73 protein-coding genes and 3 pseudogenes (1 of these 76 only partly in view) are annotated in these 115,343 nt (G+C 71.7%); 53 read left to right on the plus strand and 23 right to left on the minus strand.

The window, feature by feature from the left end; all coding sequences use genetic code 11:
* Positions 1 to 438 precede the first annotated feature (438 nt).
* The 11 genes from ABVB68_RS07405 to ABVB68_RS07455 all read left to right on the plus strand — a co-directional run bounded on the left by ABVB68_RS07405 (position 439) and on the right by ABVB68_RS07455 (position 14,265).
* Positions 439 to 1,797, plus strand: coding sequence for a lectin (locus tag ABVB68_RS07405; RefSeq protein ID WP_353600070.1), 1,359 nt, complete (start codon positions 439 to 441; stop codon positions 1,795 to 1,797).
* Positions 1,798 to 1,819: 22 nt separating this feature from the next.
* Entirely contained in the window at positions 1,820 to 4,000 is a 2,181-nt protein-coding gene (locus ABVB68_RS07410; protein ID WP_353600071.1) for a pectate lyase-like domain-containing protein, read from the plus strand.
* An 87-nt stretch (positions 4,001 to 4,087) separates the two neighbouring features.
* Complete coding sequence (locus tag ABVB68_RS07415) at positions 4,088 to 4,948, plus strand: SCO4651 family lipoprotein (RefSeq protein WP_353600072.1); 861 nt, start codon at positions 4,088 to 4,090, stop codon at positions 4,946 to 4,948.
* A gap of 269 nt (positions 4,949 to 5,217) precedes the next feature.
* Positions 5,218 to 5,757: a 2Fe-2S iron-sulfur cluster-binding protein gene (locus ABVB68_RS07420; protein WP_353600073.1), complete on the plus strand. Its 540-nt coding sequence runs from the start codon at positions 5,218 to 5,220 to the stop codon at positions 5,755 to 5,757.
* On the plus strand, positions 5,754 to 6,749 hold the full coding sequence (locus ABVB68_RS07425; protein ID WP_353600074.1) for an FAD binding domain-containing protein: 996 nt from the start codon (positions 5,754 to 5,756) through the stop codon (positions 6,747 to 6,749). Before ABVB68_RS07420 ends, ABVB68_RS07425 begins: the two co-directional genes overlap by 4 nt.
* A gap of 29 nt (positions 6,750 to 6,778) precedes the next feature.
* Complete coding sequence (locus ABVB68_RS07430; RefSeq protein WP_353600075.1) at positions 6,779 to 8,875, plus strand: xanthine dehydrogenase family protein molybdopterin-binding subunit; 2,097 nt, start codon at positions 6,779 to 6,781, stop codon at positions 8,873 to 8,875.
* A gap of 105 nt (positions 8,876 to 8,980) precedes the next feature.
* Positions 8,981 to 9,253 carry a hypothetical protein gene (locus tag ABVB68_RS07435; protein WP_353600275.1) on the plus strand — a complete coding sequence of 91 codons (273 nt, stop codon included), beginning with the start codon at positions 8,981 to 8,983 and terminating at the stop codon, positions 9,251 to 9,253.
* A 109-nt stretch (positions 9,254 to 9,362) separates the two neighbouring features.
* Positions 9,363 to 10,175, plus strand: a complete 813-nt coding sequence (locus ABVB68_RS07440) for a LytR/AlgR family response regulator transcription factor (RefSeq protein WP_353600076.1) — start codon at positions 9,363 to 9,365, stop codon at positions 10,173 to 10,175.
* Positions 10,176 to 10,439: 264 nt separating this feature from the next.
* Positions 10,440 to 10,829, plus strand: a complete 390-nt coding sequence (locus ABVB68_RS07445) for a hypothetical protein (protein WP_353600077.1) — start codon at positions 10,440 to 10,442, stop codon at positions 10,827 to 10,829.
* Positions 10,830 to 10,860: 31 nt separating this feature from the next.
* Positions 10,861 to 12,615 (plus strand): sodium/solute symporter, encoded by a 1,755-nt coding sequence (locus tag ABVB68_RS07450; RefSeq protein ID WP_353600078.1) that lies wholly within the window; start codon positions 10,861 to 10,863, stop codon positions 12,613 to 12,615.
* 306 nt (positions 12,616 to 12,921) lie between these two features.
* Positions 12,922 to 14,265: a sensor histidine kinase gene (locus ABVB68_RS07455; protein WP_353600079.1), complete on the plus strand. Its 1,344-nt coding sequence runs from the start codon at positions 12,922 to 12,924 to the stop codon at positions 14,263 to 14,265.
* 57 nt (positions 14,266 to 14,322) lie between these two features.
* Here ABVB68_RS07455 and ABVB68_RS07460 read toward each other — a convergent pair whose 3' ends face one another.
* Positions 14,323 to 14,508: an SDR family oxidoreductase gene (locus ABVB68_RS07460; RefSeq protein ID WP_353600080.1), complete on the minus strand. Its 186-nt coding sequence runs from the start codon at positions 14,506 to 14,508 to the stop codon at positions 14,323 to 14,325.
* A gap of 126 nt (positions 14,509 to 14,634) precedes the next feature.
* Here ABVB68_RS07460 and ABVB68_RS07465 point away from each other — a divergent pair, with 126 nt between their 5' ends.
* From ABVB68_RS07465 to ABVB68_RS07475, 3 genes are all read left to right on the plus strand, one after another.
* Positions 14,635 to 15,909, plus strand: coding sequence for a PP2C family protein-serine/threonine phosphatase (locus tag ABVB68_RS07465; RefSeq protein WP_353600261.1), 1,275 nt, complete (start codon positions 14,635 to 14,637; stop codon positions 15,907 to 15,909).
* Between the two features lie 270 nt (positions 15,910 to 16,179).
* The gene (locus ABVB68_RS07470) at positions 16,180 to 16,908 is read left to right on the plus strand and encodes an ANTAR domain-containing protein (protein WP_353600081.1); all 729 of its coding nucleotides are present in this window, start codon (positions 16,180 to 16,182) and stop codon (positions 16,906 to 16,908) included.
* A gap of 645 nt (positions 16,909 to 17,553) precedes the next feature.
* Positions 17,554 to 19,074, plus strand: a complete 1,521-nt coding sequence (locus ABVB68_RS07475) for a catalase (protein ID WP_353600082.1) — start codon at positions 17,554 to 17,556, stop codon at positions 19,072 to 19,074.
* 258 nt (positions 19,075 to 19,332) lie between these two features.
* Here the strand turns inward: ABVB68_RS07475 and ABVB68_RS07480 are convergent, their stop codons facing one another.
* Both ABVB68_RS07480 and ABVB68_RS07485 read right to left on the minus strand, forming a co-directional pair.
* Entirely contained in the window at positions 19,333 to 20,022 is a 690-nt protein-coding gene (locus tag ABVB68_RS07480; RefSeq protein WP_353600083.1) for a response regulator, read from the minus strand.
* A complete protein-coding gene (locus ABVB68_RS07485) occupies positions 20,019 to 21,686 on the minus strand; it encodes an ATP-binding protein (protein WP_353600084.1) in 1,668 nt (555 codons plus the stop codon). The genes ABVB68_RS07480 and ABVB68_RS07485 overlap by 4 nt, the downstream gene beginning before the upstream one ends.
* A gap of 280 nt (positions 21,687 to 21,966) precedes the next feature.
* Between ABVB68_RS07485 and ABVB68_RS07490 the strand changes: the two genes are divergently transcribed.
* The 3 genes from ABVB68_RS07490 (at position 21,967) to ABVB68_RS07500 (ending at position 24,868) form a co-directional block, all read left to right on the plus strand.
* Positions 21,967 to 22,827 (plus strand): ABC transporter ATP-binding protein, encoded by an 861-nt coding sequence (locus tag ABVB68_RS07490; RefSeq protein ID WP_353600085.1) that lies wholly within the window; start codon positions 21,967 to 21,969, stop codon positions 22,825 to 22,827.
* Positions 22,824 to 23,702, plus strand: coding sequence for an ABC transporter permease (locus ABVB68_RS07495; protein WP_353600086.1), 879 nt, complete (start codon positions 22,824 to 22,826; stop codon positions 23,700 to 23,702). The genes ABVB68_RS07490 and ABVB68_RS07495 overlap by 4 nt, the downstream gene beginning before the upstream one ends.
* 89 nt (positions 23,703 to 23,791) lie before the next feature.
* Positions 23,792 to 24,868 carry an ABC transporter substrate-binding protein gene (locus tag ABVB68_RS07500; protein ID WP_353600087.1) on the plus strand — a complete coding sequence of 359 codons (1,077 nt, stop codon included), beginning with the start codon at positions 23,792 to 23,794 and terminating at the stop codon, positions 24,866 to 24,868.
* A gap of 98 nt (positions 24,869 to 24,966) precedes the next feature.
* Here ABVB68_RS07500 and ABVB68_RS07505 read toward each other — a convergent pair whose 3' ends face one another.
* Positions 24,967 to 26,391 carry an NAD-dependent succinate-semialdehyde dehydrogenase gene (locus ABVB68_RS07505; protein ID WP_353600088.1) on the minus strand — a complete coding sequence of 475 codons (1,425 nt, stop codon included), beginning with the start codon at positions 26,389 to 26,391 and terminating at the stop codon, positions 24,967 to 24,969.
* Between the two features lie 244 nt (positions 26,392 to 26,635).
* Between ABVB68_RS07505 and ABVB68_RS07510 the strand changes: the two genes are divergently transcribed.
* Complete coding sequence (locus ABVB68_RS07510; protein WP_353600089.1) at positions 26,636 to 27,016, plus strand: DUF2267 domain-containing protein; 381 nt, start codon at positions 26,636 to 26,638, stop codon at positions 27,014 to 27,016.
* A gap of 114 nt (positions 27,017 to 27,130) precedes the next feature.
* Here the strand turns inward: ABVB68_RS07510 and ABVB68_RS07515 are convergent, their stop codons facing one another.
* Entirely contained in the window at positions 27,131 to 28,030 is a 900-nt protein-coding gene (locus tag ABVB68_RS07515) for a LysR family transcriptional regulator (RefSeq protein ID WP_353600090.1), read from the minus strand.
* Positions 28,031 to 28,446: 416 nt separating this feature from the next.
* On the opposite strand from ABVB68_RS07515, the gene ABVB68_RS07520 reads away from it, so the two are divergent.
* From ABVB68_RS07520 to ABVB68_RS07530, 3 genes are all read left to right on the plus strand, one after another.
* Complete coding sequence (locus ABVB68_RS07520; RefSeq protein ID WP_353600091.1) at positions 28,447 to 29,634, plus strand: MFS transporter; 1,188 nt, start codon at positions 28,447 to 28,449, stop codon at positions 29,632 to 29,634.
* Between the two features lie 126 nt (positions 29,635 to 29,760).
* Complete coding sequence (locus ABVB68_RS07525) at positions 29,761 to 30,606, plus strand: aldo/keto reductase (protein WP_353600092.1); 846 nt, start codon at positions 29,761 to 29,763, stop codon at positions 30,604 to 30,606.
* A gap of 13 nt (positions 30,607 to 30,619) precedes the next feature.
* Complete coding sequence (locus ABVB68_RS07530; protein ID WP_353600093.1) at positions 30,620 to 31,231, plus strand: NADPH-dependent FMN reductase; 612 nt, start codon at positions 30,620 to 30,622, stop codon at positions 31,229 to 31,231.
* Between the two features lie 62 nt (positions 31,232 to 31,293).
* On the opposite strand, the gene ABVB68_RS07535 is transcribed toward ABVB68_RS07530, so the two are convergent.
* Entirely contained in the window at positions 31,294 to 32,349 is a 1,056-nt protein-coding gene (locus ABVB68_RS07535; protein WP_353600094.1) for an LLM class oxidoreductase, read from the minus strand.
* A 1,147-nt stretch (positions 32,350 to 33,496) separates the two neighbouring features.
* Here ABVB68_RS07535 and ABVB68_RS07540 point away from each other — a divergent pair.
* Together ABVB68_RS07540 and ABVB68_RS07545 are read left to right on the plus strand one after the other, a co-directional pair.
* Positions 33,497 to 34,063 (plus strand): type 1 glutamine amidotransferase domain-containing protein, encoded by a 567-nt coding sequence (locus tag ABVB68_RS07540; RefSeq protein ID WP_353600095.1) that lies wholly within the window; start codon positions 33,497 to 33,499, stop codon positions 34,061 to 34,063.
* Between the two features lie 597 nt (positions 34,064 to 34,660).
* Positions 34,661 to 35,386 (plus strand): dienelactone hydrolase family protein, encoded by a 726-nt coding sequence (locus ABVB68_RS07545; protein WP_353600096.1) that lies wholly within the window; start codon positions 34,661 to 34,663, stop codon positions 35,384 to 35,386.
* Between the two features lie 262 nt (positions 35,387 to 35,648).
* Here the strand turns inward: ABVB68_RS07545 and ABVB68_RS07550 are convergent, their stop codons facing one another.
* Together ABVB68_RS07550 and ABVB68_RS07555 are read right to left on the minus strand one after the other, a co-directional pair.
* Entirely contained in the window at positions 35,649 to 38,357 is a 2,709-nt protein-coding gene (locus ABVB68_RS07550; RefSeq protein WP_353600097.1) for a SpoIIE family protein phosphatase, read from the minus strand.
* A 499-nt stretch (positions 38,358 to 38,856) separates the two neighbouring features.
* Positions 38,857 to 39,627, minus strand: a complete 771-nt coding sequence (locus tag ABVB68_RS07555; protein WP_353600098.1) for a FadR/GntR family transcriptional regulator — start codon at positions 39,625 to 39,627, stop codon at positions 38,857 to 38,859.
* A 94-nt stretch (positions 39,628 to 39,721) separates the two neighbouring features.
* Between ABVB68_RS07555 and ABVB68_RS07560 the strand changes: the two genes are divergently transcribed.
* Together ABVB68_RS07560 and ABVB68_RS07565 are read left to right on the plus strand one after the other, a co-directional pair.
* Positions 39,722 to 40,591: a carbon-nitrogen hydrolase family protein gene (locus tag ABVB68_RS07560; RefSeq protein ID WP_353600099.1), complete on the plus strand. Its 870-nt coding sequence runs from the start codon at positions 39,722 to 39,724 to the stop codon at positions 40,589 to 40,591.
* A 55-nt stretch (positions 40,592 to 40,646) separates the two neighbouring features.
* Positions 40,647 to 42,038 carry an APC family permease gene (locus tag ABVB68_RS07565; protein WP_353600100.1) on the plus strand — a complete coding sequence of 464 codons (1,392 nt, stop codon included), beginning with the start codon at positions 40,647 to 40,649 and terminating at the stop codon, positions 42,036 to 42,038.
* 11 nt (positions 42,039 to 42,049) lie between these two features.
* Here ABVB68_RS07565 and ABVB68_RS07570 read toward each other — a convergent pair.
* A pseudogene (locus ABVB68_RS07570) lies at positions 42,050 to 42,538 on the minus strand (chitinase); the annotation flags it as partial.
* Positions 42,539 to 42,870: 332 nt separating this feature from the next.
* Here ABVB68_RS07570 and ABVB68_RS07575 point away from each other — a divergent pair.
* Positions 42,871 to 43,065, plus strand: coding sequence for an antitoxin (locus ABVB68_RS07575; protein WP_353600101.1), 195 nt, complete (start codon positions 42,871 to 42,873; stop codon positions 43,063 to 43,065).
* Positions 43,066 to 43,323: 258 nt separating this feature from the next.
* On the opposite strand, the gene atzF is transcribed toward ABVB68_RS07575, so the two are convergent.
* The 4 genes from atzF to ABVB68_RS07595 are packed head-to-tail and all read right to left on the minus strand — an operon-like array spanning position 43,324 to position 49,998.
* Complete coding sequence (gene atzF / locus ABVB68_RS07580) at positions 43,324 to 45,012, minus strand: allophanate hydrolase (protein WP_353600102.1); 1,689 nt, start codon at positions 45,010 to 45,012, stop codon at positions 43,324 to 43,326.
* On the minus strand, positions 45,009 to 48,596 hold the full coding sequence (gene uca, locus ABVB68_RS07585; protein ID WP_353600103.1) for an urea carboxylase: 3,588 nt from the start codon (positions 48,594 to 48,596) through the stop codon (positions 45,009 to 45,011). The genes atzF and uca overlap by 4 nt, the downstream gene beginning before the upstream one ends.
* Before the next feature lie 5 nt (positions 48,597 to 48,601).
* Positions 48,602 to 49,240 carry an urea amidolyase associated protein UAAP2 gene (locus ABVB68_RS07590; protein ID WP_353600104.1) on the minus strand — a complete coding sequence of 213 codons (639 nt, stop codon included), beginning with the start codon at positions 49,238 to 49,240 and terminating at the stop codon, positions 48,602 to 48,604.
* Positions 49,237 to 49,998 (minus strand): urea amidolyase associated protein UAAP1, encoded by a 762-nt coding sequence (locus ABVB68_RS07595; RefSeq protein ID WP_353600105.1) that lies wholly within the window; start codon positions 49,996 to 49,998, stop codon positions 49,237 to 49,239. Before ABVB68_RS07595 ends, ABVB68_RS07590 begins: the two co-directional genes overlap by 4 nt.
* A 242-nt stretch (positions 49,999 to 50,240) precedes the next feature.
* Between ABVB68_RS07595 and ABVB68_RS07600 the strand changes: the two genes are divergently transcribed.
* The gene (locus tag ABVB68_RS07600) at positions 50,241 to 50,927 is read left to right on the plus strand and encodes a TetR/AcrR family transcriptional regulator (protein WP_353600106.1); all 687 of its coding nucleotides are present in this window, start codon (positions 50,241 to 50,243) and stop codon (positions 50,925 to 50,927) included.
* Positions 50,928 to 50,952: 25 nt separating this feature from the next.
* Here the strand turns inward: ABVB68_RS07600 and ABVB68_RS07605 are convergent, their stop codons facing one another.
* On the minus strand, positions 50,953 to 52,521 hold the full coding sequence (locus ABVB68_RS07605; protein WP_353600107.1) for an amino acid permease: 1,569 nt from the start codon (positions 52,519 to 52,521) through the stop codon (positions 50,953 to 50,955).
* 838 nt (positions 52,522 to 53,359) lie between these two features.
* Between ABVB68_RS07605 and ABVB68_RS07610 the strand changes: the two genes are divergently transcribed.
* Together ABVB68_RS07610 and ABVB68_RS07615 are read left to right on the plus strand one after the other, a co-directional pair.
* Entirely contained in the window at positions 53,360 to 53,614 is a 255-nt protein-coding gene (locus ABVB68_RS07610) for a hypothetical protein (RefSeq protein ID WP_353600108.1), read from the plus strand.
* 295 nt (positions 53,615 to 53,909) lie between these two features.
* Positions 53,910 to 55,922 carry an N-6 DNA methylase gene (locus ABVB68_RS07615; RefSeq protein ID WP_353600109.1) on the plus strand — a complete coding sequence of 671 codons (2,013 nt, stop codon included), beginning with the start codon at positions 53,910 to 53,912 and terminating at the stop codon, positions 55,920 to 55,922.
* Between the two features lie 57 nt (positions 55,923 to 55,979).
* On the opposite strand, the gene ABVB68_RS07620 is transcribed toward ABVB68_RS07615, so the two are convergent.
* A complete protein-coding gene (locus ABVB68_RS07620) occupies positions 55,980 to 57,485 on the minus strand; it encodes a serine/threonine-protein kinase (protein WP_353600110.1) in 1,506 nt (501 codons plus the stop codon).
* Positions 57,486 to 57,630: 145 nt separating this feature from the next.
* Here ABVB68_RS07620 and ABVB68_RS07625 point away from each other — a divergent pair, with 145 nt between their 5' ends.
* From ABVB68_RS07625 to ABVB68_RS07640, 4 genes are read left to right on the plus strand one after another with little or no spacing between them, the layout of a single operon-like run.
* A complete protein-coding gene (locus ABVB68_RS07625) occupies positions 57,631 to 59,292 on the plus strand; it encodes a PD-(D/E)XK nuclease family protein (RefSeq protein ID WP_353600111.1) in 1,662 nt (553 codons plus the stop codon).
* Positions 59,289 to 60,440 (plus strand): pPIWI_RE_Y domain-containing protein, encoded by a 1,152-nt coding sequence (locus ABVB68_RS07630; RefSeq protein WP_353600112.1) that lies wholly within the window; start codon positions 59,289 to 59,291, stop codon positions 60,438 to 60,440. The genes ABVB68_RS07625 and ABVB68_RS07630 overlap by 4 nt, the downstream gene beginning before the upstream one ends.
* Complete coding sequence (locus ABVB68_RS07635; RefSeq protein ID WP_353600113.1) at positions 60,433 to 64,113, plus strand: pPIWI_RE_Z domain-containing protein; 3,681 nt, start codon at positions 60,433 to 60,435, stop codon at positions 64,111 to 64,113. The genes ABVB68_RS07630 and ABVB68_RS07635 overlap by 8 nt, the downstream gene beginning before the upstream one ends.
* A gap of 55 nt (positions 64,114 to 64,168) precedes the next feature.
* Positions 64,169 to 67,249: a pPIWI_RE module domain-containing protein gene (locus tag ABVB68_RS07640; protein WP_353600114.1), complete on the plus strand. Its 3,081-nt coding sequence runs from the start codon at positions 64,169 to 64,171 to the stop codon at positions 67,247 to 67,249.
* A 49-nt stretch (positions 67,250 to 67,298) separates the two neighbouring features.
* Here ABVB68_RS07640 and ABVB68_RS07645 read toward each other — a convergent pair whose 3' ends face one another.
* The gene (locus ABVB68_RS07645; RefSeq protein WP_353600115.1) at positions 67,299 to 68,279 is read right to left on the minus strand and encodes a serine/threonine-protein kinase; all 981 of its coding nucleotides are present in this window, start codon (positions 68,277 to 68,279) and stop codon (positions 67,299 to 67,301) included.
* 228 nt (positions 68,280 to 68,507) lie between these two features.
* Between ABVB68_RS07645 and ABVB68_RS07650 the strand changes: the two genes are divergently transcribed.
* The 3 genes from ABVB68_RS07650 (at position 68,508) to ABVB68_RS07660 (ending at position 81,127) form a co-directional block, all read left to right on the plus strand.
* Complete coding sequence (locus ABVB68_RS07650) at positions 68,508 to 73,784, plus strand: DEAD/DEAH box helicase (protein WP_353600116.1); 5,277 nt, start codon at positions 68,508 to 68,510, stop codon at positions 73,782 to 73,784.
* 204 nt (positions 73,785 to 73,988) lie between these two features.
* On the plus strand, positions 73,989 to 76,976 hold the full coding sequence (locus ABVB68_RS07655) for a DUF8741 domain-containing protein (RefSeq protein WP_353600117.1): 2,988 nt from the start codon (positions 73,989 to 73,991) through the stop codon (positions 76,974 to 76,976).
* Positions 76,973 to 81,127 carry an Eco57I restriction-modification methylase domain-containing protein gene (locus tag ABVB68_RS07660; protein WP_353600118.1) on the plus strand — a complete coding sequence of 1,385 codons (4,155 nt, stop codon included), beginning with the start codon at positions 76,973 to 76,975 and terminating at the stop codon, positions 81,125 to 81,127. Before ABVB68_RS07655 ends, ABVB68_RS07660 begins: the two co-directional genes overlap by 4 nt.
* A gap of 24 nt (positions 81,128 to 81,151) precedes the next feature.
* Here ABVB68_RS07660 and ABVB68_RS07665 read toward each other — a convergent pair whose 3' ends face one another.
* Positions 81,152 to 81,352, minus strand: a complete 201-nt coding sequence (locus tag ABVB68_RS07665) for a DUF397 domain-containing protein (RefSeq protein WP_353600119.1) — start codon at positions 81,350 to 81,352, stop codon at positions 81,152 to 81,154.
* Positions 81,352 to 82,221: a helix-turn-helix domain-containing protein gene (locus tag ABVB68_RS07670; RefSeq protein WP_353600120.1), complete on the minus strand. Its 870-nt coding sequence runs from the start codon at positions 82,219 to 82,221 to the stop codon at positions 81,352 to 81,354. Before ABVB68_RS07670 ends, ABVB68_RS07665 begins: the two co-directional genes overlap by 1 nt.
* Before the next feature lie 162 nt (positions 82,222 to 82,383).
* Between ABVB68_RS07670 and ABVB68_RS07675 the strand changes: the two genes are divergently transcribed.
* From ABVB68_RS07675 to ABVB68_RS07685, 3 genes are all read left to right on the plus strand, one after another.
* Positions 82,384 to 82,866 (plus strand): ATP-binding protein, encoded by a 483-nt coding sequence (locus ABVB68_RS07675; protein ID WP_353600121.1) that lies wholly within the window; start codon positions 82,384 to 82,386, stop codon positions 82,864 to 82,866.
* Between the two features lie 302 nt (positions 82,867 to 83,168).
* A complete protein-coding gene (locus ABVB68_RS07680) occupies positions 83,169 to 84,041 on the plus strand; it encodes a ParA family protein (RefSeq protein WP_353600122.1) in 873 nt (290 codons plus the stop codon).
* On the plus strand, positions 84,038 to 84,589 hold the full coding sequence (locus ABVB68_RS07685; protein WP_353600123.1) for a hypothetical protein: 552 nt from the start codon (positions 84,038 to 84,040) through the stop codon (positions 84,587 to 84,589). The genes ABVB68_RS07680 and ABVB68_RS07685 overlap by 4 nt, the downstream gene beginning before the upstream one ends.
* Positions 84,590 to 84,615: 26 nt before the next feature.
* On the opposite strand, the gene ABVB68_RS07690 is transcribed toward ABVB68_RS07685, so the two are convergent.
* Entirely contained in the window at positions 84,616 to 85,281 is a 666-nt protein-coding gene (locus ABVB68_RS07690; protein WP_353600124.1) for a hypothetical protein, read from the minus strand.
* Positions 85,282 to 85,402: 121 nt separating this feature from the next.
* Between ABVB68_RS07690 and ABVB68_RS07695 the strand changes: the two genes are divergently transcribed.
* On the plus strand, positions 85,403 to 87,547 hold the full coding sequence (locus ABVB68_RS07695; protein ID WP_353600125.1) for a UvrD-helicase domain-containing protein: 2,145 nt from the start codon (positions 85,403 to 85,405) through the stop codon (positions 87,545 to 87,547).
* Between the two features lie 14 nt (positions 87,548 to 87,561).
* On the opposite strand, the gene ABVB68_RS07700 is transcribed toward ABVB68_RS07695, so the two are convergent.
* Positions 87,562 to 89,247, minus strand: a complete 1,686-nt coding sequence (locus ABVB68_RS07700; RefSeq protein ID WP_353600126.1) for a sigma-70 family RNA polymerase sigma factor — start codon at positions 89,245 to 89,247, stop codon at positions 87,562 to 87,564.
* Between the two features lie 130 nt (positions 89,248 to 89,377).
* Here ABVB68_RS07700 and ABVB68_RS07705 point away from each other — a divergent pair, with 130 nt between their 5' ends.
* The 4 genes from ABVB68_RS07705 (at position 89,378) to ABVB68_RS07720 (ending at position 98,796) form a co-directional block, all read left to right on the plus strand.
* Positions 89,378 to 92,413 carry a hypothetical protein gene (locus ABVB68_RS07705; protein ID WP_353600127.1) on the plus strand — a complete coding sequence of 1,012 codons (3,036 nt, stop codon included), beginning with the start codon at positions 89,378 to 89,380 and terminating at the stop codon, positions 92,411 to 92,413.
* 111 nt (positions 92,414 to 92,524) lie between these two features.
* Positions 92,525 to 97,225 (plus strand): DEAD/DEAH box helicase, encoded by a 4,701-nt coding sequence (locus ABVB68_RS07710; protein WP_353600128.1) that lies wholly within the window; start codon positions 92,525 to 92,527, stop codon positions 97,223 to 97,225.
* A gap of 781 nt (positions 97,226 to 98,006) precedes the next feature.
* A complete protein-coding gene (gene panD, locus ABVB68_RS07715; RefSeq protein ID WP_353600129.1) occupies positions 98,007 to 98,426 on the plus strand; it encodes an aspartate 1-decarboxylase in 420 nt (139 codons plus the stop codon).
* Positions 98,427 to 98,451: 25 nt separating this feature from the next.
* Positions 98,452 to 98,796 (plus strand): GNAT family N-acetyltransferase, encoded by a 345-nt coding sequence (locus tag ABVB68_RS07720; RefSeq protein ID WP_353600130.1) that lies wholly within the window; start codon positions 98,452 to 98,454, stop codon positions 98,794 to 98,796.
* Positions 98,797 to 99,807: 1,011 nt separating this feature from the next.
* Here the strand turns inward: ABVB68_RS07720 and gnd are convergent.
* Positions 99,808 to 101,247 (minus strand): NADP-dependent phosphogluconate dehydrogenase, encoded by a 1,440-nt coding sequence (gene gnd / locus ABVB68_RS07725; RefSeq protein WP_353600131.1) that lies wholly within the window; start codon positions 101,245 to 101,247, stop codon positions 99,808 to 99,810.
* Between the two features lie 271 nt (positions 101,248 to 101,518).
* Here gnd and ABVB68_RS07730 point away from each other — a divergent pair, with 271 nt between their 5' ends.
* Together ABVB68_RS07730 and ABVB68_RS07735 are read left to right on the plus strand one after the other, a co-directional pair.
* Positions 101,519 to 102,733, plus strand: a complete 1,215-nt coding sequence (locus ABVB68_RS07730; protein ID WP_353600132.1) for a transglycosylase family protein — start codon at positions 101,519 to 101,521, stop codon at positions 102,731 to 102,733.
* Positions 102,734 to 102,815: 82 nt separating this feature from the next.
* Positions 102,816 to 102,887 (plus strand): annotated as a pseudogene (locus ABVB68_RS07735) (hypothetical protein); the annotation flags it as partial.
* Between the two features lie 99 nt (positions 102,888 to 102,986).
* Here the strand turns inward: ABVB68_RS07735 and ABVB68_RS07740 are convergent.
* Positions 102,987 to 104,054: pseudogene (locus ABVB68_RS07740) on the minus strand (DMT family transporter); the annotation flags it as partial.
* 252 nt (positions 104,055 to 104,306) lie between these two features.
* Between ABVB68_RS07740 and ABVB68_RS07745 the strand changes: the two are divergent.
* The 7 genes from ABVB68_RS07745 (at position 104,307) to ABVB68_RS07775 (ending at position 114,265) form a co-directional block, all read left to right on the plus strand.
* The gene (locus ABVB68_RS07745; protein ID WP_353600262.1) at positions 104,307 to 105,215 is read left to right on the plus strand and encodes a (2Fe-2S)-binding protein; all 909 of its coding nucleotides are present in this window, start codon (positions 104,307 to 104,309) and stop codon (positions 105,213 to 105,215) included.
* Positions 105,216 to 105,255: 40 nt separating this feature from the next.
* On the plus strand, positions 105,256 to 106,407 hold the full coding sequence (glgA, locus tag ABVB68_RS07750) for a glycogen synthase (RefSeq protein WP_353600133.1): 1,152 nt from the start codon (positions 105,256 to 105,258) through the stop codon (positions 106,405 to 106,407).
* 51 nt (positions 106,408 to 106,458) lie between these two features.
* Positions 106,459 to 107,679 carry a glucose-1-phosphate adenylyltransferase gene (gene glgC, locus ABVB68_RS07755; protein ID WP_353600134.1) on the plus strand — a complete coding sequence of 407 codons (1,221 nt, stop codon included), beginning with the start codon at positions 106,459 to 106,461 and terminating at the stop codon, positions 107,677 to 107,679.
* A gap of 146 nt (positions 107,680 to 107,825) precedes the next feature.
* Positions 107,826 to 110,147 carry a GH92 family glycosyl hydrolase gene (locus ABVB68_RS07760; RefSeq protein WP_353600135.1) on the plus strand — a complete coding sequence of 774 codons (2,322 nt, stop codon included), beginning with the start codon at positions 107,826 to 107,828 and terminating at the stop codon, positions 110,145 to 110,147.
* A 147-nt stretch (positions 110,148 to 110,294) separates the two neighbouring features.
* The gene (locus tag ABVB68_RS07765; protein WP_353600136.1) at positions 110,295 to 111,626 is read left to right on the plus strand and encodes a wax ester/triacylglycerol synthase family O-acyltransferase; all 1,332 of its coding nucleotides are present in this window, start codon (positions 110,295 to 110,297) and stop codon (positions 111,624 to 111,626) included.
* 222 nt (positions 111,627 to 111,848) lie between these two features.
* Positions 111,849 to 113,378, plus strand: coding sequence for an SDR family NAD(P)-dependent oxidoreductase (locus tag ABVB68_RS07770; protein WP_353600137.1), 1,530 nt, complete (start codon positions 111,849 to 111,851; stop codon positions 113,376 to 113,378).
* A gap of 713 nt (positions 113,379 to 114,091) precedes the next feature.
* Positions 114,092 to 114,265 carry a hypothetical protein gene (locus tag ABVB68_RS07775; RefSeq protein ID WP_353600138.1) on the plus strand — a complete coding sequence of 58 codons (174 nt, stop codon included), beginning with the start codon at positions 114,092 to 114,094 and terminating at the stop codon, positions 114,263 to 114,265.
* A gap of 124 nt (positions 114,266 to 114,389) precedes the next feature.
* Here ABVB68_RS07775 and ABVB68_RS07780 read toward each other — a convergent pair whose 3' ends face one another.
* Positions 114,390 to 115,343: the 3' portion of an amidase gene (locus ABVB68_RS07780; RefSeq protein ID WP_353600139.1), read on the minus strand. The gene runs 402 nt beyond the window's last position; 954 of the gene's 1,356 nt are visible here — the last part of the coding sequence; its start codon lies beyond the right edge, outside the window; its stop codon occupies positions 114,390 to 114,392.

Consider the following 115,343-nt stretch of genomic DNA (forward strand, 5'->3'; position numbering starts at 1 on the left):
GGAGTCTCGGCTCTGTCGACGCCTCGGAGACGGGAGTCTCGGCTCTGTCGACGCCTCGGAGACGGGAGTCTCGGCTCTGTCGACGCCTCGGAGACGGGAGTCTCGGCTCTGTCGACGCCTCGGAGACAGGAGTCTCGGCTCTGTCGGCGCCCCGGTCATGGGAGTCTCGGCTCTGTCGGCGCCCCGGTCATGGGAGTCTCGGCTCCGTCGGCGCCCCCCGGACACGGCAGTCTCAGCCCCGTCGGCGACCCCGGACACGCGGGTCCGGGCCCCGCCCCTCGGTGTCCAAGTCCGTGACCGCTGTCCGATCTCTTGACTCCAGTGGTCCGGACCTTTAACTTCACGCCTTAAACAAAGACGCCGGACGCGCCCAACACCCGGACACTCGCCGCACGTTGGGCGTGCTCCGCGCACCCCCCACCGAAAGGCCGCCCCCGCATGGCCAGAACCCTTCCCGCCGCCGTCTCGCTCGCGGTGCTCTCCCTCGCCACCGGCCTGCTCACCGCTGCCCCCGCCCAGGCCGCCACCGGCACCATCACCGGCCTGGCCGGCAAGTGTCTCGACGTCGCCGCGGCCGGCACCGCCGACGGCACCGCCGTCCAGCTCTACGACTGCAACGGCACCGGCGCCCAGCAGTGGTCGGTCGAGAGCGACGGCACCATCCGCGCCCTCGGCAAGTGCCTGGACGTGACCGGCAATTCGACCGCCGACGGAGCCAAGGCGCAGCTGTGGACCTGCACCGGCGGCGCGAACCAGAAGTGGACCGTCACGGCCGCCCACGACATCGTCAACCCGCAGGCGAACAAGTGCCTGGACGTCACCGACAACAACTCCGCCAACGGCACCCGGATACAGATCTGGAGCTGCGGCGGCGGCGCCAACCAGAAGTGGAACGCGCCCGGCTCGGGCGGCACCCCGCCGTCGGCCGGCTCGATGGCCGTGGCACCGTACCTGTACAACGGCTGGGGCAGCCCGCCCAGCCCGAGCACCATCACCCAGGCCACGGGCGTGAAGTGGTTCACCCTCGCCTTCGTGCTCAGCAACGGCTACTGCAACCCGCAGTGGGACGGCAGCCGCGCGCTGACCGGCGGCGTCGACCAGCAGACCGTCAACACCGTGCGGGCGAACGGCGGTGACGTCATCCCGTCCTTCGGCGGCTACAGCGGCAACAAGCTGGAGAGCTCCTGCTCCAGCGCGGGCGAACTCGCCGGCGCCTACCAGAAGGTGATCAACGCCTACGGCCTGAAGGCCATCGACATCGACATCGAGGCCGACGCCTACAGCAACCCGACCGTCCAGCAGCGCACGGTGGACGCGCTGAAGACGGTCAAGGCCAACAACCCGGGCCTGAAGGTGTACATCACCATCGGCACCGGGCAGAGCGGCCCCGACACCAGCCTCATCAACCGGGCCGCCTCCTCCGGGCTGACCGTGGACGCCTGGGCCGTCATGCCGTTCGACTTCGGCGGCGCCGGCCAGAACATGGGCAACCTCACCACGCAGGCCGCCGAGGGCCTGAAGAACGCCCTCAAGTCGGCGTACCACTACAGCGACGACCAGGCCTACCGGGACATGGGCATCTCGTCCATGAACGGCATCACCGACAACAACGAGACCGTCACGGTGAACGACTTCCGGACCATCCTCGCCTACGCCCAGCAGCACCACCTGGCCCGGCTCACCTTCTGGTCCGCCAACCGCGACCGGCCCTGCACCGGCGGCCCCGCCGACAGCTGCTCCGGCGTCGCCCAGTCCGCCTGGGACTACACCCGTGTCTTCGCCGGCTACACCGGCTGACCTACGCCCACCAGGAGAATCCGTGCCTCGCCTCACCCGCCGCCGCGCCTCGACCGCGGCCGCGCTGATCGCCGTGGCGGCCGCGTCCCTGCTCACCGCCGCCCCCACACCCGCGCAGGCCGCGGCCCTGCCCACCGGGTTCGCCACCGTCGTCAACGCCGCGAGCGGCAAATGCCTGGACGCCAAGGCCGCCGGCACCGCCAACGGCACCGCCGTGCAGCAGTACGCGTGCAACAACACCACCGCCCAGCAGTGGAGTTTCGCCGACGCCGGCGACGGCTACGTCCGCATCGGCAACCGCAACGACACCAACCAGGTCGCCGACGTCGCCGACGTGTCCACGGCCGACAACGCCGTGGTCCACCTGTGGACCTACGGCGGCGGCGCCAACCAGCAGTGGCTGCCGGTGGACGACGGCGGCGGCGCCTTCCACTTCGTGAACCGCAACAGCGGCAAGTGCCTGGACGATCCCGCCGCCTCGACCGCCGACGGCACCCAGTTCGTGCAGTACACCTGCAACGGCACCGCCGCGCAGCGCTTCCAGGTGGTCCCCGTGAACCAGTCGGCCGACCCCGACCTCGGCCCCAACGTCGTCGTCTTCGACCCGTCGATGCCCGCCTCGACGATCCAGAGCAGGCTGGACACGATCTTCCGCCAGCAGGAGACCAACCAGTTCGGCTCCCAGCGCTACGCCGTCCTGTTCAAGCCCGGCACCTACAGCGCCGACGTCAACGTCGGCTTCTACACCCAGGTCCTCGGTCTCGGTCTGACCCCGGACGCCGTCAACGTCAACGGCGCGGTGCACGCCGAGGCCGACTGGTTCCAGGGCAACGCCACGCAGAACTTCTGGCGCGGCGCCGAGAACCTCTCCGTCACCCCCAACGGCGGCGGCGACCGCTGGGCGGTCTCCCAGGCGGCGGCGTACCGCCGGATGCATCTGCGCGGCAACCTCGCCCTCGACGACGGCGGCTGGTCCTCCGGCGGCTACCTCGCCGACACCAAGGTCGACGGCCAGGTCAACTCCGGCAGCCAGCAGCAGTGGCTGACCCGCAACTCCCAGCTCGGCAGCTGGACCGGGTCCAACTGGAACATGGTCTTCGTCGGCAGCCAGGGCGTTCCGGCCACCGGCTTCCCCAAGCCGCCGTACACGACCGTCGCGCAGAGCCCGGTCACCCGCGAGAAGCCGTTCCTGTACGTCGACGGCTCCGGGAAGTACCGGGTGTTCGTGCCGTCGGTGCGCACCGACTCCACGGCGACCAGCTGGGCCGGCGGCAACCCGGCGGGCAGCTCGCTGTCCCTGGACACCTTCTACGTCGTCAAGCCCGGCGCCACCGCCGCCCAGATCGACTCGGCGCTCGCCGCGGGCAAGAACCTCCTCGTCACCCCGGGCGTCTACCACCTCGACCGGACCCTGAGGGTGACCCGCCCCGACACGGTCGTCCTCGGCCTCGGGCTCGCCACCTTCGTCCCCGACAGCGGCGTCACCGCCATGACCGTCGCCGACGTCGACGGCGTCAAGGTCGCCGGCCTGCTCTTCGACGCCGGCACCACCAGCTCGAAGACCCTCGTCGAGGTCGGGCCGGCCGGCTCCACCGCATCCCACGCGGCCGACCCGACCTCCCTGCACGACGTGTACTTCCGCGTCGGCGGCGCGGGCGTCGGCAAGGCGGCCACCAGCCTCGTCGTCAACAGCGACGACGTCATCGGCGACCACATGTGGATCTGGCGCGCCGACCACGGCAGCGGCGTCGGCTGGACCAGCAACACAGCCGACACCGGACTCGTCGTCAACGGCGACGACGTGACGATGTACGGGCTGTTCGTCGAGCACTTCCAGAAGTACCAGACGGTCTGGAACGGCAACGGCGGCCGCACCTACTTCTTCCAGAACGAGATGCCCTACGACCCGCCGAACCAGGCGGCCTGGATGAACGGCTCCACCCAGGGCTACGCGGCCTACAAGGTCGCCGACTCCGTCACCAGCCACCAGGCCTACGGGCTCGGCAGCTACTGCTACTTCAGTGCCGACCCCGCCGTCACCGCGGCCCACGCGATCGAGGCACCGGACAACCCGAACGTCCGCTTCACCAGCATGGTGACCGTCTCCCTCGGCGGCACCGGCACCATCAGCCATGTCGTCAACAACACGGGAGGACCCTCCAACTCCGGCACGAACGTGGCGAACCTGGTCCGCTACCCGTGACCGCGCGGGCGTGAGCGGCACCGGAGCGGGCAACCGGCATCGGGTCAAGTCCTCGCCGCACGGCCCGACTCGCAGGGAGACCGCACCGTGTCGAAAGCCCGTACCGCAAGCGCCCTCGCCGTCCTCGTCCTCGCCGCCGGGCTGACCGGCTGCGGCAGCGAGGACGGCACCGGGAAGGGCGGGGACGCACAAGCCCGGCCGAGTGCGACCCCGCCCGTCCGCGCCGTCCGGGACGCCTACGACAGGACGGTGGCGGCGGGCACCGCGAAGATGACCGTCACCACCGAGGCCGTGGCCGACGGCCAGGCTCTCACCGCCCGCGGCAGCGGGGTGGCCGACCTGAGGAACGGCGCCAGTTCGGTGACGCTGACGTCGCAGGGCGCCACCGTCGAGCAGCGCGTGGTCGACGGCGTGGTGTACCAGAAGCCGTCCGGCGGGCAGGGCGGTACCGTCCCCGGCGGCAAGACCTGGATGAGGATCGACCTCGCCCGGCTCACGAAGAAGGGATCGGCCGGACGGTCCCAGGTGACCGACCCCGCCGAGCCGGTGCGCTACCTCAAGGGCGTCGGCTCCGCGCACGTCACCCGTCTCGGCACCCAGACCCTCGACGGCACCCCCACCACCCGCTACCGCGTGTCCGTCCCCGTCTCCGCGCTCACCTCCGGCGACGCCGGACGGGAACGGGAGCTGCGGCGGCAGCTGGGCGGCTCCTCGCTGCCCGTGGAGCTGTGGCTGGACGAGCACGGCCGGCTGCGCCAGGAGAGCGTCCGGCTCACCCTGCACCCGCTGAAGGGCGTGACACCCGGCCAGGCGAACACCGCGGTGACGAGCACGACCGTGCTGCGCCTGTCGGACTACGGCACCGGCGCACGGATCACGGCCCCGCCCGCCGAGGACACCGCGGACGTCACCGACACGATGACCCGGACCCGCGCGGGGAGCAGCTGACCGAGGCAGGGGACGGTTGGCACAGGGGAGCAGCCGTGGCGGGGGACAGCTGACCCATGGGGAGCAGCCGCGGCGGGGGACTGCTGACCCACGGAGAGCAGCCGAGCGGGGGCGGCCGGCACGCGGGAGGCAGCCGGCCCGCGGGGCCGCCGATCCCGTGGGAGCAGGCGGCACGGCCGCCACGCGGGACAGCCGTTACGTGTGAGCCGCGCAGGCCTGGATACGCGTTCTGCACGGCAGCACCGCCCGTACGGAAGGTCGACCGTGCCATGACCAGCGCATACCAGCCAGGCCATCACTCGGAGGTCACCCTCCGGGTGAACGGAAAGCCCCACACCCTGCTCGTCGACCACCGGCGCGTCCTGCTGGACCTGCTGCGCGAGGACCTCGACCTCACCGGTTCCAAGAAGGGCTGCGACCACGGCCAGTGCGGTGTTTGCACCGTCCTGGTCGACGGGCGCCGCGTCAACAGCTGCCTGCTGCTCGCCGTCACCCTGAACGGCAGCGAGGTCACCACCGTCGAGGGCCTCGGCGGCGACGGGGAGGAGCCCCACCCGCTGCAGCGGGCCTTCCTGGACCGCGACGCGTTCCAGTGCGGTTACTGCACGCCCGGGCAGCTCTGCTCCGCCGTGGGCATGATCGCCGAGGCCGGGGCCGGCCACCCCTCCCATGTCACCGATCCCGCGGCCCCCTCCGGCCGGCCCGTGCCGCTGGACCCGCCGGAGATCCGCGAGCGCATGAGCGGCAACCTGTGCCGCTGCGGCGCCTATCCGCGCATCGTCGAGGCGGTGGAGGACGTGATCCGGTGAACGGCTTCGGATATCTCAGGCCCGGCAGCGTCCAGGAGGCCGTCGAGGCGTTCTCCGCCCACCCGGGCGCGTACTACCTGGCCGGCGGCACCAACCTGGTCGACCTGCTCAAACTCGGCGTGGAACGCCCCACCACCCTCATCGACGTCGGCCGGCTGCCGCTGGACACCGTCGAGGAGCTGCCCGACGGTTCCCTGCGGGTCGGCGCCACCGTCCGCAACAGCGACCTGGCCGCCGACCCACGCGTGCGCGACCGCTACCCGGCGCTGTCCCAGGCCCTCCTCTCCGGCGCCTCCGGGCAGCTGCGCAACGCCGCCACCACCGGCGGCAACCTGCTCCAGCGCACCCGCTGCCCCTACTTCCAGGACCTGGGAAAGCCCTGCAACAAGCGGACCCCGGGCACCGGCTGCGGTGCGCGGGACGGCGTCCACCGCGACCACGCGGTCCTCGGCCACTCCGAGCACTGCATCGCCACCAACCCCTCCGACATGGCCGTCGCCCTCGCCGCCCTCGACGCCCAGGTCGAGCTGTACGGCACCGAGGGCACCCGCCGCCTCGCGGTCGCCGACTTCCACCGGCTGCCGGGCGAGCATCCCGAGCGTGACACCTGGATCCGCCCCGGCGAGCTGATCACCGGCGTGCTGCTCCCGGCCACCACCGCCGGCGCCCCGTCCGCCTACCGCAAGGCCCGCGACCGGGCGTCGTACGCCTTCGCCCTCGCCTCCGTGGCCGTCGTGCTGCGGGTCGCGGACGGAGTCGTCGACCAGGTCGGCATCGCCTTCGGCGGGCTCGCCCACCGGCCCTGGCGGGCCCGGCACACCGAGCTGGCCCTGCTGGGCGCCCCCGCCACGCCCGCGGCCTTCGAAGGCGCCGTGTCGCTCGAACTCGCGCACGCCGAACCACTGCGGGACAACGGCTACAAGGTCCCCCTCGCCCGCAACCTCGCCCTGGACGTCCTCGGCCGGCTCACCCCGACACCCGCCCGGGTCTGAGCCGACCGGCAAGGCATTGGAGGTCTCCCATGACCGGCACCGCCCTGGGCGCACCCGCCGAGCGCCGGGAAGGACGGCAGAAGGTGGCCGGCGCCGCCCGCTACGCCGCCGAGTACGCCCTGCCCGGCCGCGCCCACGCCTGGCCCGTGCCCGCCGCGATCGCCCGCGGCCGGGTCACCGGCGTCGACACCTCCGCCGCCCTCGCCCTGCCCGGTGTCCTCGCCGTCCTCACCCCCGGTGACGCGCCCCGCCTCGCCGAACCCGAGGACGCCACCCTCGCGGTCCTGCAGAACCCGGACGTGCCGCACCGCGGCTGGTGCGTGGCCCTCGCCGTCGCCGAGACCCCCGAAGCGGCCCGCGCCGCCGCCCGCGGCGTCCGCGTCACGTACGCCACCCAGCCCCACGACGTCGGCTTCACCGAAGACCACCCGAACGCCTACGAGCCGGACGACGTCGCCGGCCGGCCCGGCCGCGTCGAGCGCGGTGACCCGGAAGCCGCCTTCGCCGCCGCCGAGATCCGCGTCGACGCCGTCTACCGGGTGCCGCCGCTGCACAACCACCCGATGGAGCCGCACGCGAGCACCGCCCACTGGGACGGCGACCGGCTCACCGTCTACACCTCCAGCCAGGGCGGCACGGCCGTCCGGTCCGTACTCGCCCGGCTGTTCGAGCTGCCCGAGGAGCGGATCACCGTCGTCGCCGAGCATGTCGGCGGCGGCTTCGGCTCCAAGGGCACCCCGCGCCCCGACGTCGTCCTCGCCGCGATGGCCGCACGGCACACCGGCCGCCCCGTCACCCTGGCCTACCCGCGCCGGGACCTGGCCACCGTCGTCGGCCACCGCGCCCCCACGGTGCAGCGGATGCGGCTCGGCGCGAGCGCGGACGGCCGGCTCACCGCCCTGCTGCACGAGGTGACCACGTACACCTCCACCGTGCGGGCCTACGTGGAGCACGCCGCGTTCGTCTCCCGCGTCATGTACGCCACCCCCACCCTGCGCAGCAGCCACCGGGTGGTCCCGCTGGACGTACCCGGCCCGTCCTGGATGCGGGCCCCCGGCGAGGCGCCCGGCATGTACGCCCTGGAGTCGGCCGTGGACGAACTCGCCGACGTGCTCCGCATGGACCCGGTGGACCTGCGCGTCCGCAACGAACCGGACCGCGAGCCCGAGAGCGGCAAGCCGTTCAGCAGCCGGCACGTCGTGGAGTGCCTGCGCGAGGGCGCCCGCCGCTTCGGCTGGGCCGACCGCGACCCACGCCCCGGCTCACGCCGCGAGGGACCCTTCCTCATCGGCACCGGGGTGGCCGCCGCCACCTACCCCGTCGAGGTCGCCCCGTCCACGGCCACCGCGCAGGCCCTGCCCGACGGCGGCTTCGTCGTCCGGGTCAACGCCGCCGACATCGGCACCGGGGCCCGCACCGTCCTCGCCCAGGTGGCCGCCGACGCCCTCGGCGTGCCCCTGGAGCGGGTCCGCACCGAGGTCGGCCACAGCGACCTGCCTCCCGCCCCGCTGGCCGGCGGCTCCAGCGGCACCGCCTCCTGGGGCTGGGCCGTGCACGACGCGTGCGCCGAACTGGCCTCCCGGCTGGCCGGGCACACCGGGCCGCTGCCCACCGAAGGGATCGAGGTCCGCGCCGACACCACGGGCAAGGCAGACGCCGACAGCCCCTACGCGCGGCACGCGTTCGGCGCCCACTTCGCCGAGGTCGCCGTCGACACCGTCACCGGCGAGACCCGCGTGCGCCGGCTGCTCGGCGTCTATGCCGGCGGGCGGATCCTGAACGCCCGTACCGCACGCTCCCAGTTCGTCGGCGCCATGGTCATGGGCCTGGGCATGGCCCTCACCGAGCACAGCACCGTGGACCGGGCGTTCGGCGACTTCACCGAGTCCGACCTAGCCGGCTACCACGTACCCGTCCATGCCGACGTCCCCTGCGTCGAGGCCGAATGGATCGACGAGGACGACCCCCACCTCAACCCCATGGGCAGCAAGGGCGTCGGCGAGATCGGCATCGTCGGCACCGCCGCAGCCGTCGGCAACGCCGTCCACCACGCCACCGGGATCCGCTTCCGCGAACTGCCCCTCACCCCCGACCGGATCCTCATGGCCCTGCTGTCCGAGGGGTGACGACGACGGGCCCGACCTGGGAGTACGACGGCTGCCGGCCCCAGGAGGAGCGTCTGCGGGAACCCCTGTGCACCCCGGGCAGCAGACGGCGGCGCACCAGCTCCGGTGCGGCCCGGCACCGGGAAACCGGACGGCCGGCACCTCGCCCATCTCCACACCGGCACCACCGCGCCCGGCACGGTGTGGCTGCGCTGCCGGGCCCGCATCTCCGACATCGGTACGGGCCCGGCCGCCCGGCTCACCGCCGAGGTGCCCGTCCGGCACGCGAAGGAGGTCGCCGTACCGTCCTCCGGCCGTTCACCCGTCGACATCCGCCTGCGGGACCGGGGGATACCGGTGTACCCGGGGGAGACGGCACGGCCGGTGCTGCCCGCGTGAGGCCCGCACGGCCGTCCGCGATCTCGACGGCGGCGGCCCGGGGGGACCACGATGGGCACGGACACGACCGGCCGGGAGACGGCCGCAGAGGGACGAGGAGCCGCCGGACATGAGCGTGAGCGACACCCCGTTGCGCGTCCTGGCGGTGGACGACGAGGAACCCGCGCTCGCGGAGCTGATCTACCTCCTGGGCGAGGACCCCCGGGTCGGCCACGTGGTGCCCGCATCGGCGGCCACCGAGGCGCTGCGCCGGCTGAGCCGGTCCGTCGAGGCGGGCCCCGACGGACCGCGGGGATTCGACGTCGTCTTCCTCGACATCGACATGCCCGGCCTCGACGGCCTCGAACTGGCCAGGCTGCTCGGTGGGTTCGTCGCACCCCCGCTGATCGTCTTCGTCACCGCCCACGAGGACTTCGCGGTCCGCGCATTCGACCTCAAGGCCGTCGACTACCTGCTCAAGCCGCTGCGCAAGGAACGGTTCGCCGAGGCCGTGCGGCGCGTCGCCGAACTGGTCCGGGCCGGGCACGGGCCGCGCCCGGCCGCCCCGCCGGCGACCCCGCCCGGCCCGGTGTCCGCGCTGGACGACCAGGTCCCGGTGGAACTGGGCGGGGTGACCCGCTTCGTGCCCGTCGCCGACATCACCTACGTGGAGGCCCACGGCGACTACGCGCGGCTGCACACCGCCGGCGGCAGCCACCTGGTCCGCATCCCGCTGTCCGCCCTGGAGGAACAGTGGCGGCCCCGCGGCTTCGTACGGATCCACCGCAGCCGCCTGGTCGCCCTCGGCCGGATCGAGGAACTCCGGCTGGACGGCGGCAACCTGACGGTCCGGATCGGCGACCGGTTGCTCGCCGTGAGCCGGCGCAACGCCCGGGAACTACGGGACCTGCTGACCGGCCACGCGGCGGCCCGGTCCCGCTGAGCCGGAACGTGAGAGGGGCGGGGGAGGGGGACGCCGGGCCGGGGTGTGTGGGACGGGGCGTGCGGTCCGGGGGCCCGGGAGTCGCACCGGGGGTGAGATGGGTCCGGGTGGGGGACGGGGTCCCGGCGCGAGGCCGGGGCCGGGTGTGATCGGGGCCCGGTGTGACGGAGCTGTGGCGAATCTCGTCCGGCGGCTGTCTCCCCACCGGCCCGCTGCGTACACTCGCCGCACACAGGTGATCACCGCGGCGTCGGGGAGTGCGTCATGGGTGCCAGGTCCGTCCCTCGCCGAGAGGTGGTCACCGGACGGCCGCACACCGCCGGCGGCACGGCCGTACCCCGCTCGGCGCCTGTGCCGGACCCGCACCCGGCCGCACAACCGGACGGCGAGGTACGCGAGGTGATGCGGCGTCAGCTGCGGGCCGCCCTCGTCGCCACCGCCCTGCTCGCGGCCCTCGTCGGACTGCTCCCCGTACTCCTGCGGGTACTGCCGTTCCCCGGCACCGCCTCCCGCGTCCCGCCGGCCGTCTGGCTGCTCCTGGGCGTGGCACCGTACCCGGCTCTGCTGGCCATCGGCGCCTGGTACGTGTGCCGGGCCGAACGCAACGAGACCGGCGCGGCCGCTCCCGCTCCCGCTCCCGGGAAACGCCCCTGACCATGCGCCGAGCACCCGCCGGGACCGCCCGGTGAACCAGACGTACGGCATCGCGGGCGTGACGGCCGTGGTCCTCGCCACGGTCCTCGTCGGCGCGCTCGGCCTGCGCATCTCCCGGACCACCTCCGACTTCTACGTGGCCTCCCGCACCGTCGCCCCGCGGCTGAACGCCTGCGCGGTCAGCGGCGAGTACCTGTCCGCCGCGTCCTTCCTCGGCGTCGCCGGACTGGTCCTCGCCGAGGGCGCCGACATGCTGTGGTTCCCCATCGGCTACACCGCCGGGTTCCTCGTCCTGCTGGCGTTCGTCGCCGCCCCGCTGCGCCGCTCCGGGGCCTACACGCTGCCCGACTTCGCCGAGGCCCGGCTCGAGTCACGGGCGGTCCGCGGGATCGCCGGCGTGCTCGTCGTCGGCATCGGCTGGCTCTATCTGCTGCCCCAGCTGCGCGGCGCCGGCCTGACCCTCAGGCTCCTCACCGGCGCCCCGGGCCGACTCGGCGGCCTGCTCGTCGCCGCCGTCGTGACCGCGGCCGTCGCCGCCGGCGGCATGCGCAGCATCACCTTCGTCCAGGCGTTCCAGTACTGGCTGAAACTCACTGCCCTGCTGGTGCCCGTGGCGTTCCTGCTGCTCGCCTGGCGCGCCGACCACACCCCGGCGCCCGCCTGGGACGAGCGGCCCGTCTTCCACCGCTCCACCGAGGTGCGCCTCGACACGGCGCTCACCCTCACCGTGCGCGAACCGGTCCGGGTGACCGTGTCCGGAACCGTCGACGACCTTCCCCTGCACGGTGGTTCACTCCGGCTGACCGAGGGCCGGCACCGGATCGGCGCGCACACCACGCTGCGCTTCCCGGCCGGCGCCGTCGCCCCGATGCCGGACCGGACGGCCCACCGCGCCGCCCCCGCCAGCTGGGCCGAACCCCTGTCGTCGAGCCGCGGCCAGCACAGCCTGTACGCCACCTACGGGCTCATTCTCGCCACCTTCCTCGGCACCATGGGCCTGCCGCACGTCGTCGTGCGCTTCTACACCAGCCCCGACGGCCGCGCCGCGCGCCGCACCACCGTGATCGTGCTCGGCCTGCTCGGCGCCTTCTACCTGCTGATACCCCTGTACGGCATGCTGGGCCGGCTCTATGCGCCGGACCTGCTGCTCACCGGCGACACCGACGCGGCGGTCCTCGTCCTGCCGCAGCGGCTGGTCGGCGGCATCGGCGGCGACCTGCTCGGCGCCCTCGTGGCGGGCGGTGCCTGCGCGGCGTTCCTGTCCACGGCCTGCGGACTCACCATGTCCGTGGCGGGCGTGCTCGCCCAGGACGTGCTGCCCACGCTCGGCATCCGCCGCATCCGCCACTTCCGGCTGGCCACACTGCCGGCGATCGCGGTGCCCACGGCGGCGGGCACCGTGGTCGGCGACCTGCCGGTGGCCGACGCGGTCGGGCTCGCCTTCGCCGTGTCCGCCTCCTCGTTCTGTCCGCTGCTCGTCCTCGGCATCTGGTGGCGCGGCCTGACGCCGCCCGGCGCCATCGCCGGACTGCTGCTCGGCGGCGGCTCGGCGCTCACCGCGGTGACGGTCACCATCGCGGGCGGTGCGCGTTCGGGCTGGCTGCACACGCTGCTCGCCTGGCCCGCCGTCTGGTCCGTACCGGTCGGCTTCACGGCCATGGTGCTGACGTCCCTGGCCACCCGCGACCGCGTCCCCGCGGGCACCGCGGCGACGATGGCCCGGCTGCACCTGCCCGAACCGTCGGCGCCCCGCCCCGGCCCCACCCCCACGACCCCCACCACCTGACCGAGGGACCACCGTGCACCTACGCGCCCCGCACCCGAAAGCCACCCCCGGCCTCCCGGACCACCCCCGCGCCCCCGAGGCCCGCAACCCCGCATCCGGCCCCCCGAACCGCCCCCGCGGCACCGAGGCCCGGAACCCTGCCTCCGGCCCCCCGAACCGCTCCGGCGGCCCCGAATCCCGGGACCCCGCCCCCACTGGTCTCCGGTCGTCCGCCCTCCGGTTCGGCGACCCGGGGGAGCGGGGCCGTCCGTCGTACCGGAACGGGCCGGGCGGTCTCCCCTTCCGTCGCCGGAGGGCGTGCCGCCCATGACCGTGCTCCTCGTCACCGTCCTCGTCCTGGCCGGGCTCGCCGCGTTCGTCCTGGGGGCCGGGCTCGGGCACCGCGCGGCCCGCCGGCAGCAGGAGCACTCGGCCGGCGGTGACGCGGCGGGCGCGGCCTTCCACGTCCTGCACGCCGCCTCGCGCGCGGCGGCACCCCTGCGCGCCGGACTGACCCCCGACACCGCCCGCAAGGCGCTCCGCCGGCTGCGCCCCCTCCTCGACGTGCCCGCACTGGCCGTCTGCGCCACCCCCACGCCGGACACCACCTCCACGCCCGGCACCACCTCCACGCCCGGCACCGCCCCCACGCCCGGCACCGCCCCCACGCCCGGCACCGCCCCCACGCCCGGCACCGCCCCCACGCCCGGCACCGCTTCCCCCGCCACCGCCTCCGCCGGCGCGGCCGAGGGCGTTCTCGCCTGGGACGGTGTCGCCGAACACCACCGCGACCGGCTCGCGGCCCGGTTCACCCCCACCCCGCGCACCCGGACGTTCGCGCTGCCGTGCGACGAGGAGGACTGCCCCGTGCGCTGGGCCGTGCTGGTTCCCCTCACGGCCGGCGGCAGGACCGTGGGCGCGCTCGCCGTACTCGCCGGCGCGGAGTCCGCCGTCCTGGTCCGGGCCGCGGAGGAAGCGGCCCGCAGGCTCTCCGTGGAACTCGACCTCGCCGACCTCGACCGGGCCCGGGCCGGCGCGTACGAGGCCGAGGTCCGGGCCCTGCGCGCCCAGATCTCCCCGCACTTCATCTACAACTCCCTGGCGAGCATCGCTTCCTTCGTGCGCACCGACCCCGAACGGGCCCGCGAACTCCTCCTGGAGTTCGCCGACTTCACCCGCTACTCCTTCCGCCGCGACGGCGACTTCACCACCCTCGCCGAGGAGTTGCGCTCCATCGAGCAGTACCTGGAACTGGCCCGCGCCCGCTTCGGCCCCCGGCTGAAGGTCACCCTGCGCATCGCCCCCGAGGTACTGCCCGTGACGCTCCCCTTCCTCTGTCTGCAGCCCCTCGTCGAGAACGCCCTCAAGCACGGCCTGGAGGAGTCCGGCGAACGCAGCGGTGTCACGATCGCGGCCGAGGACGAGGGGACCGAGGCCCGGGTCGTCGTCGAGGACAACGGCAGGGGCATGGAACCGGAACGCCTGCGCGCCGTCCTGCGCGGCACGGCCGGTCCCGCAACCGGCATCGGCCTGCGCAACGTCGACCGGAGGCTGCGCCAGGTCTACGGCGACGACTACGGCCTCGTCATCGAGACGGGCGTCGGAGCCGGCACGAAGGTCACGGTCCGCGTCCCGAAGTTCCGGCCGGGTGTCCAGGCACCGCCGCCCTGACCCGGGCAGCGGCCCGAGCCCGCCGCGCGGGCGTCGGCGGTGACCGCGCCGCGGACGTCAGCGGGCGATGAACTGCTGGCCGCCGTCGATGTCGTACGTCGCGCCGGTCAGGACCTCGTTGCCCATGATGTGGACGGCCAGAGCGGCGACGTCGGCCGGGCCCACGACCCGGCGGACGGGCAGCGTCGCCCGAAGCTCCTCGCGCCTCGCCTCCAGCCCGTCACCCAGGAGCGCGGCCGACAACCTTCGTCCCCCCGGAGCGGGAGGCCGTACCTGAGAGCCGGAGCCGACGGGTAAAACGTGGCAGTCTGGAACAGAGCCGACGGGATTCGCTGTTCGCTCGGTGCGAGAGGCGGCACCGCCGTGACCATGGAAGGCTCGGGCGGAGAACGCATGCTGGCCGGACTGCTGGCCGCGAGCCACCTCATGCCGTTGGAGGCGCTGCCCCGCGAGGCCAACGAGTACGCGACGGCCACCGGACTGGGCCGGGTGCGGATCTACCTCGCCGACCTGCAGCACACGGTTCTGCGTCTCATGACCGGCTCCGGCCCGGACGCCGCCGCGAACCCGGACGGCGGCGCGGCCGAGCTGCACATCGACACCACCCTGGCCGGCCGCGCCTACCAGTTCGGCCAGATCGTCCCGGCCACGGCCGACGCGGACGGCCAGCACTGGTGGGTGCCGCTGCTGGACGGCACCGAGCGGCTCGGAGTGCTGCACATCGTCGCCGCCGCACACGATGAGCGCATCGGCGAGGACATGACCGCGCTGGCGTCCTTGCTGGCACTGATCATCGTCAGCAAGCGGGACCACAGCGACTCCTACGCACGTCTGGTGCGGACCGCGCCGATGGCCGTGGCCGCGGAGATGCAGTGGAGCCTGACGGCCCCGCGCACCTACGCGGACGGCCGCGTGGTGGTCTCCGCGGTCATGGAACCCGCCTACGACATCAGCGGGGACGCCTTCGACTACGCGACGGCCGGACAGGTCGTGCACCTGTCCGTCTTCGACGCCATGGGTCACGACACCGCCGCCGGTCTGACCGCGAACCTGGCCATGGCGGCCTGCCGCAACGCCCGCCGGCAGGGCGCGGACCTGGTCGAGATCACCGAGATCATCGAAAAGGTGCTGCACGACCAGTTCTCCGACGGCTCCTACGCGACCGGCGTGCTGGCCGATCTGGACACCGTCACCGGGGTGCTGAGCTGGGTCAACCGCGGTCACCTCCCGCCCGTGCTCATCCGCGGGGGCCGCTGGACGACCCGGCTGCGCTGCCCGCCCGCCCATCCCATGGGCACCCGGCTCGGTCTGGAGGCCGCCGTCTGCCGCGAGCAGCTCGAACCCGGCGATCGCATCGTGCTCTACACCGACGGCATCACCGAAGCCCGGCGCGCGGGCACCGAATTCGGCCTCGACCGTTTCATCGACTTCCTCATCCGCCATCATGCCGACGGCCTTCCGGTCCCCGAGACCCTGCGCCGTCTCACCAGGGCCGTCGTCGAGCACCACGACGGCCACCTGCAGGACGACGCCACCGTCCTGCTCTGCGAATGGCTCGGCCCCACACCGGCCGACCGCCGCGCGGCAGCCGAGACGGGGCTCACGCTCCGGCCGAGTCTCCGCCTCCCGGAACCGCCGCCCTGACCGGGGCCGCGGCCCACGCGCCCCACCGCACGCGCGAGGCGGAAGCGGTTCCCCCTCCCGCCGCCGGCACCGGCGGCCCGATCGGGCGGGGTGCGCGTGAGGCCCACCATGCGGGGAACCCGGGTGGACTGCGGGAAAGCCGCGCTGATCCGGCACGCGTGCAGGTGTGAAGCGGCGGCCGCACCGGGGTGTCCTTCGGACCGGATCTCCGATTCCTCGGTGGCACCCACGACGCCGACCAAGGGGCCGCCGGCCTCGTGAAGGATTTCGATGAGTACTGAAGACGCCTACGACGAGAACCGCATCACCCAGTGGCTGCTCGAAACCGATTCGCTGGAGGGGTTTCTCCAGGCGCTGGCCGACGCCGCCCTGAAGCTGTCCAACGCCCTGGGGGTCGGGGTGACGCTGGAGAGGGACGGCCGGCCGCTCACGGTCGTCAACGCGGGAATCGCGGCCCCCGAGCTGGACGAGAAGCAGTACGGGCTGGACGACGGCCCCTGTCTGCAGTCGCTGCGCACCGGCGAGGAGGTCGTCGTCGACGACATGCTCGGGGAGAGCCGCTGGGGAGACTACCCCGCCTTCGCGGTGGCCAGCGGGGTCCGCTCCTCCCTCTCGCTGCCGATCGCCGCCCACACGCACACCGCCGGTGCCCTCAACCTCTACGCCGGGCCGTCCCGCGCGTTCGGGGAGGAGGCCGCCCGCACGGCAGTGCGTCCGCTCGCCGCCCAGGCCACCGGCGGTATCGCGCTGGCCCAGCGGATGGCCGACGTGCGGGACTTCGCCGACCAACTGCAGACCGCGATGAAGTCCCGCAGCGTCATCGACCAGGCCATGGGCGTGGTCATGGGCCAGAACCGGTGCACCGCCGAAGCGGCGTTCAACATCCTCCGGTCCGCCTCCCAGCACCGCAACGTCAAACTCCGCGACCTGTGCGCCGAACTGATCACCGGCCTCACCGGTGAGCCCCCCGCCGAACCCGAACTGCGTCACCGCCCCTGAGGTCGTACCGGCCGCTCGGGGCGGTGACGTCGTACCGGGCCGGCCGGGGCCCGGTGCCGGACGCGGCCGTGGCGTCGTACCGGGCGGCTCAGGGGTCGGTTCCGGTGTGCTCGTCGATGCCCGCCCGCCCGCGGTAGGCCCGTACCGGCTCCGGGGCGGCGGGCCCACGGGGAGCGCGGCCCACACGCCCCTGCAGCAGACGCCGCCGACCGGCCACCTGCAACCCCAGGCACACCCGCTTCCCCCGCGTGGCGCGCGGCGAACGGCATCACCGCCCGGCCGGCCCGGCCCGGCCCGGCCCCGGACGCCGGGACCGTCGTCGCGATCCCGCCACGGGCCCCCTGAGCGCGTACGGCCGAAACCAGGTCCCGCCCGTACGGCCGAAACCAGGTCCAGCCCGTACGGCCGGAACACGCTCCCGCCGCGCCCGGCCGGGTCCCGGGAGGCGCCGGTGGGCCGGGACGAGCGCGTTTGACTCGCATTCTCCGGGTCACGCGACACATGTGGGAACGAGACGCCGTCGCGGGCCGTCCCCGCCGCGTCCGCGGCGTACGGCGCGGCGACGGCGGCCGCACCGCACCGACCGGACGTCGGCGTGCCAGGAGCCCCGGCTCGGACGCCGACGCACCACGAAAGGGCTGACCCATGACGGAGATCCGACCCCACACCACCACTGATTCCGGCGCACCGGCGGAGAGCGACGAACACTCGCTGACCGTCGGTCCCGACGGTCCGGTCCTGCTGCAGGACGCCTATCTGATCGAGCAGATGGCGCAGTTCAACCGAGAGCGGATTCCGGAACGGCAGCCGCATGCCAAGGGGAGCGGCGCCTTCGGCCACTTCGAGGTGACGCACGACGTGAGCGCGTACACCAAGGCGGCCGTGTTCCAGCCCGGTACCCGCACCGACCTGGTCGCCCGCTTCTCGACCGTCGCCGGCGAGCGGGGCAGCCCGGACACCTGGCGCGACCCGCGCGGCTTCGCGGTGAAGTTCTACACCAGCGAAGGCAACTACGACATGGTCGGCAACAACACCCCGGTGTTCTTCGTGAAGGATCCGATGAAGTTCCAGCACTTCATCCGGTCCCAGAAGCGCCGTGCGGACAACAACCTGCGCGACCACGACATGCAGTGGGACTTCTGGACCCTCTCCCCGGAGTCCGCCCACCAGGTCACCTGGCTGATGGGCGACCGCGGCATCCCGCGGACCTGGCGCCACATGAACGGCTACACCTCGCACACCTACATGTGGATCAACGCCGCGGGCGAGCGGTTCTGGGTGAAGTACCACTTCAAGACCGACCAGGGCATCGAGTTCTTCACCCAGCACGAGGCCGACCAGATGGCCGCGGTCGACACGGACTACCACACCCGGGACCTCTTCGAGCACATCCGGGACGGCGACCACCCGAGCTGGACGCTGTACGTGCAGGTCATGCCCTACGGGGAGGCCCCGGGCTACCGGTTCAACCCGTTCGACCTCACCAAGGTGTGGCCGCACGGCGACTACCCGCTCATCCCGGTCGGCCGCATGACGCTCGACCGCAACCCGACCGACAACCACGCCCAGATCGAACAGGCGGCGTTCCAGCCCAACAATCTGGTCCCCGGCATCGGACCGAGCCCGGACCGCATGCTGCTGGCCCGGCTGTTCTCCTACGCCGACGCCCACCGCTACCGCATCGGCGCCAACTACCAGCAACTGCCCGTGAACGCCCCCGTCGTCGACGTCCACACGTACTCCAAGGACGGGGCGATGGCCTACCGGTACACGACCGACCCGGTGTACGCCCCGAACTCCAAGGGCGGCCCCGCGGCGGACACCGAGCACTACGGATCCCCGCCCAGCTGGACCGCGGACGGCGAGATCACCCGCGCCGCCTACGTCTCCCACCAGGAGGACGACGACTGGGGGCAGCCCGGCACCATGGTCCGTGAGGTCCTGGACGACGCCGCCCGCGACCGCCTGGTCGACAACGTCGTCGGACATCTCCTCAACGGGGTGAGTGAGCCCGTCCTCGAGCGGGCCTTCACGTACTGGTCCAACATCGACGAGACCATCGGCAAGCGCATCGCCGACGGGGTGCGGGCCAAGGCCGACGAGAAGGACCCCAAGGCCGCCGAACAGGGCAACCCGGCACGGCGCTCCATGCAGGACAAGGCATAGCGAAGTCCCGGTACGGCCCCGGGACGAGGACGAGCGGGGCGAATACGGCGGACGGCGCCGCGCCGGCGGCTCGCCAGGGGAGCGGGGACGCTCCCTCACTCCGGGGCCGGTCATCCCCGCGGACCGCGCCTGCCCGCGCCCCGGACCTGCCTGGTCCCCTCCCCGCCGGGGCAGCCCGGCGGGGCTCCGCGGCGGCCGAGCGGACGCGCAGGGGCAGCCGGTCCGCGGGCAGGAGCGCCGTTCGGCGCTCGCGGTCGTTCAGCGCGCGATGCGGTACCGGTGTTCGGGGCGGCCGTTGGTGCCGTAGCGGAGTTGCAGGCGGACCGTGCCCTCCTTGACGAGGTAGGACAGATACCGCTGGGCGGTGGCGCGGGAGACGCCGGTCGCCTCGGCGGCTTCGGCGGCCGACAGGGCCGTGCGGGCGGTACGCAGGGCCTGGTGGATGGCGGTGAGCGTGGGCGCGGAGTGGCCCTTGGCCGGGACCCGGGGGACCACGGGCGGCCGGGCGGCACTGAACAGGGCGTCCACGTCCGCCTGATCGGCGGTGGTCGTCCGGCTGAGCGCGGCCACGCGGTCGCGGAGCCGACGGTAGGCGACGAGGCGTTCGGCGAGGTCGGCTGAGCCGAACGGCTTCACCAGATAGCCGAGGGCACCGAGTTTCATCGCGGCACGGACGGACGCTATGTCGTGGTCCGCGGTGATCATGAGGGCGTCGGGGCGGGCATCGCCCTCGTCCCGGCTGAGCTGCCGCAGGATGTCGAGGCCGCTGCCGTCGGGCAGGAAGACGTCGAGCAGCATCAGGTCCGGGCGCAGGGATCGGGCCGCCGTCAGTGCCTCGGCCACGGTCGCCGCCTCGCCGACCACCTGAAACCCCTCGACCCGGTGCACGTACTCGCTGTGGATCTGACCGACCCGGAAGTCGTCGTCCACCACCAGGGTCCGGATCACCAGCCCTCACCTCCCATCGCCAGTGCCGTCGTGAAGAGCGCGCCCCGCGGCACCGATGCCGTGTCCGGCAGCGGCAGTTCGACCGTGAACACCGCGCCCGGGCCCTCGCCGACCGTGATGGTGCCGCCGTGCCGCTGCACCAGCCGGTGCACCAGGGCCAGTCCCAGGCCGCGGCGGGCGGTGCCGCGCTCAGGGCGGGTGGACCAGCCGTCCTCGAAGATCGACTGGGAGGTGTCCGCGGCGATGCCCGGGCCGTTGTCCGCCACGCGTACGACGATCAGCTCGTCGCCCTCGGCCAGGGTCAGCGTGATACGGCGTCCGCCGTCGGCGGGTGGTGCCTCGGCCGTCGCGTCGATGGCGTTGTCGAGCAGATTGCCGACGATGGTCAGCAGACGCCGCAGGTGCGGCGGATCCGCTCCGATTGCGGAGTCTTCCGTCAGGACGATCCGCACCCCTCGTTCGGCGGCGACCGTCGTCTTGGCCACGATGAGTCCGACCATCAGCGGGTTGCCGATGTGCCGGCGCACGGCCTCGGTCAGTGCCTGCCCGGAGCGGGCCGTCTCGATGGCGTACTCGTACGCGGACCGGTGTTCGCCGATGTCCAGCAGCCCGGCCAGCGTGTGCATCCGGTTGGTGAACTCGTGCTGCTGGGCCCGCAGAGCGTCCGTCAGCCCGCGCACGGAGTCCAGTTCGCGCAGCAGCCCGACCAGCTCGGTGCGGTCGCGTACGGTGACGACGGCTCCCAGTTCGTGGCCGTGCAGCGTGACCGGCATGCGGTTGACGGCGAGACAGTGGTCGTCGGTCAGGACGCTGACGTCGGTCCCGGGCAGGGTGCCGTCCAGCGCGCGGCGCAGCCGGCCTTCGGGCAGCACCTCCTCCAGGGTGCTGCCGAGCGCGGTGCCGAGACCGAGCAGCCGCCGGGCCTCGTCGTTCACCACGGTGATCCTCCCGTCGGGGTCGAAGGCGACCACGCCCTCCCGGATGCCGTGGAGCATCGCCTCGCGGTCCTGCAGCAGGCCGGCGATCTCCTCCAGCTCCAGGCCGAACGTCGTCCGTTTCAGACGCCGGGCCAGCACAAGGGCCGCGGTCGCGCCGACCGCGGTGGCGATGCCGGCGTACAGCCCGAAGGTCGGCAACTCGCGCCACAGCTCGCCGAGCACGTCGTGTTCCGCTATGCCCACCGACACCTCGCCGACCAGCGCGCCGGAGGGCCCGCGCAGTGGCGCCTTGCCGTTGGCGGACCGCCCGGTCGCGCCCTGGTCGGCGCCGACGTGGGTACGGCCGTCCCGTACCACGATCGGTTCGTCCACCGGCTCGCCGATCAGAGCGGGGATGGGGTGCGAGTGCCGTACGCCGTGCAGGTCGATCACGACGACGTACGACGCCCCGGACGCCCGGCGCATCCGTTCGGCGACCGTCCGCACCACGTCGCCGCCGCCTCCGCGTTCCATGGCGTGCCGGATCTGCGGGTCCGCGGCCGTGGTCTGTGCGATCGCCAGGGCCCGCTGTTCGTAGGAGCGGTCGAGTTCGGCCCGTTGCGCGAAGGCGAACAGGACGAAGCCGATCACGCCGGTGAGCGCGAGGATCACCAGCTGGTTGGCGAGGATCCGGGTGGACAGCCTCCGCTTCCCGCCGCGGCCTGTTCGGGTACGGATGGGTATCACGGGTGCCTCTTCGTTCCGGTCGTGCGTCGTCCCGCGCCGGCCGATGCACGTGCCCGGGTGGCGCGATTGTGCCCGATGGCCGCGGTGCTGCCCACCCCCGGCCCGGTGAGCAGAACGAGCAGAAGCCCGGTTTACGCAACTATCGCGAGATAGCCGGGAAACGGCGACGTCACACGCGGCTGCCTCTAGCGTCTGCCTTCCTCGGTCTGCGAGGGGCCTCGATGAATCTCGCGAGGAACCCCCGGGGAACTCCGAACGAAGGAAGGAAGCGGCCCCCCTTATGGCTTCGCGAAACGATGTCGCGACGAGCCCAGTCACCGGTGCGGCGGACCACGCGAACGCGCGCATCGAGATATCCGGGCTCACCAAGCGATTCCTGACCCCTGCCGGTGAGGTGTTCACGGCGCTGCAAGGCGTTTCGTTCACCGTGGAGCCGGGGCAGTTCTGCGCCGTGGTGGGCCCGACCGGCTGCGGCAAGTCCACGACACTGAGCATGGTCTCCGGGCTCGACCGGCCCAGCGAGGGCTCGGTCAAGGTGGGCGGACGCGAGGTGGACGGCATCACCGACGGCGTCAGCTTCATGTTCCAGACCGACGCGCTGCTGCCCTGGAAGACCGTCCTCGGCAACGTGCTGATGGGTCCCGTCTTCCGCAGGGTGCCCAAGCAGCAGGCGCAGGCCTCGGCACGCGACTGGCTGCGCCGGGTCGGCCTCGCCGGGTTCGAGGACCGCTACCCCCACCAGCTGTCCGGTGGTATGCGCAAGCGCGTGGCCATGGCCGCGGCGCTGATCAACGAGCCGAAGATCCTGATCATGGACGAGCCGTTCGGTGCCCTGGACGTGCAGACCAAGGCGATCATGTCGACCGAGTTGCTGAGCCTGTGGGAGCAGATCCGGCCGTCCGTCATCTTCATCACCCACGACCTGGACGAGGCCGTCGCACTGGCCGACCGGGTGGTCGTGATGACCTCCAGCCCCGGCTCGGTCAAGGCGGTCTTCGACATCGACCTTCCCCGCCCGCGCGGCTCCGTCCAGGAGATCCGCTTCCAGCCCCGCTTCGTCGAACTCCAGCACCACATCTGGGACACGCTGCGCGAAGAGGTGGAGCGCGCCTACGCACTCACCGCCGGAGGCAAGGAATGAGTACCACGTCCACGGCATCCGCCACCCGCGGCACCCAGGGCGGGAAAAGCCCCGCCGCGTTGCTCGCGCAGCGTGCCGCCCGGCGACGCCGGGCCCTGGTGTGGGCCGGCCGTATCGGCCTCGCGGTCCTTGTGATCGGCGGCTGGCAGGCGTTCACCACCTGGGGCATCGTCGACCCGTTCTTCTTCGGCCAGCCGTCGGGAATCTGGCAGCGGCTGATCGACCTCTTCCAGCACGGCACCCAGTTCGGCTCCTTCTACCAGAACATCTGGACCACCATCGAGGAAGCGCTCGTCGGCTTCGCCGCGGGTTCCCTCACCGGGGTCGTCTTCGGCGTCGTGCTCGGGCAGAGCCGCTACCTGTCCGACGTGCTCGGCCCCTACATCAAGATGGTCAACGCCATCCCGCGCATCGTCCTCGGCTCGATCTTCATCGTCGCCTTCGGCATCGGCGTGACCCCGAAGATCCTGCTCGCCGCGGTGCTGGTGTTCTTCATCGTCTTCTTCAACGCCTTCCAGGGAGTCCGCGAGGTCGACCGCAACGTCCTCGCCAACGTCAGGGTGCTGGGCGCCTCCCGGACGCAGATCACCCGGCACGTCATCGTGCCCTCCGCGCTGACCTGGATCATCGCCAGCCTGCACAGCGCCTTCGGCTTCGCCATCGTCGGCGCGCTCGTCGGCGAGGTGCTCGGCGCCCAGAGCGGACTGGGCCTGGTCATCAAGACCGCGCAGAACAACTTCGACCCCGACGGCGTGTTCGCCACGATGCTGGTCATCGCGGTGATCGTGCTCGGTGCCGAGTGGCTGATCGGCAAGCTCGAACACCGGCTGCTCTCCTGGCGCCCGCCGTCCCCCTCCGAGGCGAACGTCCTCTGAAGCCCTGTCCTCGGGCCCGTATCCCCCTCTCTCCTTCCCCGCACTCCCGTACGGCGGTTCCCGCAGTCCCGAAAGGTGTATGCCTCGCCATGCTCAAGAGAACCCTCACCGCGTCCATCGTCACCGTCCTCGCCCTCGGCGGCGCCACCGCGTGTTCCGGTAACTCCGGATCGTCCGGCGCCGGCGGCACCCCCACCGTCCGCCTCATGGTCGGCGGCATCGACAAGCAGATCTACCTGCCCTATCAGCTCGCCGAGAGCCTCGGCTTCTACAAGAAGTACGGCGTCAAGGTCGAGCTGAGCACCGAGCAGAACGGCGGTGTCGGAGCCGAGGAGGCCATGGCATCGGGACAGGTCGACATGGCCGGCGCCTGGTACAACCACACGATCGAGTTCCAGGCGAAGGGCAAGGCGGTCGAGGACGTCGTCCAGCTGTCCGGCGCGCCGGGCGAGCGGGAGATGTGCACCAAGAGCAGCGGTGTGAAGTCGGCCGCGGACTTCAAGGGCAAGACGCTCGGAGTGACCGACCTGGGCTCGGGCACCGACACCCTCACCCAGTTCATGGCGGCGAAGAAGGGCCTCAGGACCGGCCAGTACCACCGGCTCGCGGTCGGTGCCGGCTCCACCGCCGTCGCCGCGCTGCAGAACGGCAAGGCCGACTGCGTCATGACGACCCAGCCGACGGTCGCCGCGATCCAGAAGAAGGGCGTCGGCGCCTCCGCGATCGACCTGGCCACCACCGACGGCGCCAAGGCGGCGCTGGGTGGTGCGTTCCCGGCCGCGAGCGTCATCGCCCGTACCGACTGGGTGAACTCGCACAAGGCCGCGGTGCAGAAGGTCGTCGACGCGCTCGTGGCCACCATGCACTGGATCCACGACCACAGCGCCGCCGACATCGCGAACAAGATGCCGGCGTCGTACGTGGAGAACCAGCTGGTCACCAAGGCCGACTACGTCACGGCCCTGAACGAGGACAAGGGCCAGTTCCTGCCCGACGGAATCATGCCGGCCGGCGGTCCGAAGACCAGCCTGGCCACGGAGAAGCTGGTCGGGACCGTGACCTCGACGGTGGACCTCGGCAAGACCTTCACCAACGAGTTCGCCATCAACGCCAACAAGAAGGAGGGCTTCACCACCACCACGACCCCTGCCGGGGCCGACGGCTGAGCCGTGTCCCACCCGCACGAGGCCGCCCGGGCAAGCGCAGCCCGGGCGGCCTCGTGCGGCGGTCGGCATCCGGCGAGCGCGGTCGACGGGCTCGGAGGTCAGCCCAGCACCTCTCCGATCGGGGCGTCGGCGTCCACGTAACGCACGAGCTTGCGGTTCGCGAACTCCACGATGCCGATGTCGCCGAGTTCGCGCCCGTAGCCCGAGCGCTTGATGCCGCCGAAGGGCAGCTCCGGCCGGGACGCGGTCGGGTGGTTGATCCACACCATGCCCGCCTCCAGCCGGTCCGCGACCCCGCGAGCACGTTCCGGGTCGGCGGCGAAGACCGCGCCTCCCAGGCCGTAGCGAGAGGTGTTGGCCAATGCCACGGCCTCGTCCTCGTCGGCGACCCGGTAGACCGTGGCGACGGGGCCGAAGAGCTCTTCCCGGTAGGCCCGCATGTCCGGTGTGACGTCGGTGAGGATGGTCGGCTCGACGAAGGCGCCCGGCAGGTCCGGCCGCCCGCCGCCCAGCACCACCGTGGCTCCCTTGTCCACGGCGTCGCGGACCTGCTCCATCAGGGTTTCGGCCGCGGCCTCGGAGGACAGCGGGCCGAGCGTGGTGGCGGGGTCGGCCGGATCCCCCGGTCGCACCTCGCTCATCCGGTCACGCAGCCCGGCGAGGAAGTCGTCGTAGACGTCGGCAAGGGCGATGAAGCGCTTGGCCGCCACGCAGCACTGCCCGTTGTTGCCCATCCGGCCGAGGAACGCCGCGTACACGGTGCGTTCGAGGTTGTGAGCGTCCAGCACGACGAAGGGATCGCTGCCACCCAGTTCGAGGACGGACTTCTTGACATTGCGGCCGGCGATCTCGCCCAGGCTCATGCCCGCCCGCTCGCTTCCGGTCAGTGACGCGCCCTGCACCCGGGCGTCATCGATGATCTTCCCGACGTCCCTGCCCCGCACGAAGAGATTGGTGTAGACGCCGGTGGGCACACCCGCGTCCTTGAACAGCTGCTCGATCGCCAGTGCGGACTGGGGGCAATTGCTCGCGTGCTTGAGCAGGATCGTGTTGCCGAGGACGAGGTTCGGACCCGCGAACCGGACCACCTGGTACAGCGGGAAGTTCCACGGCATCACACCCAGAAGGACGCCGAGCGGCTCGTTCACGAGCACGGCGGTGCCGTCGGGCACCGGCAGGGGGCGCTCTTCCAGCAGCTCGGGGCCGTGCTCGCCGTAGTAGGTGAGGATGTCGGACGCGAGGTCGACCTCTGCGCGGCTCGAATTGATCAGCTTGCCGACCTCGAGGGTCAGCAGCCGCGCCAGTTCCTCCTTGCGCTCCCTCATGAGCCGGCCGGCGCGTTGCACGACAGCCCCACGGTCGGCCGTCGGCCGGGCGCGCCAGTCCGGAAAGCTGCGGTGCGCCGCGTCGATCGCGCCTTCCACGTCCTGCGGGCTCATGGCCGGGAACTCCCGGACTCTTTCACCGGTGTACGGATTGACCGTGGCGATGGGGCGTCCCTGGGTAGTGACATCGGCGTTCATGGCGCCTCCGTGGGGTCGGGCACCTCGGGTTTCCACGGCCGGACCCGCTCACACCTGCCGATGCCCTCCGTTGTGGCCCGTTCCGTCCACCGGCGCGGCCCTGCACACCACGTGCACGGAGGCCTCGCGCCGCGGGTGGCCGTGGCCACCGCCGTCCGTGCGCAGGCGTGGGCCGGGTCGGCGTGGCAGGCTGGCAGAGGGGCCGCGCCGTTCGTCGCACCACAGCAGCGAAGGAGGACGACGCATGGATGAGCAGGAATTCGTCCGTACCGTGGCCGAGCGCACCCAACTGAGCCGGCAGGAGGCGGCGGACCTGACCTGGGCCACGCTCGAGACGCTGGCCCACAGGCTGAGCCGGGGGGAGGCCAGGGACCTCATCACCGAGCTTCCGCGGGGCCTCGCGGAGGCGGTGCGCCGGGGGACCACCGACCGCATCGAGCGCTTCGGCCACTACGACAGCGTGCAGCGCGTGGCCGAACGCACCATGCTCAAGGAGGAGGAAGCCGACCGGGGTGTGCGGACCGTACTGGCCGTGCTCCGGGAGGCGATCAGCGAGAAGGAGTTCAACCACCTGATGTCCCAGCTCGGCACGGACTTCTCCAAGGCCGTCGAATCCGCCGGGTGACCCAGGAGCCCTCGGCACGCCGCCCGCGTCACGGAGCGCCGGCGTCAGCGGAGGCCGCGGCAGCCGGCGCGGCCCGCCGCGTCCGACTCGCACCGGCCGCTCGGGCCCGGGCCGTCACAGGGCGATGACGTGGAGGTCGACCAGGTCGAGCAGCGCCCGCAGGGCCGAGCTCGGCCGCCGTGTCGACGACGTACCCAGATGCATGCTCCAGCGGAGCATGGTGCCGTCGACGTCCAGCACGTCCAGGACGTGCAGACCGGGGGTGCGGGCCACGGCGAACGCGGGCAGGAAGGCGATGCCCAGACCGTGCCGGACCAGTGCCGCCCCCATGTCGATGTCGGGCACTTCCAGCGCCACTCGTCGTACGACGCCCGCCGCCGCGAACGCCCGGTCGACCACCTCGCGGTTGCCGTAGCCCGGCGGGAAGTCCACGAAGGGCTCCCCCGCGAGGTCCGCGAGTGCCACCTCGTCCCGCTGCGCCAGCGGATGGCCGGCGCTCACCACCAGGACGAGCGGCACGGTCGCCAGCTCCCGCGCGTCGATCCCGGCGGGCTTGTGCTCGGGCAGCGACAGGAAGGCCACGTCCAGGTCCCCGCGGAGCAGCGCGTGCGCCAGTCCCGCCGAGCCGGTCGTCGCCAGCCGCAGCCGGACGTCGATCGCCGGATGCCGCGCGTGCAGCTGACCGAGGAGCGCAGGCAGGTCCACCACCTCCACCGAGGCCATGGCGCCCACGTTCACCGTGCCGCGCAGCGTGTCCTGTGCGGCGCGCACGGCGTCCTGGGCCGCCTGGGCGGCGTGCAGGGTGGCCCGCGCCTCCGGCAGCAGCGCAGCGCCCGCCCCGGTGAGCCGGACCTGCTGCGACGTGCGCTCGAACAGCGCGCAGCCGAGCTCGCGCTCCAGGGAGCGGATGGCGGCGGACACCCCGGACTGCACCACGTGCAGCCGTCGGGCGGCACGCGTGAAACTCAGCTCCTCGGCGACCGCGATGAAGTGCTCCAGCTGACGTAGCTCCATACGAGAAGTATCACTCGCATTGCTCGATCCCAGCAAAAACATTCGTTGGCATTGATCACGGCTGGTGAGGAGGATGGAAGGTGTCATCCACTTCCGCCTGAGGAGGGATACCCCTGCCTGCCGTTCCCACGCCGCTGAGCCGTCCCACAGCCGACGCTCCCGGCGACCCGACCCCCCTGATTCCGGCACCCGCTCCGGCCGACCCGACCCGCCTGATCCCGGCCCCCGCTCCGGCCGACTCGACCCGCCTGATTCCGGCACCTGCTCCGGCCGACCCGGCGCACGGGTTCCTCGCCCCCGCTCCCGGCGACTCGGCCCACCGGATTCCGGCACCCGCCCCCGCCGACCTGCCGCCCCGCGCCCCCGCCCGGCGCCGGCGCCGGGCCCCGCACGCGACCGGCTTCTGGTTCGTGGCGGTGGCCTTCACCGTGCTGATGGCCTTCGGCACCGCGCCGACCCCGCTGTGGCCGCTGTACGAGGCCCGGGACCACTTCGGCGCGACCACGGTCACGGTGGCGTACGCCTCGATGGTCGTGGGCGCGGCGGCCGCCTTCCTCGGACTGGGACACCTGTCGGACCGGCTCGGCCGGCGGCGCATCATCGTCCCCGCGCTGCTGGTCGGCATCGTCGCGTCGGTCGTACTGATCCTGTGGCGGGACCTGCCGGGGCTGATCGCGGGCAGGATCCTGAACGGTGTCGGACTGGGGCTGATGGCCTCGACCGCGACGACGTACCTGCACGACCTCCACCACGAGGCGCGCCCGGAACGGACGGGTTCGGTGCTGCCCGGCATCGTGGCCACCGCGGCCAACCTCGGCGGCCTGGCCTCCGGACCCCTGATCGCCGGAGCCGCCGCCGAGTGGCTCCCCGAGCCGCTGATCACCACCCAGGCGATCTTCGGGCTCGCCATGGCGGGTTGCCTGGCGCTGGTGCTGTGCACCCCGGAGACCGTCGACCTTGAGCTGCCCGCGGCCGAAACGCCCAGCAGGTTCGTCCTGCGCCCCGGCGGCGGCCGGTCGTTCGGCGCGGCCGGCGCCCTGGGCGCCTTCGCCTTCGCGATCCTCGGCCTGATCTCCTCCCTCGGGGCGAGCGTGCTCCACGGCACCCTGCACACCGACTCGCACCTCGTGGCCGGCCTGGCGGCCTTCCTCATGTTCGGTTCCGCGGCGGCCGCCCAACTGGTGCTGGGACGCCTCCCGCTGCCCCGGGTCCTGACCGTGGGTGCGGTGGTCTTCCCGGTCGGCCTGGTCCTGTGCGCCGTCGCCCTCTACCACCCGGCGCTCTGGCTCTACCTGGTCGCCGTGTCCCTGTCGGGAGCCGGCTCCGGGCTGCTGTTCAAGGGAGGCGTCGAACGTGCCGTTTCGGTGGCCGAGCCCGCCTCACGCGCCGGGGTCCTCGCCATGTTCTTCGTGGTTTCGTACGTCGGGATGGGCCTGCCCTCCGTCCTGTTCAGCATCGCCCTGCGGCACTTCGCCGTGCAGACCGCGATGATCGGCTTCGCGGCGGTCCTCTCCTGCGGCGCCGTCGTCTCCGTCGCCGTCGCGTCGCGCGACCGCGCACCGGGTCCCGGCGCGCTCCCGGCGCGGTCCGCTCGCCCCTCCTGACCCTCCCCGCGACGCATGCGACACCGGTTGTCTGGGAGGCGCGGGCCTGGGCACTCGGTGCGGGTGCGCGTGACACCCGGGCGCGGGTGCACGTGACAGGGATCCGCGGCGGACGGGAGGCACGAGATGTCTGCGGAACTGGCGGGAACGATCGCACTACCTTCCGGTGAGGAGATCGCGGCGCTCGGGCAGGGCACCTGGTACCTGGGTGAGGACCCGGCACGGCGGGAGGAGGAGATCGCCGCCCTGCGGCTGGGTGTCGAGCTGGGCATGACCGTCGTCGACACGGCGGAGATGTACGGCGACGGCGCAGCCGAGGAGCTCGTCGGGGAGGCCTTCCGTGGACGCCGCGAGGAGGTCTTCCTCGTCAGCAAGGTGCTGCCCGGCCACGCCGACCGGAAGGGCACCGTCGCCGCCTGCGAGCGCAGCCTGCGGCGGCTCGGTACGGAACGGCTGGACCTCTACCTGCTGCACTGGCGGGGCAGGTGGCCCCTCGAGGAGACGCTTGCGGGATTCACCGACCTGTTGGAGGCGGAGAAGATCCGTTACTGGGGCGTGAGCAATCTGGACGTCGCCGACATGGTGGAGCTGACCGCGCTGCCCGGCGGCGACGCCGTGGCCACCGACCAGGTGCTGTACAACCTCTCCCGGCGCGGCATCGAGTGGGATCTGCTCCCCTGGTGCCGCGAGGCCGGGGTGACGGTCGTGGCCTACTCCCCGATCGAGCAGGCGCGGCTGCTGAAGTCCGCCGCTCTGGGCGCCGTGGCCCGGTCCCTCGGCGCCACGCCCGCCCAGGTGGCACTCGCCTGGGTGCTGGCCCAGGGGGTGGCGGCGATCCCGCGTTCCGGATCCCCCGACCACGTTCGGGAGAACCGCGGCGCGGTCGACCTCCACCTTCCCCCCGAGGCACTCGACGCCCTCGACGAGGCGTTCCCGCCGCCCAGCGGCCCCACGCCCCTGGAGATGCTCTGAAGGAGTTGACAGGATGGCGCGCCGCCCGCTCGTCGTCGGAATGGGGGGTTCGCTGCGCACCCCGTCGACCAGCCTCACCGCACTGCGTGTGGCGGTCGAGGGGGCGGCCGGGGCGGGCGCCGGCACCCAGGTGATCGACCTCAAGCGGCTGGATCTTCCGCTCTACACCTCCGAGCACGGGATTCCTCCGTCCGCCCGCAGACTCGCGGACACCGTCCAGGCCGCCGACGCCCTGCTGTGGAGCAGCCCGACGTACCACGGGTCGGTCAGCGGCGCGTTCAAGAACGCGGTGGACTGGCTCGCCCTCCTGGCCGACCACGACCCGCCCTACCTGAGCAACAAACCCGTGGGGATGCTGACGACCGCCGGTGGAGTGCAGGGCCTGCAGGCGATCAACGCGATGGAGTTCATCGTCCGGTCGATGCGCGGCTGGGCCGTACCGCTGGTGTTCGCGGTCCCGCGGTCCTCCCGGGTCTTCGACCGCGACGGACACCTCACCGACCAGGCGGTCGCGGAGCAGTTGCGCGGCCTCGGCGCGGAGGTGACCAGGGCGGCCCTGCAGTTCCGGGCGGAGGGCACGTGCGACTACGCGCAGGAGCGGTCGTCCGGGGTGGTCCTGGACTGAGCCCGCCCCTGTCACACCGGGCCGCAGGGGGTGTCCTCCAGGTCCGCAGGGGGCTTTCCGCCTCAGGGCCCGGTCCGCCCCACGGGCCGCCGCTGCTCGCCGCGCGCCCCGGAGCGCCCGGGCGGGAAGTGCGGCAGCACGTGCTCGGCCAGTTCGTCGATCACGTCGGCGACCGGGCGGCGGCTGTGCTTGAAGTTGATCATCAGCTGGTCGATGCCGATGTCCTGCCAGGCCCGCATCATCGCCAGGAACGACACCCGGCCCACCGAGAAGCCCTGGTGGATGCGCCGGGGCAGGGCCATCGGGTCCGCGGCCAGGTCCAGATAGGTGGCCTGGGCGTACGGCTTGAACCCACCTCCGTCGCCCCGGGTCAGCTCCCGCCACCGCTCGATGTTCTCGGCCTGCTGCTGGAGCGGTGGGGTGTAGTACAGCCAGCCGTCCATGTTGTCGGCGATCCACCGGACGTCCTGCCTGCCGCGTCCCGTCATCAGTACGGGGATTCGCTGGTACACCGGCTTGGGCAGCAGATCGGTGCCGCGCATGCGGCCGAGCGGCGACTCCACGTGCGGGAAACGGTGTTCGAGGACGATACGGAAGTAGTCCAGCGACTGCCGGAACCTCTCGGCCCGGCGGTCCAGGTCCTGGCCGAAGGCCGGGAACTCCACGGGCCGGTCACCGGTGGCCACCCCGAGCAGCAGCCGTCCGCCTGACAGCTGGTCCACCGAGGCCGCCGCCTTGGCGGTGTGCAGGGGATGCCGCAGCGGCATGACGATGCTGGCGGTCCCCAGGGTGATCGAGGTGGTGCGGGCGGTGAGCTGCCCCAGGTACACCCACGGGTCGAAGACCTGCCCGGCGTCACCGAAGCCCGGGTCCAGCAGCGGCACGTCACGGACCCACACCGAGGCGAAGCCGGCCCGCTCGGCCTGCTGGATCCGCTCGATGTGCCCGGCCAGGGACGGCACGGGCCCGTCGAAGCCCTCCAGGGGCGTGATGGCGCCCACCGTCATCCTGCCGCCGGGATACGCCCTCGCCATGGCGGCGTGCTCGAAGAACGGCCGCTGCGCTTTGCCTTCCACGTCCACGGGCGTGCCGGCCGGGGGAACTGTCGGTTGTGTCATGCGATTCTCCGGTGATCTCACGCGGTGTCCGGCCCGCATCCCAGTGACGACTCGACCAGGGCCGACCGAGACGTGAAACGTGGGTTCCCGTGATCAGGCCGGAGTGAATGCGGGTCATGGTGCATGCGCCTCAGCGGAGGCCGAGTGACATCTGACGCTTCCATGCTCCGGATGCGGCCCCCGCCCTGTGTGCTCCCGGCGGGAGGAAAAGCGGTGGGCTCGATAGGCCTGCTGGTACAAGTGCGGACGGCCCCCGCCCGGCCAGGGGCGACGCCGGTGCCCGGTCTGCCGGGGATTCCGGTCTCCTCCGGGCCCCCCGATGCAGTCCCGCACTCCCCGGGCCGGCCGTGTCGTCCGGCCGGCGATTCTCGTTCGAGGCGCTGCGATGCCGTGCAGGGGCCGGCACGGAGGAGGGGGAGGGAGGGCGGAGGAGGGAAGAGGGAGGCCGGCGGACGGAGGAGGGAGGGCGGAGGAGGGAGGGCGGAGGAGGGAAGGGAGGGCGGAGAGTGGAGGACGGAGAACGGAGGACGGACGGCCAGCCGGACGGTCGGCAGCCGGACGAATCGGCCGACGGGTGCCTGCGCGGGGACGTGCTGCTCTGCCAGGGGAAGAGGGGGTGCCCCTTTTCGGCCTGGGGTGAGGAGGCGCTCGGCAGGGGGCTCTGCGAATACTCGACCGGGTGACAGCCGATGGTGGCGCGGGCGGGAGCGAACGACGGCCTGGAGGGCGGCCGCCTTCGCCTACGGCGTGCCGGGTGCAGAAGCCGGAACGTCGGCTGCGGACGGGCCGACGCAGGCCGACGTCAAGGCGGGCGACGAGCAGTTGTCCGGCCGGATCGAGGCCGGATGTACGGCGGGAGCCGGGCCGGGGAGGCCGAGCCGCCCTGGATCGTCTCCCGCGAACTCGTGAACTCGCGAACTCGTGAACTCGCGAACTCGTGAACTCGCGAACTCGTGCTCGCGAACTCGCGAACTCGCGAACTCGTGCTCGTGAACTCGTGAACTCGTGAACTCGTGACTCGTGACTCGTGAACCCGTACCGGACAAGGCGGCAGACCGCCTGGACGGACACCAGCGAGTCGACGCCCGTGCCGGGTGTCCCTGCCGCCCGCACCGCACAACCAGTGACTCGTGAAGGGAGCCGCACCATGACACAGGAACTCCAAGGTATGCGCGTGGCGATTCTGGCCACCGACGGCGTCGAGCGCGTGGAACTCGACCAGCCGCGCGGTGCGCTGCAGGGCGCGGGGGCGAAGACCGAGATCCTCTCGCTCCACCCCGGTGAGATACAGGCCCGGCAGTTCGACCTCAACGCGGCCGGAACCTTTCCCGTGGACCGCCTGGTCGCCGACGCCTCCGTCAACGACTACCACGCCCTGCTCCTGCCCGGCGGCACCATGAACCCGGACCAGCTGCGCATGGACCGCGACGCGGTGCAGTTCGTCAAGGACTTCATGGCCAGCGGGAAACCGGTCGCATCGATCTGCCACGGCCCGTGGACCCTGGTCGAAGCCGACGCCGTGCGCGGCCGCCGCCTGACGTCCTGGCCCAGCATCCGCACCGACCTGCGCAACGCCGGCGCGGAGGTCGTCGCCGACGAGGAGGTGGTCGTCGACGGGCAGCTGGTCACCAGCCGCAGCCCTGCCGACCTGCCCGCCTTCTGCGCCGCCATCGTGGAGCAGTTCGCCCGGGCGCACCACCCCATGCCCGGCTGACCCGGCGGCCTGGTTTCGCTCGGCACCGGAAAGGTCGGCACCGCGTCGGTGTGAGCCCTCGCGCACCTTGCGACATCTGACCGAACGCAACGAGGCAACCTCCGAAGACCGCCCTTGACCTGCAAAAAGCAGGCAGGGAGCAGACGAATCGGGGGTTTCTTCGTGATGCATGCCGTGAGCAACCAAGAACTAGCGTTCGGGTGTCTGCGCAGTCGAGCCCTGATGACCGCCTCAGGGTCGGTGAAGGCCGGCATCAGGTGCACGTCAGTGGTGGTCGACGTAGGCGAGGAGTCCGCCGACGGTCAGACCCACCGCGTGCCCTTGGCGGAAGCACTCGTGGCGCTTGAGATGCCGTCCCGGCTGCGCGCCCATGGTGGAGTCGGATATCGGAACTGGCTGAATGCCTGTGGTCCCGAGCGACGGTGGCTTGCCGGACCCGGCATCAGGTCATCGAGGGCACCCTCACCCGCCTCCAGGTCGAGAACAAGCTGAGCTGAACCGCCGGCGGGGTGGTTCCGGAATACGCCGGAGACCTTTCTTCTGCCGGTGGCAGAACACCGGCCCGACCGGGCTCGACGATCACTACAGTCCAGGCTCATGACGACGGTTGCAACGCGCACGATCGAATACGCGGCCGACGGCCTGACGATGATCGGCCATCTCGCGCTCCCGGCCGGTGCCGACCGCCGGCCCGCGGTCCTGGTCGGGCCCGAGGGGGTGGGGCTCAGCGACGTCGAGCGCCGCCGGGCCGATGCGCTCGCCGAGCTGGGATACGTGGCGCTGGCCTTCGATCTCCACGGCGGGCGCTATCTGGCCGACCCTGAGGAGATGCTGGCCCGTTGCCTGCCGCTGCTCGCCGACCCCGACCGGATGCGAGGCATCGGCCACGCGGCGCTCGACGTGCTCCGCGCCGAGCCGCGGACCGACCCGAACCGGATCGCCGCCGTCGGCTACGGCACCGGGGGCGCAATCGCGCTGGAACTCGGGCGCGACGGCGTCGATCTGCGAGCGATCGCGACAGTCAACGGACTGACCACGGGCCGACCGGGCGAGACGGCGCGCATTCACTGCCCGGTGTGGGCCGGGGTCGGGTCGGAAGACCCGATCATGCCGCCCGCGCAACGGGACGCGTTCACCGCCGAGATGCGGGCTGCGGGCGTCGACTGGCGCCTGGTGGTCTACGGCGGCGCCGTGCACGCCTTCCATCACCCACCGGTCGACCACGTCGTGCGTCCGGGGGTCGCTTATCACCCTCAGCACGCGCAGCGAGCTTGGCGGGACGTCGTCGACCTGCTCGCCGAGTGCCTGCCCAGCACGGAGTGATCTGGGCCGACCGGGGCTTGTTCACAGGCTCCGGCAGCCCTTGCTTCGAGGCATCGCTCCGGGGAGCGTCATTCGCACTCCTGCGGACGGCGGCGTGCGGGGATGCCGGGTGGACGGCAGGTCGCTGAGCCCGACGCCGGCTCTCTTCGCGCTTCGTGCGGGAGGTCGGAGCGCTGATCGCTGCCTCCCGGTCCGCAAGCTGTCAGCATCAGACCGGGTGGAGTCCGGCCTGCCGACCTGCAGGGCGCTCGAGGTCATCGGCTCACAAACCGGGATCATCGAACTGGTCGAGGTCGAACTGGTCGAGAAGGAAGTCGACCGGTGCGGGGCCCGAGGCGGCGGATTCGCCGTCGTGAAGAAGCTGCTCCGTCCAGATGACCTTGCCACGGTTCGTGTACCGGGTTCCCCACCGCTGCGCGAACTGCGCCACCAGAAAGAGCCCCCGCCCCCCTTCGTCCGTGGCCGCCGCCCGCCGCAGGCGCGGCGAGGTACCGCTGCCGTCCGAGACCTCGCATATCAGACAGCGTCCGTGCAACAGCCGCACGCCGATCGGCGGAGAGCCGTACCGGATCGCGTTCGTGACCAACTCGCTGACGATCAGCTCCGTGGCGAATCCGATCTCCTCCAGCCCCCATTCCCGCAACGTCTCCCTGCAGCGCGCCCGCACCGAGGGCACCAACGCCGGATCGGGCGGCACGTCCCACTCGGCCACGCGCGAGCGCGGGTACATCCGGGTACGTGCCGTCAGCAGCGCGACGTCGTCGGAGGGGCGGGACGGCTTCAGCGCGTCGATCACCGCCTGACACGTCTCCTCCGGAGTGCGTTTCCCGGACCCGTCCAAAGCCCGGCGCAGCCTCTCCATCCCGATGTCGAAGTCGTCGGTGTGGTTCAACACCAGGCCGTCGGTGTACAGCACCAGTTGTGAACCCTCCGGCAGGGACACCTCGGCGCTCTCGAAGGGGTAGCCGCCCAGACCGAGGGGTGCCGAGACCGGCACACCAAGGCAGGTGACCGTCCCGTCCGGGCGCACCACCACCGGTTCCGGGTGTCCCGCACGGGCCGTCGTGCAGGTCCCCGCCACCGGGTCGTACACCGCGTACAGACAGGTCGCTCCGGTCACCGCCTCCCCTTCGCGGCCATCCACGGCATCACCCATGTCCTTCTCGTTGTCCATGCGCACGACCAGGTCGTCCAGGTTCCCGAGCACCTCGTCCACGGGCAGGTCCAGGGTGGAGAAGTTGAGCACAGCGGTGCGCAGCCGCCCCATCGTCGCCGCCGCGTGCAGCCCGTGACCGACGACGTCACCCATCACCAGGGCCACGCGGGCGCCCGGAAGCGGGATGACGTCGAACCAGTCCCCGCCCACCCCCGCCTCCGAGGGCAGATACCGCCAGGCCACCTCCAGCGCGTCCTGCTCCGGCTGTCCTCGCGGCAGCAGACTGCGCTGCAGCGCCACCGCCATCGCGTGCTCCCGGGTGAACCTCCGGGCGTTGTCGATGGCCACCGCCGCCCGCACGGCCAGTTCCTCCGCGAAGGTGAGATCGTCCGGCCCGAACGCAGGGGAATCCGCCGTCCGGTAGAAGTTCGCCACGCCCAGCGGCACGTTCCGCGCCCGCAGCGGCACGGCCACCAGCGACCGCAGCCCGCCCTCCAGGGCCTTCCGGGCGCGCTCCGGGTCCTGTTCCCGCCAGCCGTGTGCCCGGCCCAGGTCCGTCTCCAGCATCCCCCGCCCCTCCTGCAGCGCCCGCATCTGCGGGGTGCGGGGCGAGAGCGCGATCACTTCGTCCAGCGGATATACCGGCATCATCCGCTGTTCCCCGCCGATCGCCGCCCGGCGCAGATGCCGCCAGCCCTCCGGCGTCGGCTCCCACCCCCGCAGCACCGCGTCGAGCAGATCCACCGTCACGAGGTCGGCGAACTGCGGCGCCGCCACGTCGGCCAGCTCCTGGGCCGTACGCCTCACATCCAGCGTCGTCCCGATCCTCACCCCGGCCTCGTACAGCAGGTTCAGCCGCTCCCGCACGACCTCGGCCCGACCTGAGATCTCCGCCAGCTCCGTGGTGTCCCGGAGGGTCACCACGCCGCCTCCCCGGTCGCCCCGCGGGTACGTCGGCCGTTTGTTCACCGCCAGCAGTCGGTTCCCCACGCGAAGCACCGCGTCGGTGACCTCCTCCGGCGACGACAGCAGGCTCACGACCGGCTCCGGCAGTCCCAGCTCCCGCACCGAGCGCCCCCGCACGTCAGCCGGCAGTCCGAGAAGCCGCGTCGCCTCGTCGTTCGCCAACAGCAGCCGTCCGTCGGAGTCGGTGATCAGCACCCCTTCCCGCACCGCGTGCAGGACCGCGTCGTGGTGCTCGTACAGCTGTGCCAGCTCCACCGGAGCCAGGCCAAAGGTCTGCCGCCGCAGCCGCCGGGACGCCAGCGTCGTTACCGTGATGGCCAGCGCCAGCGCGACCGCGCCGCTGGCCAGGATGATCGGCAGCTGCGGCAGCCACAGCCGCGCCGCGTTCTTGACCGTGATTCCGGCGGAGACCAGGCCGACCACCTTGCCGCGCGAGTCGGTCACCGGGACCACCGCCTGCACGGCCGTCCCCCGGCCCGCGGGAAGAGGCGGCCCACCGGCCTGCTCGATGACGGTACGGCCCTTCAGCGCCGGTGCGATGGCGCCGACGAACTTCTTCCCGATCTCCCGCGGATACGGGTACGTGTAACGAATCCCCTTCGTGCTCAGGACGACGACGAAATCCATGCCGGTGCGCTTGCGCGCCGCCTCGGCCCGCGGCTGGAGCACCGCTGAGGGGTCCCGGCTCCGCAGTGCCGCGGCCACGCCAGGGGCACTCGCGAACGACTGGGCTGCGACGACCGACTCCCGTCGCCCCTGCTGCAGAGCGTCACTCGCCGCCTGGAGCACCATGCCCACCACCGCGGCCACCACCAGCAGGACCACGATGACGACCTGGAGGAGGAACATCTGACCGGCCGCACTGCGCAGGTCCGTCCGGGAAGCGCGGCCTTTGCGCGAGCGTCCGACGGGCGGATGACGTCCCGGGCTCGGAGGGCGTCCGGAGAATACCTCCATACACCCTTGATAACACCACTGTGGGCAAGCCGGCGCCGGTCGCATCCGTCCCGCGGCCGCCGCTCGCGGCAGCAGAAGGCGTCGGTGCAGGAAGGAAAGAGCCGAGCGGGAGCAGGGCGTCCGGAGCCGATGCCCGTCGGCGCGGCAGGCGTGGGTGGGCTGCTGACCGCCCCGGCCGCGGCGGTGATCCGCTGCGCGGCGAGCCGTGCGCCCTCGCCCCCGGCCGCCGCCGTGGTGATCACGTCACTGGAAACGCGGGCCGGCTCGCGGTCGGCGGCATCGTATGCGCGACTCGCCAGGGCCAGGAGCCTGTCGCCGCGCAGGGCGACCGGGCGCAGATGGAGAACCGTGTGTGGCGAACGCCGGCGGAGCACATCGACCCGTGCCGACTTCAGTCGCCGGCGGTGGCGGTTCCGGGGTGGGCGGACGTGCCGAGGAGGCCTACGAACATGGTCTGGTGCAGCGCTTCCACATGGTGCCGGGCCGCCTCCCCGGCTGCGGCGGTGTCCTGGCGACGCAGTGCGTCCAGGAGGTCGCGGTGCTCGCGGTTGGAGGCGCGCAGCGCGTCCATGGGGTAGGGCAGGTAGTAGCGGTAGAGCTCGCGCAACACCGCGCCGTAGGGAGCGGTTATCGAGGAGATGCCGGTCCCCTCGGCGAGCCGGAGGTGGAAGCGCTCGTCGCAGCTGTGGAACTCGGCCCAGCTGGGCGCGCGGTCCATCTCCTCGATGAGTTCCCCCAGCTCGGACAGGTCCTTGTCGGAGGCCCGCACCGCCGCCAGGTGGGCGATGCCGCATTCCAGGGCGAGCCGGTGGTCGATCAGCCGACGCACGGCGTCGCCGGCGGTCCGGTAGGCGTCCGTGGTGAGGACGGTCCCGGGGGTGGGGTGCGCGGCGACCAGCGTGCCGCCGGCGCGCCCGCGACGGCGCTCCAGAACGCCGTCGCCGCACAGGGATACCAGGGCGCGACGGACGGTGATCTCGCTGACGTCGAGGGCCTGGGCGATCTGCGGGGTGCCGGGCAGGCGGTCGCCGGGGGACAGCAGGCCCAGATCGACGGCGAGCGCGATCCGGGCCCGGACCGCTTCCAGGGCGGACAGCCTGCGCACGCCACTGAGTTCGGGGGCCGTGAGGCCGGTGGTCGGGGCGTTGTCACTGCCGGGCATGGCGTCACCCTAACCAGGTCCACCGACCACCGCCGAAAAATGCTCATCTTGAGCACTCTTGTTTAACTGCTCATCTTGAACTAGTTTCACGTTCATGTCCCGCCCCCTGCCCCTGGCGCTCGCCCAGCTCCCCCCGCGGCTCGCTCATACGCCGTTCGCCGGTTTCGCGGCCGAGGCGGAGAGCATCCTGGCCCGCTTCCCGCACACCCGGATGTCGGTCTTCCCCGAGCTGCACCTGTGCGGCGTCGACGCTCCCGGCGATCAGGCGCACGAGCAGCTGCGGGAGATCGCCGAGCCCCTGGACGGCCCTCGGGTCAAGGAACTGGCCGCGCTGGCCGGAGACCTGGGCATCTGGCTGCTGCCGGGCTCGGTGTGCGAGCGCGGACCGGCCGGGGAGCTGTTCAACACCGCCCTGGCCTTCTCCCCGCAGGGGCGTCTGGCGGCCTGGTATCGCAAGGTGTTCCCCTGGCGGCCGAGCGAGCCCTACGATCCCGGCGACCGGTTCGTGGTCTTCGACGTCCCTGAGGCGGGGCGGATCGGCTTCGCCATCTGCTACGACGCCTGGTTCCCGGAGGCCGCCCGCCACCTGGCCTGGCAGGGCGCCGAGGTCATCGTCAACCCCGTGATGACGACGACCGCCGACCGCGCGCAGGAGGTCGTCCTGGCCCGCGCCAACGCCATCGTCAACCAGGTGCACGTGGTCAGCGTGAACACCGCGGGCCCCATGGGCAGCGGCCACAGCCTGGTCGTCGACCCCGAGGGCCGGATCCGGGCCGAGGCGCCCGGCGACGGCAGCACCATCCTCACCGACGTGATCGACCTGGACGACGTGACCCGCGTCCGGACGTACGGCACCGCAGGCGTGAACCGCATGTGGGACCAGTTCACGGATACCGACGCCCCCATCGAGCTGCCGCTGTACGGCGGCCGCATCGACCCGCGCACCTGGCGTCCGGGAGCCTGACACCTCCGCTCCCACCCCTTTTCCGTCCCCGCCCGTACGTCCCCGGAGCCCCTCCATGGCCAACGACGCCCCCGGTGCGCCCGCACTCGCGCGCACCCTCACCCTCAGAGCCGTCGTCCTGTTCGGTCTCGCCTACATGACCCCGCTGATCGTGCTGGGCACCTTCGGCGTGGTCGCCGCCAGTACCGGCGGCGCGGTCCCGACGGCGTACCTGCTGGCCCTGGTCGCGATGCTGTTCACGGCCCACAGCTACGGAAAGATGGCCGCCGCGTATCCCGTCGCCGGCTCCGCCTACACCTACGTCCGCAAAGCGATCGACGGGCGGCTCGGCTTCCTCGTCGGCTGGGCGACCCTGCTCGACTACTTCTTCCTGCCGATGGTCATCTGGCTGATCGGCGGCGCCTACCTCCAGGCGCGGTTCCCCGGTGTGCCGCACTGGATCTGGATCATCGGCTTTGTCGCCGTCACCACCGCGCTGAACATCCGGGGCATCAAGACCGCCGAGCGCGTCAACGACCTGCTCATGGTCTTCCAGGTGCTGGTCATCGGCATCTTCGTCGTCCTCTCGGTGCGCCACGTCTGCCACACGGGTGGCGCCGGTGCGCTGGTGAGCGCCACACCCTTCGCCAACGGCGCGACGACCGTCGCCGGGATCTCGGCGGGCGCCGCCATCGCCGCGTACTCCTTCCTCGGCTTCGACGCGGTCACGACGCTGACGGAAGAGACGGTCGACCCGAAGCGCACCATGCCGCGCGCGATCCTGCTCACCGCGCTGATCGGCGGCGGCATCTTCGTCCTGGTCGCCTTTACCACCCAACTCGCCCATCCCGGCAGCGTCTTCGACGACCCCAGCTCCGCCGCCTTCGAGATCGCGAAGACCATCGGCGGCGACCTGTTCTCCTCGGTGTTCCTGGCCGGGCTCGTGGTCGCGCAGTTCGCCTCCGGCATCGCCGCGCAGGCGAGCACCTCACGCCTGCTGTACGCGATGGGCCGCGACGGCGCCCTGCCGCGCAGGGTCTTCGCCCGCCTCCACGAGCGCTACCGCACCCCCGCGCTCAACATCCTGCTGACCGGCGCGGTCGGCCTGATCGCCCTGCGCCTGGACGTGGCCGCCTCGACGTCCTTCATCAACTTCGGCGCGTTCACCGCTTTCACCTTCGTCAACGTCTCCGTGCTGGCCACGTACGTGCGGCGCCGCCGCGCCGGTGAGGCCCTGAACCCGCTGTCGTACGTCGCCGCCCCCGCGATCGGCGCGGTCGTGGACCTCTACCTGCTGTACCACCTCGACGGCAGGGCACTCACCCTGGGCCTGATCTGGCTCGGCCTCGGCGCGGTGTACCTGGCCTACCTGACCCGGATGTTCCGCGTCCCGCCGCCGGAGATGTCGTTCACGGAGACCGCATCGGAAGACGTCCGGGGCGCCGGATCCCTTCAGAGCACGAAGTGACCGGTGCCTGATCAGCAGTACAGGTTGCCGCCGGGGCTGACGCCGAGAATCGACGCGAACCGCTGGTAGGCGTCCACGCGGCTCTGCACCTGGGCGGGGTTCCTGCCGTCGCACTCCAGGGAACCGTTGATGGAACGGATGGTCTGTCCGAAACCGGCCTGGTTCACCATGGCGTCGTGCGGGGTCATGGTGCCGGGGCCGGACTGGGCGTTCCAGTACCACAGGCCGGTCTTCCAGGCGACGGAGGCGTCGTTCTGCACCAGCCAGGGATTGTCCAGCAGGTCGATGCCCAGGACGTCGCCGGCGGCCTTGTAGTTGAAGTTCCAGCTGAGCTGGATGGGGCCGCGACCGTAGTAGGCGGCCTGGCCGGCCGGGCAGCCCTACGACCGGCTCCAGTCGCAGTAGGTGGGGTAGTTGGCGGTGTTCCGCTCGACGACGTACACCAACCCGCCGGTCTCATGGCTGACGTTGGCGAGGAAGGCAGCGGCCTCCTGCTTCTTACCAGACGCGTCAAGTGGTGAACGGTGGCGAGGGCAGGGGATCGGCCAATCGAACGGGTCGCGAAGAGGTCACGCAGTACCGTGCGTGACTCCGTCGTCAAAGGCGCCGGCGCTCTGTTCCCCGTGCCTGTGAACTCCCGTGGTCTCGCGTTCAGTTGTTGGCGGCGGGCGCAACTGCGCGGCGTGCCGGCCGCCCTTGCCGACGCGCCGATCGCCACACTTGAGGTGCGTCCGCTGCCCGACGGCGAGCCTGTCGAGATCGGCACGCTTCGAACCGGTTGCCGCGGGTACTCCCAGCCGGGTACGACACACGTATCGCCGGGAGGTACCTCATGGGCAAGCTGGGAGACATTGCGAACAAGGCCAAGGAGATGGCGAAGGGCCACCCGGACCAGGCCGACAAGGGTGTCGACCGTGTCGAGCGGATGATCGACGAGCGTACGGGGGACAAGTACGACGCGCAGACCGACAAGGCCGCCGACGCGGTGCGTCGCTCCTACGGCGGCGGTGAAGCGACGGACCGCTGAACCCGCGGCACCCGGAACCGGGTCCCGGCGTCGATCGCCGGGGCCCGGTGCGGTAGAGCTCGGCCTGCTGGTGCGCGAAGGTGATCACCAAGGGCTTCCTCCGCCCCGCCCCCGCCCGACCTTGACTCGCAGAAGCAGGCAGGGAGCAGATGAATCGGGAGTTTCTCCGTGCTTCGTACCGTGTTCGAGTCCAAGACCTAGCATTTGGGTGTTCGTGCAGGCCAGAGCCCCATCGGCTCGCCCCCGGTCAGCAAAAGGTCAGCGTGTGTCGCGGCAGCCGCTCGGCTCGGGCCGGGGGAGACCGGCCACGTACGCGCGCCAGCTGCCGTATGGAGTGATGTCACGGGCGCCTTCGACGGCCTGTGGCTCGCAGAGGAAGCCGGTCACGAAGCTTCCGTCCGCGAGTTCCACGCTGCCGAGCGTCATCGGGCGGGGCAGCGCGGCGAGGAGTGCGCCCAGTCCCTCGGCGGGAAGTTGCCACACCTCCGCCTCGATCGCGTTCCCGCCTTCGCCGACCCGGACCAGCCCCGGCTTCGGCGGGAGGGTGTCCAGCGCGAACAGCCGGTAGGCGGCCGCGGTCGTGGTCGTACGCACCAGCCGTCCTCCCACGGCGAGCAACTGCCCGTTCAGGGGCTGCCCCGACAGGTGCGCACCCATCACCACGAGCCGCAGCGGCGGGGAGGTGAGCAGCCCGGCGATGCGGGCGAGCCGCTCGTCCGTGAAGGCCGGGCCGATCAGCATGACACCGAACGGCAGCCCGTTCACGGTGCCCGCGGGAACCGCCACCGCCGCCAGGTCGAAGAGGTTGGTGGAGTTGGTGAAGCGGCCGAGCCGGGCGTTGACGCCCAGCGGGTCGGCTTCGACCTCGGTGATGGTCGGGTGGCCCGGTGCGGTCGGCAGGAGCAGTGCGTCGGCGTCGCCGAGGGAGGCCAGGGCGCGGGCGCGCAGGCCTGCCAGCCTCTGCTGGTCCGCGTACAGATGGTGGGCCGGGATGTCCCTGGCCCGCGAGATGATTCCGGCAACGGTCGGGTCGAGGTCGGGCGAGCCTTCGTGCGCGTCGACGAAGGCGCCCACGGCGGTGTAGCGCTCGGCGACGAACGCGCCCTCGTACAGCATCACGGCCGCCTCGGTGAACGGTGCGAGGTCGACGGGCAGGATCTCGGCGCCCGCGTCGGCGAGCCGCCGCGCCGCGGTGTCGAACGCCTCGGTCCAGCCACTGTCCAGCCGGCCCAGCTGGCCGGGTTCCGGGACGGCGATCCGCCACGGCCCGGGACGGCGGGGGGCCGGAGCCGACGGTGCGCGCCCGGGCGGCGCCGTCATGAGGGACAGCGCCCTCTCGGCCTCCGGGAGTGTACGCGCGAAGACCGTGACACAGTCGAGCGAGGCGCAGGCGGGGACGACGCCCTCGGTCGGGACCAGCCCGATGGTCGGCTTGAGACCGACGATGCCGTTGAAGGCCGCCGGTACCCGGCCCGAGCCCGCGGTGTCCGTGCCGAGCGCGATGTCGGCGATGCCGAGCGCGACGGCGACCGCGGAACCGGACGAGGAACCGCCGGACACGCGCTCCGGGTCGACGGCGCCCCGGACCGCTCCGTACGGGCTGCGGGTGCCGACCAGACCGGTCGCGAACTGGTCGAGGTTCGTGGTGCCGAGGACCACGGCGCCCGCCGCCTTCAGGCGGGCCACCGCCGAGGCGTCGGCGTCCGGCTTGTAGGCGTAGGCGGGACAGCCGGCGGTGGTCGGCAGTCCGGCCACGTCGATGTTGCCCTTGACGGCGACCACCGTCCTGGCCAGCGGCAGCCGCTCACCGGCGGCCGTCCTCGCGTCGACCGCGGCGGCGTCCGCCTCGGTCTCGGCCTGCGGGCGCAGGCCGATCCACACCTCCGGCCGGTTCACCTGCGCGATGCGCGTGTAGGCGGCTCGGACCCGTTCCACCGCCGTGATCACGCGGCTGCCTCCATGTTCTCGACGGGAGCGAGGACGACGAGCGCGGCACCGGCCTCGACCTGACTGCCCGGCCGGGCCAGGATCCGCGCGACGATGCCGTCGGCGGGGGCCGGGACCCGGGACTCCATTTTCATCGCTTCGAGCGCGAGCAGCGGCTGCCCGGCCGACACGCGGTCGCCCACGGCGACTGCGACCTTCCAGACGGATGCCGTGAACTCGGCCTCGACCAGGTGGCCGCCGAAGGGGACCTCGATGTCGGTGGCCGGCGGGGCGACCTCGGCGGCCGCGTCGGCGCGGGCGAACTCGCCCGCCGCCACCCAGGCGTCGCGTTCCGCGCGGAACGCGACGCCCTGCCGGGCGCGGAACTCGGCGATCGACTCGGCATTGTCGGCGAGAAACCGCTGGTACGCGGCGAGCGAGAAGGAACCCTCCTCGATCCTCGGCACGAACCGGCCGGAGGTGATGTCCGCGCGCAGCTCCAGGAGTTCGTCCGCGTCGACCGGGTACCACCTGATCCGGTCGAAGAAGCGCAGCAGCCAAGGACTGCCCGGTTCGAAGGCGCCGCGCTGCTGCCAACCCGACCACACCTGTGTGGTGCGGCCGACGAACTGGTAGCCGCCGGGGCCCTCCATGCCGTAGACGCACAGGTACGCGCCGCCGATGCCGACCGAGTTCTCCGCGGTCCAGGTGCGGGCCGGGTTGTACTTGGTCGTGACCAGCCGGTGCCGCGGGTCCAGCGGCGTGGCGACCGGCGCGCCCAGGTACACGTCTCCCAGACCCATGACCAGGTATTCGGCGGCGAACACGGTGCGGTACACGTCGTCGACGCTCTCCATGCCGTTGACGCGGCGGATGAACTCGATGTTCCAGGGGCACCACGGGGCGTCGTTGCGTACGCCCGCCATGTAGCGGGCGATGGCCTCGCGGGTCGCCGGGTCGTCCCAGGACAGCGGCAGATGGACGATCCGGCTGGGTACCACCAGCGCGTCGGAGGCAGGGAGTCCCTCCTCCGTACGCCGGGCGATCTCGAGGAGCTTCTCCTGCGGCAGGACGCCGGGGTCCGTCCGCACCTGGAGGGAGCGGATGCCCGGGGTCAGGTCGACGACGCCGTCGAGCCGCTGCCCGGCCAGTGCCTCCGCGAGCGCGTGGATCCGCATGCGCAGCGCCAGGTCCAGCTGCATCGGTCCGTACTCGATGAGGAGGTTGTCGTCGCCGCTGCGCCGGTACGTGACCGACGGGCGGTCCTCGGTCCGGTCCGAGCGGGCGAGGACGCCGCCGTCGACGACGGCCTCCCGGTCGGCGCGCGGGGCCGCGACCGGGTCCCGCCGCAGGCGGGCGGCGGCCTCGGTGGTCACCGGGACGAAGCGGACCGTGTCGCCGGGGCGGAGCTGGCCGAGTTTCCAGCGCTGCCCGGTCACGATCGTCGCGGGGCAGACGAAGCCGCCCAGGGAGGGCCCGTCGGGGCCGAGCAGGACGGGCATGTCGCCGGTGTAGTCGACGGCGCCGACGGAGTAGGGCGTGTCGTGGATGTTGGACGGGTGCAGGCCCGCCTCGCCGCCGTCCGTACGCGCCCATCGCGGTCTGGGGCCGACGAGGCGTACACCGGTGCGCGCCGAGTTGAAGTGCACCTTCCAGTCCGCGGCGTAGAAGTCGCGGATGTCGTCGTCGGTGAAGAACTCGGGGGCGGCGTGCGGGCCTTCGACCACGCCGATACGCCACTCGCCACCGAAGGACGGGCGTCGGCCGAGGGACACGACCGAGGTTTCCCGGCGCTGCTCGCCGCCGTGCAGGACGTCGCCCGCGCGCAGGGCGCGGCCGCCGTGCCCGCCGAACCGGCCGAGGGTGAAGGTGGCCGCACTGCCCAGGAACTCCGGTACGTCCAGGCCGCCGGCGAACAGCACGTAGGTGCGCAGGCCGGGTCCGTCGGGCGCGCCGACGGCCAGGGTCTGCCCGGCCTCGACGGTGACCGGCTCCCACTGGGGTACGGCGACGCCGTCGATCGTCACTTGGGCGGGAGCGCCGGTCACGCAGACCGTGGTCGGGTGGGTGAAGCGGACCGCGGGACCCTGGAGGGTGCACTCCAGGCCGGGCGTGCCCTCGGCGTTGCCGAGCGCGGTGTTGCCGAGCCGGAAGGAGAGATCGTCCATCGGTCCGCACGGGGGGACGCCGACCTGCCAGTGGCCGGTGCGTCCGGGCCAGTCCTGCACGGTGGTCAGGGTCCCCGGCGTGACGATCTCGATGCGCGGCGTCGGGTCGCCGATCGTGGCGAGCGAGGCGGTGGAGTGGGCCGCCTGGCGTACGCCGGCGTCCCGGAGCGCGGCGCGCACCAGGCCGAGGTTGGTCTCGATGCCGTCGAGTCGGGTCGTGGCGAGCGCGGCGTCCAGCTTGTCGAGCGCCTCGGCGCGGTCGCCGCCGTGCGCGACGACCTTGGCGAGCATCGGGTCGTAGGAGGTGGTGATCTCGGTGCCGGTCTCCACCCAGGTGTCGACGCGGACGCCCTCGGGGAAGGCGACGCGGGTCAGCAGGCCCGCGCTCGGCCGGTGGTCGCGGGAAGGGTCCTCGGCGTAGATACGGGCCTCGACGGCGTGGCCCTTCGGCGCCGGAGGCACGGTGACGACCGTCGTGTCGCCCTGCGCGAGGCGCAGCATCCACTCCACGAGGTCGACTCCGTAGATCTCCTCGGTGACGGGGTGTTCGACCTGGAGGCGGGTGTTGACCTCGAGGAAGTAGGCCTTCTCGTGGTCGGCGTCGTACACGAACTCGACCGTGCCGGCGGAGCGGTAGTTCACGGACGCGCAGAGGTCCCGGGCCGAGGCGGCCAGTTGCTCACGTACCGCGTCCGGGAGGCCCGGGGCCGGGGCCTCCTCCAGGACCTTCTGGTTGCGGCGCTGGAGCGAGCAGTCGCGGTCGCCGAGGGTGACGACGCGGCCCTCGCCGTCGCCGAAGACCTGTACCTCGACGTGGCGGGCGCGCTCGACGAGCCGTTCCAGGAAGACGCCGGCGGAGGAGAAGGAGGCGGCGGCCACGCGCTGCACCCGCTCCCAGGCGTCTTCGAGGGCGTCGGCGCCGTGGCACGCCTGCATGCCGATACCGCCGCCCCCGCCGGTCGCCTTGAGCATCACCGGGTAGCCGATCTCCCCGGCCGCCGCGAGGGCCGCCGTCACGGAGGGCAGCAGACCGGTGCCGGGCGCGAGCGGGACGCCCGCCGCCTGCGCCGCGGCGCGCGCCGTGTGCTTGGCACCGAACAGCTCCAGTTGCCCGGGGGTGGGGCCGACGAAGACCAGTCCCTCTTCGGCGCAGCGGCGGGCGAAGCCGGCGTCCTCGGACAGGAAGCCGTAGCCGGGGTGGACGGCCCCGGCTCCGGTGTCCTCGGCTGCCTTCAGGATCAGGGAGGCGTCGAGGTAGGAGTCCTTGGCAGGGGCCGGGCCGAGCCGTACGGCCTCGTCGGCCAGCCGGACGTGCTCGGCCCCGCGGTCCGGGTCGGAGTAGACCGCGACGGTGCGCAGGCCGAGCCTGCGGGCGGTGCGGATGATGCGCGACGCGATCTCACCACGGTTGGCGACCAGCAGCGTGTCGAACGTCATGGGCTTCAGCTCTCCTCCGGCTCGGTGATCGTCACCTGCAGGGCGCTCGGGTCGAATCCGTTGCAGGGGTTGTTGATCTGCGGGCAGTTGGACAGCAGCGCGATGACGTCCGTCTCGGCGCGCAGCACGACCTTCAGGCCCGGCGCCGAGATGCCGTCGACGATGCCGAGGGTGCCGTCGCTCTCGACGGGTACGTTCATGTACCAGTTGATGTTGGACACCAGGTCGCGCTTGCCGAGACCGTGCTTGCCGCCCTCGCTGAGGAAGTTGTCCACACAGGCGTGCTGCGACCAGGTGTGGTGCCCGTAGCGGAGCGTGTTGGACTCCTTGGAGCAGGCGCCGCCGACGGTGTCGTGCCGCCCGCAGGTGTCCTCGACGACGGTCATCAGCGGGGTGTGCTCGTTGGACAGCAGTACCGAGCCGGTGGTCAGGAAGATGTTGCCCTGGGCCTGGACGGTGTCGGGGGCGCTGTAGCGCACGGAGGTGTCGTGAGCGTCGTAGACGAGGAAGTCCGCGGCCTGGTTGCCGTGCAGGTCCGTGATGGTCAGCAGTCGGCCCTTGCGGACGACGGCGGACCATGCGGCGCGGGCGGGGACGGTCTGGTCCAGGACGACGTGGTGTGTGTGAGCGGATGAGGCGGTCATGCGATCCCCCTGGCGTCGAGGTGGTCGGCGGTGTTGAGGAAGGCGCGACGGCCTTCGGGGGTGGCGTCCCACAGGACGTCGCCGGGTGCCGTCGGCCTGGCCCGGTAGGCGACGACCTCAAGGTGTCCGCGGACGTACGCGGGCCGCGGGTCCAGCGGGTGCGGGACGTTGGCGATCAGCACCGTCAGCGGTTGCTCGGCGCGCAGCGTGACGGACGCGCCGGCGCCTGCGGAGCCGGTGAACCCGGTGGTGCCGTCCTCGGCGATCCGTACGCCCTGGAAGAAGGAGACGGACGGCGGGATGTCCCGCGGGCGCAGGCCGTTCTTGAGGGCGGCGAGCTTGAACAGTTCGCGCCCGGCCGGGGAGGCCGAATGCGGGGCCCCGTCCCCGTACCGCTCGGTGTTGCGGGCGAGGGTGGAGGTGCCGGTGAGGGCGTCGTGCCGGCCGGAGGTGTCCTTCGTGACGGAGGCGAGCACCCGGCCCTGGTCCGACAGGAGGAGGTGTCCCTCGCCGAGGTACGCGTTCCAGAACACCTTGACCGTGTCGGCCGTGTTGAGCCGCTCCCAGGGGCGGTCGGCGCTGTACAGCAGGACGTGCGCGCACGCGTCGCCCGTGAGGTCGGTCAGGCGCAGCTCGGTGCCGCGGGAGAGGACCTTGTGGGTGTAGTTGCCGCCCGCCACGGTCTCCGCCCACACGAGGTCGCCGGCGGCGATGCCCTCGGGGGGCGCCGGCCAGCCGCTGGCGGGGAGTACGGGCATGGTGCCGCACGTCGTGCCGTCCTGGGCGCGAGCATGGTCGCGGGCCCCATGGGCCGACGCTGTCGCTGAAGTTGAAGCTGTCGCCACGGCTGAACCTCCGACTCGACGCTATTTCTGTCGTGTGACAGAAATTAGGCGCCGGGCGAGTCACGGCCATTGCGCGTGTGTTTCGGTGTGGTGGCCGGAACCTCACTCCGGCAGCTCGGCCCCGGGAGCCCGCCGGCCTGTGCGAGGATCACGGGGTGAGTCCACCCGCCGGGAGAAGAGTCGGCCGCCCGCGCGCCCAGGAGCGTCCCGCCAGCGGGGTGGAGCCGCGCGAAGAGGTTCTGGCCGCCGCGGCCGAGCTGTTCACCACGCACGGCTACACCGCGACGTCCACCCGGGCGGTCGCCGAACGGGCCGGACTGCGGCAGGCGTCCCTCTACCACTACTTCGACGGCAAACAGGCGATCCTCGCGGCACTGCTCGAAGGGACCGTCCGCCCCTCGCTGGAGGTCGCGCGGGAACTGGTGGCCTGCTCCGGGGCAGCCGCCGAGGCGCGCCTGTGGGCGCTGTGTCACTCCGACGTCATGCTGCTGTGCCGTGGCCCGCACAACCTCGGGGCCCTTTACCTCCTGCCCGAGGTGCAGACGGAACACTTCGCCGTCTTCCATCAGGTCCGGGCCGAACTGAAGGCGTCCTACGGGGAGTTGCTGATGGGTACGGAGCGGGGCGCGGCGCTCGGCCCCCAGGAGCGCGCACTCCGCACGGACCTCCTGCTCGGCCTCACCGAAAGCGTCATCCTCATCCGGCGTGCCGACCCCGCCCGCGACCCGGCGGCCCTCGCGGTGGCGACGGCCGACGCGGCACTGCGGATCGCGGGCGTGCCGGAGCGTTCCCTCGCACCGCTGCGCCGCGAGGGGCGGCAGCTCCTCGCGGCGCAGCGGTGACGACGCGCCCGGGACGCGTACCCGCTCAGATGCCCATGGCCTCGGCCGGTTCCCCGCGGACCGGCTTTCGCGCCGCGGAGGCGGCCCCTCCGAGACGGATGTAGACCGCACCGGCGGCGACCGCGGCGCCGACGAACAGGACCGTGAACCACTGGAAGTACCAGTGGCCTCCCGCGGGGTCGTACACCTCGGGGCGCGGCCAGGAGAGATTGACCGTCATGAACAGCCCGTAGACGACGGCGAGCGTGTTGACGGGGAGGCCCCAGCGGCCGAGCGAGAAGAGTGGCCTGCCCAGCTCGTCACGGTCGCCGCGGTCCGTCGCCGGCCACTGCCCCCTCAGCCGCCGGACCAGCATCGGCGCGGTCACCCCGGCGTACGCGAGATACAGCATGGCGATGCACGTGGTGCCGATGGCCAGGAACGCCTCCGGGGAGGCGAGGTTGAGGAGCGTGAGCGCCGCGGCCAGGACGCCCACCACCAGGGCCGGGACGAAGGGCATGCCCGTGCGCGGCGAGACCTTCGCCAGCCGTGCGGAGAAGGGCAGCACCCCGTCACGCGCCATCGAGAACAGCATCCGGCTTCCGGCGGTCTGGATGGCGAGTGTGGCCACGGCGACGGCCACCGCCACGTCCGCGAGGAGCACCTTGCCCACGCCGTCGCCCAGGCTGCTGGTGAGGACGTAGCTCAGTCCCTCGGTGGCGAGGCGGCCGTCGGAGAGGCTGGGTGCGGCGAGCAGGCCGGCGAGCAGCAGCAGGCCGCCCAGGACGCCCGCCGCGGCGAGGGCGCTGAGAATGGTGCGCGGAGCGGTGCGCCGCGGGTTGCGGGTCTCCTCGCTCATCTCGCCCGCGCTGTCGAAGCCGATGAGGACGTAGGCCGCGGTGAACGAGCCCACCAGCAGCGCCGTGACCGTACCGCCCTGGCCACCGGTCCTCAGCGTCACGCCGGCACCGTGCTCCACGTGGGTGAACAGCAGCACGATGATGAGGACCGCGCCGATGATCTCGGCCGTGACGCCGATCCGGTTGACGGCCGACATGACGCGGTTGTCGAGTACGTTCACGACCGTGGTCAGCACCAGCAGCACGAGAGCCAGAAGAGCGGCGTTGGCCGCCCCGGTCGCCGTGGTGGGCGCCGGGTCGCCGCCGGCGAGCTGGAAACCGGACCAGATCGGGGGCAGCACGACCTGCAGTGCGAGCGCCGCGGCGGCGACCACGACCACCTGGCCGATCACCATGATCCACCCCGTGAACCAGCCGAGAACCGGGCTGCTCAGACGGGTGGACCACTGATAGACCGCCCCGGAGATGGGGTAGCGGGCGGCGAGTTCGGCGAAGCAGGCGGCGACGAGCAGCTGGCCGGCGAACACGGCGGGCCAGGTCCACAGGAACGACGGCCCGCCGAAGGAGTAGCCGAAGGCGAAGAACTGGAAGACCGTGGTCAGGACGGAGATGAAGGAGAACCCGGCGGCGAAGGACGCGTAGCGCCCCATCTGCCGCCGCAGCTCCTGGCGGTACCCGAAAGTGGCGAGCGTGCCGTCGTCCGTGTCGTCGGCGGACGGAGGGGGCGGCGGTGCGGGATCGGTGGTCACGGTCATGACGGTCCCCTGTCGCGGAGGCGTGTTCCTGTGGAGTTCCTGTCGTGCGACAGAAATTAGGAACGCCCCGTTTCTGCTCCATGTCCCGGCCGTGTCCGCCCCGTTAGGGACTCCTCTCCCCGGCGGCGCACCCGTCGGACGCGATGGGGGCTCTCCGGACCGCCGGCCGCGTGATGGCCGCCCGCTGCCGGCCGGCATCGCGGGCACGGCAGGGCGGGTGGGCATCGCGGGCACGGCAGAACGGGTGGGCATCGCGGGCATGGCAGAACGGGTGGGCATTGCGGGCGGGGTGAGTGCGTCGAGCTGGGGGAAGAGCGCGGCTGACGCAAGGTCAGGCAAGTCGGCATCCGGTCGGTGTCGGTTCCCGAACATCCTGAAAAGGCTGTCCGAACGGGCACCTGGTCGGGGGGCGTCGCAACAGCCTGGTTCGCACGGAAATACAGGCGGCGAACCCTGCCGTCCGAACGAGGCGATGTTCCTCACAACCATCGACTCCGACGCGTGCCGGTGTAGAGTAGAGACCGCCTTTGACCTGCACAAAGCAGGCAGGGAGCCGTCTTCCAGGAGTCCAAAGTGCTGCGTACTCTGTTCAAGTCCAAGATCTAGCGTTTGGGTGTTCCTGCAGGTCATAGGTGTGATGGCCCCGCTCGGGTCAGCAAACGGTCAGCATCGGGCGCGGTAGCGTCCCAGCTTGCTGACCTGGTGGCGCCCATGACGGGGGAACCTGGGCACGGGTGTCTAGCTCCCGCTTGGGAGGTTCGCTGCGTGACTCGACAGCTCGGCTGCGGCATGCGTCCTGAGCGAGTGGGCTGCGTTCGGGGCCGAAGCGGCGTGCCTTATGGATGCCGATTGCCCCTCTGGCCGCTACCGCGACCTCGCCCGCCCCGGTGTCCTTCTCGCCCACTACGCCGGCGCCATGGGCTTCGGCTTCGGCACCGTCGTTATTTCGGACACCAACACCGAACCCGCAGCCGACACCGCGGCGGCCCTCCGTGTGACCTGCTGCGTCAAGATCACCCGCGCTCGTGAGCGGGGCCGGTCCCGGGTCGGCAGGGCAACCGGTTGCTGCGCCGCATGGAGGCTGCGCGGGTAGGCCATGATGCGCTAGGCGCCCACTGAGTGAGATGTCCGAGGGAAGCGTCGGCGGTGCCAGACCAGTACGTACGGTCAGGGCGCCCCGTAGCAACCATGCCGCCGCCTCCCAGGCCGGCAGGCTTCATAGCCCGCGAGGGTGCCGCTGCCGGTTGAGCGGCGACGGCGAAGGTCCGCTGATGACGTCTCGTCGTAAGCCCGGTAACGTGAACTCAGTCAACGGACTGCCGAAACCAAGTGCCGTGACGTACCGGTGCCCGGTGATATTGAGACACCCATGAGACGGGGAGGATGCCATGGTCCAGCGCGAAGAACCGGTGACCGTGACGCTGGCCGGCATCGCCCGACTCGCCGGGGTGGGACGCGCCGCCGTCAGCAACTGGCGTCGGCGACATGACGACTTCCCGCCTCCGGTGGCAGGTACGGACGCCAGTCCACAGTTCTCCCTCGAGTCGGTCGAGGAGTGGCTGACCAGGCATGGAAAGGGTGATGCCGTAGCCAGTGGCTGGGAGCGCTTGTGGCCTCGCATCGAAGACCTGGGTGACCGGGACCGCATGGGACTCCTCATTGCGCGTGTGGGTATGCAATTGACCAAGGGGGGCGCGGCGCCGACGGCCTCCGCAGCAACAGACACGAAGGCCCCGGAACAAGCGCTGGTAGAGGAAGCCCTTCGCCTGGCGCGAAAGGACGCCGAGAGCGGGAAGGCAGGATTTCTCTTCCTCCTGGGGCGCTGGCTCGGTACCCACGTGAGGCAGATCGCCACGACTCCGGCTCCTCTCACCGATGTCATGACGGAAATCGCACAGGCGGCGCTGGCCAGGAAACCAGTAGGTTCTGTCGTCGACCCTGCGTGCGGCACCGGAGGGCTGCTCGTTGCAGCGGCTCGCAGGTGGGCGGATCACGGCGGTCTTGATCTGGTCGGACACGATCGTGACCCTGTTCTCGCGAGCCTGGCCGGTGCCTGGTTGGCCTTGGAGGCCCCAGGCGTCCGGCGCGAGGTCCTGACGGCCGACACTCTGCGCGATGATCCTCTTCCTCAGGCTGACGCGGACCTGGTTCTGTGCAACCCGCCCTTCAATGAGCGGGACTGGGGGCACAGCGAACTTGCCACGGACCGCCGTTGGCAGTTCGGGCAGCCGCCTCGTACCGAGCCAGAACTGGCCTGGGTCCAGCACATTCTTTCCCTGCTGGGGCCGGACGGCCTGGCCGTCGTACTGCTGCCACCGGCTGTCGCCTCGCGTCGCGCCGGGCGCCGCATCCGGGCCGGACTCGTCCGCGCGGGTGTGGTGCGTATGGTGGTGGCGCTGCCGGTCGGCGCGGCCCAGCCTTACGGCGTAGGACTGCACCTCTGGCTGCTGCGCTCACCGTCGGGCGAGCACTCCGCATCCTCCGTCTCATTCGTGGATACGGCCGATTGCCGTCACACCCCTGCGACGGGACGCGGTCAAGCCGTGGACTGGGACGCCGTGCGCCAGCGGATCCTGGCCGGACTCGAAGAGGACGCCGCTGAAGGGACAGCCGCCGTCCCCCTGCTGGACCTGCTCGGTGATGAGACCGATCTGACGCCCGCCCGGCACGTGCCTGCCACAGCGGCGGCCACTGCTGTGGACGTGCGTCGGTCATGGGCGGACTTCGACGCCGCGCTGCTGGCGTTGCGTGACAGCAGTCGGGCACTCCGTGTGCTCACTGCAGGGCGTGAGCCGGGTGACCGCCTCGATGTGAGCGTCGCTGAACTCGAGCAGACGGGTGCGGTCACATTGGCCGCCGGAACGTCCTTGCCTGCCAGCTTCCTGCAGCGCGGCCCACGGCCGGATGAAGCGGTACCGGCTCTGACCTCGTTGCTCATGGGCGAGGCTCACGCGGGGCAGCAGTGGATGACTCCCGAGGACGTGGAACGTCTTCACCGGGAAGGGAAGCTCACGATCACTGCATTCGGTGACGTGGTGGTCGTGGGAGCCGTACAGGGATACGACGCCTGGGTGGAGACCAAGGCGCCGACGGTACTCGGACCCCACCTGCACCGACTGCGCGTAGACCCCGAACGGCTCGACCCGTTCTTCCTGGCGGCGTGCCTGCGGGTGCGTTCGAACGCGCGGCGCGCGGGTACACACGCGTCGGCGTCCTCCCGCATCGACGTACGACGGCTGCGAGCACTGCGTTTGCCGTTGGAAGAGCAGCGACGCTTTGGTGATATTCATCGCCAACTCGTCGAGTTCCAGCACGCCGCCGCGGCAATCGGTTCGGTGAGTGAGGCTCTGGGAGATGTTCTCGCCGGGCTTTTGGCGAGCGGCGGGCTGGCCGACGGATGATCACTTGGTGAGGAACGACTCGGGACATCGGTCGAGGCCGCCTGACAGCGCTGCCGGTCAGGCGTCTGGCAGCCTCTTGAGCAACGTCTCGACAACTTCCGCGTGCCCCCACTCGGCCAGTTCCTGGCCCACCTCTCGGCAGCGGCGCACGACTCGGTCGGGCACCTCCTGCGAAAGTGCGCTCGCCTCCAGAACGACACGTTTCCAAGCGAACAGAGCGCCGTGGGCGCCTTCCTCTTCCGGTACGGCGCACTCGGCCGCTCCTACCCGCGCCTCCAGAACCAGGAAGTACTCCGCCGTTCCTGAGGCGGCTCCCGCCAGTTCACGCGCGACCGCGCGGTAGCGGGTGCCGGCGCCGGGCCAGTCACCCGACAGGCGGGCGGCGTCGGCACAGAGCAGCAGCGCCCGCAGTACCTCCGGGTCATGTCCTCCCCACTGGTTCCGGGCGTCCGGCAGGCATCGCACGAGCCGCTGCGCGTACGTTCCAGGTCCGCGCTCGGTCAGTTCGATCTCCGTCTGCACGATCAGGGACCGCAGACCGGCCCGGGTCGGCCCGTTCGCGGACGGACGGCGCACTGTAGGCCGACGGTGGCCGATGCCGACCGCCTGACGGGCTGGGGTGTCGGCTGTTCCGGTCGTCGCGGTGGTTCCGGCCCTGAACGGTGCGGTGGGGTCCGGCACCAGAACCGGATGAGGTGCCGGGGCACCAGGCCCCGGCAGGAGCGGCTGCAGGGCTGATTGCGCGTCGGCGGCGGTCGGACGTGCGGCGGGGTCCTTGTCCAGCATGCGTGCGACAAGGTCGACGAGGTCGCTCGAGAGTCCGTCGACAAAGGTGTCCAGGCGCGGGGCGGGAGTCTCGCAGTGGTGCCGCTCGATCATGTGGTCGGGACTGCTCATCACGAACACATGCTCCCCTGTGACCAGCCGGAACAGGGTGCAGCCGACGCCGTAGACGTCGGCGGCCGGACCGGGGTTGCGCTCGCCGAGGATGATCTCCGGGGCCTTGTAGCCGATGCTGCCGGGAGTCCGGCCCTCGGTGTGCCGGGTCGCGTCGGGGTCGGTCGGAAGAGCGATGCCGAAGTCGACCAGATGCACGGCGCCGTCGTCGGCTAGGACGATGTTGTGCGGTTTGACGTCGCGGTGGATGACACCAGCGGCGTGCACACGAGTCAGGATGCGGAGTACCTGAACGATGACCGCGACGGAGGCGGTCAGTGTCGGGCGATGGACCACGAGGAAGTCACGGAGATCCTTTCCCTCGATGAACTCCGTGACGAGGTAGGGCCTTCCGCAGGCGAAGTCGTAGTCCACGAGACGGGGAACACCCTGCCCACCCAGTCTTTCGTGCATGGCGCGCTCGCGTTCGAACCGCTTCAAGTCGTTCGCACTGGGTCGTACGCCGCCATGGCCGAACGGATCTTCCCAGACTGCGCGCGCCAGGAACTTCACGGCGACGGTCCGCCCGGTCGTGGGGTCCAGAGCCCGGTACACGCTTCCCATCCCGCCGCTTCGCGGCCCGCCCGAGATCTCGAATCTCCCGGCGAACATCCGCCCGGACTCCATCGTCCTGGTCCTCCCTCTCGGTCAACCACATCCCGACACAACGATAGTGGCGACACGTCAGTTCGCATCAAGTCGCTTGACTGTGTTCACAGATTAGGTCACTCTGGCGGGCGTTCTGCTCGCTGAGGCGCAAGGAGGCGCTCTCGTGACTGTTCTGGGGAAACCGCCGGGCGTGGACGGCGACGGCGCCTTGATCCGGATCGGTCCTCCGCTGCTGCGCGACGAGGCCGATGCCTGTCCCGAGGGCCGTGCGCTTCGGGCCCGCCCGCTGCTCGTTCAGCAGCCGGGGCGCTCCCTCCGCAAGCCGGTCGAGGACTTCGTGTTCAAGCCGGTGGACCGCCTGCTCGATGCCGTGGAGCACGAGGGCAGGACCTTCGGTGAGGCGTCCGCGAACCGCTGGTTCATCCGTGGTTGTTCAGCCGCACACGCGGAATGGGCGCTGGAAGCGGCCCGGATCTTCCTCGCTGCGCGCGAAAGGGAGCAGTCGGCGCGCATTGCCTCCGGACACCCGGCCACCCATGCCGTGCGACCGCGCTGGGTGGGCGGAAGGAAACTGAGCACCCTCGACGGGCGTGGCGTCGACCAGTACGAACGCACGGCTTGGGGGAGGCAGTACGAGTCCGGGGACGGAACGGTCCGAGAGCTCTGGATCCCGTCCCTCGGACGGGTGAACGCGGACCGCGCCCTTCCGGAAGTGGTCGCCGCCGCGCACGTTCTTGCCTCCGGAGTTCCGGCACGAACGCCGTACATGCAGCGCTCCGAACCGCTCACGCCTCCGCAGTCGCAACCGTGCAGGGTGCGCGTTCTCGGTGTCGGGCTGGGAGACGGTTCCACCGCCGTGCTCGGCGACTGGGACGTTGAGGAAACCCAGCGATCGTTCGACCTGCACGTGCGTGGCCTGATGTCCAAGGTGACCGATGGCCGCGGCCGGCGTCCCGGCTCGGACTGCGTCCGCTGCGAGGCACTCGCCGGCTGCCGGACCGTCCCTCGTACCCCCGGTCTGCTGGGCGTGCGGACTCCGGCCCGCCCCCGCAAGCGGCGCAGCGTCTCCGTGTCCGACCTGCGGGCGTACCAGGACTGCCCGGCCAGGTACCACCTGACCAGGGTGCTCAAGCTGCGTGACGGCCGGACGGAGAGCGAGGCGATCCGTCGTGGCCGTGCGGTGGATGCCTGGCTCAACGAGTGCCATGGTGCCAGGCCGTGGGTGCCCTGCCGGGAGATCCCGTTGCCCGACACCTTGCCGGGTCTCGATGGCACCGAACTGCCCGCTGCGCGCGCCATGATCCGCGCGCACAGAGGCCTGTGCCCCCTGGACGGTCTGCCCGGTACGGAGCGGGTCGAGCCGCAGCGCCGCGTCGCCGTGTACGACGAGCAGGCGGATGCCGTCGTCATCGCCGCGTGCGATGTGGTGTACACGGACGACGGCGGCGTGGTGATCCGTGAGACGAAGACCGCCGCACACCGCTTCACAGAGCGGCGGCACCTCGTGGAGACGTTCCCCCAACTGGCACTGGCAGTACTGCTGCTGGCGTCAGGCGTACTGGGCGGCGACCCCCGCCGCTCTCGCGTCGAGCTGGAAGTGCTGCGCCCGGACGGATCACGTCTTGAGGAACTGGACCCCTTCGACGGCCTCACCCTCGACCAGTCCCGCCAGGTCGTCACCGACCTCGCCGTCGGCTGGGCGGCCGACGAGACCTACGCCGCCGAACCCGCCCCGGACTTCGACTGCTCCGCCTGTGAGGCGGTGCGCTGGTGTTCCGTGGGGCGCTCCCGTCGCGACGCGGACACCACGGGGGAGGCCCCGTGAGCACCGACGAACACGGTGCCGTACCGGACGCGGACTGGGCGGCTCACGACGGTGTACCGCTGCTGCGGACGCTCGCCACGGCGTTGCTCGTCCTGGAGGCGCAGACCGGCCTGGAATCCTTCACCCTCCCCTACCCCGCCGAGGCGCAGCGAGCGCTGGACCGTACGGTGCTGGCCTGTCTTCTGCACGGCGCCCGCCCGCCCGCCGGGCTCACGGAACTCGTCGATCGCTGCCGGACGGTACCGCTCGAGGACTGGCCACTGACTCTTCCCGCCGACATGGTGGAACCTGGGGACCGTCTGCTCGACGAGATCTCGGGCAGGCCCACCGAGCTGTGCCACGAGTGGGCCGGCCGAAGCCCCGACTCGGCGGCGGTCCTCCGGGACCGCGAAGTCGTCCTCGCAGCCCTCCGCCTGTGCCGTGAGTACGGGGAGGAGGACGCGTACACCGCCTTCCGCGGGCTGCTCGTGCACCGCCCCGTCCTCACTGCTGCCGAGATGTACGAGGCGACCGGCGACATGGTGCTGGAACCCGTGCACGAACTCATCCGGCGCGTCTACAAACCTGTGCCGGAGTCCTACCTGCGGGACGGCGCCTATGTTTCCTGCGGGCGGTGCCTCACCCTGCTCACGCCGCTCGGGGCGAATGAGTGGTGGTGCGAGCGGGACCGCTGCCGCCGTCAGGGGCCGCCACCCCCGGGCCGCCGGATCACCTGCGACAGCACCGGCACGGTCAGCCAACTGGAGCGGCCACTACGGCAGTTCGTCACCGGCCCAGGGCGGGCCGAGGCCGATCTGGAGCGCGAGCTGCTGGCGCTGGGGCTGCAGGTGCGGATGTGGCCCGGCTACGACGCCTACGACCTCCAAGTGGTCTTCCCCGACGGCTGGCGCTGGGCCGTCGATGTGAAGGACTGGGCTCACCCGACGTTCCTCGGTCGCTCGGCCCGCCCCGTACCGCAGGATCCGCCCTACGACGAGGCGTTCTGGGCGGTGCCGGTGCACCGAGTGGCGGCCCGTCCCGGTTATGTCGCGGCCTTCGAGCGGGCCCGGCCCGCGAGCGCCGGTGACCTGCCGTTGCTGACCGATGTCGAACTCGTGACCCGTGCGAAGGGGCGACTGCGCACAGGTAAGGGAGGCCGCCGTGCGTGACCGTGAGAGCTGGCACCGATCGGTGAGCCGCGAGCTGGCCCTGGCGTGGAATGGGCTGCCTGCCGGACTCGACGGCGTGAAACCCGCCCACGTGTGCCAGGTCGAACTGGCACTGCGCCTCCTGCAGCGCCTCGCTCCGCAGGAGTCGGCCGAGGGCGCCTACACATTGCTCGGCGGCTACCCCTTCGCCCGTGCCGCCGGCCTCGCGCGCACCCCCGAGCACGACACGATGCTCACCGCAGCCCGCCATGTGCTGTGGACACTCCGACGCGGACGCGCCTGGCACCAAGCCCTCGACGCCTACCGCCTGGTTCCCCGGCGACTGCGCGCCTACGACGTTCCGGCTCCGCGAGAGCGGAGCGCCCCCCGGCCGCTGTTGCCGACCGTTGCGACCGGTCGCATCGCCGTCTACGACCAGGCCCTGGCCGCAGTGCCCGACTTCGTCCGCAGGCCGCTTCCGCTGGCGCCGGCCGGCCGCAGCAGTTTCCGGGAGATGCGCCGGACGACTTCGGTCACGATCCCCGAGGCGCTCGTCCTGGAGCGCCCTCCTGGACACGACTTGTCCGTCGGGCGGGCAGGTGGTTCCACACCGCTCACCGTCATGCGGCATGAACTCCTCACCACGGCCCGGTGGATGGACCGTGCCGAGCGGGATGCGGGCGTCGAGCGGCCGGGGAACTGGGAGGCGCGCATGGCGGAGGTGCGGATCGCGCCGCGGGACGAGGACGGGCGCGGCTTCACCGACGGCGACGTGCTACGGCTGGACGGCACGCTGCATCTGGCGGGCATGGTGGGAGCCGGCAAGAGCACGCTGATGACGCTGGTCGCCGTGTGGGCCGCCCGGCAGGAAACCCCTCTGCGCACCACCATCGTCGTGGGGGACGCAGCCGAACAGCTTCGCCTGTGCGAGCTGTTCACCGATCTCGGCCTGTCCGCCGTACCGCTGCTCGGGGCCAGCACACGCGAGACACATGTGCAGCGCCTCCACCGCCGGCTTGCCTCCCGCGGCCTGGACAACCTCCTCGACCACGACGCGCAGGGCTTCGACGAGCTGAGTACGGCGTGCGTGGTGGACGCGCTCCGGGGGACCGAGGCGGCCACGCCGTTGCGCTACGCCGACGCACCGTGCACGACCCTGTATCCGGGACACAAGTCTCCGGAGCTAAGTGGTGGGCAGGCCTCTCGAGAAAACGATCCCCTGCCCGCCGTCTGGCAGCCGGGGACGTCCCGCACCGATGAGAGCACGCCCGCCGACCAGGAACCGAAGGGCTCCGCCCATGGCTGCCCCATCTGGGCCGAGTGCCCGCGCCACCGATCGGCGCGCGCGCAGGTCGACGCTCTGATCTGGGTGGCCAACCCGGCGAGCCTGGTGCAGAGCGCGGTCCCTTCCCATCTCAACGACGAGCGGCTGCGCCAGCTGGAGCTGGCCTGCATCCGCAGCGACATCGTCTTCGTCGACGAGGCCGACTCCGTGCAGATGAGATTCGACGAGCTTTTCGCCCCGTCGGCCACCCTCGTCCAACCAGGTCTCGAGTCCTGGCTCGATCGTCTGCACACGCACAAGATCGAGGAACTTTCCCGTCTGGGGCGACTTCCCCTGACTGACCGTCAGGTCGAGCAGTGGAACGCCGCGCTGGCAGTGGTCACCATCGCCGCCGACCGGCTGTACCGGCTGCTGATTTCCGACGAACCGCTGAGGGACTGGGTCGACACCGAGTACTTCAGCCCGTGGGCCCTTCAGGAGAAGCTCCTCACCAACTGGTTCGACGAAGTACCGGGACCCGACGCCTTCTGCCCCGCGGACGATCTGGAAGCGGTGGCGGACGAACAGGAGCTGTACGAGGGCTACGACGACACCGCCGGCGAGGAACCCGACAGTGCACCCACCACACCCCGCGACCCGCGCCGGGACGAACTGGCCGCGCTGCTCGACGCCTTCCGCGACGACCCGCTCGGCGGCCGCGGGCGGCGCGGCACGCTCACCGACACCATGGTCGACACCGCCCAGGACCTGTTGTACGGCCTGTCCGCCCCGCGCACCAGGGACCGGGTCCGCGGACTTCTCGGCGAGATGCTGCAACGGACACCGGTCGTGGACGGCGGCCGGGCACAGGACGGGGAGGCGCACGAGAAATGGCTGGACCTGACCTGCCGACGCGTGGAGTTCACCCTGCTCCTGTCCGCGCTGCACCAGCGCCTGGACCGCCTCACCCACCTGTGGCCGCACGTGGAGGCAGCGCTGCGCCTCGGCGCCCAGGGCAAGGAGCTGGCCCGCCGCGCCCCCCTGGACTACGCGCCGTTGATCCCGGAGGCCCCCATGGGCAACGTCCTCGGCTTCCAGTACCTCCCCGACGACCGGGAGCGTGACGAGATCGGGCGTACCAGCGGCACCCTGCGCTTCTTCCGCTGTGCCGGCGTCGGACGCGAACTGCTGCTCTCCCTCACGGAGCTGGGCGCTGACCACGAGGCCGGTCGCCCCGGGCCCCACGTCGTGCTCATGTCGGGCACCAGCTGGGCCGGCGAGTCCACCCGCGCCCATGTCCTCGCCCCGGTGGGAGCAGTTCTGAAACCGTCCGCCCGGTCACTCGAAGCGGTGGCACGCACCCGTTTCGACACCCACTTCCTCTACGACGACGAGGGCAGGCCGATGAGCCTGTCCGGGACCGCCCCCAAGGCCCGCACCACCCAGGCACGCGCGATCGCCGCCAAGTTGGGCCGCCCCGGTCCCGGCGGCTGCGACAGCCCACTCGACCTCGAACTGGCCAAAGTCGTCGACGACCACCGCAAGCGGGCGCTGCTGCTGGTGGGCAGCTACCGGGAGGCCTACGCCGTCGCCGACACCCTGGACGCCGAGGAGCGGTGGCAGGGCCGGGTGCGGGTGCTCGTACCGGACGACGCCGATCTCGACCAGGCCCTGCACGGAACGGGGTTCGCCGAGGGCGGGACCGGTTCGTCCACCCTGCGCCGCGGTGATCTCGCCCTGTTCGCCGAGGACCCGGCCGCGGAAGTGCTGGTCGCTCCACTGCTGGCCGTCGAACGCGGTCACAACATCCTCAACGTCCAGCGCACCGCTGCCTTCGGCACCGCGCTCTTCCTCGCCCGCCCGCATCCCAGGCCCGACGAGCTGTCCCTGTCGGTCTTCGCCGTCAACGACTGGATCAGCCGCTTCGTCCGCGACCGGCCGCGCGCCGACGATCTACCAGGCCCCGCCACCTTCAGCGAACTGGTCACCAAGGCCGCCACCCTGGACCAGGCCGGCCGGGATCTGAGGTTCGCGGGCCGCCAGGAGTGGCGTCGGCTGCTGTCGCGCCGCTACATCTACTCCCGGCTGTCTCCCTGGGAGAAACGCGCGTTCGCCTGGGACCAGCTAGTCACCATGTGGCAGGTCATCGGTCGCCTCGTGCGCGGTGGGGTGCCCGCCAGGGTCGTGTTCGTCGATGCGGCCTTCGCACCCCGGCTCGCGAGGTCCCTCGCCCCGGCGGCTTCGGGCGCGGCCGTCCCGGCGGCCGACGGTCTGCTGCGGGCGCTGCGGGCGGTTCTGTCGCCGTACTTCGCCGCCGACGCCGATCCGGACGCTTTTCCTGACCCGGCCGACCCGGCGCTGGCCCGGCTGCTCTACCAGCCCTTTCACGACGCCCTGCTGACCCTCGGCCATCACCGCGCTGTCCGCTGATGCGGGTTACCGAGGCCCGCCCGTCACGCCGCATCCCTCCGGAGGAAGCTCCACCATGCCCGTGAACTACCGTACTGTCCGCACCGCCGCCTGGGTCCCCGTCAACCCCTCGACCACCGTTACCGGGTGCTACCGTGCCCTGCCCTTTCCTGAACAGTGGCGGGACGCGATCCTAGCCCTGTGCAACGCCGGCCGTGACCCGCAGGCGGAGCCGTACCGGACCGTACCCACCCGCCGCCTGGAACAGGTTCTGCAGGCGTTCGCCCCGGACGTCCTCGCCATGCCCCGCCCGCCCTTCCATGAGCGAGGAACGGAACCGGAGGGCTGGCTGTACGTCTCGGCGGACGCCCCCGACCCGCTGCCCCCGCACGTCCTTACCCCGCTGCTCAACCGCTGGCTGGGTGATCTGCGACCCGAACCGGAGCACCGGCCCCTGCTCAAGGACGTCCGTGCCCAGCTCGCCGAACACCCGCCCGAGTGGGAACCCGTCGAACGCGAACTGCTGGCCTGCGGCCGTAGCCGGGGCGGCACCGCCGCGCCCGCCTCCCACCAGTTCACGCTCACCACGGACTGGCTGGCCCGCCGTGTCCTGGCGCTGGGACCGTACCCGTACGAGGGCGGCCGACTTCACTTCCGCGCCATGCCGCGCGGCCCCAGGGACCAAGGCGCGGAGCTGGTTTCACAGCCACTGCCGTATGAGCCGTCGCCCGGCAAGGGGACCTGGTGGTTCTCCGTCGTCCTCAACATCACCCTGCACACCGTGCCGTTCGACGCCCTGCCCCGTTTCCACCTTCACTGGTCCGTCCGCCGCTGGGCGACCCGCACGTCGCCCGCGACGGGACGGGTGCGACTGCCCTACGGCAGCCGGACCACGGTGCTGCTGCGTCCCCGGGTGCCGGTACTGCCCGGTGTGCCCCTCAGTGAGCGGTATGCCGTCGCCCAGCTGGAACGCCGTTGGGACAACGAGCGCGGCGAGTTCGCCGACGGCTGGGCCTTCGGCGGCCCGGCCCGGCTGCTGCAGGACGTTTCCCTCGGCGAACCGTTCCCCGACGCCGACGCCATCCTGACGGAGCCGGAGGACTGGCTGCGGCGCGACGCACGGGCCGGGATCGTGTACCGCACCGCGATGGGAAGCCACGAGGTCAGGGCCGGTCTGATGCCGAACCAGTGCTCGGAGCTGTCGGCCTGGGCGGAGGGGGCTCTGCCCGCCGAGCTGCGCAGGGCACCGGACCTCACGCACACCGCGCTCGCCGGGGCCAAACCGCTCAATGCTCCGCCCGCCAGCGTTCCCAAGGCAGAGCGGGAAGAGCAGGAGAACCGTCGCAGTGCCGAACGGCGGGCGGCGGTGGCGTTTGCCGTCCGGGAACTCGGTGCCGCACGGACCGGTGACGGCCGGCCGGTGCTGGAGGCGCGGCTGCTGTGGCAGTCGGCCGCGATGCGGGACGCGGCCCTCGCCGCGCTCGCCACACGGCTCGGCCTCAGGGGCGACGGCGGATCCTTCACCGAGCAGGAGTACGACGCCGGCGGCCCGGGCCACCCGGTGATGCACGAGTGGCAGGCGCCGGAACTCACCGTCCGCGTGCGGTGCCTGCGGCCCGTCGTGCGCCATGGCGACGGCACCGGTCGCGCACTGACCGCGGGTCTCGACCTCCCGGAGGGCGTGCGCCGTACCCGGGACGCGGTCACCGCGGCAGTGGCGGAACGCCGAGCAGAGACGGCGGAGTGGCTGGCCGGGGACCGCACCGGCGACGCCCCCGCGCTGGCCCTGGTCGAGATCGACCGTCCCGCCGATTTCGCGTCGCGCGACCACGATCCCAAGTTCGCCCTGCGGCTCGGCTGCGCCGACGCCGGCTTCGTCACCCAGTTCGTGGCGCTGCCCAAGAAGACCAAGGGATACAACTCCCTGGGCAACATGGATCACCGGGCCCTCATGGCCTGGGACGACGGACTGCGGCAGCTGGGGGCCCGGGTCCATCCCGAGCACGGAATCGAGCGCGGTGTTCCGCAGGGGATGCGCTACGCCGCGGTCTGGATGGTCCGCAAGAACCACACCGCACGCAACCGCTGGGCCGCCGATGCCCCGGTCGCCGTCCTGGTCACCCCGCAGGCACCTGGCAGCGGTCTGGCCCGGGTACAGGGCTGGGACCCGGATGCCGACGACGGCGCCGGGGCGTGGGTTCCGTACCCGGTCATGCTGCTCAGGCTCACCCGTCTCGCCGAGGTGCGGTCGCCTGTGCCGGCTCCGCGCGCGGAGGGCGAGGCGGTGCCCGCCGGGTGCCGCCGCGGCTGGCGGGCCGACCGCGAGGAGCAGCGGCGCGTCGCAGAGGAGTGGTTGCAGAAGGTACGTGCGTCGCTGCGCCGCCGGCCCACGATGCTGCTGGTCGATGCGCAGAACGCCCGGTCGCACTGGACCTGGCTCCAGGACGGCCGTACGGAGCCGGATCGCATCCGCGACGGCCACGCCGAGGCTCGGCGGCTCGCTCCTGACCTGCGACTGGTGCGCGTGCGTACGGGCAAGGGCCGGGAGACCGCCCAGTGGTGGGGGGTGAACCCCAAGGACGGCCCCAACGGCATCGCAGCGCACCTGTGGATTCCGGAAGGGGACGGAACGGGGCGGGTCTTCTACAGCACCACCCCCAAACCGGTTCAGTTCAGTACCTCGGCGGTGGAGGCGGACAAACTGGCGCCACGCCCCATCCGAATGGGCAGGCGCAAGGGAGAGCCGACCATTGACACGGGGGTGGTGGGCTGGATGCCGGCCCTGGTCGAACTGGCCGTCCTCGGCTGCCACACCGAAGACGGCGACGACCCGCAGGCCCTTGCCCTCGCCGCCCACCTGCTGCGCCAGCCCCCCGACTACCCCCAGGCGCTCGCTCTGCCGCTGCCCCTGCACCTGGCGGGCCTGGGGCAGCAATACGTCTTGCCCACGCGGCCCGAAGAAGGAGCCGACTCGGTGGACGGAGTGGAAGCCCTGGCGGACGGCGCACAGGTTCCGGCCGTTCCGCCGGAGGAGGAGAACTCGGACGCCGTGGCGGATCCCGATCCGGCCACGACCGCGTCAGCGGGTCTCACGCTCGAACCGGAGCTGCCCGAATCCGTCGACGGCGAGGAGCAATTGGCGCTGTTCGGTTTCTGACCGGACGCCGTCGGCGAGAGTGCGCGGTCCGGCCGGCCTTCGCGCACAGTCAGCGTGCCGGCCCGCGCCTTGCTCGGCCGACCGCCCGCGCCCAGGCCCGCACCGGCCGCGCGTCCGGACCCATCGGGTGGGTGAAGGGCCGCAGCGGGTCCACCTCCGCCCACGGCACCAGCGCTTCTTCGGGCGCGCGACGCGCCGGTAACCACGCGGCGAGGCGCCGCCACACCTCGCCCGCGTGGACGGGCCGTTCGTCGGGTTCCTTGGCCAGCAACTGAAGCACGAGTGTCTCAAGCGCGGTGGGAATCCCGCCGCGCAGCTCCCGGAGCGGCACGGGCGGCTTCTCCAGGATCATGCCGGGCAGCATCAGTTCCGACTCGTGGGCGAAGACCGGCTCGCCCGTCAGCATCGCGTAGAGCAGGCAGCCGAGTGCGTACAGGTCCGTACGCGCGTCTACCGGCTGGCCCCTGATCTGCTCCGGCGCCATGCACTCCAGGCTTCCGGGGCGTTCACCGGTCGTTGTGAGAGATGTCGAGTCCGGATCGAGGAAGGCGGCGACACCGAAGTCCAGGACCTTCACCACCCCGTCCGTGCGGATGACAACGTTGCTGCCCTTGAGGTCCCGGTGTACGACGTCGCGGGCATGCACGGAGCCGAGGACGGAGGCGATCTGCACGCCGATCGAGGCGGTCTCCTCGACGGAGAGAGAGCCTTCTTCGGCGATGCGGTCGTCCAGCGCCGGCCCGAGCACGTACTGCATCACGAGAAAACGGGCGCCGTTCTCCTCGCCGAGGTCGTAGACGGTCGCCAACCCGGGGTGGTCGAGCCGGGCGACGGCCTGGGCCTCGCGGCGGAACCGCTCGGCGTCCCGGGCCCGTTGCTCGTCGGTGAGGGCCGGATCGACGTTCATGGTCTTCAGCGCCACGTCGCGGCCGAGGTTCTCGTCATGCGCGAGCCAGACGACGCCCATGCCGCCCCGGCCGATGAGGTTCTTGATCCGGTATCTGCCGGCGATCAGCGATCCCGTGTTCATGCGCGGTGCGGCCCCGTCCCCTCCGGCGCCCTGAGGCCCTTTACCCCGGGCGGTCGTCGAGGGGAAGTGTGGCATGAGAGCGTCTGCCGCGCATCGACCGAGAATGCTGCATACGTTGACTGTGTTCACACTCAACTGATTCAATGCAATTGAGGGAGGGGTGGGCCCGCTCATGCCTTCACCCGTTACGGTGACGTGTGGATCGCGTCGGGAAAAAGTGAGGAACATGTGGACGTCTTCGGGGTGCACCGCCGACTTATCCAGGACTACAAGGAGTACACGTCCGGGTCGGTAGTGATCGACGATCCGCGCATCGGTGAGAAGGTCTCCAAGTCCCTCGCCGACGGCGATCAGTGGCCCGATCCCTGGCTCTCCCTGAACCCGAGCTTCGAGCGGGGCGGCACCGTCGACCGCCTCGCCGACGACCTGGGCCTGCTGCACCCCGAGTGCAAGCGCATCTTCCGCGTCGGCAAGGACAAGCCGGACGCGACCGTCCGCCCCATCACCTTCCACCGCCACCAATACGACGCCATCGAGGCCGCCGCCTCCCGGCAGTCCTACGTCCTGACCACCGGCACCGGCTCCGGCAAGAGCCTTGGCTACATCGTGCCCATCGTCGACCGCGTCCTGCGCGATAAGGACGCCGGAGCGCCCCCCGGTGTCAAGGCAATCATCGTCTACCCGATGAACGCCCTGGCCAACAGTCAGATGGGCGAGCTGAAGAAGTTCCTCACCGCCGGCTACGGCGAAGGTGAGGAGCCGGTGACGTACGCCCGTTACACCGGCCAGGAGAAGCAGGCCGACAAGGACGCGGTGCTCGACAACCCGCCGGACATCCTGCTCACCAACTACGTGATGCTGGAACTGATGCTCACCCGGCCCGAGGAGCGCAAGCGCCTCATCAGCCGGGCCAAGGGCCTGCGCTTCCTCGTCCTCGACGAGTTGCACACTTACCGCGGTCGGCAGGGTGCTGATGTCGCCGTGCTGGTGCGGCGCGTGCGTGAGGCGTGCGAGTCGCCCGACCTCCAGTGCGTCGGCACGTCTGCCACCATGGCCACCGACGGCACCCCGGCCGCCCGCCGCCGTGCCGTCGCCGATGTCGCCTCCACGTTGTTCGACACGGAGATCCTCCCGGAGCGGGTGGTGGGCGAGACGCTGGTCCGGGCGACCGGCGACGCCACTCCCACCTCCGCCGAACTCGCCGCGCGTGTAAGGGAGAACAACCCACCACAGGAGTACGCGGCACTCGCCGCCGACCCGCTGGCCCGCTGGATCGAGACCACGTTCGGACTTACCAAGGTCACCGACGAAGACGGCACGGAACTGCTCGTCCGGGCCGATCCCGTCACCGTGGAACTCGCCGCCCGCGCCCTGCGCGAAAAGGCCTTCGACATCCCGAAGAAGGCGCCCGACGACGAGCCGTACACGGCCTGCATGAATGCCATCCGCGCCACCCTGCAGGCCGGCTCGCAGGCCCGTGACCCTGAGACCGACCGGCCCCTGTTCGCCTTCCGGCTGCACCAGTTCCTCTCCAAGGGCGGCTCGGCGTACGTGTCCCTGGAGCCGGCCGAGAGCCGCTACATCACCCGCACCTACCAGCAGCGGGTGCCCGGGCAACCGGAGAAGCTGCTCCTCCCGCTGTCCTTCTGCCGCGAATGCGGCCAGGAATACCTGACCGTTGCCCGGGACCAACGCGACGACGGCACGGTGGCCTTCCGCACTCGCGAAGACGAGGACGACGACCAGGGATACCTCTACGTCTCCGCCACCAACCCCTGGCCCGAGCATCTGGGCGACGCCGTCGAGCAGCGCCGCTTCCCCGACAGCTGGCTCACCCTCGACCCGAAGAAAGCAACGACTGTCCTCAACGCGAGCCGCAGAAAGCGCGCGCCCCAGCCGGTGTGGGTGCGGCCCGACGGCGAAACCGTGGACAAGGGCCACAAGGACGGCCTGTACGCGGCCTATCTGCCCGCCCCGTTCCTGTTCTGCCTGGAGTGCGGGGTCAGCTACGAGGAGGTGCGGGAGCGTGACTTCGCCAAGCTGATGACGCTCGACCAGGAGGGCCGCTCCACGGCCACGTCCGTCGTCAGCGCCTCCATCGTGCGTCACCTCAAGGGGCTTCCCGAGAAAGAACTCGGCAAGGATGCGCGCAAGTTGCTCACCTTCGTCGACAACCGGCAGGACGCCAGCCTGCAGTCCGGGCACTTCAACGACTTCGTGATGGTCACCCAGCTGCGTGGTGCGCTGTACCGCGCCATGCAGGAGGCGGGGAAGAAGGGGCTGCGCTGGAAGCGGCTCGGCGAGGAGGTCGTGGAGGCCATGGGACTGGCCTCGCACGAGTACGCCAACAACCCCACCGAGGTGACGGCGCTCGCCGAGGAAACCCGGGACGCGCTGGCCCAGATCGCCGAGTACCGGCTCTTCCTGGACCTGGAGCGCGGCTGGCGGGTCACCATGCCCAACCTGGAGCAGACCGGCCTCCTCGGCCTGGAGTACGCCGGTCTCGACGAGATCGCCGAGGATGAGGAGCGCTGGCAGCGGGCCGCGGGCCCGCTGCGCACCGCCACCCCCGCCACCCGCCTTGACCTCGCCCGGGTCCTCATGGACGAGCTGCGCCGCCAGCGGGCCGTCGACACGCCGTACTTCACCGAGGCCAAGTTCAACGAGCTGCGCAAGGAGTCGGCGAAGCTCAACGACGCCTGGGGGATCGCTGACACCGAGGCCGCTCCCCCCGCTCCGACCATCGCCCTGCCGCGTGCGGGGCGGCCGGGCCGCAGCCGCAGCGAGAAGAACCTCACCGGCCGGGGTGCCTTCGGCCGCTTCGTGCGCAAGCCGGGGACCTTCCCCGACTGGCGGCACGACCTCTCCCTCGCCGACGCCCAGGACGTCATCACCGACCTGCTCGACGTCCTCGCCGACGGCGGTGTCCTCACCCGCGTCACGCAGGGCCGGAACGAGGAGCCCGGTTACCGGATCAACCACACGGTGATCCGCTGGCACGCCCGCGACGACGACCACGGCACGGTGGACCGGCTCCGCCGCACCTACCGCACCGGACGGGGACCCCGCGTCAACGCCTTCTTCAAGGGCCTCTACAAGGACGTCGCCAGTACCTTCGCCGGCCTGCACGCGGCCGAACACACCGCCCAGGTCCACCCCGACATCCGCGAGGAGCGGGAACGCCTGTTCAGCAAGGGAGCCCCGCTGCCCGTGCTGTACTGCTCGCCGACGATGGAACTGGGCGTCGACATCGCCAGCCTCAACTCGGTCAACCTGCGCAACGTACCGCCGACCCCTGCCAACTACGCCCAGCGTTCGGGCCGTGCCGGCCGCTCCGGTCAGCCTGCGCTGGTCACCACGTATTGCGCCACCGGCAACAGCCACGACCAGTACTACTTCACCCGCTCCGACCAGATGGTCGCCGGCACCGTCGCCCCGCCGCGCCTGGACCTGGCCAACGAGGACCTGCTCGCCTCGCACGTGCACGCCATCTGGCTCGCCGAGACCGGCCTGGAACTGGGTCGCTCCATGACGAAGATCATCGACGCGGACGGGAAGACCCCCTCCCTGGCCCTGCTGCCCGAGGTGCGCGAGCAGATCGCCAACAAGAGGGCGCAAGCACGAGCCCTGGGCCGTGCCCGTACCGTCCTTGCCGGCTGCGCCGACACACTGCGGGACACCTCGTGGTGGCACGAGCGGTGGCTGGAGGACACCGTCAGTGGCGCTCCGGGCGCCTTCGACCGCGCCTGCGGCCGCTGGCGCACCCTGTACCAGAAGGCGCTGGAGGAGCGTGAGCTCCAGCACGACAACATCCGCAACCGTACGGCGACCGGCCGCTCCCAGCAGCAGGCCGTACGCCGCCGCGCCCAGGCGGAGAACCAGATCGCGCTCCTGGAGAACCGCCAGGGCGGCGAGCGCACGGTACTGTCCGACTTCTACCCGTACCGCTACTTCGCCTCCGAGGGCTTCCTGCCCGGCTACTCCTTCCCCAGGCTGCCGCTGGCCGCGTACATCCCCGGCACCGGGCGCACCAGCCGTGGCTACGACGGTGACTACCTCCAGCGGTCCCGTTTCATCGCGATCCGCGAATTCGGCCCCGGCGCACTGATCTACCACGAGGGCAGCCGCTTCAAGGTGAATCGGGTCCAGCTGCCCCCGGACAGCTCCGGCGAGCTGACCACCGACAGCGCCAAGGTGTGCCAGAGCTGTGGCTACCTGTCGCCGGAGGACCAGCGCGAGGACACCTGCCCCGGCTGCCGGGGCACGCTCGGCGACTCCCGCACCGGTCTCCTGCAGCTGCACACGGTGTTCACCCAGCGCCGCGACCGGATCTCCTCCGACGAGGAGGAGCGCCAGCGCACCGGCTACGCCGTGGAGATCTCCTACCGGTTCAAGAAGCACGAGGACGGCCGCGACGGCTCCCTGCGGGCCGAAGCCAAGACCGCGGCCGGCCGGCTTCTCGCCCACCTCGCCTACGGCGACAGCGCCACGGTCCGGCTCACCAACCTCGGCTACCGCCGCTCGGTCGCCAAGGGCGAGATCGGCTTCTGGATCGACCCGGTCACGGGGGAGTGGCTGGCCGGCTCCACCGGCGCCAAGGACACGGGCACAGCCGGCCGGGAGACCCCGGAGGAGCAGGAGGGCCTGGCCGACGCCGACAAGGTGCAGCGCAAGATCCCCGTCATCCCCTACGTCCAGGACACCCGCAACATCCTCGTGCTCCAGCTCGCCGCCCCTGTCGACCGGGACACCGCGATCACCCTCCAGTACGCGCTGGAGCGGGGCATCGAGGCCGAGTTCCAGCTGGAGGACTCCGAGCTGGACACCTGGGAGCTGCCGCCGCACGACGGCCCCCGCGAGCGGCTGCTGTTCATCGAGAGCGCCGAGGGCGGCGCGGGCGTCCTGCGCCGGCTGCAGGCCGAGCCCGACGCGCTGGCCCGCGCCGCCCGCCGAGCCCTGGAGATCGCGCACTACGACCAGGAGGGCCGCGACCGGGGTGCCGAGAAGTCCAACGGTGACCCCTGCGAGAAGGGCTGCTACCACTGCCTGCTCTCCTTCGGCAACCAGCGCCACCACCGGGCGATCAACCGCCGTCTGGTCCGCGACCTGCTGATGGAACTCAAGGGCGGTTCGGTCGGCGGCGGCCACGTCGGCCGCACCCGCGACGAGCACGCCGACGCGCTCATCGAGGGCGCCGACTCCTCCCTGGAGGAGCGGTTCATCGCCTACCTGCGCACCCACGGCCACCATCTGCCGCAGCACCAGCAGATGAAGGTGAGCACGGCCCTGTCCAAGCCGGACTTCGTCTACGACACCGGCTACGGGCCGGTCGCGGTGTTCGTCGACGGTCCGCACCACGACCACGCAGAGACGACGCTGCGCGACGAGGAAGCCGCCGAGCGGCTGAAGGAGATCGGCTGGGAGGTCATCCGCATCCGGTACGACGACGACTGGGCCAAGGCCGTCGCCGAGTACCCTTCTGTGTTCGGCGAGGCTCGCCGCTGACCTGCGGTGGGGCGGATCCGTACCCGGTCCGCCCCACCGGGGTCCGCGCGGACCTCACCTGCCGTGCATCAGGGCGGCACAGCACGCGCCGCCCTGTCCGGCCTCCGCCTGCCCGATCCCGTCGAACCGCCCCGCCCGTCACCTCTTCTCCCGCCGTCCGCCGGCCCGACCGCAGCCCGCCCGCCCCGACCCCGGAAGGCACCCATGACCACCGCCGCCCAGCCGACCCAGCAGCAGTACGCGGTCGGCTCCCTTGTCCACGCCCGGGGCCGTGAGTGGGTCGTACTGCCGGACTCCACGCCGGACCTCCTCGTCCTGCGCCCCCTCGGCGGCGCCGACGACGACATCGCGGGTGTCCTGCCCGGCCTGGAGCGGGTGGTCCCCGCCACCTTCGCCCCGCCCACCCCGTCCGACCTGGGCGACCAGCAGGCCGCCGGGCTGCTGCGCACCGCCCTGCGCATCGGTTTCCGCTCCGGCGCGGGCCCCTTCCGCTCGCTCGCCTCGGTCTCCGTGGACCCCCGCCCGTACCAGCTGGTGCCGCTGCTGATGGCGCTGCGCCAGGACACCGTCCGGCTGCTGATCGCCGACGACGTCGGTATCGGCAAGACGGTGGAGGCCGGGCTGGTCGCCGCCGAGCTGCTGGCCCAAGGCGACGCCCGCGGCCTGGTCGTGCTGTGCTCGCCGGCCCTGGCCGAGCAGTGGCGGGCCGAGCTGCACAGCAAGTTCGGCGTGGACGCCCGGCTCGTGTTGCCGTCCACGATCGGCAGGCTGCTGCGCGAGACGCCGTACGGACATTCGGTGTTCCGCCCCGAAGGCGCCTACGTCGTCTCCACCGACTTCATCAAGTCGCCCCGCCACCGCGAGGACTTCCTGAACAACTGCCCCGACCTGGTGATCGTCGACGAGGCGCACTCCTGCGTCGCCGAGACCGCAATCGGTGCCTCCGCCCGCACCTCCCAGCAGCGGTACTCCCTGCTGCGTGCCCTCGCCGACCGACCGGACCGCCACCTGCTGCTGGTCACCGCCACCCCGCACAGCGGCAAGGAGGAGCCCTTCCGCCGCCTGCTCGGTCTGCTCGACGAGCGCCTCGCCACGGTCAGCCTGGACACGGAGGCGGGCCGCCGGCTGCTCGCGGAGTTCTTCGTGCAGCGCCGCCGCGCCGACATCCGCGAGGACTTCGGCGACGGCGCGCACTTCCCCTCCTCCCGCGACACCGCCGAGTGCCCGTACACCCTGCACCACGACTACAAGAAGCTCCTCGACGAGGTGCTTGCGTACGCCCGCGAGACCGTCCGCGCCGCCGACGGAGCCCTCCAGCAGCGTCAGCGCTGGTGGTCAACCCTCGCCTTGCTGCGCACCCTGTCCTCCTCCCCGGCCGCCGCCGTGCAGTCCCTGAACACCCGGGCCGGTGTCGAGGAGGCCGCCTCACCGGAGGAGGCCGACCGCACCGGTGAGCGCACCGTCTCCGACCCGGCCGACAGCGAGGGCGCGGAGTCGGCCGACGCGGTGCCCGGCACCCGGCTGCCCGCCGCGGCGGAGACGGCCGAGGGTCCCGGTCCCGACGACGCCTCCGGCACCACGGAGGGCGACGAGGAGAAGGCCCGTCTGATCACCATGGCCGAGGCGGCCAGGCGTCTTGAGGGCCCCACCCGCGACACCAAGCTCAAGAAGCTGATCGCCACCGTCACCGACCTGCTCGACGAGGGCTACCGGCCCATCGTCTTCTGCCGCTACATCGCGACCGCCGACTACATCGCTAAGCACCTCGCCAAGACTCTCAACAAGAAGGGCGCCGAGCACCCGGTCGCCGTGGCATCCGTCACCGGCGAACTCTCGCCCGACCAGCGGGTCGCCCGCATCGCCGAGCTGACCGGCGCCGACGAGGACGGCAACCCGCCGGCTGAGCGCCGTGTCCTGGTCGCCACCGACTGCCTGTCCGAGGGCGTCAACCTCCAGGAGTCCTTCGACGCCGTCGTCCACTACGACCTCGCCTGGAACCCCACCCGGCACGAGCAGCGCGAGGGCCGCGTCGACCGCTTCGGCCAGCGCACCGACGTCGTGAAAGCGCTCACCCTGTACGGCGCCGACAACCCGGTCGACGGCATCGTCCTGAACGTCCTGCTGCGCAAGCACGAACGCATCCGCCGCGTCACCGGCATCTCGGTGCCCGTGCCGCAGGAGTCCGAGAGCGCCATGCAGGCCGTCTTCGAGGGTCTGATCCTGCGTGGCGAGAAGCCGGCCTACGAGCAGGAGGGCCTGTTCCCGCAGGAGGAGGCCGCCGCCGCCGAGCAGCTCGAGATCGCCTGGCAGTCCTCCGCCGAGCGTGAGAAACGCAACCGCTCTCGCTATGCGCAGCACCGCATCAGGAAGGACGAGGTGGCGGCCGAGGTCGCCGAGATCCGTGCCGCGCTCGGCACCGGCGAGGAGGTGCGCGACTTCACGCGCCGCGCCCTGGCGGCCCTGCGCGGCATGCCCGCCCCGACGAAGCAGGGCGGCTTCACCGTCCACACCGATGCCCTCCCGCGCGGCCTGCGCGACGCCATCTCCGCCGCGCTCGGCCCCCGCCACCCCCGCCCGATCGTCTTCCACGACGCCCCGAGCGCCCCGCGAGGCGAGGCCGCCCTCACCCGCACCGACCCGGTGGTCACCGCCACCGCCCGGTTCGTGCTCGACGCGGCCCTCGACGACGCCGACAAGGTTCCGCAGGAGCAGCGTCCGGCCCGCCGCTGCGGTGTCGTCCGCACCAAGGCGGTCGCCCGTCCCACCACCCTCCTGCTGGTCCGCCACCGCTTCCAGCTAAATCTGCCGACGCGCAAGGGCGGGACGGTCGAGCGGCTCGCCGAGGACGCCCGGGTGGTCGCTTTCCAGGGCAGCGCCACCGCCCCCGAATGGCTGCCCGAAGACGAGGCACTGGCCCTCCTGGACGCTCGTGCCGCCGGGAACACCGACCCCAAGTTCGCCGTCAGGCACATCGAGGAGATCCTCGCCGCCCTCCACACCGTCCTGATGCCCGCACTACGGCTGCGGTCGGCCGAACTGGGCAAGCGGCTGGAGGACTCCCACCACCGGGTCCGCACCGCTTCCCAGGCCCGCCGACAGGGACTGAAGGTCCTTCCGCAGGGCGACCCCGACGTCCTCGGTGTCTACCACTACCGCCCGGTCGCATCGATCATTCAGGGAGCGGACGCATGAGCCTCGCCAGGACCCTCGTCACCGACACCGTCGCCACCGTCGGCGGCCTGCTCCCGTACGACCTCCTGGTACGGATCAAGGAGGGCAAGGAGCAGACTGGCTCCAAGCCCGCCGACTACCGCCTCTACGCCAAGGGCGACTCGGTTCGGGACGCCGCCGAACGCTCCTGGGGCTACCTGCGCGGCGTGTGGACCGCCTACCAGGACGCCCTGGCCCGCGACGGCGCTGACGCCGACCCCGGCGCCCACGCGGTCGGTCTGACCACCGAACGCTGGCTGCTGCCCCTCTTCGAACAGCTCGGCTTCGGCGCACTCGCCCCCGTGCCCGCCCCCGGACTGCGCTCCCGCGACGGTGAGAAGGACTTCGACGTCAGCCACCACTGGGCGCACGTGCCCGTGCACCTCACCGGCTGGAACGTCCCCCTCGATCAGCGCACCCCGGAACTGGCCAAGCAGATCCCGCAGTCGATGGTCCAGGAGTACCTCAACCGCTCCGCGGACTCCACCCTGTGGGGCGTGCTCTCCAACGGCCGACAGCTGCGCCTGCTGCGCGAGTCCGCCTCCCTCACCGGCGCCGCCTTCATCGAGTTCGACCTCCAGGCGATCTTCGAGGGCGACCGCTCCGACGACTTCGTGCTGCTGTGGCGGCTGCTGCACCGCACCCGCTTCGAGCCCCGCGCCGAGGGTGAGCCGGCCGCGACCTGCCCGTTGGAGAAGTGGCGCACCGAGGCCATCGACAGCGGCACCCGCGCCCTGAAGGAACTCCGCAAGGGCGTCGAGAAGGCCCTCGTCGCCATCGGCAACGGTCTCATCGCCCACCCCGACAACACGGCCTTGCGTGACGCCTTGCGCACCCGCGAGAAGAACGTCCGCGACCACCTCCACCCGGCGCTGCTCCGCCTCGCGTACCGTCTGCTGTTCCTCTTCGTCACCGAGGACCGCGACCTGCTGCTGCACCCCGAGGCGACGACCACTGCCCGGGACACCTATGAGAAGTACTTCTCCACGGCCCGCCTGCGCCGCCTCGCCCGCCGCACCGGCACCCTCCACGGCGACCAGTGGTGCGCCCTGAACCTGGTCGTCAAGGGCCTCGGCACCCCCGGGGGCCGTCCCGAACTGGGTCTACCCGCCCTCGGTGGCCTCTTCGAGCCGACGGAGACGGACGAGATCCTGGAGGGTCTCAGCCTCTCCAACCAGGCCCTGTACGAGGCCGTACGGGCCTTGTCCGTGGTCAACGACGTCAAGCTGGGCCGACCTCGCAAGGTCGACTACCGCCACCTCGGCGCGGACGAACTCGGCTCGGTCTACGAGTCGCTGCTGGAGCTGGAACCGCGTGTGGACGACGCCGGGAAGTACGTCCTCGCCAAGCTCGACGGCAACGACCGCAAGACCTCCGGCTCCTACTACACCCCGTCCCCGCTCATCGACTGCCTCCTCGACTCCACGCTCGACCCGCTCATCGACCAGGCCGTCCGCTCCGGCACGACGCCGAAGGAGCGCGAGGACGCCCTGCTCGCCCTCACGGTCTGCGACCCCGCCTGCGGTTCGGGGCACTTCCTGGTCGCCGCCGCCCGCCGTATCGCCCGCCGCCTCGCCGAGATCCGCAAGGACGACCCCGAGCCCAGCGCCGAGGACGTACGACACGCCCTGCGCGACGTCGTCTCCCGCTGCGTCTACGGCGTCGACCTCAACCGCATGGCCGTCGAACTGGCCAAGGTCTCCCTGTGGATCGAGGCCATGGAGCCGGGCCGGCCCCTCACCTTCCTCGACGCCCACATCAAGCACGGCAACGGCCTGCTCGGCACGACGCCGAAGCTGCTGGCCGGCGGCCTGCCCGACGACGCGTTCAAGCCGCTGGAGGGCGACGACGGCAAGCACGTCCGCGACCTGAGGAAGCGGAACGCCTCGGAGCGTGCCGCCTGGCAGATGGCTCTGAAGATGGGCGCGAGGCAGGGTGAGCTGTTCTCGAAGGAAGGGCTTGTTCTCGACTCCAACACGGAGTTCGGCCAGAAGCTGTCGGCGATCACCGGCACCGAGTCGCTGGAACTGGAGGACGTCCAGGACCAGGCCCGCGAGTACCGCGCGCTGACCACCTCCCGCGACTACATCCGGGCCCTGGAACTGGCGGACGCGTGGTGCGCGGCGTTCGTCTGGAAGAAGACCAAGACTGCGACGCCGCCCGCGCTGACCACGAAGTCCCTCCTCACCCTCCACTCCGAGGACGGCGGCGCGAGCCTCCCGGACGGCACGCTGGAGGAGCTGGCGCGGCTGCGGGAGGAGTACCGCTTCTTCCACTGGCACCTGGAGTTCCCCGAGGTCTTCCGTGTCCCGGCGGACCCGGACGCGCCGGGCGTGGACGAGCGCACGGGGTGGCATGGCGGGTTCAGATGCGTGCTGGGGAATCCGCCGTGGGAGCGGGTCAAGCTGCAGGAGCAGGAGTTCTTCGCCACCCGGGACGAGGAGATCGCGAACGCCGCGAACAAGGCGGCCCGTGAGCGCATGATCGACGCGTTGGCGGACAGCGAGGAGGAGACGGACCGCGCGCTGCACGCCGAGTTCATCGCCGCCCGCCGCCTCTCCGAGGGCATCAGCCATGTGCTGCGCGACTCGGGCCGTTTCCCGCTGGCCGGGCGGGGTGACGTCAACACCTACGCGGTGTTCGCGGAGGCTGCCTCCTTGGGAATCGCCCCGACCGGGCGCCTGGGTCTGGTCCTGCCCACCGGTATCGCGACCGACGCCACGACGGCGCCGTTCTTCTCCGACCTGGTGCGTACGGCACGGATCGCCTCGTTCCTGGACTTCGAGAACGAGTCGTTCATCCTGAGCCGGGACGTGGACCATCGAGTGCGTTTCTCCCTGCTCACCGCCACCGGCGTGGGCACCCAGGTCGACAAGGCGTCTTTTGCCTTCGGCACCCGGTACATAGAGGACCTGGACAGCCGGCGGTTCGCCATGCCCCCGGAGGAGATCCTGCTGGTCAACCCGAACACGGGCACGCTCCCGGTGTTCCGTACCCGTCGGGACGCCGAGATCACCCTGGGCATCTACCGCCGGGTTCCGGTACTCATGCGGGAACCGGGCGAGGACGGCTGGGGCGGCACCAACCCGTGGGGCCTGACGTTCATGACCATGTTCCACATGTCCAACGACTCCCACCTCTTCCGGGTCCGGGAGGAGCTGGAGGACGAGGGCTGGCGGCTGACCGGTAACGTGTTCGTCCGCCCGGAGGCGGAGGACACGCGGCGGTACCTCCCTCTGTACGAGGCGAAGATGCTCCACCACTTCGACCACCGCCTGGGAACCTATGAGGGCCAGACCCAGGCCCAGGCCAACATGGGCACCCTCCCACGGGTGACCCCGGAACAGCACGACGACCCGGACTTCGCCCCGCTGCCCCGTTACTGGGTGCCTGAATTCGATGTGGACTCGGGTAAGCGGGACAAGAAGGGCAACCGGATCATGTGGGCGGGGGTTCAGACGCGGCTGGCGGATCGGGAGTGGTGGAACGGGTGGTTGATGGGGTGGCGGGATGTGGCCCGTTCCACCGATACGCGAACCATGATTGGGACGCCGCTCCCGGCCTACGGGGTCGGCCACAAGTTCCCGTTGATGTTCGTGGAAGCGGATGCTGCTGCCCTCAGCGGGGTGCTGGCGTCGTACGCCTTTGACTACGTCGTGCGGCAGAAGGTCGCCGGTACCTCGATGACCTACGGGTACCTCATGCAGTTTCCGGTTCCCCTGCCGGATGCCGAGTTGCCGTTCAGCGCCACGGAGGGGGTATCCCTTGCGGCTTGGCTAAGGCCTCGCGTGTTGGAACTGACTTATACATCGCGCGACATGGCTTCCTTCGCCAACGATCACGGGGTCGAAGGTGCGCCCTTTCGATGGAACGACGAGCGCCGTGAACTCGTCCGCGCGGAGTTGGACGCGGCCCTCTTCCATGTCTACGGGCTTAGCCGCGCAGACGTCGAGTACGTGATGGACACGTTCCCCACGGTTCGGAAGCGGGAGGAGGCCCTGTGCGGTACCTATCGCACCAAGGACCTCATCCTCGACGTCTACGACCGCATGGCGGAAGTCCGGGCAGCTGGCGGCGAGTACCAGACCGTACTCGACCCGCCGGCGGGGGAGGGCCCCCGCCACAAGGCCTGAGTGCCGTGACCTCGGGCGGGCCCGTCAGATCCGATCCCGCCCGAGGTCTACGACAAACCCGGTCCATGCACTCGGCGTGAACGAGATCTGGGGTCCGCCAAGTTCCTTGGAGTCCCGTACACGGATGGCGGTCCCATCGGTCGCGACCTCGACGCATTCGCCGCCGTCCCCGCCGCTGTGCGTGCTCTTGAACCAGGTGAGCCCGTTGGGCTGTTGGTTGTACATCAGTCTCCCAGCAGCTTCTCGATCAGGGCCGAGGACTCAGCCGGGTTGAGTGCCTGCCCTCGGATGCTTCCATAGCGTGCGGCCAGCATACGGACCTCCTCGGGATCTGTGATCAGCCGGTTGACGCTTTGGAACTCTCCGTACCCGACTTGCGCCTTCCCTCTTGGAGTGAGCAGGATGAACGGCCCTTCCATGCCTGCGTGTCCCTGACACTTCAAAGGGAGCACTTGGATCTCCACATTGCGCAACTGTCCCATCTCCAGCAGGTGCCGCAACTGCTCCCGCTGTACTGCCCGGCCACCGATCTCGCGGAGCAGTACCGACTCCTCGATGAGGGCTGTGACCATGGGCGGAGGCCAGCAGGTCAGGATCTGTTGGCGGTCCAGTCGCGCGGTTACCCGCTGCTCGATGGTCTCCTCGTCCAGGAACGGGCGCCGTGCCGTGAAAACCGTCTGTGCGTATCCTCTTGTCTGCAGGAGCCCAGGCATCGTCAGCGTGCTGTAGAAGCAGATCTCGACCGCCTCCGCCTCCAGCCGCGCATAATCCCGGAACCACTCCGGATGCCGCACCCGCCTCCGTGCCTTCGCCCGCTCCACATCCTCCCCGGCAGCGGCCAGCAGCCCCCCGCACTCCAGCAACCTGTCCACCGCGACCAGCAACTCAGGCTGGGGCGTCCGCCGTCCTCGCTCGACCGAGGAGATCGTCTCCTCCCCGTACCCGATCCGGTCACCCAGTTCCTTCTGACTCAGTCCGGCCCGCTCCCGGGCGACCTTGATCTGCCGGCCGAGGGCCCGGAACAGATCCGCTACCTCGTCCGTGCCGTGGGCCTCGCCGCTCGTGGGAACCCCCGTACCCGGCTGCGCTGTCATGCCGCACCACCACCCCGTTCTGCACTCCGAGGACGAACCGGCGAACCTTCGTCCGCGTCACGGCCCTACGCCCGTACACCACACCGTCAGCACCGGGACAGTCACCCTGCGTACCGACCGGAGTACTCCACACGGTAAGACGCCCCCGTCACCCTCGGTGATGTGAATCAGGAAACCGTCACCGCGCCCGGTGAACCGACCGTCGCCAGCGGCCTCTTCCGCACGCTGTTCCCCACGACCCCGCACGGTGCGCACACCGCACGCCATGCCGCCGAGCGCTGGCTCGCCGCACAGCAGGGACGGCCGGAGACCGTCGCCCTCGACGAGGACAGCGCGGACACGGCCGCCCTCCTCATCGCGGAACTGACGGCGAACGCCGCCCGGCACGGCCGGGTACGGGGAAGGGAGGCGCGTCTGACCCTCACCCTGACACCCGCCACCCTCCGGATCGAGGTCACCGACGCGCGGGGCGACCGTCTGCCCGCACCGCCTCCGGACACCCACACGGACGGCGAGTCCGGCCGCGGCCTGCTCCTCGTCGCGGCTCTCGCGGATGCGTGGGGCTGCGAGCCCCATCACCCGGGCGGCAAGACGGTCTGGGCGGAGTGCACCCGGCGTGAACCCGCGCTCAAAGGGGGCGCGTGAACTCAACCGTGCTCCCACACAAGCGACTTGGGGATTGACGGTGATTGTGAACGGCCTTCACGCTGGAGGGGGTCAAACGTGAAGGCCGTTCACGGGGAGGTGTCATGGAAGGCACGCCCGAGGCGGAGGACCAACTCGTCGGACTGTTCGAAGTGGCGGAGATGGCGGGGGTCGGCCGGACGGTCGTAGCGAATTGGCGCGCCCGTGACAAGCGCTTCCCCGCTCCCGTCGCGGACCTGCGGAGCGGTCCGGTTTTCCGGGCGAGTCAGATTCAGCGCTACTTCAGACGGAGGAAGAAACACATGGCTCCCAAGGCTCATGTCATCTCGACCATCAATCTGAAGGGCGGGGTCGGGAAGACCACGACCACCGCCGGACTCGCGGAGTTCCTCTCCGCGGAGTTCGGCAAGCGGGTCCTGGTCGTCGACCTCGACCCGCAGACCAACCTGACCACGGTCCTGATCGGGGAGAAGAGGTGGGAGGAACTCAACGACGAGGGGCACACCCTGGCGACCCTGTTCACGGATGCCCTCCGGCCCGAAGGTGAACCGGCTCAGTTCTCCCTGGAGAAGACGCTCCAGCGCAACGTCTCGTCGGTGGACGCGGTGACGCAGGTGGACCTTCTGCCTTCGTCCCTGGACCTCATCGACGTCCAGGACCGCCTGGCGTCCATGCCGAGCGGCCGCTTCTACTCCAACAACCCCACCGATCTCCTGCGCAAGGCCGTCCGCAAGATCATTGATGACTACGACTATGTGCTCGTCGACTGCCCTCCCAACCTCGGCATCGTGACGCTGAACGGTCTGCGTATCTCCGAGGGCTACATCATCCCGACCATTCCCGACGTGCTGTCCACCTACGGCATCCCGCAGATCCAGCGGCGGGTCCGGGCCTTCGCGGACAGTCTGGGGGAGAGCATCAACGAGATCGGCATCGTCATCACGAAGTACAAGGCGAACTCGACGGTCCACTGGAACACCGTCAGGGAACTTCAGAAGGACAAGAAGCTCCCTGTCGTGCTGTCGACCTTCATCCCCGAGAAGAACGACATCGCCGGTTCGGCTGAGTTCGTCGGTCGCGGTACCCTGCGGCAGAAGTACGGGTACCAGGGCGGATTCGACGCTTTCCGTGCCATGACGCAGGAGTTCATCGAACTGGTCGAGGAGAACGCGTGACCGAGCAGAGCGACAGCCGGCCCGACGACAGCAGCCCCCTGGAAGCCCAGGTGCGGGAGGCCGAGGAAGCCCTGGCGAAGCTCGGCGCGTCGGACCCGCACCTCGCGGCGACGCTCGCCCGCGTCCTCGCGGTGGTGGCGTCCGAAGCCGCACGCACGTCACGCTTCGCCCGAGCGCTGGGCAAGGCGCTGACGCCTCCCGCCGATCCGCGCACCGCACCCCGTCCGGCCGAACGCCCGAGGCGCAGCCGGCGGGCCCCGGGGGTGATCGACCCCTTCGCGGTGTTCGCCGAGACCGGCGAGACGGGACTCCGCTCGCGCCTGGGTGAGCTCGACCTCGAACAACTGCGGGACATCATCTCCGAACACGGCATGGACCACGACCGGCTCGCGATGAAGTGGAAGGACCCACACCGGGTCATCGACCGCATTGTGGAACGCGTCGAGTCGCGGACCGCCAAGGGAGCCGCTTTCCGGGGACGGCCGGAGCAGCCCGCGCCGCGGCACGAAGAAGCCGCCGGCCCGACGGTTGACGAGCCGGCGGTGTAACGCGAGACGGCCCCCGGCTCACCGCCTCAGCGCTCGTCCAAGCAGGCGCACCACAGGGCATAGGCGCGGTCCATCTCGTCCAGCGCGGCACGGGTGAACCGGGTGTCGCTGAAGGAGCGGTCGACGATCTCGTCCGCGAGGGAGACGAGGTGCGCGGCGACGCGCTGCACTCGTTGCCGGAGCACCCGGTGACGGACCGGAGACAACTGCTCCTCGCGCTCCCACAGGTCGGCGAGGCTGTTGCCCGGTTTCTCCCCGTCGTCGTAGACGGACGGGACCCCGGGCAGCAGATCAGCGGTGAGTACAGGAACGGGGGCGACGCCGCCCTCAGTTCCGTCTCCGCCGTCGTTACCGAGGATGCGGTTGGCGATCGTGCGCACCGCTTCGGACTGTTCGACGCGCGCCGCTTGGGCACGCAACGCACCGAGCAGCGCCGGAATCTCCTGTCGGGCCCGGCGGTTCAAGCTGTCTTCCAGTCCGCCCACGATGTCCGCGCCGAGCTCGGCCGCATCGTCGAGTACGGTGTTGGCCCTGTCGATCTCCTCGAACGCGCGCTGGGCGGTGCGAGCGGCCATGGTGAGCAGAGCGAGGTCCCCCGCACCCGGTGCCGCTCCTGCGCGAAGCCGGGACAGCGCCTCGTCCAGCGGATCGCCGGATGCAGCGAAGAGATCGGCCGACAGTTCCAGAGTCATGCTCCACCCTCATCCTCATGGTGCTCACTTGTCATGCGGCAGCGCAGGAAGCGATCATGACGGACCTCTGTAAACTCAGTCAACGGTCGTGCCGTAGACCGGCGCCAAGAAGGTGGGGAGCATGCCGCAGATCGCGATCACCAACACGTTCTGGGAGGGCGTCGACCGGCTGGACCGGCCGGCCCGCGCCCGCGTCCACAAGGCGATGGCCAAGTTCCAGCAGCTGACGGTGCCGCAGCTGCACGCGGACAAGGGGCTGCACCTGGAGTCGGTGGTCAGCTCCCGCGACCCCCGGATGCGCACGATACGCGTCGACGACGCACTGCGGATCGTGCTGCTGGCGCCCGACGACGGCAGCGACCTCTTCGTGTTCGTGCACGTCGTCCCGCACGACAAGGCCTACTCCTGGGCCAAGCGGCGGCTCTACACGGTCAACACCGTCACCCGCTGCCTGGAGGTGCGTGACCTGACCGCCATGGAGCAGATCACCCCGCTGTTCGCGCAGGAAGCCGCGACCGCGCCGCAACTGCTGTTCGCCCCCTGGTCGGACACCGTGTTGCGGCACCTCGGCATCGACGACGTCACCCTGCGCGCCGCCCGTACCGTCACCAGCAAGGCCCAGCTGGAGGCGTTCGGTTCGCTGATGCCGGAGGACCAGTTCGAGGCGCTGTGGCTGCTTGCCGACGGCCTCGACCCGAACGACATCTACCGCGAGCTGGTCGCCGTACGGCAGAAGGAACCGGCGACCGCGGACGGCCCCGCCAAGGACGACCTGGCCGCCGTCGTCACCCGCACCAGGAGCCGGATAGCGCTCGTCACCGGAGCCGATGAACTCGCCGACATCCTGGCCAAGCCCTTCGCCGCGTGGCGGATCTTTCTCCACCCCACCCAGCGGCGCATCGCCTACCGGCCCGCCTACGCCGGCCCGGCCCAGATCACCGGCGGACCGGGCACCGGCAAGACGGTCGTCGCCCTGCACCGCGTGAAGCACTTGCTGGGCCAGGCCCCGGACACCCGCGTCCTCCTCACCACCTACACCGGCGCCCTGGCTCGCTCCCTGCACAGCAGCCTCGCGCTGCTCCTCGACCACGACGAGGCATTGCTCGCCCGCGTCGACGTCACCACCGTGGACGCCGTCGCCCACCGCGCCGTACGGCAGCTGCGGGGCAATCCCGGCAGCGCACTCGGCGACAAGGAGGAACGGACTCGCTGGCAGCGTTTGGTCCGCCGCCTCGACCTGCCCTGGAACGAGGCATTCCTGTCGCAGGAGTACCGGCATGTCGTCCTCGCTCAGGACGTGCGCCACGAGGAGGAGTACCTCGCGTGCGAGCGGCGCGGACGCGGCAGCGCGCTCGGGCGGGCCCAACGGAGGAGGATCTGGCAGGCCGTCACCCTGTTCGAGGAGGAGCTGGCGCGCACCCGGTCGCACACCTGGCTGCAGGTCTGCGCAGAGGCAGCCCGGCTGCTTCGGGACGAGTCCGGCGCGGGGCCGTCGTACGACCACGTCGTCATCGACGAGGCACAGGACCTGCACCCGGCACAGTGGCGGCTGCTGCGCGCACTGGTCCCGGAGGGCCCCGACGACCTGTTCGTCACCGGCGACCCGCACCAGCGGATCTACGACGCCCGGGTCTCCCTGCGCTCTCTCGGCATCGCCGTCGCGGGCCGCAGCGGACGGCTGCGCGTCAACTACCGCTCGACCGAGGAGATCCTGCGCTGGGCCCGCTCCCTGCTCGACAGCGAACCCGTCGCCGACCTGACCGGCGACGGGTACGACACCCTCACCGGCTACCGCTCTCTTCTGCACGGCGCTCACCCGGTGTGCGAGGGCCACGCGTCGGAGAACGAGGAGGCCGACGCCCTCGTCCGGCAGGTGCGTGGCTGGACGGACGCCGGAGTCGCCCCCTCCGACATCGCGGTCTGTGCCCGCTTCAACACCCTGACGGGCAAGCTCGCCGACCGGCTCACCGCGGCCGGCGTCCCTGTGGTCCGGGTGCGCGACGGCGAACCGGACAGCGCGGTCGGGGTGCGGGTGTCGACCCTGCACAGCATGAAGGGACTGGAGTACCGGTGCGTCGCCGTCGCCGGGGTGAACGCGAGTGCTTTCCCGTTCCCTCCGGCCGTCACCCCACCCGGCGTGGACGCCATCCAGCACGCCACCGACCTCGCAGCCGAACGCTGCCTCCTCTTCGTCGCGTGCACCAGGGCCCGCGAGGCGCTCTACGTGTCGTACAGCGGGCGGGCCAGCGAGTTCCTGCCGGGGTGATGCGGCGACGTGGCTCACTCGTTGATGCCGTAGATCTGGTAAGACCCCGTGAGGTGACGCCGGGGAGCGGCCGCGATCTGATGTCCCTTGTCGACGACCCGGAACCAGTCGTCCTCGATCAGGACGGTGACTGTCTTCCTGCACCACTGTGCGTTGACGGGGATCGTCTGGTGGCCTACCACGATGATCCCGGGTGGATACACTTTCCTGCGTGCACGCAGGACAGCAGACGGCGGCGCTTCGACCGGACGGTTGGCGCGGATCTGGTTCTCGTGAATCTGTCCGCGCAGCTTCGCCAAAGCCTTGGACTCGATCTGACGTACCCGTTCCCGGGTTACGCTCAGGTGCCATCCGATGGCGTCAAGGGTCAACTCAGTCCCGCCGTCGAGTCCGTGCCGAAGAGTCATCACCTGCTGTTCCCGTTGGGTGAGGCAGTTGAGCAGGGTATGCACCTCGTCTGGGGGCATGTCCCGGTAGTACGCCTCGGGTTCGCAGTGCGGCCCGCGGATGCTCCGGTCGGCCTCCTCGTGCAGCGCGTCGTCACCGATGGCGTCGGCCAAGTCCTCCAGCGGAAGCGTCCGGCGCACACGGGACAGCAAGGTCTGCGCCTCGGGCAAAGGGACACCCGCCTGGGCGGCCACTGCCGGAAGGGCGTCCTGCGGGACGGTATGTCCCAAGGTCCGTGCCGCCTTGCTCAAAGCGGCCACCGTATCGTGGGCGTGCACCGGCAGTCGGACGGTGCGGCTCTGGTCGGCCACCGCCCGCTGGATCGCCTGGCGGATCCAGGGCACGGCGTAGGTGGAGAACTTGAAGCCCTTGCGGTGGTCGAACTTGTCTATCGCGTGCAGCAGGCCGATGTTGCCCTCCTGGATCAGATCCAAGAGGTCCAGCCCGCGTCCGGTGTACCAGGTGGCGACGCTCACGACCAGCCGCAGGTTCGCCTGGGTGAAGTCGGTGAAGGCCTGCTCCCCGATCCGCACCAGTTGTTCGAACTCGCGCCGCAGCTTGGGGGCGATCTTGCGGCCGCTCTCGTCCAGTTTCTCCCGCGCCAGCAGCCCTGCCTCGACCGCCTGGGCCAGTTCCGCTTCCTGCTGCCGGGAGAGCAGCGGGAACCCGCCGATCAGCTTGCGGTAGTACTTCAGCGAGTTGAACATGGGTCGGCCGACGGGGGAGTCCTCGAAAGCCTCGTCAGAGGCACGAGAGGCACGGTCTGCCGGCGGCTTCGGTGCCGGTTCGGACGGCACGGGGTCCGGTCGCAGGGTGCGTATTGTCAGCGCGGCCAGATCGAGTCTGCTGTCCGGACCCAGCGCCAGGGTGAACCGCGGCCCCGGGGCCTTCTGCGTCGGTATGGCGGGGAGCCCGGAAGCGAGGTGAGCCGCGTCGGGTGTTCGTGCGGGTGCGGAGCGGTCCGACCCGGACGGCACCTGACCTCCGACCGGTACCCCGAACTGGGCTGCCACAACGGGAGGGACCGTGACCCCCTCCCGTACGACCCGGCTCAGCACCTCGGCGAGCGTGGCCTTGTCCACGCCGACCAGCAGGCACCGCAGGGCAACCAGCGTGAGGACACGTTCCGGACCGGCCGCCGCCAGAAGTCCGGCGTGCAGCGCGGACGGCGTTCCTGCCTCGACATCCGTGGTCATCGACGTGCCCCTCGTGTGCTGAACAGCAGTGGAACAAGCTCTCTGCCATTGGACCATTCGGCACTGACAGCGCGTACAGACGAAGCCGCACTGCGGACCCAGTGTGTCTAAGGCGTGAAGAAATGGTAAAAGTGTAAGCGCCAACTGGCTTGGACTGCAACGAGTACAGTTCGGTCGGGGAGGAAACATGCTGGTGGATCCCGCGCAGTTGCTGGACGACTGCGAACGGGCGTGGCGCGAGGCGGGGGAGCCGTCGCGCCTTGGTGGGACGGACTCCGTCACTCGTCGAACCACTCTCGTCCTGGACGCGCTCGTGGCCTACGTACTGCTCGCGGAGCGGTCCGGTGTGGCGCGCGACGCCGTGTTCACACGCTGGCCCGCGTGCACCGTTCACGGTGTGGCGCTCGGCTCGCAGGGGGACGCCCCCGGCCTCGCGCACCTGCTGTCCGAGGCGCGGGCACGTGTGGTCACGTCCCGGCCCGAACTCGGCCGCCGCAGCGCCGCCCGGAGTCCGTCGACGACCCACGCGGATTGGATCACTGCGGCCCAGGAGGCGGCCCGCTCACTGGGCTGGACCTGGACCCCGCCGACCACCGCGGATCCCGCGAGCATCCCTCCGCCCGAGTCCGCCGCCCAAGGCGCCATGAGCCCTCCGGAACTCCGTCTCGGCCCCGGCGCCGGCAGCGTACTGCTGAGCCTGCCCAGTGCTCCGGATGCAGGCGCATGGCAACTGGCCGCCGACGGCGAGTCGTTCACCACGTCGCCGCCGCACTGGGTCCTGCCCGGCCCCGTGCGCCGCGTCGAGGCCACCGATCCGGTTGGCACCACCCACACCTTGCCCGTGGTGGACCCGGACACGGTTCTGCTGGCTTTCGCCGCCGACGGCCAGTGGATCCCCCTGGACGAGCCGCTGCCCGCCACCCAAGTCTTCCTGCTGCACGTGGGCACTCTGGAGACGGAGGGCCCTCAGGCTGTGGTGGTCGAACTGCCCACCCCCTACGGCTGGAGCGGCTGGACTCTCAGCGAGGTCTCGCTGGCCGGCGTGACCCGGCTCCGTACCTCCGAAGCGGCCCCGGACGAGTGGCGGGAGGTGGCCGTCGGACGGTCGTTCGGCTGGGAAGCGGGCGCGACGCTGCCCTGGCTGACCGGCGAGGACGGAGCGCCGATATGGCACCGACCGCCCGCTCTCCGGCTCCGGCGGAGCCCTGGCGAGTCGGAGGCACGACACTGGCAGGTGGAGGTGCGCCGCCCCGGTCACCAGGAACCGCTGGCCTGCCTCACCGGTGCACCCGGTGCCCTCCTCGACCCCTGGAAGAACGTCCCCGGCCCGCTGCTCGGGCCGTACGAGATCCTTGTCCACCGCACTGACCGTCGGTGGGGCCGGCGGCGTCTCACCGTCTTCCTGGCCGAGGGCGTCGACGCCACGCCCTCGGCCGAGTGGCGCCTGCTCGCCCCGCACGGCGGACTGGCGCCGGCGCGACTGAACCTGCGTACCGGCGGACCGGTCACCGCCTCCCAGAACGTGGTGCCGTTCGCTCCGTACGAGATCAGCAAGGAACTGGTGTTGTACGCCGGGGAACGTGCGTTCCCCGTCCAGGCCCTCGTCCCGCACTCCGAGGTCCGCCTTGAGCTCGACGGCAACCCCCTACCCTGGTCGGTCCGGCCGCTCGACATCGACGCGGCCGACCTGGCCCGGGACAGTGCCCTGACCGTGCGGCTGCCCGAACAGGCGGTGGCCGTCACGCCCAAACTCGCGCTCGTCGTCGAGGGCACGACCCTGATGAGCCTGCGGCCGGAACGCCGTACCCGGACCCGTAAGGGCGACCTGCGCTACTCCCTGGCCGCCCTGACGGACACCGTCCGCGACTGCGCCAAGGCCGAGCTGCGGCTGCTGGTCGCGGGGCAGGACGTCCACGTCGGTACCGTCCGTACCCAGTCCATCGCCGAGGACGTCGTACCGGACGGCACCGGACTGCTGTTGCGCGGACTACGCCACCCTGGTGAGCTGACCGCCCTGCTCTACAGGGTCCTCGCCCCATGGGAACAGCCGCTGAGCGTGCCGGTCGACGGCAGCGGCCGTATCCCGCTCCCCGCCGCCTGGCGGTCGGCCGGTCCGCTCATCATCAGCCTGTGCACCGGGCCGCACACGGCCGAATACGCGCCCTCCTGGCCCCGCCTGCGCGACCGCGATACCCTGGTGCTGCGCCGTTCCCCCCGGACAAACTCGGTCACCGACCGTACCCCCGCAACCCGAACCACGGAGTACCTGGGCGGACGGGGAACGCTGCCGCGCGGCACCGATGCCATCCCGTACCAGTGGATCGTGGCCGCACGCGGGAAAGACCTGCAGGCCTGCGGGGCGAAGGAGACCGCACCGGCCGAGTGTCTGCAGGCGCTCGGCGACGCCGGACCGGACGCCCTCCTGAGGGCGGTCGACGGCTCCCTGCGCTCCGGCGAACTGGCCGCCGTACTGGTGGGCAGCGGCCTGGCCGCCCTGCGCATCCGGGAGGTGACGGATCCCGCCGCCGTACGTCCCGCCTGGCGGCGGGCGCCCCTGTGCGCGCTGCTGCTCACGGCGCCGCTGCTGCCGTACCTGTCCGGGAAGCCTGTCTACGACACAGACGAGTTGTATCCGGCGGAAGTGGAACTCCTGGACGAGGTGGATCAGTTCCTGGGCAGTGCTGGCACGGCGATCCTGGCCGGGCACGAAGATCCCAGCCGCACGGTCGGCCGGTTCGACGCCCACGTCCGCGTTCTGGACGAACTCCCCGAAATCCAGCAGCAGGCCATGTGGCGCACGGCTGGTGTCGTGCCGCGCGGACTCCTCGATACCGACACCCGTGCCGCAGCCGCCTGGCAGGCGTTCCGTGACCGGCGCACCCTGCAGTACTACGCCGTGCGCGGTGAGTGCGAGGACTGGCTGGAGGCCGTGGAGAACTTCCTCGACGACGGACACGACTGTCTGGCACGGGCGTTCCGCGACCGGGCGCCTGGTCCGCTGCGTGGTCCGGGGGAGGCTTGGATGCGGGTGCCACACTTCTCGCTGGGCTGTGCGCTGATCGCCCGGCTTGCCGCAGCGGGAGATCTGCGGGCCGTCAAACTGGAGCGGGGACTGCGGCCGTTGTGGACCTCTGTGGCCGCCCACGCGCCCGACCTCACCGCCGTCGACCTCGCACTCGCGGAATGCCTGGTCACTTCCGAGACCGTGCGGGCCACCGGCTGAGCACGGCCGGACACGGCCGATCCGTCCCGCCCGGACGAGAGCCGTCCTGGCTTTCGGCTCTCGTTCCCCGCCCGAACACCGTCCCGCCCGCCGCCGACCCGGAGTCAGCCCGTGCACAGCCTCGACCCGCTCGCCACGTCCACACTGATCAGCGAAACCTACCGCCGCTACCTGCGTTCCCTGCTGCCCCTGCGCGAACCACGCCTGGCCGAGGCCCTTGCCCACGTCATCGACACCAGCCCGCTGCTCACCAAGGGACCTCTGCTGGAGGCCACCCCTGCCTACGCGCCGGGCGCCACCCTCGCCGAGCTCGTCGACGAGGGCGTACTGGATCCCGCGTTCCGGCAGCTGACGGGGCCCGCTCTGCCCGCCGACCGGCCCCTGTACCGGCACCAGGAGCAAGCACTGCGCAAGGCCGTGGCCGGACGCAACCTGGTCGTCGCCACCGGCACGGGTTCCGGCAAGACCGAAAGCTTCCTGCTGCCCATCCTCAACGCGCTCGCCGCCGAACACGCCCGCGGCACTCTCGGCCCCGGTGTCCGGGCCCTGCTGCTGTACCCGATGAACGCGCTGGCCAACGACCAGATGAAGCGTCTGCGCCGACTGCTCGCCAAATCCCCCCACATCACCTTCGGCCGCTACACCGGCGACACCAAGGACGACCCCCGCCGAGCCTCCGACACCTTCGAACAGCTCAACCCCGGTGAGCCGCGCCTGCCCAACGAACTCCTCAGCCGCCGCGAAATGCGCGCCGCGCCGCCCCACATCCTGCTCACCAACTACGCCATGCTGGAGTACCTGCTGCTCCGCCCCCAGGACATGGACCTCTTCGAGGGGGAGCACGCGGGTGGCTGGAAGTTCATCGTCGTCGACGAGGCCCACGTCTACGACGGAGCACGCGGCGCCGAACTGGCCATGCTGCTGCGCCGACTGAAAGACCGGGTGGGCCAGGGCCGCGCCGACGTCCAGGCCATCGCCACCAGCGCCACCGTCGGGGCCGAGGAGAACCCCGCCGCCGTCACCGCCTTCGCCCAGGCACTCTTCGACGTCCCCTTCCACTGGGACGCCGACGACCCAGCCGCACAGGACCTCGTCACCGCCACCCGGGTGCCCGCACCCCCCGGCCCTCACTGGGGGCCGCTGCCGGCCACCGAGTACCTGCGCCTCGCCGCCGCGGCCGACCCCGGCCCCGAGATCGTGTCGGCCGCACGCATGCACGGACTGCCCGCCACCACCACCCCGGCCGCGGCCCTCGCCGCCGAAGCCGGCACCGCCGCCCTGCGCCGAGCCCTCGCCGAAGGGCCCCGGCCCGTGCGCGACATCGCCCGCACCGTCTTCCCGGGCGACCCGGTTGGACCCGCCGCAGTCACCGCGCTCATCCAGCTCGCGAGTCACGTGACCGACACCGACGGCGCTCCGGTGCTCTCGGCCCGCTACCACCTCTTCGCACGCGCCACCGAAGGCGCCTTCACCTGCCTCGCCCCGGCAGGGCCCCATCTCGATCTGGCCCGCCACGAGGTCTGCCCGCACTGCGCACGACCCTCCTTCGAGCTGGGCGCCTGCCGCCGCTGCGGTGCCGTCCACCTGCACGGCACCCTCGACGGCCCCGGTGCCAAGTCCCGCCTCGTACACCGCAAGTCCCCAGAGAAACCCCACACCTGGCTCCTCCTGGACGGGGACGACTCCGGTGCCGGCGTCGACGAGGACGACGAGACCCTCGGCGAGAGCGCCACGGGCGGACTCAGCGAACGCACACTGTGCACCCGCTGCGCCACCGTGCACCCCGCCGGGACCGTCACCTGCACAGCGGACGACTGTCAGGGAACCGAGCTGCGCCGTGTCCATCGCCTCGACACTCACGAGGGGTCGCCGGCCTCCTGCCTCTCCTGCGGCGCCCGCGGCCACGGCATGATCCGGCTCTTCGAGACGGGCAACGAAGCCGCCGCCTCCGTCCTCGGCACCGCCCTCTACCAGGCGCTGCCCCCGGCGACCGACGGGCCCGCCGCAGCGCTGCCGGGACGAGGCCGCAAGCTTCTGTTCTTCAGCGACAGCCGCCAAGCCGCCGCCTACTTCGCCCCCTACCTGGAGGACTCCTACGGCCGCATCCAGCACCGGCGCCTGATGGCCGAGGCCGCCCAGAAGGGCTGTACCGACCCCGACGAGCCGCTGCACATCGACGACCTCGTCGCCCACACCATCCGCGCCGCCGACCGCGCCGGGGTCTTCCGCCGCAACCACTCGCGCCAGGCCAAGCAGCGCGAGGTCGCACTGTGGGTCATGCAGGAAGTGCTCAGCATCGACGACCGCCAGTCACTCGAAGGCCTCGGGCTGCTCCGGGTCGACCTCGACCGCGAACCGTTCTGGCAGCCGCCCACCGTCCTCAGCGCCCTCGGCCTGACCGACGACGAGACGTGGTGGCTGATGCAGGAACTCCTGCGCAGCGTACGCAACCAGGGCGCCCTGACCATGCCCGAGGATGTCGACGCCGGCGACGAGGCCTTCGCCCCGCGCCGGGGACCCGTCTGGGTCCGCTCCAAGGGATCCGACGCCAAGCGCAAGGTGATCAGCTGGCTGCCCAGTGCGGCGGGCGTCTCCAACCGGCGCGTCGACTACCTGGAACGCGTGCTCGGCGCCCTCGGGTACCAGGGCGACCGGCGCGGGGCCGCACTGGAGATCCTGGGCCGGCTGTGGACCGACCTGACCACGGGGCCCCTTGCCGACTGGCTGCCGGGGGAGAACCAGGCGGGCATCGGAGCCGTCCGCCGACTCGACCACGCCTGGCTGCGCCTGCGGCCCGTCACCGAGGACAGCGAGCCGCTCCACGCCTGCGACCGTTGCCGCCGCGTGGTCGCCGTGTCCGTACGGGGGGTCTGCCCGACGCTGCGCTGCACCGGCCGCCTCGAAGAGTACAAGCCTGCCACCGAGACGGACGGCCACCTCCGCCACCTCTACCGCACCTTCGACCCCGTTCCACTGCGCGCCCAGGAACACACGGCACAGTGGACCGGCGAGAAGGCCGCCGAGATCCAGGGTGAGTTCGTCCGTGGACAGGTCAACGCCTTGTCATGCTCAACCACTTTCGAACTCGGCGTCGACGTGGGCGAGCTGCAGGCCGTCGTTCTGCGCAACATGCCGCCTTCCACGGCCAACTACGTCCAGCGGGCCGGCCGCGCCGGCCGTCGCGCGGACGCCGCCGCGCTCGTCCTCACCTACGCCCAGCGACGCCCCCACGACCTCGCACAGTTCGCGGAACCCCAGCGGATGATCGCTGGAGAGGTCCGGGCGCCGATCGTGCCCGTGGACAACGTCCGGATCGACCGTCGCCATGCCCACTCGATCGCCCTCGCCGCGTTCTTCCGCGCCATGAAGGAGGAGCGGGGTCGCATTTGGCGTACGGCGGGGGAGTTCTTCCTCTCGGACGACACCACCGGCGAGACCGCGGCACACCTGGTGCACGACTGGCTCACGCCTGTCCCCGAGAGCGTGGCGGCCTCGATGCGCCGGGTGCTTCCTGCGAGCGTCCAGACTGAGATCGATGTGGAGTCGGGCTCCTGGGTCGGCGAACTGGACCGATTGCTGCGGGCCGCGGCCCAGATCCTCGCCCAGGACGTCACCGCGTACAGCGAACGACGTGACCAGGCGGTGAACGCCCGCAAGTACGGGCTGGCGGAGACATACCAGAGGGTCATCCGCAACCTGACGCAGCGGGAGCTTCTCGGAGTCCTGGCCAATCGCAACGTCCTGCCCAAGTACGGCTTCCCGGTGGATACCGTCGAACTGCGCATCCCACAGGACAGCGGCGGCGTGTCAGGCCAGCTCGAACTCACCCGCGACCTCAGCGCCGCCGTCCACGAGTACGCGCCAGGAGCCGAGATCGTGGCGGGCGGCCGACTGTGGGAATCCGCTGGCGTCTACCGCCTGCCCGACCGGGAACTGGTCAGCCGCCATTACACCGTGTGCGGCACCTGCGGCCGCTACCGTGAGGCAACCGAGCCCGTCGCCCCCACCTGTAACGCCTGCGGCACGCTCTCCACGTCCGCGCCGCGCCGGTACGTCGAGCCGGTCTACGGCTTCGTCGCCGCACGCAGGCCCCAGCGCCGCCCCGGGCAGACACCGCCGCGCCGCTCCTGGTATGGCGACGTCCATATGTCCACCGACACCGCGGACGTCCACGAAGGGACCACCGTCTTCAGCTCCGGTCACACCGCGGACTGGTCGGCGGGAGCGCGTGGCGAGATGGTCGTCGTGTCGGAGGGGCCGGGCGGCGCCGGGTACGAGATCTGCGACTGGTGCGGCTGGGGCCGTCCCCACGTACGAACGGCGTCCCGACGGGCGGAACACCCTCATTTGCTGAAGGAAGCGCAGTGCACCGGCCCGCTCCGGGTCGTCTCCCTCGCACACCGGTACCAGACGGACTTCCTCCAGATCCATCTCGATCTGTACACAGCCCTCAACGCCCCGCCGCAAAGCCTGCGTTCCGGCCTCTACGCGCTGCTAGAAGGCGCGGCCACCCACCTGGAGATCAGCCGGGACGACATCGACGGCACGGTCCACACGGGAACCGACGGGATGCCGTCACTGCTCCTCTTCGACACCACACCAGGCGGCGCAGGCAATACGATCCGTATCGGCGAGCATCTCGAAGCGGTTGTCGAGGCCGCACTCGCACGGGTAGGCGCATGCGAGTGCGGCCTGGAGAGCAGCTGCTACGCATGCCTACGGACCTTCCGCAACGAGCGCTTCCATGAGCTGTTGAGCCGCAGTGCGGCCGTCGCGCTACTCAATTCCTTGGCTGGCAGAAGCACAAGCTGATGGTAGGCAGAGCTATACCTCCCGCACCCACGGCAGCCTGTGCCCCGACGTCCGGAGGAGGTCGAGCGGCACTGCCGATTGGCCGCCGCCGCCCTTCGCACGGTGGTGGCGCGCCCTGGCCTGGCGATGCCGAGGTCGCGGCGCTCGTCACCTGGCTGCGGGAGGGCGAGCGGGAAGTCGCCGCGATGTCGAACCGCCGCGAGGTGGCCGTTCGATGGCAGAGCGGTTGCGAGTGTGGCATCCGGGGACCGGGTTGATCGACTTCGATTACGAAGTACCTCTCAGCCCGGCCGACGACCAGCGGCTGCTGATCTTTGCGCCCGGCACGCCCAGCGCAGTGGCCCTCGACCTGCTACGTGTCGTCGGGCCCGAGACAGCACACCGCCGTCGCCGATGATCAGGACCTGAGGGCCCGCCCAGGGGTCTCACATATGAAGAGCATAACGACGGTGTGCGCCACGACCGCCCTCGAAGGTCAAGTCCCGAGTGGACGTCCCCAGGCCGCCGCGCGAGCCAGGTCTCCTGCAGTGCAGTGGTACGGCGTCGACGTAGGCATACACAGAGCCAGGCATTCAACGTCGACTCGAATGCAAGGCGCGCGGAAACCCCGGGCGCGCAGGCGCAAGCGACTGGCGCGCGGTCACAAAAGTCAGCAAACGGTCAGCGTGAGTCTTCAAACATCCGGCGACAGCTGACCACACATTCGAAACGTTGTAGCCTCCGAGCATCGCCCTTGACCTGCAAAACGCAGGCAGGGAGCAGACGAATCGGGAGTTTCCTCGTGCTTCGAACCATGTTCAAGTCCAAGATCCACCGCGCCACCGTCACCCAGGCCGACCTGCACTACGTGGGATCGGTGACCATCGACGCGGATCTCCTCGACGCCGCCGATCTGCTGCCGGGCGAGCTCGTGCACATCGTCGACGTCACCAACGGCGCCCGGCTGGAGACGTACGTCATCGAGGGCGAACGCGGGTCCGGGGTGATCGGGATCAACGGGGCCGCCGCCCATCTCGTGCACCCCGGAGACCTGGTGATCATCATCAGCTACGCTCAGGTCACCGACGTCGAGGCACGGCAGTTGCGGCCACGGGTCGTACACGTCGACGGTGACAACCGGATCGTGTCCCTCGGCGCGGACCCGTCCGAGCCGGTGCCCGGTTCCGACCAGCAGCGCAGCCCGCAGGCCGTCAGGGCCTGACCGGCGGACCAGGAGCGTGCGTGCCGTGAGCGAGACGGAAATCCGCGACAACCGGGCGGCGGGCCGTCTGGAGGCCGTCGACGCGGGCGAAGTCGTCGGCCGTATCGAGTACTTCGTGCTGGAGTCGCCCGCGCGCGCCCTGGTCCCGGTGCACACGATCGTGGAGCCGGCCCACGAGGGCAGGGGCATCGCGGGCTCCCTGGCCCGTGAGCTGTACGCGATCGCCGAGCGCGAGGGCGTCCCGGTGGCCCCGCTCTGTCCCTACGTCGTCGCATGGGCCGAACGCCACCCCGACGTGGCCCCGCCGGCAGACCCCGAGCTGCTCGCTGCCGCCGAGGACTGGCTCCGCGCCCACCCCGACCGGTTCTGACCGGCCGTGGCCCACCCCGACAGCTTCTGACCGGGCGCGGGGGAGTGCCGAGGGGGCTCCTGCGCGCGGCGCGCGGCCGGCGAGGGCAGGTGCGGGGCCCGTAGGCGCGGCCACCGGCCGCAGGGAAGACGCGGGCGTACGGACGCTACGGCCCGCCGCCGAGGTCCGGCGCGGTGACTTGCCGGCCCCTGGCCGCCGGTCCGCGTCACCCCGGCCTTTCCCGGTGCCCGCATCACCCGGGTCCTTCCGGATGCCCGTCTCACCCCGGCCCTTCCCGGTGCCGCCGCCGGAAGAGTGCCCGTGCCGCCGTCCGGCGAGTGTCCGGGCGCCCTTCGGGTAGGCGGGGGAGTAGCCCAGAGGTGACGTCCAGCGACCGTCCGGAGGACTCGATGACGAACCCGCAGCCCGACCCTGTGACGCCGGGACCGGGGCCGGGACCGACCCCGCCGGATCCCTATCCCAGCCCGGTGCCGCCGCCGCAGCCTGGTCCCGAACCCAATCCGCCCGGCCCCGGCCCGCAGCCGGTGCCGCCCGTGCCCGGCCCCGATCCGACCCCGCCGCCGACGCCCCCGGCCCCGGGCCCACCGGAGCCCTCGCCCTCTCCGATCCCGCCCGGGCCGGAACCGGTTCCCAGCCCGGAGCCCGGCCCACCGCTCACCTGAGCCGGGCCCGCCCCACACCTGAGCCCGGCCCACCGCTCACGTGGGCCGGGCCCGTCACACACACCTGTGCCCGGCCTACCGCTCACCTGAGTCCACCGGAGGCGACGGAGGGGGCTCACGGCCCTTCCACCGCCGTCGGCCCCCTTCCACCGCGCCTCGGCCGCCCGGCTCTCAGCCGCCCGGCCCCCTTCCAGCGCCCCTCGGCCACCAGGGCCCCTTGCCCACCGCCCCCGCACGCGACCCCCGAAGGCAAACCCCTACGCGGGGCCCTCCGACCGGTCGCTGCGGCTCCCGAAGGCAACGTCCTACGCCGGGACCTCCGACCGTTCGCCGGGGCTTCCGCACCCCCCTACGCCGGGACCTCCGACCGGTCGCCGCCCCACAGCGTGTGGAACGAGCCGTCGCGGTCGACCCGCCGGTACGTGTGCGCCCCGAAGAAGTCCCGCTGCCCCTGAGTCAGCGCCGCGGGCAGTCGCTCCGCGCGCAGCGCGTCGTAGTACGCCAGTGCCGCGGCGAAGCCCGGGGTCGGCACGCCCTGACGGGTGGCCGCGACCAGTACCTCGCGCCAGTCGTCCTGGGCCGCCGCGATCTCCTGGGCGAACGTCTCGTCCGACAGCAGGCTCGGCAGGTCGGGGCGGGCGTCGTACGCGGCGCGGATGCGGTCGAGGAACGCCGCACGGATGATGCAGCCGCCGCGCCAGATCGCGGCGACGGCACCGAGGTCGATGCCCCAGCCGTACTCCTCGCTGCCCGCCGCGAGCTCGTGGAAGCCCTGCGTGTACGACACGATCTTGGACGCGTACAGCGCCTGCTCCACCCGGTCCGCGAAGGCCGCCGCCTCCGACTCGCTCAGCGCGGCCGGCTTCGGCCCGGCCAGCCCTCGCGAGGCCTCGCGCAGCGCCGCGTGCCCGGACAGGGAGCGCGCGAAGACCGCCTCCGCGATACCGGACACCGGAACGCCCAGGTCCAGGGCGATCTGCACCGTCCAGCGGCCGGTGCCCTTCTGCTCGGCCTGGTCGACCACGACGTCCACGAACGGCTTGCTCGTCGCCGCGTCCACATGGGACAGCACCTCGGCGGTGATCTCGATCAGGTAGGAATCCAGCCGCCCGGTGTTCCAGGTGCGGAAGATGTCCGCGATCTGCGCGGGGGAGTACCCGGCGACATCGCGCAGCAGCTGGTACGCCTCGCCGATCAGCTGCATGTCGGCGTACTCGATGCCGTTGTGCACCATCTTCACGAAGTGCCCGGCGCCGTCGGGACCGCAGTGCGTGACGCAGGGGGCGCCGTCCGCCGCTTTCGCGGAGATCTTCTCCAGCATGGGGCCGAGGGACTCGTACGACTCCTTCGAACCGCCCGGCATGATGCTCGGCCCGTGCAGCGCGCCCTCCTCACCGCCCGAGATGCCCGTGCCGACGAAGTGGATGCCCCGCTCGCGCAGGTCGCGCTCCCGGCGCCGGGTGTCGGCGAAGTGCGCGTTGCCCCCGTCGATGATCATGTCCCCGGGCTCCAGCAGCGGCGCGAACTCCTCGATCACCGCGTCCGTCGGATCGCCGGCCTTGACCATGATGACCAGGCGGCGCGGACGTTCCAGCGCCGCCACGAAGTCCTCGGCCGTCTCGGCCGCGATGAAGTCCCCCTCCTGCCCGAACTCCTCCACCAGCGCCTTCGTCCGCGAGACCGTACGGTTGTGCACGGCGACCGTGTAGCCGTTGCGGGCGAAGTTGCGGGCGAGGTTGCGGCCCATGACCGCGAGTCCGGTGACGCCGATCTGCGCTGAAGTGCTCATACCGCCTGCTCCCTAGCTGCCTCGTGACTACGGCTCCGTCAGTAGGTACCCTCGCCCATCCTGACGTGCCGCTACGGCGAGCGCACATCCGACCCGCCACGCTTGTTTACGCGGCAACGGTGCCCTGAGCCTCAGTCTTCGGGGATCTGATGCAAGGAGCGGCCGTTCCCGGCCACTTGGCCGCGGAGCGAGGCCGGTTTCCTGTCTTGTCATGGCCGGTTCGCCGCGCTTACTTTTGCCCCTCCTGCCGCATGCCGAGGGGACTTCGGACATGGCCGTACGCGGCCGGCACCGCCGGTACCAGCCGAACAGGATCAACCGCGCCTCACTCACCGTCACGGCGGGCGGTGCGGGTCTCGCCATCCCGCTGGTCGCCGCCGGCACGGCCGGCGCCGCCGACGCCGCCACCTGGAACAAGGTCGCCGCCTGCGAATCCAGCGGCAACTGGGACATCAACACGGGCAACGGCTATTACGGCGGGCTGCAGTTCACCCTGTCCACCTGGGAGGCGTACGGCGGCCCGCGCTACGCGCCACGCGCCGATCTGGCGACCAGGGACCAGCAGATCGCCGTCGCCGAGAAGGTGCTCGACGGGCAGGGACCGGGTGCCTGGCCGGCGTGCTCGGTGCGGGCCGGACTGACGCGGGGCGATGCCGCGCCCGGTCCGCACCCGGACGACTCCGCCGTGCGACCGGCCAGGAGCGGTTCGACGACCCGCGCCGCGAAGGCCGGCCCGGCGCAGGACGTGCGGCCGCAGACCACCCCGCAGTCCCGCGCGGGCCGGGCCGAGATGTACACGGTGGTGCACGGCGACACGCTCTCCGGCATCGCCGGCGACCACGACGTCCGGGGCGGCTGGCGCGGGCTGTACGCGGGCAACCGCGCCACGATCGGCGCCGATCCCGACCTGATCCTGCCGGGGCAGCGGCTCAGCCTGCACCCCACGGGTACGGCGCCCGACGCCCACACCACGGCCAAGCCGCCGAAACGCAAGACCGCTCCGGCGAAGAAGTCCCCGGCGGAGAAGAGGAGAACCGCGCAGGAGCGGAAGTCCCCTCCCGTGCACGCCTCTCCGGGCGGTCACTCGCTCGTGGCGCCGGTGGCCGCGCCGATCGGCACGGGCTACCGGGTGGGCGGCTCGCACTGGTCGAAGGGCTACCACACGGGCGTCGACTTCCTCGTGCCCACCGGCACTTCGGTGCGGGCCGCGGAGACCGGGGAGGTGGTCGCGGCGGGGTGGGGCGGCTCCTACGGCTACCAGGTGGTGCTCCGGCACGCCGACGGGCGCTACACCCAGTACGCGCACCTGTCGGCCATCTCCGTGCGTGCGGGCCAGGGCGTCACCGTGGGCCAGCGCCTCGGCCGCTCCGGTGCCACCGGGAACGTCACGGGCCCGCACCTGCACTTCGAGGTGCGGACCGGGCCCGGTTTCGGCACGGACATCGACCCGCTCGCCTATCTGCGGGCCGGCGGCGTCAGGATCTGACCCGCGCCCGCGTACGCCGCTGCCGGTCGGGGACCGGCAGCGGTACGTAGATGCCCAGCGCCGCGCACGACACGGGCAGCTCGTGATCGGCCGGCTCCGCGAGGCCCGGCTCCGGCAAGCCCGGTTCGGGGAAGCCCGGCTCCGACAGGCCCCGTTCGGGGAAGCCCGGCTCCGGCAGGCCCCGTTCGGGGAAGCCCGGCTCCGGCAGGCCCCGTTCGGGCAAGCCCGGCTCCGACAGGCCCGGCTCCGGGAGGGCTGGATCGGGAAGGGCCGGTCCCTGCCGGGGCGCCGCCTTCGCCTTCGCCTCGGCCTCCGTCGCCGGTCGCTGCCGCGGCACGGCGGCGCACGCGGACTGCGCCGTCGCCGGCTCGGGGACGGCCGGAACGGACTCCGCCGACGCGAGTCGCTCCGCGCCCGCAGTCGTCTTCCGGTCGTCCGCGGCCGTCTTCCGGTCGTCCGCGGCCGTCTTCCGGTCGTCCGCGGCCGGTTCCGTGTCCTCCATCCGCTCCGTCGTCAGCATGATCAGGCCGCCCGCCGCCACCACCCCGCAGCTCAGGGCGAGTACGGTGCCCGTCGTGCCGTAGCGGAACGTCTCGCCGAACATCAGGATGCCGACCGCGGCGGCCAGTACCGGGTTGACCACCGTCAGGGTGGCCAGCGGGGCGGCGAGTCCGCCTCCCCGGTACGACGCCTGGGACAGCAGCACGCCCGCGGCGGCGAACACGCAGATCACCGCGAGGGACGGCAGGTCGCCCAGGCCGATGCCCCGGGTCCAGTCGACGGCGACGGTCTTGGTGAACACCGACGACATCCCGAAGGCTATGCCGGAGGCGGTCGCGAGGAGCACGCTGCGCACCGCCGGATGCCGGTGTGCGGCCAGGCCCGCGCACATCAGCGCCACGACCACGGCGCCGGTGACGAGCGCGACCGCCACCCGCTGGGTGCCGCCCAGGGAGTGCGTGTCGGGGGAGCCGACCAGGGACAGCAGACCGGCGAGGCCCACCGTGGCCATCAGGGCGCCGCGCCAGGCGGTGGCGCCGGCCTTGCGGCCGACGAACAGCGCCGCCATGGGCAGCGCGAAGACGATGGTCAGCGCGCCGAGCGGCTGGACGAGACTGAGCGGTCCGTAGGCCAGCGCCACCACGTGCAGCACTCCGCCGAGGCCGTTGAGCGCCAGCGCCCCCCACCAACCGGGCCGGCGCAGCGGCAGATAGCCGCCGTCGGGGAAGGACACCGCGACCTGCTCCTGCACGATCGCTCCGCCCGCGTAGGCGAGGGCGGAGACGAACGACAGGAGCACGGACACCGCGAGGGCGCTCATCGGCGTCTCCTGCGGGTGAGGCGGGGGCCCCGGCCCTGCGGGGTGCGGGGGTCCGGGGCCCGGCGCTGCGGACTGTCGGCTTCCATGGTCGACACTCTGCCCGTCCGCCGGCTTCCCGTCGTCGTACCTGAGCACGCAATGCGTCCTACTGCCGATGGAGTACACCAGCGGTGCGATCATCCTCGAGACGGGTGCCGTCCGGAACGGGCCCCGTGTCCCGGCCGCGGACCGGGCCTGGTACCAGTACCTGTCGTGGACCTCGACCGTGATCTCGCCGCGCTCCGCCCGCTGGGCGGCTTCTTCGTCCTGCGCACGGCACCGCCGACGGCCCGAGCCGGCGACGAGGTCGCGGCCCGGGCCGGCGCCCGGGCCGGGGCCCGCGCCGCCGCCCCGGACACGCCCCCGGCCGGAGCACACGTACCCGCAACCGCCCCCGCAACCGCACCGGCCCCCGCCCTCGCACCGACACCCCCAACCGCGCCCGCACCCGTGCCCACGGGGCCGGTGACGCTCGCGGAGGCCTACGCGGGAGCGGTGCCGGACGGGCGGCGCGACGCGCTGAGGCTGCGCGTCGACACCGTCGGGGGCCGGCTCGGCGCCCCGGAGCCGCGCGTCGCCGCCTCCGTCGCGCAGCTGGGGCTGGCCGCCCGGCTGTGGTCGGTGGCCCTCGGCTGCGCCGTCCTGTACGGCAGGCTGCCGGACCTCGACGCACGCCTGCTGTGCTGGGATCCGCTCGCCTCGGCCCCCGACGACCTGTGGCTCACCGAGTGGCGCCCGCTGCCGGGGGACGCGGACGCGGCCGCTCTCGCCGGCACCGTGCTGCACGGGCACCTGGAGCCCCTGCAGGCCGCCTTGCGGGCGCGCTACGGCATCGCGGCGGGCCTGCTGCGGGGCAACTCCGGGTCGGCGCTGGCCGGTGCGGCCCGTGAGCTGGACCGCCGGGCACGCGCGGGCGGCCGTACCGACCTGGCGGACCGGGCCCGTGCCCTGGCCGACGGCCTCTTCGCCCACCCCCTCCTGCGCACCACCGGAACCCGCGCCGGCACCGGCTTCCGCCGCCGCAGCTGCTGCCTGTACTACCGCGTCCCGGGCGGCGGAGTCTGCGGCGACTGCTGCTTCACCCGGCCGCCGCGCTCTTCCCCGCGCGGCGCATCTGGGTGACCATGAAAGGAACGTGCCGCCGGAACAAAGGGGTTGTCGGGTGCGAGTGGGACTGCTGACCCGGGAGTACCCCCCGGACGTGTACGGCGGCGCCGGTGTCCATGTGGAGTTCCTCGCCCGGGAGCTGAGCGCTCTCGTGGACCTGGAGGTGCACTGCTGGGGCGAGGGCCGCGGCGTCGGCGTGGTACGGCACCGCCCCTGGCCCGTCCTCGACGGCTCCAACGACGCGCTGCGCACCTTCTCCGTGGACCTGTCCATCGCCGCCGCCCTCGAAGGCCGCGAACTCGTCCACTCCCACACCTGGTACGCCAACCTCGCCGGGCACTTCGCCAAACTGCTGTACGGCGTCCCGCACGTGGTGACCGCGCACTCGCTGGAGCCGCTGCGCCCCTGGAAGGCCGAGCAGCTCGGCGGCGGATACGCGCTGTCGGGGTGGGCCGAGCGCACCGCGATCGAGGCGGCCGACGCCGTGATCGCCGTCTCCGGAGCCATGCGCGGGGACATCCTGTCCTGCTACCCGGCGCTGGACCCGGCCCGGGTCCACGTGGTCCACAACGGCATCGACACCCGCCTGTACCGGCCCGACCACGGCACCGACGCCCTCACCCGGCACGGCATCGATCCCGGCCGTCCCTACGTGCTGTTCGTCGGCCGGATCACCCGGCAGAAGGGCGTGCCCCATCTGCTGCGCGCGGTACGGGGGATCGACCCGGCCGCGCAGGTGGTGCTGTGCGCGGGCGCGCCGGACACCCCCGAGATCGACCGCGAGTTCCGCGAGCTGTACGAGGAGCTGAGCCGGGGCCGCGAGGGCGTGTTCTGGATCCCGCAGATGCTGCCGCGCCCCGAGGTGATCCAACTCCTCACACGCGCGGCGGTGTTCGTCTGCCCGTCGGTGTACGAGCCGCTCGGCATCGTCAACCTGGAGGCGATGGCCTGCGGCACCGCGGTCGTCGCGTCCCGCGTGGGCGGCATCCCGGAGGTCGTGGACGACGGCCGCACCGGTCTCCTGGTCGACGTGGACGGTGATTTCGAGACGCGCCTCGCCCAGGCGCTGGACGCCGTCCTCGGCGACCCGGACGGGGCGCGGCGGATGGGGGAGGCCGGCCGGCGGCGCGCCGTCGGGGAGTTCGGCTGGGACGCGGTGGCCCGGCGTACGGCGGCACTGTACGAGGAGATCCTCAAGCAGGCTTAGTCCGGCCCGCGCGGGGCATTCATGGTTCAACCAGGGTGAGGGGAGCGGCCAATGCGTCGTGGAGGGCCTTCGGTTCTCGGGATCGTGCTGGCGGGCGGGGAGGGCAAGCGGCTGATGCCGCTCACCGCGGACCGCGCCAAACCCGCGGTCACCTTCGGCGGGACCTACCGCCTGGTCGACTTCGTCCTGTCCAACCTCGTCAACGCCGACATCCTGCAGATCTGTGTGCTGACCCAGTACAAGTCGCACTCGCTGGACCGGCACATCACCACGACCTGGCGGATGTCCAGCCTGCTCGGCAACTACGTCACCCCGGTACCGGCCCAGCAGCGGCTCGGCCCGCGCTGGTACCTGGGCAGCGCCGACGCGATCCTGCAGTCGCTGAACCTGGTGTACGACGAACAGCCCGAGTACGTGGCGGTGTTCGGCGCCGACCACGTCTACCGCATGGACCCGCGCCAGATGCTCCGGCAGCACATCGACGGCGGCGCGGGCGTCACGGTGGCCGGGATCCGGGTGCCGCGCGCGCAGTCCTCCTCGTTCGGGGTGATCACGCCCGGCTCGGACGGGCGCACCGTCCGGCGTTTCCTGGAGAAGCCGGCCGATCCGCCGGGTCTCGCCGACGACCCCGACCGCGTGTTCGCCTCGATGGGCAACTACGTCTTCACCACCAAGGCGCTCATTGAGGCGCTGCAACGGGACGCCGAGGACGGGCAGTCCGTGCACGACATGGGGGGTTCGATCCTGCCCCAGCTCACCGCACGCGGTGAGGCCCAGCTGTACGACTTCAACGACAACCACGTGCCCGGGGAGACCACCCGGGACCAGGGGTACTGGCGGGACGTGGGCACCCTGGACGCCTACTACGAGGCGCACATGGACCTGATCGCCGAGCGCCCCGCCTTCAACCTCTACAACCGCCAGTGGCCCATCTACACGCACTCGGGCCAGCTCTCCCCGGCCCGCTTCAGCGCGGGCGGCATGGCGAGCGAGTCCATCATCAGCGCGGGCTGTCTGATCCGCGGCCAGGTCACCCGGTCCGTGCTGTCCCCGGGCGTACGCGTCGATCCCGGTGCGGTCGTGCAGGGTTCGGTGCTGCACGACAACGTGCACATCGGCCGGGGCGCGGTCGTGCGCGGTGCCGTCCTGGACAAGAACGTCGAGGTACCGCCCGGCGCGACGGTCGGCGTCAACCCGGACCGCGACGCGGAGCTGTACACCGTCTCCCGGGGCGGAGTGATCGCCCTGGGCAAGGGCAGCCAGGTCTCCTGAGGGCGCGACGGCTCGCCCGGCGGACGGCCCGTCAGAGGGCTCTTCTCCGCGACGCGTTTCACACCTCCCTGCTGTAATGCCCGGATTCGCGCCGTTCGCCCGCCACGATGCAGGCAACGATGTCGAACCTCCGGAGGTCATCCGAGATGAGAGGGACCCGGCGTACGCGGCTGTGCCTGGCCGGGGTGATGGCAGCGTCCGCGCTGATCGCCACCCCCGCCGCACGTGCCGCCGAGCGGACCGACGGCCACCTCACCGACCTGGTCAACCCCTTCATCGGGAGCCAGAACGAGGGCAACACCTTCCCCGGCGCGGCCGTGCCCTTCGGCATGGTGCAGCTCTCCCCGGACACCGGGCACAGCACGGGCTACGACTACACCCAGAACCGCATCCGCGGCTTCTCCCTGGTCCACCTCTCGGGCGTCGGCTGCCGCATCGGCGGCGACCTGCCCGTGCTGCCCACCACCGGCGACGTCACGCAGACGGACTACTCCCGGTACGCGGCCGCCTTCTCGCACGAGGACGAGGAGGCGAGCCCCGGCTACTACCGGGTCGGTCTGGCCTCCGGCATCCGTGCCGAACTGACCGCGAGCGCGCGCACGGGCGTGCAGCGCTACACCTTCCCGGCCACCGGCAAGGCCAACGTCCTGCTGAACGCCGCCCAGTCGCTGCACAAGGCGGCCGGCAGCGCCGTGGAGATCCTCGACGACCGCACCGTGCGCACCGAGATCACCGGCCACGGATTCTGCCGGGACACCGGCCCGTACACGGTGTACACGATCACCCGCTTCAACCGGCCCTTCACCGCCTACGGCACCTGGGACGGCTCCACCGTCACCCCGGGTTCCCGCAGCGGACGCGGGGGTGCGTACGTCCGCTTCGACACCACCGGGGACCGCACGGTGGAGGCGACCACCGCCCTGTCGTACGTCGACGCCCGCGGCGCCGCCGGCAACCTGCGCGCGGAGGGCGGCCGGTCCTTCGACGCCGTACGCCACCGGGCGCGCGAGGAGTGGGAGCGCCGGCTCGCCGACGTCCGGGTCCAGGGCGGCACGGCCACCCTCCGCCGCACCTTCTACTCCTCGCTGTACCGGTCGTTCCTCGCGCCCAACGTCGGCAGCGACGCCGACGGCCGCTACACCGGCTGGGACCGCCGTACCCACCGCGCGGACGGGTTCACGTACTACCAGAACTGGTCCCTGTGGGACACCTATCGCACCCAGATCCAGCTCCTGGGCCTGCTCGCGCCGCGCGAGGCGCGGGACATGGCCCGGTCGGTGCTCGCCGTCGACGAGGACGGCGGCTGGCTGCCCAAGTGGGGCTACGGCCCGGTCGAGACGAACGTCATGAGCGGCGACCCCGTCACCCCGTTCCTCACCACCGCCTACCACCTGGGCCTGCTGCGGGGGTTCGAGGAGCGGGCCTACCGCGCGCTGCGCAAGAACGCCGACGGCGTGCCGCCCGCCGACTACCCGGGCGTCGGCCGGGAGGCCAACTCCGAGTACGTCGCCCAGGGCTTCGCCCCGTACGTCAAGGGCCGGCCGTACGCCAAGATGGGCGACTCCGACTACCACCACGGCGCCTCCGTCACCCTGGAGTACGCGCTCGCCGACGCCATGCTCGCCCAGATGGCCCGTGGCCTCGGCCACCAGGACGACGCCGCCCGCTACGCCGCCCGGTCGCGCAACTACCGGAACATCTTCGACCCGGCCACCGGCTTCTTCCGGGCCCGCGACGCCTCCGGCGCCTTCACCGGGCCGCCCGACCCGGCCCGCGGCACCGGCTTCCACGAGGGCACCGCCTGGCAGTACCAGTGGCTGGTCCCGCAGGACGTGCCCGGCATGGTCGGCCTGATCGGCGGCACGCGCGCGGCCAACGACCGGCTGGACTCCTTCTTCGCCTACGACCGGCTGCTCGCCGACCCCGAGCGGACCGCCCGCGAGGTGTGGGTGCACGGCGACCCGTACGCCTACTACAACGCCGACAAGTACAACCCGCAGAACGAGCCCGACCTGATCGCGCCGTACACCTACCTGGCCACCGGCCAGCCCTGGAAGACCACGGACGTGGTGCACGCTGCGCTGACCCTGTTCACCGACACCCCGACCGGCATGACCGGCAACGACGACCTCGGCACCATGTCCGCCTGGAACGTGCTGTCGTCCGTCGGGCTGTTCCCGATCCAGCCCGGCTACGACACCTGGGGGCTGTCCACCCCGGTCTTCGACCGCGTCCACCTCACCCTCGACCGCCGCTACTGGCCGAGTGGCGAACTCACGGTCACCGCGCCCGGTACCTCCGCCGCCGACCGGTACATCCAGGCCGTCCGCACCGACGGGCGCAGGCACGGGCGGACCTATCTGACGACCGGTGGGCTGCGCTCCCTGCGCTCGCTCGCGTTCACGGTCGGCCCGCGCCCGTCTGAGTGGGGTACGTCACCCGGTGCGGCACAGCCGGTACTGAGGTGACCTCGCCTGTCACCTGGGCCCCGCCCCTCTCCCCCGGGGCGGGACTTAATCTGATGTTAACTGTGCGTAGCCTGATCGTACTTGACCGTAATCGCCGGGCAGAGATTGACTGCAGATCCACCCGTCGTCGACGTGCGAGGCAAGCCCTTGACTTCCCACCTGCTCGCTCCCCTCGACCTGGCCTTCTGGAACATGGAGTCCGACCGGCATCCGATGCACCTCGGAGCGCTCGGCGTCTTCGGCGCGCACTCGCCCACGGCCGGGGCCCACGCGGCCGACCTCCTCGCCGCCCGGGCCGCCGCCGTACCAGGTCTGCGCATGCGCATCCGCGACGTCTGGCAGCCGCTCGCCTTCGGCGGCGCGGCCCGCGAGCCGGTCCCGGACTTCGACCCGCTCGACCACGTACGGCTGCACGCCCCGGCCGCCGACTTCCACGCGGCCGCCGGCCGGCTGATGGAACGCCCGCTGGAGCGCGGCCGGCCGCCGTGGGAGGCGCATGTGCTGCCCGGGGAGGACGGGGTCTCCTTCGCCGTGCTGTTCAAGTTCCACCACGCGCTCGCCGACGGACTGCGCGCGCTCAAGCTGGCCGCGGGCCTCCTGGACCCGGTGGACCTGCCCGAGCGCGCCCCCCGCCCGCTCGAGCCGCCCCGGGGCCTGCTGTCGGACGTGCGCGAACTGCCCGCCCGCGTACCCGAACTCCTCAAGGGCGCGCTGTCCGACGTGGGCCGCGCTCTGGACATCGGCGCCTCGCTCGCCCGGTCCACGCTCGGCATGCGCCCGTCGTCCGCGCTGACCTCCGCGCCCAGCGGCACCCGCCGCACCGCCGGGGTCGTCCTCGACATCGACGACGTGCACCGGGTGCGCAAGAGCGTGGGCGGGACCGTCAACGACGTCCTCATCGCCGTCGTCGCCGGCGCCCTGCGCCGCTGGCTCGAGGAACGCGGTGACGGCAGCGAGGGGGTGGCGCCCCGCGCCCTCATCCCGGTCTCCCGGCGCCGCCCGCGCACCGCCCACCCGCAGGGCAACCGGCTCTCCGGGTACCTGACACCGCTTCCCGTCCACGACCCCGACCCGCTCGGCCGGCTCGCGTCCGTACGCACCGCGATGGTCCGCAACAAGGACGCCGGACCCAACCGGGGCGCCGGTGCCGTCGCGCTGCTGGCCGACCACGTCCCGGCGCTCGGCCACCGGCTCGGCGGGCCGCTCGTCGGACAGGCGGCCCGGCTGTGGTTCGACATCCTGGTCACCAGCGTGCCGCTGCCCGGCACGGGCCTGCGGCTCGGCGGCCACGAGCTGACCGAGGTCTATCCACTGGCCCCGCTGGCTCCCGGGCAGTCGCTGGCGGTCGCGATCTCGACGTACCGCGGCCGCGTCCACTACGGGCTGGTGGCCGACGCGCAGGCGGTGCCGGACCTGGACGTCTTCGCCCGGGCGGTGTCCGACGAGGTGGAGACGCTGCTGACCGTCTGCGACGCCTGAGCGCGAGGCCCCCGGGCCGGCCGGATCCCCGGGCCGGGGGCCGCCTGGGGCCAGTGGGGCCGAAGGGTCCGGAGGGGCGCCGCCGGCTCGGCGGCACCGGGCGCGGCCGGGCGGCCGGTCCGGGCGGGTTTGGCCGTACGGCCCGCCGCTCCGTAAAATCCCCCGTTCGAGGGCGGGCGCGAGTCGGAGCGCTGCGCGGGTGATCAGGGAAGCGGCAGCGCGATGACGGTGACAGAGGACGGGTCTGCGTCCATGGAGGTCCCCATGGACGTCCCCACGGACGCCTCCATGGACGAGGTGGTCCACGGACCCGGTATCGACCCGGAGCGCCTGGCCGTCTGCCTCAGCGTGCTCGAGGAACTGGACCGGATCGACGTCGACCACCCCGACGCGATCAAGGTGCGCCGGGCCACCTCGCACATCTACCGCACGGTCAAGCAGCGCCGCCGCCAGGAGCGCCGGGCCGCCAAGACCGCGCACGACCGCGCCGTCACCGAGGCCACGGCCACCGGCTCCGCCGAGCGCATCGACGACGAGACCGAGGGCATCCTGCCCTCCTCCAAGATCGAGACCGGCAGGATCGCGGGCATACTCCAGCGCCCGCGCTCCTGCTACACCTGCAAGGGCCGGTACGTCGAAGTCGACTACTTCTACCACCAGCTCTGTCCCGACTGCGCCGGCGTCAACCGGGCCAAGCGCGACGCCCGCGCCGACCTCACGGGCAAGCGCGCGCTGCTCACCGGCGGCCGGGCGAAGATCGGCATGTACATCGCACTGCGGCTGCTGCGCGACGGGGCGCACACGACGATCACCACCCGGTTCCCCAAGGACGCCATCCGCCGCTTCAAGGCGATGGAGGACTCGGCGGACTGGCTGCACCGTCTGGAGGTCGTCGGCACCGACCTGCGCGACCCCGCCCAGGTCGTCGCGCTGGCCGACCGGCTCGCCGAGGCCGGCCCGCTGGACATCCTGATCAACAACGCCACGCAGACCGTGCGCCGCCTGCCCTCCGCCTACGCGGCCCTGGTCGAGGGCGAGAGCGCCCCGCTGCCCGCCGGGGAGCTCCCCGCCCACCATGTCATCGGCGCCTTCAACTCCGGCGCCGTCGACGCGCTGGCCGCGCTGCCCGTCGGCGGCAGCGGCCTCGACGCGCAGAAGGTCGCCGACCTCGCCCTGGTCGCGGGCAACGCCAGTGTCGCCCGGCACCTGGACGGCACCGCCATCGACGCGGGCGGCCTGCTGCCCGACGTCGTCGAGAGCAACACCTGGGTGCAGACGATCGAGCAGATCTCCCCGGTGGAGCTCCTCGAGACCCAGCTGTGCAACTACACCGCGCCGTTCATCCTCATCAGCAAGCTCCGTCCGGCCATGGCGGACGCCGCCGGGAAGGCGACGAGCGGACGGGCGTACGTCGTGAACGTCTCCGCCATGGAAGGCGTCTTCGGCCGCGGCTACAAGGGCGCCGGCCACCCGAACACCAATGCCGCCAAGGCCGCGATGAACATGGTGACGCGGACCAGCGGCGAGGAGATGTTCCAGTCCGACGGCATCCTCATGACCTCGGTCGACACCGGCTGGATCACCGACGAGCGCCCGCACTACGACAAGCTGCGCCTCGCCGAGGCGGGCTTCCACGCCCCGCTCGACCTGGTCGACGGCGCCGCCCGCGTCTACGACCCGATCGTGCGCGGTGAGGCGGGCGAGGACCTGTACGGCGTCTTCCTGAAGGACTACGCGCCCGGCAAGTGGTGACGGCCGGGCCCCTCGGCGGGCCCGCCGCGTCGCCGCGCCGGACTCGGGCACTCGGTCCGCCGCACCCAGCCGGGACTCGCGGGCCCCACCGGTTCCAGGACCGTACGCCGGCACTCGGTCCACCGTGCCCAGCCGGGAGTTGCGGGCCGCCACCGGTTCCAGGACCGTACGCCGGCACTCGGGCCACCGTGCCCGACCGGGACTTGCGGGCCCCACCGGTTCCAGGACCGTACGCCGGTCCTCCAGCACGCCCGCGCCGAGGGCGCCCGTCCGGCTCTCCGGCTGCGCCGCGCCCGCGTGGGCTCACGCGAGGGCCGCCCGGCGGTCTCCACGGGATCGAAGAGGTGTTCGCCGCCGTAGGCCGAGCGGGTGATTCGCTCCGTCCGGTGGGTGATGCGGTTTGTTGCAAATAGCCGCATCTTGCGGTGCATTGGGAGGGCGGATGACACGCATAAGTTACAGCTTGTTTGCACTCCCTATCGAGCGGACCCCCGCTCATTTGGTTAACCTGGAGCGGACGGGCAACAGTACGGGGTCCCACCCACACCCATCGTCCGTCCTGGGGCGAGCCGATCACCACGGCCTGCTCTGACGAGAGACCGGCGCCACCGCGTCCGAACTGGCCTTCCATCCAGACCCGAGCGGGCGACAAGTGCCGGAGCGCAGACTGTCCGGTATGCCCCGAGGGTGACCCGACACATAAGGAGTGCGCGGTGACACCGGAGAAGACGAATCGCGACGACCGCCCCAAGGAACGCACGGAGCGCGCGGGCCGGCGGCCCGGAGAGCTCGGCAGCCTCGACGTGTGGGCCCGTTCCGCCCCCATCCGCCTCGCGGGCTACGAGGAAGACCTCGCCGAGCCCCACATCCTGCCCAGCGTGGACTGACCCGCGACCCGGAACCGTCGCGATCGCCGACCGGCAGGGGCGTGACGGGCTCACGCCCCTGCCGATCAGGAAAGCCACCGGCGTCGGGACGCCGACGCCGCACTCCACGGTGATGTGACCGTCACTACCCGTTCCCGTCTTGCGTCGGCGCCGTCCGCCGCCACGGCTGCAGGCGCTCCAGCTCCTCCGCCAGGTCCAGCAGGGCCTCCTCCGTGCCGGGGCGGCCGGCCAGCTGCACGGCACAGGGGGCGCCCGAGGGAAGGGTGCCGAACGGCACGGACATCGCGGGCCAGCCCGTCAGGTTCCACGGCGGGGTGAACGGCGAGTAGGCGGTGTTGACCAGAACGTTGCGCAGCCAGCCGCGCTCGTGCCACGGGCCCGCGGCGGGGGAGCGCCGCGCCAGGGCCGGGGTGAGCAGGACGTCGTGCTCGGCGAAGAAGGGCTCCAGCCTCGCGCGCAGGCTCTCGCGGCTGCCGCCGGCGCGGACCGAGCGCACGAAACGCCGGCCCACCGCCGCGTGCACCCGGGTCCGCCGGGCCAGCCGAGCCGGGTCCAGGCCCTCGGCGTCCACGGCCGTTCCCGCCGTCCAGTGCCGCAACGCGGTCAGGCCCAGCGAGAGCGGGTAGGGCGGCTCGGCCCGCTGCACGCGGTGCCCGGCCCGGGCCAGCAGTCCGGCCGCCTGCCGGACCGCGGTCGCATACGGTTCGCTCACGCCGACCCCGGCCAGCGGGCTGCGCACGGCGGCGGCGATCCGCCGGCGGGGCGGCTCCTGCGCCGGCGCCGGTCCGGTGCCCGCGAGGACGCCGTACATCAGCCGCAGATCCTCGACCGTCGTGGCCAGCGGACCGTTCTCCGACATGCCGAACCAGTCGCCGTTGCCGATCCCCGCCGGCACCACCCCGTGCCCCGGCTTCAGGGTGACCAGCCCGCAGTTCGCCGCCGGGATGCGCAGGGAGCCCATGCCGTCGTTGCCGAGCGCGATCGGCACGAGTCCCGCGGCCACCGCGGCCGCGCTGCCGCCGGAGGAGCCGCCCGCGGTCCGGGAGGGATCCCACGGATTGCGGGCGGTGCCGTACAC

Source organism: Streptomyces sp. NPDC096012, assembly GCF_040426375.1.
In the GTDB taxonomy this organism is placed as follows: domain Bacteria; phylum Actinomycetota; class Actinomycetes; order Streptomycetales; family Streptomycetaceae; genus Streptomyces.

Coding starts and splice junctions, on each gene's coding strand:
- ABVB68_RS07405 (WP_353600070.1), top strand. CDS start 439: ATGGCCAGAACCCTTCCCGCCGCCGTCTCGCTCGCGGTGCTCTCCCTC.
- ABVB68_RS07420 (WP_353600073.1), top strand. CDS start 5,218: ATGACCAGCGCATACCAGCCAGGCCATCACTCGGAGGTCACCCTCCGG.
- ABVB68_RS07430 (WP_353600075.1), top strand. CDS start 6,779: ATGACCGGCACCGCCCTGGGCGCACCCGCCGAGCGCCGGGAAGGACGG.
- ABVB68_RS07440 (WP_353600076.1), top strand. CDS start 9,363: ATGAGCGTGAGCGACACCCCGTTGCGCGTCCTGGCGGTGGACGACGAG.
- ABVB68_RS07445 (WP_353600077.1), top strand. CDS start 10,440: ATGGGTGCCAGGTCCGTCCCTCGCCGAGAGGTGGTCACCGGACGGCCG.
- ABVB68_RS07455 (WP_353600079.1), top strand. CDS start 12,922: ATGACCGTGCTCCTCGTCACCGTCCTCGTCCTGGCCGGGCTCGCCGCG.
- ABVB68_RS07465 (WP_353600261.1), top strand. CDS start 14,635: ATGGAAGGCTCGGGCGGAGAACGCATGCTGGCCGGACTGCTGGCCGCG.
- ABVB68_RS07470 (WP_353600081.1), top strand. CDS start 16,180: ATGAGTACTGAAGACGCCTACGACGAGAACCGCATCACCCAGTGGCTG.
- ABVB68_RS07475 (WP_353600082.1), top strand. CDS start 17,554: ATGACGGAGATCCGACCCCACACCACCACTGATTCCGGCGCACCGGCG.
- ABVB68_RS07490 (WP_353600085.1), top strand. CDS start 21,967: ATGGCTTCGCGAAACGATGTCGCGACGAGCCCAGTCACCGGTGCGGCG.
- ABVB68_RS07495 (WP_353600086.1), top strand. CDS start 22,824: ATGAGTACCACGTCCACGGCATCCGCCACCCGCGGCACCCAGGGCGGG.
- ABVB68_RS07500 (WP_353600087.1), top strand. CDS start 23,792: ATGCTCAAGAGAACCCTCACCGCGTCCATCGTCACCGTCCTCGCCCTC.
- ABVB68_RS07505 (WP_353600088.1), bottom strand. CDS start 26,391: ATGAACGCCGATGTCACTACCCAGGGACGCCCCATCGCCACGGTCAAT.
- ABVB68_RS07510 (WP_353600089.1), top strand. CDS start 26,636: ATGGATGAGCAGGAATTCGTCCGTACCGTGGCCGAGCGCACCCAACTG.
- ABVB68_RS07515 (WP_353600090.1), bottom strand. CDS start 28,030: ATGGAGCTACGTCAGCTGGAGCACTTCATCGCGGTCGCCGAGGAGCTG.
- ABVB68_RS07525 (WP_353600092.1), top strand. CDS start 29,761: ATGTCTGCGGAACTGGCGGGAACGATCGCACTACCTTCCGGTGAGGAG.
- ABVB68_RS07530 (WP_353600093.1), top strand. CDS start 30,620: ATGGCGCGCCGCCCGCTCGTCGTCGGAATGGGGGGTTCGCTGCGCACC.
- ABVB68_RS07535 (WP_353600094.1), bottom strand. CDS start 32,349: ATGACACAACCGACAGTTCCCCCGGCCGGCACGCCCGTGGACGTGGAA.
- ABVB68_RS07540 (WP_353600095.1), top strand. CDS start 33,497: ATGACACAGGAACTCCAAGGTATGCGCGTGGCGATTCTGGCCACCGAC.
- ABVB68_RS07545 (WP_353600096.1), top strand. CDS start 34,661: ATGACGACGGTTGCAACGCGCACGATCGAATACGCGGCCGACGGCCTG.
- ABVB68_RS07550 (WP_353600097.1), bottom strand. CDS start 38,357: ATGTTCCTCCTCCAGGTCGTCATCGTGGTCCTGCTGGTGGTGGCCGCG.
- ABVB68_RS07555 (WP_353600098.1), bottom strand. CDS start 39,627: ATGCCCGGCAGTGACAACGCCCCGACCACCGGCCTCACGGCCCCCGAA.
- ABVB68_RS07560 (WP_353600099.1), top strand. CDS start 39,722: ATGTCCCGCCCCCTGCCCCTGGCGCTCGCCCAGCTCCCCCCGCGGCTC.
- ABVB68_RS07565 (WP_353600100.1), top strand. CDS start 40,647: ATGGCCAACGACGCCCCCGGTGCGCCCGCACTCGCGCGCACCCTCACC.
- ABVB68_RS07575 (WP_353600101.1), top strand. CDS start 42,871: ATGGGCAAGCTGGGAGACATTGCGAACAAGGCCAAGGAGATGGCGAAG.
- uca (WP_353600103.1), bottom strand. CDS start 48,596: ATGACGTTCGACACGCTGCTGGTCGCCAACCGTGGTGAGATCGCGTCG.
- ABVB68_RS07590 (WP_353600104.1), bottom strand. CDS start 49,240: ATGACCGCCTCATCCGCTCACACACACCACGTCGTCCTGGACCAGACC.
- ABVB68_RS07595 (WP_353600105.1), bottom strand. CDS start 49,998: ATGCCCGTACTCCCCGCCAGCGGCTGGCCGGCGCCCCCCGAGGGCATC.
- ABVB68_RS07605 (WP_353600107.1), bottom strand. CDS start 52,521: ATGACCGTGACCACCGATCCCGCACCGCCGCCCCCTCCGTCCGCCGAC.
- ABVB68_RS07610 (WP_353600108.1), top strand. CDS start 53,360: ATGGATGCCGATTGCCCCTCTGGCCGCTACCGCGACCTCGCCCGCCCC.
- ABVB68_RS07615 (WP_353600109.1), top strand. CDS start 53,910: ATGGTCCAGCGCGAAGAACCGGTGACCGTGACGCTGGCCGGCATCGCC.
- ABVB68_RS07620 (WP_353600110.1), bottom strand. CDS start 57,485: ATGGAGTCCGGGCGGATGTTCGCCGGGAGATTCGAGATCTCGGGCGGG.
- ABVB68_RS07640 (WP_353600114.1), top strand. CDS start 64,169: ATGCCCGTGAACTACCGTACTGTCCGCACCGCCGCCTGGGTCCCCGTC.
- ABVB68_RS07645 (WP_353600115.1), bottom strand. CDS start 68,279: ATGAACACGGGATCGCTGATCGCCGGCAGATACCGGATCAAGAACCTC.
- ABVB68_RS07655 (WP_353600117.1), top strand. CDS start 73,989: ATGACCACCGCCGCCCAGCCGACCCAGCAGCAGTACGCGGTCGGCTCC.
- ABVB68_RS07660 (WP_353600118.1), top strand. CDS start 76,973: ATGAGCCTCGCCAGGACCCTCGTCACCGACACCGTCGCCACCGTCGGC.
- ABVB68_RS07665 (WP_353600119.1), bottom strand. CDS start 81,352: ATGTACAACCAACAGCCCAACGGGCTCACCTGGTTCAAGAGCACGCAC.
- ABVB68_RS07670 (WP_353600120.1), bottom strand. CDS start 82,221: ATGACAGCGCAGCCGGGTACGGGGGTTCCCACGAGCGGCGAGGCCCAC.
- ABVB68_RS07680 (WP_353600122.1), top strand. CDS start 83,169: ATGGCTCCCAAGGCTCATGTCATCTCGACCATCAATCTGAAGGGCGGG.
- ABVB68_RS07690 (WP_353600124.1), bottom strand. CDS start 85,281: ATGACTCTGGAACTGTCGGCCGATCTCTTCGCTGCATCCGGCGATCCG.
- ABVB68_RS07695 (WP_353600125.1), top strand. CDS start 85,403: ATGCCGCAGATCGCGATCACCAACACGTTCTGGGAGGGCGTCGACCGG.
- ABVB68_RS07700 (WP_353600126.1), bottom strand. CDS start 89,247: ATGGTCCAATGGCAGAGAGCTTGTTCCACTGCTGTTCAGCACACGAGG.
- ABVB68_RS07705 (WP_353600127.1), top strand. CDS start 89,378: ATGCTGGTGGATCCCGCGCAGTTGCTGGACGACTGCGAACGGGCGTGG.
- gnd (WP_353600131.1), bottom strand. CDS start 101,247: ATGAGCACTTCAGCGCAGATCGGCGTCACCGGACTCGCGGTCATGGGC.
- ABVB68_RS07730 (WP_353600132.1), top strand. CDS start 101,519: ATGGCCGTACGCGGCCGGCACCGCCGGTACCAGCCGAACAGGATCAAC.
- glgC (WP_353600134.1), top strand. CDS start 106,459: ATGCGTCGTGGAGGGCCTTCGGTTCTCGGGATCGTGCTGGCGGGCGGG.
- ABVB68_RS07760 (WP_353600135.1), top strand. CDS start 107,826: ATGAGAGGGACCCGGCGTACGCGGCTGTGCCTGGCCGGGGTGATGGCA.
- ABVB68_RS07770 (WP_353600137.1), top strand. CDS start 111,849: ATGACGGTGACAGAGGACGGGTCTGCGTCCATGGAGGTCCCCATGGAC.